Below are 108,756 nucleotides of genomic sequence, written 5' to 3' on the forward strand. Positions count from 1 at the left end.
AACACCTCCGCCAGCACTTCGCCGCCGACGTTTTCAGTGCGCGCTTCCGCGTCGGAAAGCACACCCTTGGGCGTCGAGACGATGGTGATGCCGAGGCCGTTGCGCACTACGGGGAGTTCTTTCGAACCCGCATAGACGCGGCGGCCAGGCTTGGAGACACGGGCAACATGCTTGATCGCAGGTTCGCCTTCGAAATACTTCAGTTCGATCCGCAGCTGTGCATGCTTGCCCGAAGCATCATCGCTGTAGCCACGGATGTAGCCTTCGCGCTGAAGCACTTCGAGAACGTTTGCACGCAGCTTGCTGGCAGGCGAGAGGACGCTGTCCTTCTTCGCCTGCTGGCCGTTGCGGATACGGGTGAGCATATCACCCAGGGGATCGGTCATAGCCATCTGTCTTTACCTCACCAGCTCGACTTGGTCAGGCCCGGAATCAGGCCCTTGTTGCCGAGGTCGCGCAGTTCGATGCGGTTGAGACCGAACTTGCGGTAGTAGCCGCGCGGGCGGCCGGTGGTGGAGCAGCGGTTGCGCACCCGGGTCGGGTTCGCATTGCGCGGCAGTTCCGCCATCTTGAGCCGGGCCATCAGGCGCTCGGTCTCGTCGAGGCTTTCATCGTCAGCGATAGCCTTCAGCTTCGCGAACTTTTCCGCATACTGCTTGACGAGCTTCTTGCGACGCTCGTTCTTGTTGATCGAACTCAGTTTCGCCATTGGACTTAAGTTCCTTCCTTATCCTGCGATCCGGAAGCGGCTCACGCCGCCTCCTTCTCTTCCGACTTTTCAGCCGGGAACGGGAAACCGAACAGCTTCAGAAGCTCGCGAGCTTCCTCGTCGGTCTTCGCCGTCGTGGTTACGATGATGTCCATCCCCCGGACCTTGTCGATCTGGTCGTAGCTGATCTCGGGAAAGATGATCTGTTCCTTCAGGCCCATGGCATAGTTGCCACGGCCGTCGAACGACTTAGGGTTGAGGCCGCGGAAGTCGCGGATGCGCGGCATGGCCACGGTCACCAGGCGATCCATGAACTCGTACATGCGTTCGCGGCGCAGGGTGACCTTGCAGCCGATCGGCATGCCTTCACGCAGCTTGAACTGCGCGATCGACTTCTTGGCCTTGGTGATGACCGGCTTCTGGCCGGCGATCAGTGCCATTTCCTCGGCTGCGGTCTGAACCTTCTTCTTGTCCTGGCTGGCTTCGCCGACGCCCATGTTGAGCGTGATCTTTTCCAGCTTGGGGACTTCAAGAGCGTTCTTGTAGCCGAACTTCTCGGTCATCGCCTTGACGATCTGCTCGTCGTAGCGCTGCTTCATGCGGGGCGTGTAATCAGCCATCGATGGTCTCCCCGGACTTCACGGCAACGCGCACCTTCTTGCCGTCCTTCTCTTCGAAACGGACGCGGGTGGCCTTGCCGGTCTTCGGATCGGCCAGCGCAACCTTGCTGATGGCCATCGGCGCTTCGAAGCGGTCGATGCCACCCTGCGGGTTCTGCTGGGTCGGCTTGCGGTGACGGGCGGCGATGTTGACGCCTTCGACGACGATCTTGCCGTCCTTCGGCATGACCTTCGCGACGGTGCCGGTCTTGCCCTTGTCCTTGCCGGACAGGACGACGACGCTGTCACCCTTCTTGATCTTAGCGGCGGCCATTACAGCACCTCCGGAGCAAGCGAGATGATCTTCATGAAGCCGCGGCCGCGCAGTTCGCGCACCACCGGGCCGAAGATACGGGTGCCGATCGGCTCTTCGTTCTTGTTGACGAGCACCGCGGCGTTGCTGTCGAAGCGGATCACGCTGCCATCGGGGCGGCGAACGTCCTTCTTCGTGCGCACGATGACGGCGCGATGGACATCGCCCTTCTTCACCTTGGTGCGCGGCTGGGCTTCCTTGACGGAAACCACGATCACGTCGCCGACGGAAGCAGTCCGGCGCTTCGAGCCGCCCAGTACCTTGATGCACTGGACGCGCTTGGCGCCGCTGTTGTCCGCGACGTCGAGATTGGATTGCATCTGGATCATCGATCCGGTTCCTTCTCAATGGCTTGCCGGAACAAGTCCGGCAGTTCCTACGTCAAAAAAGCTCAGTTACCGGCGGCTTCGACTTCGAGGTCAGCCTCGACAGCCTGCGTGCCACCTGCGGTAACGCGATCGATCACCTGCCAGGTCTTGGTCTTGGAGATCGGCTTGGTTTCTTCGATGCGCACGACGTCGCCGAGCGTGAACTCGTTGTTTTCGTCATGGGCATGGTACTTCTTCGAGCGGCGAATGATCTTCCCGTAGAGGGGGTGCTTCACCTTGCGCTCGACGAGCACGGTCACGGTCTTGTCGGTCTTGTCGGAGGTGACGGTCCCGATCAGGATACGCTTGGGCATGGTCTACTCCTTAAACCTTCGCTTCAGCCGAACGCGAACGCTCGGTCTGCAGCGTCTTGATCTTGGCGATCGTGCGGCGGACTTCGCGGATGCGGGCCGGAGCCTCGAGCTGGTTCGTCGCCGCCTGGAAGCGGAGGTTGAACTGCTCGCGCTTCAGCGTGGTCAGCTCTTCGGCCAGCTGGTCGTCCGACTTCTGGCGCAGGTCTTCAATCTTGGCCATCATTCGCCTCCCAGGTGGGCGGTGTCACCCATGCGGGCGACGACCTTGGTCTTGATCGGCAGCTTCATCGCTGCGCGCTCGAACGCTTCGGCGGCCAGCGGGCCGGCGACGCCGTCGAGTTCGAACAGGATGCGGCCCGGCTTCACGCGAGCGGCCCAGTATTCGATCGAACCCTTGCCCTTACCCTGACGGACTTCGGCAGGCTTCTTCGACACCGGCACGTCGGGGAAGACGCGGATCCAGAGACGGCCCTGACGCTTGATGTGACGGGTGATCGCACGACGCGCGGCTTCGATCTGGCGCGCGGTGATGCGTTCGGGTTCCATCGCCTTCAGGCCGTACGACCCGAAGTTCAGCGTGGTGCCGCCCTTGGCGTTGCCATGGATCTTGCCCTTGAACGCCTTGCGGTACTTGGTTTTCTTCGGTTGCAGCATGGTTCTTTCCTAATCCTGCAATCAGCGCGCCGGACGGACGCCCGAGGTCTGGGCTTCCATCATCAGGCGGTCCTGGGCGGTCGGGTCATGCGCCATGATCTCGCCCTTGAAGATCCAGCACTTGATGCCGATGATCCCGTAGGCGGTGAGCGCTTCGGCTTCCGCATAGTCGATGTTGGCGCGCAGCGTGTGCAGCGGCACACGGCCTTCGCGGTACCATTCGACGCGAGCGATTTCCGCACCGCCGAGACGGCCGCCGCAGGTGATCTTGATGCCTTCGGCACCCAGACGCAGGGCGGACTGCACGGCGCGCTTCATGGCGCGGCGGAAAGCGACACGGCGGATCAGCTGGTCGGCGATGCCCTGGGCGACGAGCTTGGCGTCGATTTCCGGCTTGCGGATCTCGACAATGTTCAGCTTCACTTCGCTTTCGGTCATCTTCGACAGCTTGGCGCGCAGCTTCTCGATGTCCGCACCCTTCTTGCCGATGATCACACCGGGACGGGCTGCGTAGATCGAGATGCGGCACAGCTTGGCCGGACGCTCGATGACCACCTTCGAGATCGCTGCCTGCGGCAGGTTCTCGACGATGTACTTGCGGATTTCGACATCCTCGCTGAGCAGCTTGGCGTAGTCGCGCCCTTCGGCGTACCAGCGGCTGTCCCAGGTGCGGTTGATCTGCAGGCGCAGACCGATCGGGTTGCTCTTATGGCCCATCTTACGCCTCTTCCTGCTCGCGGACGACGATGCGCAGGCGGCTGAACGGCTTCAGGATGCGCGTCGACTTGCCGCGACCACGGGTGTGGAAGCGCTTCATCGTGATCGACTTGCCCACCGAAGCCTCGGCAACGACCAGTGCGTCGACATCGAGGTTGTGGTTGTTTTCCGCATTGGCGATCGCCGAAGCGAGTACCTTGCTGGCGTCCTTCGCCATCGCCTTCTTCGAGAAAGCGAGGATGTTCATGGCCTCTTCGGCCTTCTTGCCGCGGATCAGGCCGGCGACGAGGTTGAGCTTCTGCGCCGAACCACGGATCGTGGTCCCGACGGCGAGCGCCTCGTTGTCGGCAACGCGACGGGGTGCCTTCTGCTTGCTCATCAGCGCTTACCCTTCTTGTCGGCGGCGTGACCCGGGAAGGTGCGCGTGGGCGCGAATTCACCGAGCTTGTGGCCGACCATTTCTTCCGAAACGGAGACCGGGATGAACTTGTGACCGTTGTAGACGTTGAACGTCAGACCAACGAACTGCGGCAGGATGGTGGAACGGCGCGACCAGGTCTTGATCGGCTTGGCGCCACCGGCGTCCTGGGCGGTCTCTGCCTTCTTGAGAAGGCTGAGCTCGACGAACGGACCTTTCCAGACGGAACGAGCCATGTCGGATTACCTCTTCTTCTTCGCGTGGCGCGAACGGATAATCATCTTGTCCGTCGCCTTGTTCTTGCGGGTACGGGCGCCCTTGGTCGGCTTGCCCCACGGGGTCACCGGATGACGGCCACCGCTGGTGCGGCCTTCACCACCACCGTGCGGGTGGTCGACCGGGTTCTTGGCGACACCACGGGTGAGCGGCTTGATGCCCATCCAGCGACGACGACCGGCCTTGCCCAGGTTCTGGTTCTGGTTGTCCGGGTTCGACACGGCGCCAACGGTGCCCATGCAGTCGGCGCGCAGGTAACGCTGCTCGCCGCTGTTGAGACGCACGATGACCATGCCGCGGTCACGACCGACCAGCTGAACGTAGGAACCGGCTGCGCGGGCGATCTGGCCGCCCTTGCCCGGCTTCATTTCCACGTTGTGGCAGATGGTGCCGACCGGCATCTGGCCGAGCAGCATGGCGTTGCCGGGCTTGGTGTCGACCTTTTCGCCGGCCACGACCTTGTCGCCGACAGCGAGACGCTGCGGAGCAAGGATGTAGGCCAGTTCGCCGTCGTCATACTTCACCAGCGCGATGAAAGCGGTGCGGTTCGGATCGTATTCGAGCCGTTCGACGGTGCCTTCGACGTCCCACTTGCGACGCTTGAAGTCGACATAGCGGTACTTCTGCTTGTGGCCGCCGGCCATGCCGCGCGAAGTGACGTGGCCCTTGTTGTTGCGGCCACCGGTCTTGCGCTTGCCTTCGACGAGCGACTTGACCGGCTTGCCCTTGTAGAGGCCCGACTTGTCGACGAGGATCAGGCCGCGACGGCCCGGGCTCGTAGGTTTGTAGTTCTTGAGTGCCATTACTCTCTAGCCCCTCAGATACCGCTGGTGACGTCGATCGAGTCGCCGTCCTTCAGGGTGACCACGGCCTTCTTCTGGTCGACGCGCTTGTAAGGCTTGCCTTTCCAGCGCTTGGTCTTGCCCTTCACGTTGATGGTGTTCACGCCGGTGACGCTGACACCGAAGATCGCCTCGACCGCTTCCTTGATCTGCGGCTTGGTGGCGTCGCCCGCGACCTTGAAGACCACGGCGTTGTGTTCCGACGCCAGCGTAGCCTTCTCGGTGATGTGCGGTGCGAGCACGACGTCGTAGTGACGCGCTTCCACTTCCTGCTTCTTAGCCATTGAAACGGGCCTCCAGCTTTTCGACCGCGTCCTTGGTCAGGACCAGCGTGTCGTGCTTCAGGATGTCGTAGACGTTGGCACCCACCGCCGGCAGCACGTTGACGCCGGGGATGTTGCGGGCAGCCTTGCTGAAACCGTCGTTGACGCTTTCGCCGTCGATCACGAGGACCTTGCCGTTCCAGCCGTTCTTGCCGAAGGTTGCGACGAGAGCCTTGGTCTTGGCATCCTTGAGCTCGAGGCTGTCGACGATCACGAGACCGTCCCTGGCCTTGGTCGAGAGAGCCATCTTCAGGCCGAGCGCACGAACCTTCTTGTTCAGCGACGGGTTGAAGTCGCGCTTGCGCGCACCGTGGGCCTTGCCGCCGCCGATGAAGATCGGGGCTGCGCGGTCGCCGTGACGAGCCGTGCCGCCGCCCTTCTGGCGACCCCACTTCTTGCCGGTGCGGGCAACGTCCGAACGCTCGCGCGTCGGGCGAGCGGTGCCGCGGCGGTTTTCGAGCTGCCAGGTGACAACCCGGTGCAGGATGTCGGCACGCGGCTCGAGACCGAACACGTCATCGTTCAGTTCGATGTCGCCCGACGCCTTGCCGTCGATTTTCTGGACCTTCACCTTCACGGATCAGCCCTCCTTGTTCTCGTCCGAGCCGGTGTCGGCTGCGGGCGTATCGGTGGTGGTTTCGGTGTCGGCACCGGCTTCCTGTTCCTTCAGCAGCTTTTCCTGCTGTTCGGCGGAAATTTCCGTGCCAACTTCATGCTCGGCAGCGCTCTCGACGAGACCGGCATCAGCTTCCTGATGCTCGAATTCGTCGCGGTTGCGATACATCACACCCGGGAACGGCAGGTCGGCATGGTCGATCTTGACCGCGTCCTTAACCAGCAGCCAGGCGTTCTTCGCACCCGGGACCGAGCCCTTGACGAAGAGCAGGCCGCGATCGGCGTCGGTGCGCACGATCTCGAGGTTCTGCTGGGTGCGCTGGCGGTCGCCCATGTGGCCGGCCATCTTCTTGCCCTTGAACACGCGGCCCGGATCCTGGCGGTTACCCGTCGAACCGTGCGAGCGGTGCGAGAGCGAAACGCCGTGGGTGGCACGCAGACCGCCGAAGCCCCAACGCTTCATGGCGCCGGCGAAGCCCTTGCCCTGCGTGTGACCGGTGATGTCGACCTTCTGGCCGGCAACGAAGTGCTCGGCCGAGATGCGGGCACCGACGGGAAGCAGGGCTTCCTCGGTGTCGACGCGGAATTCGGCGACCTTCATCTTCAGCGGAACCTGCGCCTTGGCGAAGGCTTCGCGCTGCGGCTTGTTCACGTTCTTCTGCTTGGCTTCGCCCGAACCGACCTGGACTGCGAAGTAACCATCGCGATCTTCGGTGCGGTGAGCAGTGACCTGGCAGTTTTCCAGCGCGAGAACGGTGACCGGCACGTGCCGACCGTCCTCCTGGAAGAGGCGGGTCATCCCGACTTTCTTTGCGATAACGCCAGTGCGCATCGTAAAACTCCTAAACAGAGGCACCCCGGCCCATCCGAGGTGCTTGCCAGCCCGTTTTGTGATGCGTCGCCCCGTCCGGGCTGAGTGCCTCCGCAGCATGAAGCCTTGGAAGCGAGACGGGGGACGCAGGCCCGGATCAGATCCGGCGGTATCCCGATGTCTTGCCGGACCTTGCGGACCGACGGGGCTATCGAGCGCCCCTGAACTTCCGGCCCGTTTAAGGTCCTGCCGGGGACCGGATCAGCGGCTTAGGCCAGCTTGATCTCGACGTTCACGCCCGCTGCGAGGTCGAGCTTCATCAGCGCGTCGACGGTCTGGGCGTTGGGCTGCACGATGTCGAGCAACCGCTTGTAGGTGCGCACCTCGAACTGCTCGCGCGACTTCTTGTCGATGTGCGGACCGCGGTTCACGGTGAACTTCTCGATACGCGTCGGCATGGGAATGGGGCCACGAATAAGAGCACCCGTGCGACGCGCGGTGTCTGCGATTTCGCCAGTTGCCTGGTCGAGAACGCGATGGTCGAACGCCTTGAGGCGAATGCGGATATTCTGAGCTTCCATTACCTACACCGATGCGAAAGAGCCAAGCGAGCCTTGTCCGTTGCCGTTTCAGACCCGCAAAAAAGAAAGGCCCGCCCTAGTCGGCCCGGTTTCCCGGATCGGGCGACCTTCCATGAATTCTTGTGCGACGGGGACGCGAATCCCTGTCTGTGGGCGCGCATATACGGAGCAGAGCCCCGGCTGGCAACCCCCGATTTCCGCCCCGATGCAAAAGCCGAAAACCAGGCGCGACGGACCGTGCGCGCGGTCCGGCAAATGCCTTCATAAAAAGCGAAGGCCCGCCCCTCGTAACGAGGAGCGGGCCAAAGCTGTGCAGTCGCTTGTGCGAGCTTACTTCGTGATCGAAGCAACCACGCCCGAGCCGACGGTGCGGCCGCCTTCGCGGATAGCGAAGCGCAGGCCTTCGTCCATGGCGATCGGTGCGATCAGCTTGACGTTGATCGTCACGTTGTCGCCCGGCATCACCATTTCGGTGCCTTCGGGAAGGATGACTTCGCCGGTCACGTCGGTGGTGCGGAAGTAGAACTGCGGACGATAGTTCGCGAAGAACGGCGTGTGACGGCCGCCTTCGTCCTTCGACAGGACGTAGACTTCGGCGCTGAATTCGGTGTGCGGGGTAACCGAACCCGGCTTCGCGAGGACCTGGCCACGCTCGACGTCTTCACGGCCGATGCCGCGGATCAGGGCACCGATGTTATCGCCGGCTTCGCCGCGATCGAGCAGCTTGCGGAACATTTCGACACCGGTGACGGTGGTCTTCTGGGTGTCCTTGATGCCGACGATTTCGACTTCGTCGCCAACGTTCACGACGCCGGTTTCGACACGGCCGGTGACGACGGTGCCGCGGCCCGAGATCGAGAACACGTCCTCGATCGGCATCAGGAACGGCTTGTCGACCGGACGGTCGGGAGTCGGGATGTGGGTGTCGACGGCTTCCATCAGTTCCTTGATCGAGTTTTCACCGATTTCCGGATCGCGACCTTCGAGAGCGGCCAGAGCCGAGCCCTTGATGATCGGAATGTTGTCGCCGTCGAAGTCGTACGAGCTGAGCAGTTCGCGAACTTCGAGTTCGACGAGCTCGAGGATTTCCTCGTCGTCGACCTGGTCGACCTTGTTCATGTAGACGACCAGCGCGGGGACGCCGACCTGACGGGCAAGCAGGATGTGCTCGCGGGTCTGCGGCATCGGGCCGTCGGCTGCGTTCACGACCAGGATCGCGCCGTCCATCTGGGCGGCACCGGTGATCATGTTCTTGACGTAGTCGGCGTGGCCCGGGCAGTCGACGTGCGCATAGTGACGTGCGTCGGTTTCGTATTCGACGTGCGCGGTCGAGATGGTGATGCCGCGCTCACGCTCTTCGGGAGCCTTGTCGATGTTTGCGAAATCGACGGCCGAACCCTGAACCTTGGTGATCGCCGCGGTCAGCGTGGTCTTGCCGTGGTCAACGTGACCGATGGTGCCGACGTTGACGTGCGGCTTGTTACGCTCGAACTTTTCCTTCGCCATTTTCCAATAACCTCTGTCTTAAAAATTGGGATTTCTGCGGGGAGGAAGCGGCGCCCGCGGAATCAGGCGCCGCCCCTAGACCTCAAAGCTCGCTTACGCAAGCTTCTCCTTGACCTCGGCCGCAACGTTTGCCGGGACCTCGTCGTAGTGGCTGAACTGCATCGAGTACTGGGCTCGTCCCTGAGTGAACGAGCGCAGTTCGTTGACGTAGCCGAACATGTTCGCGAGCGGCACGTTGGCTTCGACGACCTGGGCATTGCCGCGGCTGTCGGTGCCCTGGATCTGGCCACGACGCGAGTTGAGGTCGCCGATGACGTCGCCGAGATAGTCCTCGGGGGTCACGACTTCCACCTTCATGATCGGCTCGAGCAGCTTGATGCCCGAACGCTCGGCCACTTCGCGCATCGCACCGCGACCGGCGATTTCGAACGCGATCGCGCTTGAGTCGACGTCGTGGTAGGCACCGTCGTAAAGCGTGACGGTGAAGTCGATGATCGGGAAGCCGACCAGGTGACCGCTTTCGGCCTGCTCGCGCATGCCCTTCTCGATCGCGGGGATGTATTCCTTCGGAATGTTACCGCCCTTGATCTCGTCTTCGAAGACGAAGCCCTGGCCGCGCTCACCCGGGGTGACCTTGACCTTGACGCGGCCGAACTGGCCCGAGCCGCCCGACTGCTTCTTGTGGGTGTAGTCGACGTCGACCGGCTTGCCGAGATATTCGCGGTAGGCCACCTGCGGCGCACCGACATTGGCCTCGACCTTGAATTCGCGCTTCATGCGATCGACGAGGATGTCGAGGTGAAGCTCGCCCATGCCCTTGATGATCGTCTGGCCGGATTCGTGGTCGGTCGACACGCGGAAGCTCGGATCCTCGGCGGCCAGGCGGTTGAGCGCGACGCCCATCTTTTCCTGGTCGGCCTTGGTCTTGGGTTCCACCGACAGCTCGATCACCGGCTCGGGGAACTCCATCCGCTCGAGAATGATCGGGGCGTTCGACGCGCACAGCGTGTCGCCGGTGGTGGTTTCCTTGAGGCCCGCGATGGCGACGATGTCGCCGGCGAATGCTTCATCGATGTCCTCGCGGTTGTTCGAGTGCATCAGCAGCATGCGGCCGATCTTTTCCTTCTTTTCCTTTACCGAGTTCAGAACCGAGCCCTTGGTGAGCTGGCCCGAGTAGATGCGGGTGAAGGTGAGCGAGCCGACGAACGGGTCGTTCATGATCTTGAAGGCGAGCGCGGCGAAGGGCGCATCGTCCGACGACGGACGGGTGTCTTCCTCGTCGCTGTCGGGCTTGACGCCCTTGATCGCCGGAACGTCGAGCGGGCTCGGCATGTAGTCGACCACGGCGTCGAGCAGGGGCTGGACGCCCTTGTTCTTGAACGCCGAGCCGCACAGCACGGGCACGAAATCGCGCGCCATGGTGCCCTTGCGGATCAGCTTCTTGAGCGTCGCCGCGTCGGGCTCGTTGCCTTCGAGATAGGCTTCCATGACCTCGTCGTCCTGTTCGACGGCGGTCTCGACCAGCTTCTCGCGGTATTCGGCAGCCTTGTCGGCCATGTCGGCGGGGATGTCGACATAGTCGAACTTCGCGCCGAGGTCTTCGGCCTGCCACACGATGCCGCGCATGTTGACGAGGTCGACCACGCCCTTGAGGTCGCTTTCCGCGCCGATCGGGAGATAGAGGACCAGCGGGGTCGCGCCGAGGCGGTCGATGATCGACTGGACGCAATAGTAGAAGTCGGCGCCGGTGCGGTCGAGCTTGTTGACGAAGCACATCCGCGGAACGCCGTATTTGTCGGCCTGGCGCCAGACAGTCTCGGACTGCGGTTCGACGCCGGCGACGCCGTCGAACACGGCGACCGCGCCGTCGAGCACGCGCAGCGAGCGTTCGACTTCGATGGTGAAGTCGACGTGTCCGGGCGTGTCGATGATGTTGATGCGGTGCTTGGGACCTTCACCGTCCTCGGCCGACCAGAAGGTGGTCGTCGCCGCCGAGGTGATGGTGATGCCGCGTTCCTGCTCCTGCTCCATCCAGTCCATCGTCGCGGCGCCGTCGTGGACTTCGCCGATCTTGTAGGACTTGCCGGTGTAGTAGAGGATGCGTTCGGTCGTGGTGGTCTTGCCGGCATCGATGTGGGCCATGATGCCGATATTGCGGTACCGCTCCAGCGGATATTCGCGGGCCATGTGGAATTCCTCGATCTTCGGGGGTGGGCGAACCCGGCCCCCATGTAGGGATTGATGCGACAGTTTCGAGACCCTTCGATCCTTCGACAGGCTCAGGATGAGCGGGCGAAGGGCGAAGGGCCCGAAACTCTCCCGCTTACCAGCGGTAGTGCGAGAAGGCGCGGTTCGCGTCCGCCATGCGGTGCGTGTCTTCGCGCTTCTTGACGGCATTGCCGCGGTTGTTGGCCGCATCCATCAGCTCGCCCGACAGGCGGGCCGCCATGGTGGTTTCCGGACGACCGCGCGCGGCGGTGATCAGCCAGCGGATGGCCAGCGCCTGGGCACGCTCGGGGCGGACCTCGACCGGCACCTGGTAGGTCGCACCGCCGACGCGGCGGCTGCGCACTTCGACCTGCGGCTTGATGTTGTCGAGCGCGGCATGGAACAGCTCGACCGGGTTCGCCTTGGCCTTGGCTTCGACGGTGTCGAGCGCGGTGTAGACGATACCTTCGGCGACGGCCTTCTTACCGTCGTACATGAGGTTGTTCATGAACTTCGACAGGACCTGATCACCGAACTTGGGATCAGGCAGGATTTCCCGCTTCTCGGGACGACGACGACGTGACATTTCGTTTAACTCCTTCGGAGTGGTCGCTCACCTCCGTGAGCGCCCTGCGGCTCCAGCCCTCTCCCCCGCCCGGCCACCCAGATCCTACCTCAGGTAGGTGTCCGGGCGGGGGAGAGGCCTGGCCCCGCGTTAGAACTCTTGGGCTTCGGTGCCGGTCCGCTTCCCCACCCGGCTACCCTATAAGGATAATGCCTTGGGTGGCCGGGTGGGGGAGCGGGCCGGTGCCGTAGCTGACGACGGACGTCGTCAGCGCACCCAACAAAACCCCTTACTTCGGACGCTTGGCGCCGTACTTCGAGCGGCTCTGCTTGCGGTCCTTGACACCCTGCGTGTCGAGCACGCCGCGCAGGACGTGGTAGCGCACGCCGGGAAGGTCGCGCACACGGCCGCCGCGGATCAGCACGACGCTGTGTTCCTGCAGGTTGTGGCCTTCGCCCGGGATGTAGGAGATGACTTCGCGCTGGTTGGTCAGGCGGACCTTGGCAACCTTGCGCAGCGCCGAGTTCGGCTTCTTCGGGGTCGTCGTGTAGACGCGGGTGCAGACGCCGCGCTTCTGCGGGTTCTGCTCCATCGCAGGGACCTTGCTCTTGGCCTTCTGCGGAACGCGGCCCTTGCGGACCAGCTGGTTGATCGTCGGCATATGAGTTCTTTCTCTTCACCGTATGAAGGTGACGACTAGCGGGTTCGGGGATGGTGTGACTGGCTTAGCCCGTCATCCCAGCGAAAGCTGGGATCGCTGCCCACAAGCGTGGCGCCTGCGGCACGAGATTCCAGCTTTCGCTGGAATGACGTCTAAGCTGAATCCACTCCACCCATCGGCCCACACGGCCACCGGGTTACTTTGACGGCTGCCCCCAGCGTTTCCGCTGCAATAGAAAAGAGCCCGAGTGCATGCGCACCAGGCCCCGGGACATGACCGGCAATGTTCAGCTCTATCTGCCCTGTGAGGGAATCACGCGAGGTGGGTCCAACACCGGATGGGCGCGCACATAGAGGGATGGGGGTGCGGGGTCAAGCCGGTCGCTCGTCCGGCTCCTGCGACAGCTGGCGCATGTGCTCGGCCAGCGCCAGGCCGAGGTCGGTGTAGACATAGGGGCCCACGTGATATTCGCGCACCAGCTTCACGGCGACGCCATCGGGCAAGGGCGCTTCGGTCGGATCGAGCGCGCCGCCCTCGCCTTCCCACGAATCGACTGCCTTCTCTGCCGGCGCAGGTGCGGGATCTCCCGCATAGGTTCCGTAGATGATGGTGTCCGGCGTGGCGAGCGGGGCCTTGGTATCGGGCATCTGGCGTAACTCCCGCAATTGCCGCACGCGCTCGGCATATTCGGCGACCTTGGCGAAGTGGTTGTCGCGCGCGTCGTCGTCGCCCGCCATGCCCGCCCGCATGACCGAGGCCTGGTGTTGGTGAAGCAGTTCGTTGAGGTCCATGGTGCGTCCCTTCCGGGTTGAGAGGATGCGGGAACGGCCCGGCCGCCACCTCGCGGCGCGGTCGGGCCATCACGGTTGGGGATGGATTAGTGGGCCTGCTGGCGACCGGCGATCTTCTCGCCCTGCTGGCGAACCTGCTCCTGCTCCTGCTGGCGCAGGTTGATCGCCTGCGGCTTGCCGCCGCCGACCTGGCGGGTTTCATAGCCATAGCGCTGGCCGACCTTGGGCTCGGCAGCCTCCCGCTGGAGGTCCGCCTTCACGAAAGCGAGCGGTTCGCCGCCCTTTTCGGGAGAGATCGTGCCGCGACCCTTGCCGGTGTCGTAGCTCTTGATGTTGCCATAATGGGACATGGTGGAGTTCCTTCGATTTCGCGCAGGCGCTCAAAAGCGACCGCTTGTGCGCGGAGGCTAAGAGGCGAAATGGAAAGAAGGGAGGGCAACTGGCCCTCGGGACCGTCGATCGCGACTGGTAGCTGAATATCAGATGGGGTGCCCGAGGCGGGTTTACAAGGGGGCGCAGGAGAGAAACGTACGGGCGGGTGCGGGCATACATCCAATGGTTTCTTATTTCGTAGTTTTTCGTTTTGGTCGATGACGCGGCACGCCTGCCGCTGTCGGCTCCAAATCCAAACGCTGGGCATCAGGCTAGAAACCATTTTCCTACTCAGCGGGAATGTGCATCCTGTGCACGGTCATGCCCAAGTCCGACCACCCCACCCCTTCCCGCAAGATCGCCCGGCAGGCGACCTCCGCGGTCGCCTTCACCGCCGACGAGCCCGATGAGGACGATCCGCTGCTCGCCTTCACCCCCTTCCTCCACCGGCAGCCGCGGCGCAATTCGATCACGCCCGATCTCCAGCGGCGCTTCGTCGCCACGCTCGCCGCCACCGGCATCGTCAAGGTCGCCGCGCGGCATATCGGGAAGAGCCTCGAGGCGCTTTACAAGCTGCGTGCGCGCCCCGGCGCGGAGGGCTTTGCCGCAGCGTGGGACGCGGCGCTCGCGCGCGGGGTGCAGCGGCTGGAAGACGTGGCGATGGAACGCGCCATGCTCGGCACGCCCACACCGCTCGTCTCGGGCGGCAAGCTGCTCGGCCTGTGGAACAAGCCCGACAACAATTTGCTGCGCTTCCTGCTGCGCAACCGCCTGCCCGAGACCTATGGCGCGAGCGCCCTCGCCCCCGGCCAGCCCGCCTATGAGGCGGTGCGCGCCGAGCTGGAAGCGGATTTCGCCGCGCGCATGGCCGACTATGTCCGCGAGCGCGATGCGGCTGACGCGAAACGCGAGCGCGAGCGCGAGGCGCGGCTCGAGGAAGCCGAGCGGGCCGAGGCCGAGTGGGAGGAGGAGCAGGCGCGGCTCGCCGCCGAGGCCGCCGCCGCCCGCACCCCCGAGGAGGAGGAGCGCGAGACGCGGCTGTTCATGCTGTCGCGCTGGAGCCTGAAGGATCTGCAGGAGCGAATCGACTGGTAGGCGCGCCGCGCGTGCGGGGGCTCGTGGGTTCGTATGCCGTGCGGCGATACTGGCGCGGGGGCGCGAAAGCCCCTAGGTTGCGCGGCGCGGGGGCGAGTTGCGCGATGGAGTGCGAGAATGGCCGATACTGCCGGGAGCCCGATATCGCTGCGTTCGCAGGGCAGCTGCGGGCCGTCCTCGATCGTCACGCAGCTCGCCGACGGGCGCGACATCTGCATCCGCACCATGGGGCCCGATGACGAGGAGCGGCTGCGCGGCGGGATCGCGCGGATGAGCCCGCGCTCGCGCTATCTGCGCTTCTTCTCCGGCGGGGCGAGCCCGCCCGACTGGGTGATCGAGCGGCTGCTCGACGTCGACGGCGTGCTCCACCTCGCCTGGGGCGCGATCGACATGTCGCAGCCGGGCGAGCCGGTGATGGGCGCGGTCCACGCGATGCGCCCCAGTGCGGGCGAGCGCGAGGCCGAGTTCTCGGTCGGCGTGGTCGACGATTATCACGCCATGGGCGTGGGCCGGCTGCTCGCCGCGACGCTGCTGCTCGATGCGGCGGACGGGCAGATGGAGGCGTTTCGCGCGCATGTGCTGGCCGAGAACGAGGCCGCGCGCGGCTTCATCCGGCGGCTCGGCGGGCGCCATGTTGCGCAGGACGGGCCGCAGGCGGAATATCTGCTCGAGGTCGCGCCCGCGCTGGCGCGGCTGCGGCAGGAAAGCGACCCGCCGGGGCTGGCGGCGATCTTCGCGCATTTCGATTCGCCCGCCGGGTAGCGCGCGCGAGCCGGGCCCCTATTCGGAGAGGAAGGCGACCAGCGCCTTGACCTTCTTGGTCCGCCATTGCGGCGTCGGCGCGACCAGCCAGTAGGCGCGCGTGCCGGTGTGCGGCCCGTCGAGCACCTCGAGCAGGCCGGCGTCGAGCGCTTCCTTGACCAGCAGTTCGGGCAGGATCGCCTTGCCCAGCCCGGCGAGCGCCGAGGACAGCGCCTGGCCGGCGTTGGACACGGTGACATGCGCGGCGATGCCGTCCTGCAGCGGCAGGCCCCAGTCGATCCACTTGTCGGGCGCGCCGCCATGCTCGGCCGGGCGCGCGACGGTGACGCGGCGGGCCTCGTCGAGTTCGATCCCCTGCAATTCGCCCGGGCCGTCGACCAGCCGGATCGCGCAATCGAGATTGGCCTCGGTGAAATCGGCATTCTCGTCGGCGACGAAGGCGAAGCGGATCTCGGGATTGGCCTCGCCGAATTTCGCCAGCCGCGGGGCGAGCCATTGCGCGTAGAATTCGCGCGGGCAGGCGATGGTGTAGCTGTCGCTCGCCTGCCCCGCCTGCATCGCCGAGACGCTTTCCTCGAACTTGAGGAAGCCCTCGCGCAGCGCGTCGAGCCCGGCGGCGCCTTCCTGCGTCAGCTCGAGCCCCTTGCTGGTGCGGCGGAACAATACCGTGCCGAGATGGTCCTCGAGCGCGCGGATCTGCTGGCCGACCGCGGCGGGCGTCACCGCCAGCTCGTCGGCGGCGCGGGTGAAGGAGAGGTGCCGCGCGGCGGCATCGTAAACGCGCAGGGCGTTGAGAGGCAGGTGGGTACGCTTCATCGCATGGCCGAGTTAGGCAATGCTGCGCTGCGGCACAAGTCGCCTATGGCAAGCGGCATCGAAAATGCTCCCGCGCGCGGCCCGCTCAATCGGGCGGATTGTGTCGCTCGAGGAAACTGACCATCGCGTTGAGCAGCTTCTCGTGATTGCCCTTGCGCACCGGCGTGTGCCCGTCCTCGAGCACCAGTGTGTCCAGGGGGACGCCGAGCCGCTCGGCCTTCTCGACCAGCCGGTAATATTGCGAATAGGGCACGCGCGAGTCGTCCTTGCCCTGGCCCAGGAACACCGGCCGCGTGAGCCGACCGAGCTGGGCCATGGGCGAGACGTCGCTGAGATCGAAGCCCGATTCCTTGCCGCGTATCCTGGGCTTCCACGATTCGGAATAGTGGCGCCGGGTCATGCTCCCCTGGTCATAGAGCAGCAGCGCGTCCCAATCGGTCACGCCCGCCCAGCTCGCCGCGCAGCGGTAGAGTTCTGGATTGCGGATGACCGCCCACAGCGCGGCATAACCGCCATAGCTGGCGCCGACCACGCAGACGCGTTCGGGATCGGCGTAGCCCTGCGCCACTGCCCAACGCGTCGCATCGTCGATATCGTCCTGCATCTTGCGGCCGATCTCGCCATCGCCGGCTTCCTCGAAGTCCGCCCCGAAGCCACCCGAGCCGCGGAAATTGGGCTGCAGCACGGCGTAGCCACGATTGGCGAAGAGCTGCACCCAGTCATCATATTCGAGATCGTCGCGGATGCCATAGGGCCCGCCATGCGGCATGACGATGAGCGGCAGGCCGGTCTCGCCGCGTCCGCGCGGCAGCGTCAGATAGCTGCGCATGGTCAGCCCGTCGCGCGTCGCGATATCGTGCGCAGCACCGCGCGAAAGCAGGCGGAAGTCGATATCGGGGCGCAGATTGGCGAGGAAGGCGAGCCGCTTTTCCGCCGGTGTGAAGACATAGAGCGCGCCCGGATCGTCGGGTCCCGTCTGCAGGACCAGCATTCGCTTGTCGCCGGCATTGGACGTGATCTTGACGCTGTGCCCGCCGAGAGCCTGCGAGAGGCTGTCCTGCAACGCGGCCATGTCCTTGTCGAGCCATAGCTGGCGGACGCGGTCGTCCCGGATCGTCACCGCGGCCGGATTTCCCTGGCGGTCGAGCCGTACGCTTTCCACGCCCCACCGCTCGTCTTCATAAACCACCGATCCGGCCGTGCCGGTGCGAAAATCGAACTCGTGGAGGATTTCGCGACCGTCCTCGGACGGCTGGAGCATGTAGCCGATGTCGCTTCCGGGCCGCAGTCCGATGACATCCCACATTTCGAGCGTATCCTCGTCGTCGCGCGCGATCTTGGTAACCCGCTCGAATTCCTCGTCGGGACCTCCACGATAGAGCACGACGATCGATCCGCGGCTGGTGCGCCCCATGCCCAGCCGGACCACACCATCGCTGTCGGCGAACCAGAGCTGCACACCGCCTTGGTTGTCGACCACGCGCTCGGATCGCTCCATCGCGCTGCCATCGAGCGGAACACGCCACACCTCGGCCTCGAACCGGGCCTGATTCTGATAGTTCAGCAGAACATATTCGCCTGCGGGGTCGACATAGACCACCGAATCACCGTCGACCGAGGCCTTCTTCATCCCGGCGTACGCCATCTTGCCGGTCGCCATGTCGAAGACCAGCAGCCGCGACATCCGCGCCCAGTAATTGGCGTTCTCGGTCTCGTAGGTAACCGACAGCAGCAGGCGGTCGTCCCCCGCCCAGCGAAACCAGTTGAAATCGTCGTGTTTCCCTGCGTCGACCACTCTTTCGAGCGCCAGCGTATCGGCGTCGTAGATGCGGACCATCTGCTTTCCGTCGGTGATCTCGCCGATCGCGATCCGGCGGCCGGTTTCCGAAAGGCGTGCGCCATCAAGCACAAGCCAGTCGGCGAAGGCCGCAACGGGAATCTTGGCCGGGCGCCCTGCGGCATCGATCTGCGGCGGCGGATCATTCTGAGCGGCAAGGCCGGCTGGAGCCAGCACAAGGCTAAGCGCGCAGGCCAGAGCCTGGCAGCAATGCGACCGGAATAGAGACACTGTAGGCAACCCCCTGAGAACCCGCACAATCTACCCGCCACTGCGCTGCATGCAAGCTTCGCTGGAGAAAATTCGCTTTCCGACAAGCGTTTAACAATCCACCCAATTCGCTCGTCGAAACAAATGCTTTGCTATAGCCGTTCGCGCAGCCACATTGTAACCGTTCCGTCATAATCGAGGACCATGCCCGAAAGCACGCCCGCATGACCGCCGAAGCATCCCGCAGCATCCCGGCCAACGACGCCGGACCCGAAGCGCCCGCCGCGCCGCGGGATCGCTATACCAATCGCGAACTGAGCTGGCTGTCGTTCAACCGCCGCGTGCTCGCCGAGAGCGAGAACACCCGCTACCCGCTGCTCGAACGGCTGCGCTTCCTGTCGATCTCGGCAAGCAATCTCGACGAATTCACCATGGTCCGCATCGCCGGGCTCGAAGGGCAGGTCCAGCGCGGGATCGAGACGCAGGGCATCGACGGCGCCAGCCCGCGCCAGCAGCTCGAGGCGATCCGCGAACAGGTCTCCGCGCTCGAGGACCGCCAGCAGGACAGCCTCGACACGCTGCGCGCCCTGCTTGCCGAGGAAGGCATCCTGATCTCGGCGATCGACGATCTCGCGAAGGGCCAGCAGCAATGGCTCGCCGACTATTTCGAAAGCGACGTCCTGCCGCTGATCACCCCGCAGGCGATCGACCCGAGCCACCCCTTCCCCTTCGTCGCCAACCAGGGGATCGGGGTGATCTTCCGGCTCAAGCGCGGCAAGCGCAAGGCCGACCTGATCGAGATGGTGCTGATCCCCAGCGGCGCACCGCGCTTCGTGCGCGTGCCCGGCGAGCAGGCGGTCTATGTCGCGATCGAACAGCTGGTGACACGCTTCGCCGACCAGCTCTTCCCCGGCTTCAAGGTGCTCGGCGACGGTATCTTCCGCGTCATTCGCGACAGCGACATCGAGGTCGAGGAGGAGGCCGAGGACCTGGTGCGCTATTTCCGCACCGCCATCCAGCGCCGCCGCCGCGGGCGCACGGTATTGCTCGAACTCGACGACGATTGCGACGAAGTGGCCGAAGCGCTGCTGCGCGAACAGCTCGAGGTCGAGGAGGCGATGATCGTCAAGACCGGCGGCATGCTGGGCCTCGCCGACCTCGCCGCGATCTGCAACGAAGCGCGGCCCGATTTGAAATTCGAACCCTTCGCCCCGCGCTATCCCGAACGCATCCTCGAGCATGACGGCGACTGTTTCGCCGCCATCCGCGAGAAGGACATCGTCATCCACCACCCGTTCGAGAGTTTCGACGTGGTGGTCGATTTCCTCAGCCAGGCGGCGCGCGATCCGGCGGTGATGTCGATCAAGCAGACGCTCTATCGTGCGGGCGACCAGTCGCCGGTGATCGCGGCGCTGATCGAGGCGGCGCAGAACGGCAAGGCGGTGACTGCCGTGGTCGAGCTGAAGGCCCGCTTCGACGAGGAACGCAACATCCACTGGGCGAGCGAGCTGGAGCGCGCCGGGGTGCAGGTGATCTACGGCTTCACCGACTGGAAGACCCACGCCAAGGTCAGCCTGGTGGTCCGCCGCGAGGAGGACGGCTACCGCACCTATTGCCACTTCGGCACCGGCAACTACCACCCCGTCAACGCCAAGATCTACACCGATTTGAGCTTCTTCACCGCCGATGCCGCGCTGGGGCGCGATGCCGCCAAGATGTTCAATTTCATCACCGGCTATATCGAGCCCGACGACCTCGAAAAGATCGCCGTGTCGCCGATCGGGCTGCAGGAAAAGCTCTATGAGCTGATAGACGGGGAAATCGCGAATGCGGCCGCGGGCAAGCCCGCCGGGATCTGGGTGAAGCTCAATTCGATCACCAACAAGGCGATGATCGACAAGCTTTACGAAGCCAGCCAGGCCGGAGTCGAAATCCGCATGGTGGTGCGCGGGATCTGCTCGCTTCGCGCCGGATTGCCGGGGATATCGGAAAACATCAGCGTCAAGTCGGTGATCGGGCGCTTCCTCGAACATTCGCGCATCTGGGCCTTCGCCAACGGCAAGGCGCTGCCCAGCCGCCAGGCCAGGGTTTTCCTGACCAGCGCCGATGCCATGAGCCGCAATCTCGAACACCGTGTGGAGGTGCTGGTGCCGATCACCAACAAGACCGTCCACGACCAGGTGCTGGGGCAGGTCATGCTCGCTAATATCCTCGACACCGAACAGAGCTGGCAGCTCGAACCCGATGGCCAGTACCACCGCCTGCGACAGGGCGAAGGCGGGTTCAATTGCCACCAGTATTTCATGGCCAATCCCTCGCTGTCGGGACGCGGCGCGGCGCTGGCCGACCACGAGGTCCCCCGCCTGACGCTGAAAGATCGGGCGCGGTGAACAAATCGCGTTCGGCCAAGTGGCAGCGGCGGCTGATCCAGCCCCCGCGCGCGGTGATCGATATCGGTTCGAACACGGTGCGCATGGTGATCTACGAAGGCACCGGTCGGGCGCCCGAAGTGGTGTGGAACGAGAAGGTGGCCGCCCGGCTCGGCCGCGACCTTTCGGACACGGGGCGTATTCCCGAAGAAGCGGCGGACGAGGCGCTGGCCGCGCTCGCACGTTACGCGCTGATCCTCGGCGATCTGGGGATCGAGGATGTCCAGACGGTGGCCACCGCCGCTACGCGCGATGCCGAAAACGGCGCCGAATTCCTCGGCCGCGTGGCCGATCTGGGCCTCGCGCCGCGGTTGCTCTCGGGCGAAGAGGAAGCCTGTGCCTCGGCGATGGGCGCATTGGGTGCCTTCCCCGGCGCGCGGGGTGTGGTGGCCGATCTCGGCGGGGGCAGCCTCGAACTGGTCTCGGTGGCCGACAACACGTGCCACGAGGCCGCGAGCCTCAGGCTCGGCACGCTGCGCCTGCCCGCCTTGCGCGAAGCCGGGGCTAAGGCTTTCGAGGTTGCGGTGCACGATCAGCTCGCTTCGGTCGGCTGGGCCTCGGCGCATCCCGGGCCGATGTATATGATCGGCGGCACATGGCGCGCGCTTGCCGCTTATGCGATGCGCTCGTCCGACTATCCGCTGACCGATCCGCACGGCTTCACGCTGCTGCCCGACGATGCGCGGCGGCTGGCGGAGGAACTCGTCGGCGCCAGGCCCGAAGATCTGATGGAGATCAGCGGTATCACCCCGATGCGCGCGCATTACCTGCCCGATGCCGCCGCCTTGCTGCGCCCGCTGCTCGACGAGATAGGCCCCGACGAGCTGGTGTTTTCATCGTGGGGGATCCGCGAAGGCCTGCTTTATTCGCGACTCAATCCGGCGCAGATGCAGGCCGATCCGCTCCTCGCGGGCGTCACCGCCTATGCCGCGCCGCGCGATGCGTCGATCACCGAGGCGACACTGCTTGTCGCCTGGACGGTCGACCTCGCCGATGGCGACGGAAGGGTGAACGAGCGGCTTCGGCTCGCCGCCGCCCAACTGTCGGGCGCGCTTCAGCGCGTCGAGCCCAATTTGCGGGTCAGCCACGCGGTCGAATGGTCGCTGGGCAAGCGCTGGATCGATCTTGATGCGCGCGGGCGGGCAATGATCTGCGCTGCGCTGTTCGGCAGCATGGGCCGCACCGAACTGCCCACCAAACTGCGCGAGCTCGCCAGCGACGACGATTTGCGCGAAGGCATGACCTGGGGCCTCGGCTTCCGCCTCGCGCGGCGCCTGGGCGGCGGCAGCAAGGTCTCGCTGACCACCAGTGCGCTGCGGCGCAAAAAGAAGAGCCTGGTGCTGCGCCTGGACGAAAGCCGCGCCGCGCTGGCGAACTACCCCGCGACCCTCGATTTCGAGATCCTCGCCGAATGGCTCGACCTCAAGCCGAAGATCAAGATCGGCAGGTTCGACTTCTCCGGTGTGAGCGAGGACCAGGACCTCTAATTCGGAACCGCCCCCTCGTGTCTTCCGTTGGTCGGGAAAACACAGGGGAACTTCGATGGATAGCTCTCAGAGCCACGGTGGGCATGGCAAATGGACCACCTTTTTCGCCATGATCGCGACCTCGGTCGTGACCATGTTCGTGCTGACCTATTTCAACAGCTGGGCGATCGACCACGCCTTCTTCAGCCAGACGCGCATGTGGATGGCGCTGTTGATGGGCTGCGCGATGATCGTGGTGATGCTCGGCTTCATGTGGGGGATGTACCAGTCGCGCACCGTCAAGCTGCTGGTGTTCGCCGCCGCCTTCGTCTTCGGCGGGCTGTTCCTGTGGCTGGTTCGCAGCCAGCAGACGATCGAGGACGAAGCCTGGATGAAAGCGATGATCCCGCACCATTCGATCGCCATCCTGACCAGCAAGCGTGCCCGGATCAGCGATCCGCGCGTGCGCAAGCTGGCCGACAGCATCATCGAGGCGCAGATCAAGGAAATCGCCGAGATGAAGCTGTTGCTCGCCGATATCGAGGCCAATGGCGAAATGGGCACGGGCGACGCCATACTAGGACGCTCGACGAAGCTGACGCCTGAACTCGAGGCCAAGGCCAAGAAAGCCGTCGGTCGCGAAATCACCGCCGAGGGCGAATCCGACCTCGCGCCGATGCGCTGACAAGGTTCAGGTAGCGGTGGCCGGGGCGGCGAGCGGGAAGAAGGGAATCCGCACTTCGAGCGGCGAGCCGTCCTCGGCATGGAAAGTGTAGAAGCCTTCCATCGAGCCATGCGGCGTATCGAGCGGGCAGCCGCTGACGTAATCGTGGCTCTGGCCGGGCATCAGCACCGGCTGTTCGCCGACCACGCCTTCGCCGTCGACATGGTTGACCAGCCCGCGCCCGTCGGTGATCCGCCAGTGGCGGGTCAGCAGCTGGACCCGTTCGTGCGAACCGTTTTCGATGCGGATGTGATAGACCCAGAACCACTTGCCCGCCTCGGGCCGTGACTGCTCGGGCAGGAAGTTCACCGCCACGCGCACGGTGATCCCGTGGGTGATGGCGGCATGCTGGAAAAGTTCCTTGATCACCCTACCAATGTAGAGGGGCCGTGGACCCACGCAACCCGTCGGTTGCACTTATCCCCCAAGCGCGGGCGATTCAGCGCGGTTAAACAAGCGCTTGGCGCAGATGGACGCGCGCCGGTTCAGGGTTTGCCGCCGGCGAGAAATTCCTCGAGCTGGCCGAGACGTTCCTTGCCGAACCACATTTCTCCATCGACGAAAAAGGTCGGGATGCCGAAGGCGCCGCGTCCGACGGCGTGCTCGGTGTTCTCGGCTAGCCGCGCCTTGACGCCCGCATCCTGCGTCGCGGCGAGCAGGCGCTCGGCATCGAGACCGGCCTGGGCCAGCGCGCTCCCGACCGCACCGGCGTCGCCGCAATCGATGTTGCGTTCCCACACCGCGGGCAGCAGCGCCTCGACGATCGCCTGCCGCTCGGCCTCGTCCCGCGCGGCGACGAGCACGCGCTGGAGCAGGATCGAGTTGAACGGCAGCGCGGGATGCATGTGGAACCGGTCCATGCCGTGGCGATCGAGGAAGCGCCGGAATTCGAGCGCGGCATAGGCCACCTTCCCCTTCACACCGGCATCGCGGACCATCGGCGGGGCATTGCCGGTAAGCTTGTGCATCCCGCCGAGGAACACCGGCGTGACCGTGAGCCGCGCCCCGGTGCGCGCGACCACGTCCTTGAGCGGGTACCAGGCGAGATAGCCGTTGGGCGCGGCGAAATCGAAAATGTATTCGACGGTAGGCTCGGTCAATTTACCCTCCTTCTTTTGCCTCGGGTAACGTCTTGCCGCCAGAGATGCGAGGATGAAAACCATCGCGCTGCTTCTTCCGCTGGCGCTATTCGCCGGCCCACCGCCTCCCGCGTTCGCGCATCCGGGCGGGCTCAACGCCGAGGGATGCCACAACAACCGCAAGACCGGCGGCTATCACTGCCACCGCAACCGGCGCCCGACGCAGCAGGCCCCGGCCGCCCAGTTGCGGGGCGATGTCTACTTCCCCAATTGCGCGGCCGCGCGCGCGGCGGGCGCCGCCCCGATCTATCGCGGCCAGCCGGGCTATCGCCCCGCGCTCGACCGCGACAACGACGGGGTGGCATGCGAACCCTATCGCGGTCGCTAGCGCGAACGCGGCACCGGGGGGGAAAGCCGCGACTCTTTCCTTGCGAATGATTTGCAATAGCATACGATGGACCTCCAAGGAGATCGCATGGCCAATTCGCATGATTCGTCCGCCCTCGACCTGCCGCTGCCCGCGCGGCGCCACCAGACGCTCGGCCTGGTGATCCTGCGGCGGCTGGCCGCGCACGGGCTGCACGATGCCCGTGCGAGCCTGCTGGCGCTCGACGCGGCGGGGACCGATTTCCGCAAGCTGCTGGTGCTGGCCCGCGCGCTGGTACTCGATCTCTCGCGCAGTTCGCGGCGCAGGATCCTGCTCGCGCCCTGCTGCGCGGCGGGGATGACGCGCGACGAGGGGCTGCTGATGGCGCTGGTCGGCGGCGCGGGGCTCGACGTCCACGGCGCGCTGACCGACGACGCGCGCTATCCGATCGCCATGGGCAGCGCGCATGCGCTGGGCAAGGAGCTGGAACGGATCGCGATCCGCAACGGCTGGCGGCGCTAGAGCCCCGCCGCCGTCAGCGCGCGGTCGAGATCCTCCTTGAGGTCCTCGACATCCTCGAGCCCGACATTGATCCGCAACAGGCCCTCGGTCACGCCCATGGCATCGCGATCCTCCTGCGTCATCCCGGCATGCGTCGTGCTTGCCGGGTGGCACATCAGGCTGCGCGAATCGCCGATATTGTTCGACAGGTCGACCAGCTCGAGCGCGTCGAGCAGCGCGAAGGCGGTCGCGCGGTCGCCCACGTCGAGCGCGAAGATCGGACCCGTGGCGACCATCTGCCGCGTTGCGAGTTCGTGGCGCGGATGGCTCGGCAGGCCGGGGTGGAGGATTTTCGGCACGCGCGGCTCGATGAAGCGGCCCAGTTCGACTGCGTTCGCGCTCTGCCGCCGCGCGCGCAGGTCGAGCGTTTCGAGCCCCTTCATCACCACCCAGGCGTTGAAGGGCGCGATATTGGGACCGGTGTTGCGCTGGAAGGGCAGCAGCACCTCGTCGATCCACTGCTGCGAACCGCAGACCGCGCCTGCCAGCACCCGGCCCTGCCCGTCCATCAGCTTGGTCGCGCTGTAGGCGACCACGTCGGCGCCGAACTCCATCGGCTTCTGCAGCGCGCTGGTGGCGAAGGCATTGTCGACCACGGTGGTAATGCCATGCGCCTTCGCCACCCCGCAGACATGCGTGAGATCGACCACGTCGAGCGTCGGGTTGGCCGGAGTCTCGAAGAAGAACACCTTTGTGTTGGGCCGGATCGCGGCCTCCCAGGCATGATCGTCGGCGCTGTCGACCACGCTGGTCTCGATCCCGAAGCGCGGCAGCAGGTGGTCGAGCAGCCAGCGGCACGAACCGAACGCGGCGCGCGCGCCGACCACGTGATCGCCGGCCGAGAGCTGGCACAGCAGCGCGGTGGTCATCGCCGCCATCCCGCTCGCCTGTGCGCGGCAGGCCTCGGCCCCTTCCATCAGCGCGATGCGTTCTTCCAGCATGGCGACGGTGGGGTTCTGCAGGCGCGAATAGGTCATCCCTTCGGCCTCGCCCGCGAAGCGGTCGGCCACCGTCTGCGCGTCGTCGTAGGTATAGCCCGAGGTGAGGAACAGCGCCTCGCTCGTCTCGCCATGCTCCGATCGCCAGGTGCCGCCGCGCACCGCCTGCGTCGCGGGGCGCCATGCGCTGGTGATCGAGCGGTCCATGCCGGTGGTCTTCTTCATGGGCAGCGGGATAGCACGGCGCGCGGGCGCAGCAAGCGGCTCAGCCTTCCAGCGCGGCAAGCCCCGCTTCGCCGACGTCGCCGCGGCCGACCGCGCGCAGCATCTGCGCGCCTTCGATCACCGCCAGCACCGCGCGCGCGCCGCCCCGCGGGTCGGGATCGTCCGCGGGCAAGTGGTCGACCACCCAGTCGAGCAACACGTCCATCATCGCGCCTGCCGCGTGGAGATAGGCGCCATTCCCGGCCGAGCAGCCCGCGACGATATCCCACCAGACGCGGAAGAAGGGTGCAAACTCGGGACGCCCGGTGATCGTGTAGACCGTTTCCGCGCAGGCACGGCGCGATGCGCTGCGCTCCTGCGGAAAAGCGGAATCGAGTGCGGCAGCGAACAGGCCGGCGAGATATTCGAGCAGCGCCGCGACCAGCGCGTCCTTGTTGCCGAAATGATAGATCAGCATGCGATCGCTGGTCCCCGCCGCCTTCGCGAGCGGGCGCAGCGAGGCATCTGCGAGCCCGTGCTCCATCACATGCGCGGCGAGCAGTGGCAGCAGCGTTTCGCGGGACATGCGAGCGAGCGACATCCACCACTTGTAGCGAGTGCTACAAATCGCTACAAGTGTAGCACTCGCTACATACAGATCGGAAGGCTGCCCTCATGACACCGCACGTAATCCTCTTCCTCGCCGGGCTCGTGGCCGCGTTGGCCGCCCTCGCCTATATCCTGACCGCCCGCGAAGAGACGGGCAGTCCGCTGCTCGCCGCTATGCTTGCAGCCGGTTTCGGCGCCTTCACTGCGGTGACCATCGCCAGCGAAGGCGTCATGCCGGTGTGGCTCAACCACACGTCGAACCTGTGGGGCGTGCAAGTGTGGTGGGACCTGCTGTTCGCGCTCGGCACCGCCTGTTTCTTCGTGGTGCCGCGCGCCCGCGCGCAGGGCATGGCGGTGCCGCTGTGGCTGCTGTTTGTCGCCGCGACCGCCAGCATCGGCCTGCTCGCCATGGTCGCCCGCCTGTTCTGGCTGGAAAAGCGCTCCGCTCCCGAAGCTTAGCACTTGAAGCGGGCGTGCGGCCTTTCTAAGCCGCTCGGCGATGAGCCGCGCGCCCGAGCAACCGAGGGATCCCTTACGCTGGTGCGCCGCGCTGGCGCTGGTCTTCTGGCTCGCCTGCCTGCCCTACCTGACCGTCGTCACCCACCCCTATTTCGACGAGATCCATTACCTGCCCGCCGCACGCGAGCTGTTGGCCCTGCGCGAATTCACCAATCGCGAACATCCGCTGGTCGGCAAGGAACTGCTCGCGCTCGGTATCGCGGCATTCGGCGACAACCCCTGGGGCTGGCGGCTGATGCCCAGCCTGTTCGGCACGCTGGCGCTGTTTGCCGCGATGCGCGCGCTGTGGTTCGGCACGCTCAGCCGCTTCGCCACGCTCGCCTATGGCGTGCTGCTGGCGACGGGTTTCCACCTCTTCGTCCATGCGCGCATCGCGATGCTGGATATCTTCTACCTCGCCTTCCTCGCGCTCGCCGCCTGGCAGTTCGCCGCCGCGGTCCGCCAGCCCGAGCAGGGCCGCTGGCGGCTGGCGCTGACGGGCATTGCGCTGGGCCTCGCCATGGGGGCCAAGTGGAACGCGCTGGTCGTCGCCATGCTGCCCGGCCTCGCCTTCTTCTTCGCGCGCGCGGCGGCCGGGCGCCGCCGCCTGTTCCGCAGCCGCCGCGGCGCGCCGGTGCCGGGGACCACGCTGATCGAGGCCGCGCTATGGCTCGGCATCGTGCCGCTGGCGGTCTATGCCGCGACCTTCCTCCCCGCCTTCTTCTTCCGCATCCACCCCATCGCCGAGGGGCTGGCGTTCCACCACCAGTTCATGCTCTCGCAACAGGAACAGGTCCTGAAACCGCACCCCTACCAGTCGAGCTGGGAGCAATGGGTCCTGAATGTCCGCTCGATCTGGTACCTCTACGAGCCGGTTGCGGGCGTACAGCGCGGGATCATGCTGATCGGCAATCCGCTGACCATGGCGCTCGGCCTGCCCGCGCTCGCCTGGTGCGCCTGGCACGGTGTCATCCGCCGCCATTGGGCCGCGCTGGCAGTGACGGTGCTCTATGCCGCCAGCCTCGGCTTCTGGATTGTCGCCGCCAAGCCGGTGCAGTTCTATTATCACTACGCGCTGCCGAGCATGGCGCTGCTCGCCGCGCTGGCGCTCGCCGGCGACGCATTGTGGCGCAATGGCTGGCGCAAGACCGCGCTTGCCCCCGTTATCGGCAGCGTGCTGATGTTCGCGTGGTTCTACCCGATCCTCAGCGCCGCACCGCTCGAAGGCCCGGACAGCTTTGCCGTGTGGACCTGGCTCGACAGCTGGCGATAGGCGCTTTTCGGGTACGCTAGCGACGTCCGTCGCTAGCTTGCAGCTGCACCGGCCCACTCCCCCACCCGACCACCCGACCAGTATCGTGCCGTGGGTGGCCGGGTGGGGGAGTGGGCCGGTGCCGAAAGGTCAGGACGGAGGTCCCGACCGCACGGCGCAAAACCTAATACCTGCCCCAGACGAAGCGGCTCGACAGGGCGTAGTTCCACACCGAACCGATGCCGATACCGACCAGCGCGGCGGCCATCGTGTGCAGCCCGCGATCGTGCAGCGTCGTCGCCACCGCGACATTGGCGAAGGCGCCGATCGAGCAGGCGACGATGAAGCTCGCCCAGCCCCAGAAGATGCCCTTGGGCGTGCTCAGCCGCTTGTCGCGATAGGTGAGGAAGTTGTTGAGCCAGAAGTTGAAGCTCATCGCGCCGAAAGTCGCGACCGCCTGGCTCCAGCTGAAATCGGCCCCGCCGAGCAGCAGGAACGCATAGAGGATCGCCATGTGCACGCCGATGCCGATCACCCCGACCGTGCCGAACAGCGCGAACCGCGTCGGGATCACGCGGCCGAAGCTCTTGTCGTAAAGGCCGGCGAGGAAATCGAGCGCGATGGCACGGTCCAGTTTCGATTCGCCGGAGCGGCGGGCGGAAAAATTCATCGGAAAATCTTTCACCTTGAGCGGCGTTTCGGACGTGGCGAGCAGGTCGAGGAGGATCTTGAATCCGATCCCCGAAAGCCCCGGGACCAGGGCGCGCGCGGTGGCGCTGGGCAGCAGGAAGAAGCCGCTCATCGGGTCGCTCAGTTCGACCCCGGTGAGCTTGCGCGCAAGCATGTTGGCGACGCTCGACAGCTTCTCGCGGTCGGGCCGGCCCCATTCCTCCATGCTCGCCCCCTCGGCAAAGCGGCTGGCGACGGCGACATCGGCCTCACCCGATTTCACCGCGGCGAGCATGTCGACGAGGAGCCGGGGATCGTGCTGGTGGTCGGCATCCATCACCGCGACATAGGGGGCGGCGGTGGCGCAGAAGCCTTCGATTGCGGCACTCGAAAGGCCGCGGCGACCGATCCGCTGGATCACGCGGACGCGCGGGTCGGTCAAAGCGATCCGGCGCGCTTCGTCGCTGGTGCCGTCGGAGGAATTGTCGTCGACGATCAGCACTTCCCAGCCCGAGGTGCCCAGCGCCCCCTCGATCCGCTCGACCAGCGGCGCGAGATTGTCGCGCTCGTTGAGCGTCGGCAGGATGATCGCCAGTTCGAGCGGACGGGCGCTGGCAAGGGGCGCGGAGGCCGCGTCGGGCTGCGTCTGCGGTGTCATATCCATTGCATGACCCGGTTAGGCGCCATTCCTCAAGATGTGGTTACCATCTTCCTAACAATCGCATCGCCGATCTCGCTGGTCGAGGCGCTGCCGCCGAGATCGCCGCCGAACACGCCATCGGCGAGAATGCCCTCGACCGCGCGCTCGATCCGCGCGGCGTCTTGCTCGCGCCCCAACGAGTGACGCAGCAGCATGGCGAGGCTGAGCACCGCCGCGACGGGGTTGGCCTTGCCCTGCCCGGCGATGTCGGGCGCGCTGCCGTGAATCGGCTCGTAGAGGCCGAAAGTGCCGAACTCGGTCTGCCGCTCGCCGAGGCTGGCGCTGGCGAGCAAGCCGATCGAGCCGACGCAGGCGCTCGCCTGGTCGGAAAGGATATCGCCGAAGAGGTTGCCGGTGACGATGGTGTCGAACTGGCCGGGCGATTTCACCAGCTGCATGGCGGCATTGTCGACATACATGTGCTCGAGTTCGACCTCGGGGTAGTCCTCGGCTACCGCGCTCACGGTCTCGCGCCAGATGCGGCTCGTCTCGAGGACATTGGCCTTGTCGACGCTGGTCAGCTTCTTGCCCCGCCCCCTGGCGGCGCGGAAGGCGGTGTGCGCGATGCGGCGCACCTCGGCCTCGTTATAGGACATCGCGTCCCAGCCCTCGCGCCCGCCCTCGCTCATCCGTTCGCCCTTGTCGCCGAAATAGACGTCGCCATTGAGTTCGCGCACGACGAGCAGGTCGATGCTGCGCGCGACCTCGGGCTTGAGCGAGGAGAGGTGCTCGAGCCCGGGAAAGCCCGCCGCGGGGCGCAGATTGGCGAACAGGCCGAGTTCACGGCGCAGGCCGAGGATCGCCTGTTCGGGCCGCAGGTCGCGTGGGAGGTCGTCGCAGGCAAAATCGCCCACCGCGCCGAACAGCACGGCGTCGGCGGCGCGGGCCATGTCCAGCGTCTCACCAGGCAGCGGGTGGCCGTGGCGGCGATAGGCGACGGCGCCGACATCGCCCTCGAACAGCGTCAGCCCGGGGAGCGACAGCTCATCCAGCACGCGCAGCGCCTGCGCCGTCACTTCGGGACCGATCCCGTCGCCGGGGAAAACTGCTATCTTCACACCATACCTCGTCATTGCGAGCGGCGCAGCCGCGCGGCAATCCATGGACCGGGAGCTTGCGGCAGACGAAGCGCCATGGATTGCTTCGTCGCCTTCGGCTCCTCGCAATGACTGGTCTAGGAGACCATCCGTGCCAGTCGCTGCCTCAGGAGTTGCCGCGCAGCTAGGACGTCGGCGCGCGTGTCGGCAAGCAGGTAGCGCGCGATAAGCGGCTCCTGGCGGTCGAGAATTTCCAGAGCCTGGCCAAGGTCCGCTATCGCAGGCCGCTCTCCACCATAGCCGAGCTCGCGCAGGAGCAGCGCCTCGTAGAGCGCCAGCGCCGCGACCCAGTCGCGCGCCGCGCCCGCCGAGCAGATCGCGTCGAGCAAACCGCCGAGCGCGGCATGGAGCGAGGGATAGGGGTTGCGCTCGGGCAGCGCGGCGGCGGTCAGCGCGGTCGCCCAGGCAATGGCGGCGGACGGCAGCGGCTCGCCCAGCCACGGCCCGCGGCTGGTCACCAGTTCGATCCGTGCGAAGGGCAGCTGGCTGTCGGATTTCGCGCGGATCTCGGCCTGGACCACGTTTCCGGGAATGACGACGGGACGCAGCTGCCGCCCGCGCCCGCCCGCGACATAGGCGGCGACGAGCCCGTTCGCCTCGGTCAGCAGCCGCGCGATCACCGCCGTCTCGCCATGCGGGCGTGCAGCGACGAGGATGGCGGGTGCGGTGAGCTGCATATCGCGTCCCTACCCTGCGGCAGGGGCGCGGGTCACTTGATCTTGGCTTCCAGCGCCGCGACGCGGGCCTTGAGATCTTCGGCCTCTTCGCGCGCCTTGCTCGCCATCGCCTTGACCGCGTCGAATTCCTCGCGGCTGACGAAATCCATGCCGCCGAAGGTTTCCTTCGCCCGTTCGCGCGCCGCATCGCGTGCCTCGCGGCCCATGCCGGCCAGCGTTCCGGCCGCCGAATTGGCGAGTTTGACGAAGTCGGCGATCAAGGGGTTCTGGCTCTGCATGGCGTCCAAATGGTTTGCGGCGGCGATTTTGTCCAGAGCTCTTGTCCGGTGCGCTACCGACCTTCGTCGATAGCTTGCGGCTGTTGCGGCCCACTCCCCTACCCGGCTACCTTTAGCATACCGTGCCGTGGGTGGCCGGGTGGGGAGTGGGCCGGTGCCGAAAGGTCAGGACGGAGGTCCTGACCGCACGCAACCAAAAGTCAAATCCTTACCCGCTCGACCGCGCCGTCGGGAATCTCGCCGCCGTCCGCACCCGGGTTCAGCTGGAGAAACTGGTAGTTGAGCACGCTCGCGAAGCAGACCCAGACGAGATAGGGCAGCAGCAGCAGCGCCGCGCCCCGGCGGACACGCCAGAACAGCGCGATCACCACCAGCAACGTGAGGACAATGCCGACCAGCAGGTAAAGCGCTCCGGTGATCTGCTGCGCGCCGAAAAAGACGTAACTCCAGGCGAGGTTGAGGACGAAATGCACCGCAAAGGCGCCCAGCGCCGCGCTGCGCCCGCGCGCGCCCCAGGCCGAGGCGACGATCGCCACGGCAAAGCCGATCATCACGTAGAGCACCGTCCAGACGATTCCGAACCACTTGGGCTCGGGGAAGATCGCCGGCTTTTCGAGGCTGGCGAACCAGGCGGTGTCGGGACTGCCGAGCTGGCCGGCAAGGAAGCCGAGCAACACGACCAGCGGGACGGTGAAGAGCGCCCAGCGAATGAAACTTGCGCGCAGCTGCCCGCGCGACGCCAGCATGTTCATGTGGATTTCCCGTCAGCGATTCGTTTCATGCGCCTTGTGGCGAGACTGGGCGAGAGAGGCAATGCACAGGGCGGCGGCGTCCCGATCAGAACCGCAGCATCACCTTGCGTGCCAGCGCGGGCGAGGCCGAATGGACCGCCTTGAGCACCTTGACCATGCCGACATTGGCTTCGGGCTGCCCCTTTTCGAGCGCATGGATGATCTGCCGGGCGCATTCCGCGGGCGGCATCTTCCGGTTGCCGCGCCCGGCGGTCATCTGCGTGTCGACCACCGGCGGCAACGCCTCGATCACCGCGATAGGGGTGTCGGCCAGCTGCGCGCGGATCGCCTGCGTATAGCTGCGCAGCGCCGCCTTGGTCGCGCAATAGACCGGCCCGCCCGCGCGCGGCGCGATGGCGAGTCCGCTGGTGACGTTGACGATCGCCGCTTGCGGCCGCTCTTTCAGGCGCGGGACCAGCGCGGTGATCAGCCGGATCGGCGTGTTGAGATTGGCATAGATGCAGTCGTCCGCCGCATCGGGATCGGGCGCTTCCTCGCGGAAATCGTGATCGACCCCCTGCCCCGCATTGTTGACCAGCACGTCGATCGTGCGATCGCCCAGCGCATGGAGGATCCGCTCGGCCCCGAGCGGGGTATGCAGATCGGCCTCGATGGCCTCGAAGCCGGCCTTGCGCATCGCCTCGAGCCGCTTGAGCGACCGGCCGGTAACGATCACCTCGGCGCCCTTGGCCTTGAGCTGCAACGCCATCTGTTCGCCGATACCCGCCGTGCCTCCGGTGAGGAGCACGCGCTTGCCTTTGATGTCCATCAGGCTTTCACGATTCCCTTTTCCACGAGGCTGCGAACGGTATCCTCGAGCGTCTGTTCCGCCGGAATGAAGCGGAAGCCGAGCACTTCCTCGGTATGCTTGCCCGAGACGTCGCGAATATTGCCGAGTTCGCCCTTGATCTGTTTCATCTCGTCCATGAACAGCGCGAGCAGCCTGACCAGCCAGTCGGGCATCGGCCGCCTGGGCACCTTGCCCGCATGTTCGGGCACGCGCGCGCGGACCACATCGGCCATCTCGCGCAGCCAGAGGAATTTCTCCGAGGTCGGGAAACGCTCTCCGCGGACCGCCTCGGCCGGTGCCTCGATCGCGCGGACATGCGCCTCGGCCACGTCGCGCACGTCGGTCACGCAGATGCCCATGTCGGGGATCAGCGGGATCGATCCGTCGATGATCTTCTTCACCAGTTCGACGCTGGTCGACATGTCGTCGTCATAGACCGGACCGAACACCGCGACCGGGTTGACCGAACAGAAGGCCATGGTCGGCGCATGCATCGCCACCCAGTCGCGCGCGGCGCGTTCGGCCACCGTCTTGCTCTCGATATAGGGCGGCACGCCGGCGGTCAGATCGGTCCAGTCGAGATGCGTGAAATGGTCCTTTTCCGGCTGGCCGTAGGCGATGGCCGCCGCGCTGCTGGTCTGGACGAAACGCGCGATCCCCGCCTCCTGCGCGAACTTGAGCGCGCGCAGCGTGCCCTCGCGCGCGGGCAGGACCAGCTCGTCCTTGTCCTTGGGCACGCCGAGGGGGAACGGCGAGGCGACATGCGCCACCGCATCGCAGCCGGCATTGGCCTCGGCCCAGCCGGCATCGCTCATCAAATCGGCCTCGAAAACCTCGAACCGATCCCCGGCATCGGCCCAGCGCGCACGCAATTTCGGTTCGCTTCTGGCCTTGTTCCTGACGGTGGTGTGGACGCTGTAACCCTTGGCCAGCAGCTGGTCGATCACCTCACCGCCGATGTAGCCGGTGCCGCCGGTTACCAGTACTGTGCCGGCCATCGCCTCGCTCCCCCTGTCATTTGTCACGCGGGAGGTTAGGAGGATTGGTTGCCTCAAGCAACGGAGCGCGCATGAAGCAGGTCGACTTCCTCGTGGTGGGTGCCGGGATCGCCGGACTGTCGGCGGCGGCCCGGCTGGCGCGGCATGGCACAACACTGGTGTGTGAGGCCGAGGATGCTCCCGGCGTGCATGCCTCGGGCCGCAGCGCCGCCTTCGCGCATTTCGACATGGAGAGCTGGTTGGTGCGCGCGCTGACCGCAGCGAGCCTGCCGCTGCTCGCAGAACCGGGCGCCCGGGTGCATCCGGCGCTGTTCGTCGCGCTCGAGGGGCAGCAGGCCGAACTCGACCGGCTCGAAGCCGATTATCGCGAGTGGGCGCCGCAATTGCAGCGGCTGTCGGTGGCCGAGGCGCAGGAGCACGTGCCCATCCTGCGCGACGACGAAGGCGGGATCGCCGGCGCGCTGCTCGATCCCGAGGGGCGCAAGCTCGACGCGCATGCCCTGCTGGAAGGACACCGCAAGGCGCTGCTGGCGGCGGGCGGTACGCTTGCCACCGCTGCACCGGTCACGGCGATGCGGCACGACGGCGAGTGCTGGATCGTTGAGACGCCGCGCGCCAGCCACGCCGCGCGGGTCGTCGTCAATGCCGCCGGTGCATGGGTGGATGCGGTGGCCCGGCGCGCGGGCATCGCGCCGATCGGCATCCGCCCGCTGCGCCGCACCGTCATCACCTTCGACGTGCCGATGGATGTTTCCGCCTGGCCCTTCACCAAGACCGCCGGCCCGGGCTTCTACATCGAGCCCGAGGGGACCAGGCGCCTGCTTGCCAGCCCGATGGACGAAGGCGAGAGCGAACCCGGCGACGTGCAGCCCGAGGAAGAGGATATCGCGCTCGCCGCCTGGCGGGTGGAGCAGGCGACCACGCTTTCGATCCCGCGCCTCGCAGGCAAGTGGGCGGGCCTGAGGAGTTTCGCACCCGACCGCTTGCCGGTGGCAGGCTTCGACCCCGCAGCACCGGGTTTCTTCTGGCTTGCGGGGCAAGGCGGCTTCGGCCTCCAGACCTCGCCCGCCATGGCGCTGGCGGTCGAGGCGCTGGCGACGGGCGGTGCCTGGCCGGATGAGTTGCGCGCGGTGGGAGTGAAAGCGGAGATGCTGGCGGTGGAGCGGCTGCGCCCCGCAGCCTAGGCGGCCTGCACCGTCGAGAGATGTACGGGACGCTGCGCGAGCGTCCGCTGGATCTGCTCGACCACGCGGTCGATTACCGCGCGGACATGCGGCTGGCGCCGCGCCTCGTCGGTGGTGACCATCCAGCCGGGCGTCGTGAGCTCGTCGATCGGCGGAAGCAGGCGGACGAGGCGCGGCATGGCATCGGCCATCATGCAGGGCAGGATCGCGGCGCCGAGGCCCGAGCGCACGCTCGCGATGATGCTCGACATCGAGCTGGCGCGATGGGCGATCTCGGCATCGGGGACATGTTCGGCGAACCAGCGGTTGGTCACGCTGTCGGCGTCGGTCGAGGCGATCAGCGGATAGCGCGCGAGATCGGCTACGTCCGCCGGCAACCCCAGCCGCTCGACCATCTCGACCGTCGCGTAGCAGCCTTCGAGCATGTCGACGAGGTGGCGTGCGATCAGCGATTCCTGCGTCGGCCGGGGGCCGAAGCGGACCGCCACATCGGCCTCGCCGCGCAGCAGATCGACATAATGTTCGCTCGTCAGCAGCTCGACGCGGATCTCGGGATGTTCGGCACGCAGCAGGCCGATGGCCGGGATCACCCAGGCATTGGCGGCGGATTCGACGGTCGAGAGCCGGACGGTACCCGATAGTCGGCGCGATTCCGCCGCGATGCCGTCGCTGAAACCAAGGATTGCCGCTTCGACGGCCTCGGCCGATGCGAGCACCGCCCGCCCGCGCTCGGTCAGTTCGTAGCCCGAGGGCTTGCGGATGAAGAGCGAGACCTCGACTTCGGTCTCGAGCGCCGTGATCCGGCGCGATACGGTCGACTGACTGACCCTGAGCTGTTTCGAGGCAGCCAGCGTGCTGCCGGTCCGCGCCACCGCGAGGAAATATCGTAGGTCGTTCCAGTCGAACATCGCCGTCCTCCGCCTCCACGTCGTTATGCAATTATGCATAACGGGAACGCAAGAGCAGTGTTAGCGCGACCACCCGCCGGGACGTATCAAGAATGCACGACGATGGAATGCTCCACCGCCCGATTGGAAACCGAACACCAGGAGTTACGCCATGACCATCACCAACACCTCCGCCCTCGTCGCAGCCGCCTTCGTGTCGCTGCTGACCATTTCCGTCGCTGCCTCGATCTCGCCGATGGCCCTGCTCGCAGCCTGATCGAAACCCGCAGCAGCGTTCGAGACCCCCCGAAGAAAAGCCCGCCTTTCCCTCTCTCCCCCCTGGCCCCCGGCAGTTCGACTGGCGGGGGCCTCTCGTATCGCCAGAGGGCTCTCGCTCGCGAGAGGTGGCGGTGGATTACCGCATCAGCACCAGTTCTTCGGCCATCGTCGGATGGATCGCGGTGGTGGCGTCGAAATCGGCCTTGGTGAGCCCCGCCTTCACCGCGATCGCCGCAGCCTGCATCATCTCGGCGGCATCGGGCGCGATCATGTGGATGCCGACGATCTTCCCGCTGTCGCCGTCGCAGATCATCTTGAACAGGCTTCGCTCGTCGCGGCCCGCGAGCACGTTCTTCATCGGGCGGAAGTCCGACTGGTAGACCTTGACGCTGCCGAGCTTGTTCTTCGCCTCGCCCTCGGTCATGCCGACCGCCGCGATCGGCGGGTGGCTGAATACCGCGCTGGGAATGCAGGAGTGGTCGACTGCGACCGGATCGTGTCCGCCGAAGACCGAATCGGCAAAGGCCTGCCCCTCGCGGATCGCCACCGGGGTGAGCTGTACGCGGTCGGTCACGTCGCCCACGGCATAGATGTGGTCGACAGTGGTCTTGGAAAAACGGTCGACCTTGATTTCGCCCTTCTCGCCCAGCTCGACGCCGACCTTCTCCAGCCCCAGCCCCTCGGTGTTGGGCTTGCGGCCGGTGGCGAACATCACCTGGTCGACGACTTCCTCGTCGCAGGTCGACAGCTTGACCTTGAACCGCCCGTCGTCGGTCTTGCGGATATATTCGAAGACAGTGTCGAACTTGAAATCGATGCCCTTCTTCATCGAGATCAGCAGCAGCCGCTCGCGCAGCGCCTCGTCATAGCTGCGCAGCAGCTGGTCGCCGCGGTTGACCAGGCAGACCTTGCTGCCGAACTCGTTGAAGATACCGGCGAATTCATTGGCGATGTAGCCGCCGCCGGCGATGATGATCTTTTCGGGGATCTTGTCGAGATGGAAGGCGTCGTTGGAGGTGATCGCGTGTTCCGCGCCCTCGACATCGGGGATTTGCGGACGCGCGCCGGTGGCGACGAGGATGTATTTGGCGGTGACCACCTTGCCGCCGGCCAGCGTGATCTCGTGCGCGCCGGTGATTTCGGCGCGTTCGTGGAAGATCGTCACATCGTGATTTTCGAGCGTGTCGGTATAGGCGCCCTCGAGCCGGTCGACATCCTTCAGGACGTTGTCGCGCAGCGTGATCCAGTCAAAGGTCGCATTCTGGGTCGACCAGCCGAAATTCTGCGCATCTTTCAGATCCTCGGCGAAATGCGCGCCGTAGACGAGCATCTTCTTGGGCACGCAGCCGCGGATGACGCAGGTGCCGCCAACGCGGAACTCCTCGGCGATCGCGACCTTCGCGCCATGCGCCGCGGCCACGCGCGATGCCCGCACGCCGCCCGAGCCGGCTCCGATGGTGAAAAGGTCGTAGTCGTAATCCTCGGCCATGCACGCGCTCCCACTGTGGCGAGCGCGCGATATGGCGACCGAGCGTGCTCAGGGCAACCGTCGAGGCCTAGCGTCCCGCGCGCCTGCGGTTGCGGCTGCGATTGCGATTGCCGCCCGGCCGCCCGCCGGGCGCCCCGTCGCGCTTGGGTGCGCCGGCGCGATTGGGATGCTTGTTCTTGGGCCTGGCCTTTTTCGCCGCGGCATCGCCTGCAGGGCGAACCTTGGGCTTGGCCAGCCGCGGTTTCTGTTCGCGCTTGGTCGGGCCGACGCCCTCGACCACGGCGCGGAAATTGTCGGGCAGCGGGAGCCGCTCGAATTCGGCGTCGGTCTTCTTGCGGATGTCCTTGAGGTAATCGCGCTCGTCCTCGGCGCAGAAGGCGATGGCGATGCCGTCGCGCCCGGCGCGCGCGGTGCGGCCGATGCGGTGGACGTACTGTTCGGGCACGTTTGGCAGCTCGTAATTGAGCACGTGGCTCACGCCCGGAATGTCGATCCCGCGCGCGGCGACGTCGGTCGCCACCAGGATCGGGGTCTTGGCGCTCCGGAACTCGCCCAGCGCGCGTTCGCGCTGCGGCTGGCTCTTGTTGCCGTGGATCGCATTGGCCGGAATGCCGCGCTGCGAGAGCTTCTTCACGATCCGGTCGCAACCGTGCTTGGTCCGCGCGAAGACGAGCACGCGCTCGAATTCGCCGGGCACCTCGTGGCGCTCGGTCAGGATCAGTTCGAGCAGCGTCTGCTTCTCGTCCTGCTGGACCATGAAGAGATACTGGTCGATGCGTTCGGCAGTGGTGCTTTCGGGCGTGACCGAGACATGCACCGGCGACTGGCAGTATTGCGCGGCGAGATCCTTGATCGAACGCGGCATGGTGGCGGAAAAGAACAGCGTCTGGCGTTCTTTGGGCACCAGCTGGCTGATGCGCTTCAAGGCATGGATGAAGCCGAGATCGAGCATCTGGTCGGCCTCGTCGAGCACGAGGATCTCGACACCGTTGAGGTTGAACGCCTTCTGGTCGATCAGATCGAGCAGGCGCCCCGGCGTGGCGACGAGGATATCGGTGCCGCGGTGGAGCTTGTTGCGGTCCTTGTTGACCGAGGTGCCGCCGACGATCGACTGCACCTTGAGGCCCGCAAGCGCGCCGTAATCCTTGGCGCTCTGGGCGATCTGCCCGGCGAGTTCGCGCGTCGGCGCGAGCACCAGCATGCGGCAGGACTTGAACGGCGTCTGCCTGTCGGCCTCGCGCAGCCGGTCGATGCTCGGCAGCATGAAGGCGGCGGTCTTGCCGGTGCCAGTCTGCGCGATACCCATCAGGTCGCGCCCTTCGAGCACGGGCGGGATCGCCTGCGCCTGGATCGGCGTGGGTTCGCTATAGCCCTTGAGGTCGAGGGCCTGGAGGACGGGCTGTGACAGCCCCAAATCCTCGAAACGAAGATCTTCGGAAAACTGAGTCATGAATACTCGCATTCAATATGCGGCGCGCAGCCGGAATCGGCGCGCGGTCGCGGGGTTGGATAACCACCCGCGTGAAAAGGGAAGTCTTGGGAAAAATGGACCGAGGCGCGGCCGGGGCGATGGATGTCTCTCAATCGCCGCTTCACGCTGGCTAGCGCGCTTCGATGGGCGCCAGATGGATGCTGCAGTGCAAAAAGTCAATGGCGCGCGCGCCACTCCCCATTGCGCGAGGGCTCTTCCGCCGCCAGCCGGCGTGCAGTCGACCAGGTCGCCTGGGTAAACAGCACGATCATCACGGTGCCGCATATCCCGGTGAACAAGTCGAATCCCGACACCGGGCCGAACCAGCCTTCCCCACTCGCGCCGAACGCCATCATGGCGAGCGTGAAGGCGATCAGCAGGAAGCGCAGTTCGGTGGGCCCCGCATTGAGGTAGGAGAGCTTCATCTCGGACAGCACGCGTACGCGCAAGAAAGCGTGGATCGACAGCAGCAGGTAGCCCGCCAGCGCGATCAGCGCGACTTCCATCTGGACATAGGGCGACAAGCCGATCCCCGCGAGCACCAGCGTGGTCGCCAGCCCGTCGCAGCTGTGATCGAGGAAATAGCCATAGCGCGGTCGCTCGATCTTGCGGAAGCGCGCGAGGCTGCCATCGGTCGAATCGCCCAGCCACTGCACTGCGTAACCGGCAATGGCGAGCCACAGCCAGTCTTCGCCGAGATTGCTCAGAACATAGCCGGCGAAGACCATCACCGCCCCGGCCATACCGAGGAAGGTCATCATGTCCGGGCTCACCCAGGCGGGCAGCCGCGCGCAGATCCAGGTGAGCAGGCGGCGCTCGCTGCGCGCGAGGAGGTTTTCCTGAATCCGGTCGATCGGGGGCGGCGATGGGGGCGCATTGTCGGTCATGGTCGCCCCGCCCATGCGCCGGTTCGGCCCCGCGAACAATCGCGAAAATCGCACCTGCCTGTTCCCGTGTCCTGCCACCCTCGGCTTTTCGCTCGACAGCAGGGCCGGGCGAGCGCACATCCGGCCTGCCGGTGCGGGGAGGCCGGCGCGCAATGCAGAATGCGATATTGCGCCGGCTTGCGGGGCCGGGGCTGATCTTCACCGGGGCGGCGATCGGCACTTCGCACCTCGTCCAGTCGACTCGCGCGGGGGCAATGTTCGGGGTCGCCCTGCTCGGAGTCATCGTCCTCGCCAATGTGCTCAAATACCCCGCCTATCGCTTCGGCATCGATTACGCCCATGTCCGGCGGCGCTCGCTGCTGTCGGGCTATCGCGAGCTGGGAGCGTGGGCAGTCTGGCTGTTCCTGATCGCGGTGATCCCGCTGGTGCCGATCGTCTGGGCGGCGCTGGGGGCGGCCACGGCGGGAATCTTCGCGACGCTTTTCGGGCCCCTGCTGCCGATGCCGGTCATGGCCTCGCTCGTGCTCGCGCTGGCCTCGCTGCTGTTGCTGGTGGGCGGGTATCGCCTGCTCGACCGGGTCAATGCCGTGCTGCTCGCCTTCCTCGTCCTCTCGACCGTCCTCACCACGGTGATGGTGCTACCGCGCGTCGAATGGGGAACGCTGACCGACATCTCCTGGACCGGGGAGACGAAGGCGCTGTTGTTCATCGTCGCGCTGGCGGGCTTCATGCCAAACCCGGTCGACGTGTCGGTGGCGCTTTCGCTGTGGAAGGTCGAGGCCGACCGCAGCCTGCCCGAAGGCGCGCGCCCGTCGATAGTTCAAGTTCGATCGAGCTTTCTGTGGCCCTATGTCATGACCGCAACGATGGCGGTCTGCTTCTGCATCATGGGCGCAGGCGTAATGCATGCGCAGGCGATCGCCCCCCTGCCCGATGCCCCCGGCTTCGCGGGCCAGCTGGTCGGTCTCTATCGCGAGGCCCTGGGGCCGACCGCCGCCGCGCTCGCCGCGGTGGCCGCGCTTTCGGTGATGCTGACCACGGTGATCGCCGCGATCGACGCCTATGCCCGCACGCTGCCCGCCGCGATGGAGGTGCTGCGCGGCGGGAACGACGAAACCGGCACGCGCACCGAATATGTCGCGAGCTGCCTCGTGCTCGCCGCGCTGGCGATTGTGGTGCTGTTCACGCTGATGCGCGAGTTTACGACCTTTCTCGATTTCGTGACCAGCGCCACCTTCGTCGTCGCCCCGCTGCTCGCGCTATTGAACTATCTCGTGGTGACGCGCTGCGCCATGCCCGAGGAGGCCCGACCCGGCGCCGCGATGAAGGTGCTGAGCCTTGCCGGCGTGGCGGTGATGGGCGCGCTGGCGGCGATGTATTTCGTGCTGGTCTGAGCTCGTGAACACACCCGCTCCCTCGTTCGTCGCTTTGCTCAAGGCCTTCTGGCGTATCGGCTGGCTGAGCTTCGGCGGCCCGGCCGGTCAAATCGCGCTTATGCACCGCGAGATCGTGGAAGAGCGCGGCTGGGTCGCGGAAGAGGAATACCTCGAGGCGCTCAACTTGTGCCACCTCCTGCCCGGCCCGGAAGCGCAGCAGCTGGCGACCTGGATCGGCTGGCGCCTGCATGGCGTCCGCGGCGGCGTGGCTGCAGGCTTGCTGTTCGTCGTGCCGGGAGCGGCGGTGATGCTGGCGCTTTCGGTGCTCTATGCACTCGCTGCGAACCTCGCTTGGTTCGAGGCGCTGTTTCTGGGGGTCAAGGCAGCGGTGCTCGCCATCGTCGTCCAGGCGCTGGTGCGGATCGGCGGGAGGGCGCTGGACACGCCTCTGCGCTGGGCGATGGCCATTGTCGCTTTCGCAGGCATCGCCGCGCTCGACCTGCCTTTCCCGCTGGTGGTACTGGGCGCACTAGCACTGGGTATGGCCGTCGGCTCCACCTACCCCCACTGGCTCGGAGTCGCGCCGGCCGGAAGCGCCCCGCAGGGCCCCAAACCGTGGGGCGTCAGCCTGCACGCGGTCGCGACATGGGGCACGATCTGGGTCGCGCCCCTTGGGGTGGTCCTCGCAACGCTCGGCCCAGACCACATGCTGTGGGACGTCGGCCTGTTCTTCTCGAAGCTCGCCGTGGTGACCTTCGGCGGCGCATATGCCGTGCTCGCCTATATGGCACAGCAGGCGGTCGACACATACGGCTGGCTCGGTCCGGGCGAAATGGCCGACGGGCTGGGGCTGGCCGAAACAACACCCGGCCCGCTCATCATGGTCACTCAATTTACCGGCTTCCTCGCCGGATGGCGCATGCCCGAACCTTTCACCCCACTCGTGGCCGGCATACTGGCGGCGGGGCTCACCACATGGGTGACCTTCGCTCCGTGTTTCCTGTGGATCTTCGCCCTCGCTCCGTGGATGGAGCGCATGAAGAGCGCGCCGCGCCTGCGCGCCGGACTCGCCGCGGTGACGGCGGCGGTTGTCGGCGTGATCGCGAGCCTGGCGCTGTGGTTCGGCCTTCATGTGCTGTTTCCCGCGGACCAGCCCGGTTTTCCGCTCGACTGGCGCGCGACCGCCTTGACCGCCCTCGCCCTTGCACTGACCTTTGGCCGGAAATGGAGCGTGTTGCGCGTTTTGGCCGTCTGCGCGGCGGGCGGACTGGCGCTTGCGCTGGTCTGAGACCTTTTCAGACCTGCCGGAAATTGACCGTCGCATTGAGCGCGAAGACGGCCAGCCCGGCGAAGACCGAAACGATGACCCGCGCGACGAGGTAGTTCATCGGCGTAAACGCGGTCAGCACCCAGAACAGCCCGACCGTCACCGCGAGCCCGACGACCGCGTTCATCAGGAACAGCGCATAGCCGGTCGAGAGCCTGCGGTCGGTCCCGGCAAAGATCCAGGTGCGCCCGAAGACATAGTGGATCGAATTGGCGATGAGGAAGCTGAGCGCCGTCGCAAGCACCGCATCGACGCCCGCACGCTCGACCAGCAGCCACAGCACGCCGAGCCCGACAAGGAACACGCCGGTGCTGACCACCGTGTTGCGGACCAGCATGCCGCCGACGCGGCGCTTGAAGAAGCGGGCGATCATGGAAACGGGCGCGGCCTAGGCGGCGGCGAGCCCCTTGGGCGCGGGGCGCGGATTATCCTCGCCCGCGTCGCGCCATTCGGTCAGCCGCGGCGCGCCGAACCACAGGAACAGCAGCGGCAGCTTGATGAACAGCAGCTCGGAATGGATCAGCCGGTCGATCCACCGCTCCCAAGCATTGGGCATGCGCCGCTGGTTCTCGGCGAGCCATTTGTCATAGGGCAGGAAATGGTCGGGCTCGTCGACATGGACGACCTCGAAGATGCGATGGAGCGCCTTGTCCTGCCTGACGATCGGATGCGCGAGCAGGATGTCGACCTGCTTGAGCCCGCGCTTCTCGGTCAGCGAGATGACCCGGCAGAGGCGCTCGAACAGATCGTCGCTGGCGATGATCGCATCGGTATCGAGGCTGTCGATGGTGCAGCCGAAAGTGATTTCGATGAAGCGGTCGATATGGCCGAACATGCGGTCGAGCGCGATCGGCATCTGCCCGCGCAGCTCGAACCAGCGCTTGAACATGCAATAATGCTTGCGCTCGTCGGCGCGGTGCTTCTCGACTGCGGCGATCAGCTCGGTCGCCTCGGGATGCTTGGCGCGCACCGCCTCGAGCACCCGGTCGAGCGCGGTATAGCCGCGATGCTCGTTATAGATGTAAATCGAGCCGAGCAGATCGAGATAACGGCGGGCGAACCACTGTTTCATGGGCACAGTTTACCATTCCCGCCGGGACGGGTCACCCGAATTCCCGATTTCCTGTCCTACCGCAACAACAGGCCGGCTGGCGCTCGCTCTTGCTTGGCCGGAGAGGAGTCGATCAGGCGGGGAACCAGACGAGCGAGACTCTCCGCATTGGCGTAGAAGTTGCGCTCCGCATGACGGATTTCATTGAGGTCATCGCAGCCCGCACGCGCGCGTTCCATTCGGTCGAAGCTCGCGCGAAAGGCGATGAGCAAATCTGTCCGTTCGGCCATGACGAACCTCTCCCCTCAGACATTTCGTCGGCCCGAGAGACTGCCCGATTTTGCCTGCCGGTCAATTGGTAACCCTAGGACCACCGGCCTTTCGGCGGAGAAACGCCGGCCGCGGAAAGGGCCGTCAGCCCGCCTTGCCCCGCGGCATCCACCAAACCAGGGCCAAGCTCCTCGTCGCGGGGCTAGGCGAGCACCACGTCGCTGGCCGGAGCGCTGACGGTCCATACGACGCCGTCGGGTTCAGGGTTCCACTCGACCGTCCCGCCTAGCGTCATGCGCGGGTTGCGCGCGATGACCACCGACCCGAAGCCCGAACGGCTGGGCGGTTCGACTCGCGGCCCGCCGCGTTCGCGCCACTCCATCCGGAACAGCGCGTCCTCGCCCCTACCCTCGACCGACCAGTTCACCGTCACCCGGCCTTCGGGGGTCGACAGGGCGCCGTATTTGAGAGCGTTGGTCGCCAGTTCATGGATCGCGAGGCCGACGGCTTCGGCCGGGCGCGGCTGGAGCCGCAGGTGGTCCGGACCACTCAGCGCCATGCGCCCGTGGGCGAGTTCCCCGACATGGCCGACCTGCGAGGCCACGAGATCGCGGAGCACGACCCCGCTCCAGTTCTGGTCGCTCAGCAGATCGTGGTTCGCCGACAGTGCGGCGATCCGCCGGTCGACCGTCTCCAGCAGAGCGCTGTCCGATCCGCGCATCGTCTGGCGCAGGATCGCCTGGACGGTGGCAAGCATGTTGCGCGCGCGGTGGTTGACCTCGTTCATCAGCAGGCCGATGCGCTCGTTCGCCTCGCGCTGCTCGGTGACGTCGGTATTGGTCCCGCACCACAGCACGACCTTGCCGTCCTCGTCCTTCAGCGCGCTGGCGCGCGAGAGGAACCAGCGGAAATTGCCGTCGGTGCCGCGCAAGGGGAAGGTGTCCTCCCAGTCCTCGCCCGTGTCCCAGGCATGCTGGATACGCTCGACCACGCGATCGACGTGGTCGGGGTGGTGGACCGCCTTCCAGCCCCAACCCTGCATCTGCTCGAGCGTGGTCCCGGTGTAATCGTACCAGCGCTGGTTGTACCAGTAGATCCAGCCCTTGCTGTCGGCCATCCAGGCGAGCTGCGGGATGTTCTGTGCCAGCGCCTCGAACTGCCGCTGCGATTCGCGCAGCTCGCGCCGCAGATCGACCATTTCGCGCAAGTCGTTGGCGATCTTCGAGGCACCGACGACATGGCCTTGCGCGTCGCGGATAGGCGAGACGGTGACCGCCAGCGGGATCGCCGTCCCGTCCTTGTGAAGACGGAGCGTTTCGAACTTCGGGACGATCTCGCCCCCGCGGATGCGGGCGAGGATGGCATCCTCCTCGTCCTGCCGGTCCGCCGGGATCACCCGCCGGATCGACTGCCCGATCATGTCTTCCGCGCTCCAGCCGAACAGCCGCTCGGCCGCCGCATTCCAGCTGCGCACCACGCCGTCGAGATCCTTCGAGACGATCGCATCGCTCGAATGCTGCACGATTGCAGCCAGTTGTGCGTCACCGCTGGTCCGATCCCTGTCCATGACCGCCGATTAGCACGCCGCCGCGCGGGGGAAAACGATTCCTAACCCAGCCCTGCCGCCGCCAGCAGCGCTTCGGTGCTGGCGTCGAACTGCTCGCCGCCCTGCTCGATCGCCTTGGCCATCGCCTTGCCCAGTTCAACGCCGAACTGGTCGAAGGGGTTGATGCCCATCAGCACGGCATTGGCGAAGGTGCGGTGTTCGTGGAAGGCGATCAGCGCGCCGAGCGCAGCGGCGTCGAGATCGTCGCACAGGATCGTCGCGCTGGGCCGGTCGCCGGGGTAGTTGCGCGCCGGGTCCTCGCCCGCCTTGCCCGCCATCAGCGCAGCGCCTTGGGCAAAGCAGTTCATCAGCAGGATGCGGTGATGCGCGGGGTCGAGGTCGTCGCCCGGCGCCGCACTGGCGATGAAATCGACCGGCACCAGATGCGTGCCCTGGTGGAGCAGCTGGAACACCGCATGCTGCGCATCGGTCCCCACCCCGCCCCAGGTGATCGGCGCGGTCGGCCCGTCGACCGGCTGCATGTCGGCGGTGACGCGCTTGCCGTTCGATTCCATCTCGAGCTGCTGGAGGTAGTCAGGAAACAGGCCGAGGCGCTCGTCATAGGCGAAGACGGCGCGCGTCTGGCAGCCGCGCACGCGGGTGTAGTAGAGATCGGCGAAGGCCGCGCGCAGCACGAGGTTGGCCACGCCGTCGGTGTCGCGGAAATGCTCGTCCACCGCCTTCGCACCGGCGAGCATGGCGCGGAAATCGTCCATCCCCACGGCCATGGCGATCGGGAAACCGATCGAGGACCAGATCGAATAGCGCCCACCGACGCTTTCCTGGAACGGCAGGATGCGCGTCTCGTCCACGCCCCAGTCGACCGCTCCTTCGGGATTGGCGGTGAGCGCGATCACGCGGCCGCCCGGGTCGCTCACGCCGTTGTCGCGCAGCCATTTGAGCGCGCTTTCGGCATTGGTCATGGTCTCGATGGTGGTGAAGGTCTTGCTCGCCACCGCGATCAGCGTCTTGGCCGGGTCGCATTTCGAAAACGCCTCTTCCAGCGCGACGCCGTCGATGTTCGAGACGACATGGACGTCGCAATAGGAGAGGTCGCGGCTGAGCGCATCGACGCCCAGTGCGGGGCCGAGCGCGCTGCCGCCGATGCCGATGTGAATGAGGTGCTCGATCTCGCCCAGCGCGCCCTGGTGGATCGCGCCCACCAGCATGCCCATGCGGTCGATCAGCGCCATCGCTTCCTCGACCTTGGCCGCATCGCCCGTGCCGCGCAAAGTCGCATGGTCGGCGGCGCGCCCTTCGGTCGGGTTGACCACCTCGCCGCCGAACAGCTTCGCGCGCATGCCGGCGAAATCCATCGCGTCGGCCAGCTCCTCGAACGCCGCGATCACCGCGCGGTCGAGATGCGTCTTCGACCAGTCGAACAGGATGCCGCCATCCTCGGCGCCCGCGCCCAGCTCGATCCGGCCGGAAAGCATGGCCACACGCTCTTCCCCGCCCGGCTCGTCCACCCCCTCGCCACCATCGCGGCTGGCACTGAACAGCTCGCCCAGCGTCGGGCGCGGCAGGTTGGCAAGCTTGTCCCAGATCGCGGCGGCAGGTGTCATCGTTCAAAAATCCTTTCGTGTGCGCAGGTGCGCGACTAGGGAACTCCGCAATGATTGAGAAGTCCGCATGACAGAGCAAGCGCTGGATACGAATTCGCCCGATTCCGCGATGGCCGAACCCGAAAAGAAGGAAACGCTCGGCAGCTTCCTGTGGTTCGTCGCCAAGCTGGTGATCGCGGTTCTGATATTCCGCAGCTTCATCTTTTCGCCCTTCACCATTCCCAGCGAATCGATGCTGCCCAATCTGCGCAATGGCGATTACCTTGTCGCCGCCAAGTGGCCCTATGGTTTTTCGCGCTATTCGCTCCCCGGCTCACCCGCCCTGTTCGAGGGGCGGGTCCTCGCGCATCTGCCCGAGCGGGGCGACGTGGCGATCTTCAAGCACCCGGTGACCGGCGCCGACTACGTCAAGCGCGTGATCGGCCTGCCGGGCGACACGGTGGCGGTGAAGGACGGTGTCGTCATCCTCAACGGCGAAGCCCTGCAGCGCGAGGACGCGGGCTCTATCGACATCCCAATGAGCGCCAACACCGGCTGCCGCCGCGATGGCGGCGCGGTGGTCGACGGCGACCGCTGCCGCTACCACCAGTTCCGCGAGACGCTGCCCTCGGGCAAGAGCTACATGACCCTCGATTTCGGCACCGTCGGCCCGCGCTTCCTTACCGACGGTTCGGGCGGGATCGCACTCGACCGGAACGGCCTCCCGCTGCGAATCGATCCCGACAACACCGCCCCCGTCGTGGTCCCCGAGGGCAAGCTGTTCATGATGGGCGACAATCGCGACAACTCGCTCGACAGCCGCTATCCCGCCGTGCCCGATGGCGGCGTCGGGCTGGTCGATGCCGACCTCCTCATCGGCCGCGCCAGCCGCGTACTGTGGTCGAGCGACGGCAGCGTCGAATGGATCAAGCCGTGGACCTGGTTCACCGCCGCGCGCTGGGACCGGATCGGGAGCGACATATGAGTGCGCTCAAGCCCGAGACGCGCGAATGGCTCGAGGAGACCGGCTTCACGGTCGGGGACGAGGCACTGTGGTTTGCCGCCCTGACGCATGGCAGCATGGGCGAGAAACAGGATTACGAGCGGCTCGAATTCCTCGGCGACCGCGTACTCGGGCTCGCGATCGCCGAGTGGCTCTATGCACAGAGCGAAGCCCCCGAAGGCAAGCTTGCGCAACGCCTGAACGCCATCGTGAGCCGCGAAATGTGCGCCCAGATCGCGCGCGGGATAGGGTTGCCGCCGCATATCCGGATCTCGAAGCAGGCGAGCAGCGACGGCGGGCGCGACAGCGACAATATCCTCGGCGACGTGATCGAAGCCCTGCTCGGCGCGCAATTCCTCGATAATGGCTTCGAGGCTTCGCGCGATCTCGTCCGCCAGCTCTGGCGCCCTGCACTCGAAAGCGGCGCGGGGAAGGCCAAGCACCCCAAGAGTGCACTGCAGGAATGGGCTGCGGGCAACCAGCGCCGCCCGCCCGAATACGAGCTGGTCGACCGCTCGGGCCCCGACCATGCGGCGCGCTTCACCGTACGGGTAAAAGTCCACAAGGTCGGCGAGGCCGAAGGCACCGCGGGCAGCAAGCAGGAAGCCGAAAAGCAGGCGGCGCGCGAATTTATGGAGAAATACGGGTGACCCGGGCGACTATCCTTCGACAGGTTCGGGATGAGCGGGATCGGGAAAGATCGGACAAGCATCCGCTCGGCCTGAGCCTGGCGAAGGCCCAGCGCGCGGACCGGCACATACAGGTGAGCCAATGACAGATACGAAATGCGGCGTCGTCGCCGTGCTGGGCGCGCCCAATGCGGGCAAGAGCACGCTGGTCAACCAGCTGGTCGGGCAGAAGGTGGCGATTACATCGGCCAAGGCGCAGACCACGCGCGCGCGGATGATGGGCATCGCGCTGCACCACGGCGATGACGCGGAAACGCAGATGATCCTCGTCGACACGCCGGGCATCTTCGCGCCCAAGCGGCGGCTAGACCGGGCGATGGTGAGCGCCGCCTGGGAAGGCGCCGAGGCCGCCGATGCGGTGCTGCTGCTGGTCGACCCGGTCAAGCAGCGCCGGCACGAGCTCGAACCGCTGATCGAACAGATCGCCCAGCGCCCCGAACGCAAGATCCTGGTGCTCAACAAGGTCGATGTCGCCAAGAAGGAGCCGCTACTCGCGCTGGCGCAGGAGCTGGGCGACAAGGTCGAATTCACCGAGGTGTTTTTCGTCTCCGCACTGACCGGCGACGGCGTGCCCGAGATGAAGGACGCGCTGGCCGCGATGATGCCCGAGGGGCCGTGGATGTATCCCGAGGACCAGGTCTCCGATGCGAGCGAGCGCCTGCTGGCGACCGAGGTTACCCGCGAACAGCTCTATCGCCAGCTGCACGAGGAACTGCCCTACGATTCCGCGGTGCGGCCCGAGAAATATATCGAGCGCCCCGATGGCAGCCTCGAGATTCACCAGCAGATCGTCGTGATGCGCGACAACCAGCGCGCCATCGTGCTCGGCAAGGGCGGCAGCCGGATCAAGGCGATCGGCGAGGCGGCGCGCAAGGAATTGTCCGAAATGCTCGGCCAGAAGGTCCACCTGTTCCTCCACGTCAAGACCGACGAGCGCTGGAGCGAGGACAAGGAAATGTTCGAGGAAATGGGGCTCGACTGGAAGAGCTAAGCTAGGAGTTTTTCCGCTGGAGATGCTTGCGTCCCATTTCCTGCCCCAACTGGCCGCAGCGCTCGCGGTAGGGTTGCTGATCGGGATCGAGCGGGGGTGGAAGCTGCGCAGCGAAACCCCCGGCATGCGGGTTGCCGGCATCAGGACCTTCACCCTGCTCGGCATGACGGCGGGGCTCGGCGGTATCATCAGCCTTCAGGGGTACGTCATCGTCTCGGGCATCGTTGTCGCGGTCGCCGCCATGCTGGTGGCGATCGGCTATTCGCGCTCGATACTCGACTCCGGCAGGCCCGATGCGACCAGCGCGGTGGCCGCCATGGTGACGCTCGGACTGGGGTTCCTCGCGGGGATCGGCGAGGAGGCGCTGGCGGTTGCGGGTGCGGCAGTGGTTACATTGATCCTCGCACTGCGCGCCGAGGTCCATCGCTGGGTCGGCGCGCTCGACGAGGCCGACATCAAGGCCTTCGCCCGCTATGCCGTCATAGCCCTGGCGGTATTCCCCTTCCTGCCCGAAGGCCGCTATGGCCCCTACGGCGCGTGGGAGCCGCGGGTCTTGTGGCTGGTGGTCGTCATCGTCACCGGCTTTTCCTTCGCCGGTTACGTCGCCAACCGCATGTTCGGCGCGCGCCGGGGGACGATCGCCACCGCAGTGATCGGGGGGGCCTACAGTTCCACTGCCGTGACCCATTCCTTCGCCCAGCGCCTTGGTTCGGGCATGGGCGGCGGAGCGGAGAACGCCGGGATCGCACTGGCCAGCGCTGTCATGTACCTGCGCGTCATCATCCTCGTCGCAATACTCGCAACGAGCCTGCTCGAACCCTTCGTCGTGGTGGTGGCGCCCGCGCTGATCGCCGGTTTTGCAGCAAGTTACTGGCTGTACCGCAAAGCCCCCAGCACGACTGGCCCGGCGCCGCCCGGCAACCCCATCGCCATGCTGCCCGCCCTGACCTTTGTCGCCTTCGTCGCAGTAGCCGCAGTCGCCGCCCGCTGGGCACAGGGCGAATTCGGCGAACAGGGTATCGCCATCCTGCTGCTGCTCATGGGGAGTATGGATGTGGATGCGGCCATCGTCACCGCAGGCGGGTTGGAACCAGGCACGATCGCACCGCGCCTCGCCGCGCTCGCCATCGCCGGAACGATCCTCGCGAACATGACCGTCAAGCTCGGCGTGACCATGGTCTATGGCAAGCGCGAGGCCCGCCCGGCCGCAGCGGCCCTCGCCGCAAGCATGACGGTCCTTTCGGTGAGCCTGGCGGTGGGGTACGCGGGTTTGTAGCCACCATGCCACTGGCAGGCTGAAACGGAAGCGGACACCAGCGTGTTGCCCGCTCGAGCCTCCCGTGATGACACCCTATGAAACGCATCGCGGAGCGCAGGCGTTCGCGTTCACCCCCGTTGCGAGCGGAGCTGCAAACCCTCTTCGCGAATCCGTGCGACTTCGACGCAATCGCGCCCACTCTTTTTCGCTCGGTACATCGCGGCATCGGCCGTCTGGACCAGTCGGCTCAGGTCGCAATGCTGCGGCACGCTGGCAACGCCCACCGACACTGTGACCTTGCCGAGCATCTTGCCGGCATGCTGGACGTCCAGATCGCTGATGCGCGAACGGATTTCTTCGGCCCGGATGGCCGCCTGCTCGCAGGTGAGGTCCGGCAAGAGTACGCCAAATTCCTCACCTCCGTAGCGGAACGCGAATTCCGGTTCGCGCGTCGCTTCTTGCAGGACCCCGGCCAGTTCACGGAGCACTTCATCGCCTGCCGCGTGACCGAAACGGTCGTTGAGGTTCTTGAAGTGATCGACATCCAACATCAGGCAACTCAACTGCGTCGAGCCATCTGCCTGGCCCGCGCGGAAGCCCTCCATGACACGCTCGAAATTGCGACGATTGGGCAATCCGGTCAGCGGATCGTGCAGTGCCAAACTGCGCAGCGCATCGCGCAGCTTGATGTTTGCGAGCGACAGGCTGATGTTCTCGGCGAGCATGTCGATGTAGTTCTCGGGCGTCGGGACCACCCCGGCTTGGTCTGCGCGGACTTCGAGGTAGAGCAGGCCCAGCGTCTCGTTCTGCGCCATCAGCGGTAGACAAAGCGTATCGGGAAGCTGCCCCTCAGCCAATGCGAGATGCTGGCAAGGCACATCGACTCCGCCACTCGCAGGTCGGTGCGGCAGACCACGTCGCAGCGCCCAACAGGCGGACGGCGCGAATTCCCCCTGTGAATGAACCGGTTCCTGCCAGGTGCAAGCCTCGACCATCGCGTTGCGATGCTCGTCGAACAAGTACAGCCGCCCCGCACGGCCGGGATCGATCTCGGGCAGGAAGCGACGCACCACATCCTTGAAATCCTCGAGCGTATCGCAACTCTGCATGCGCTGGGTCATGCGCGACAGCAGTTCGCGTAGAGTAGTGTCGGCATCGCGCTCGGCCTGGAGGCGCTGCCGGGCGAGCCCGTTTTCGCGGAAAACGCGGATCGCTTTCGCCATATCGCCGATCTCGTCGATCTGGTTCACTTCGGGTAGTTCGGTCGCGTAGTCTTCCTCGGCAAGCCTGCTCACCACATCGCTCAGCCGGACCACGGGATGCAGGACACGGCGCTTGAACACGAAATACAGGACGCAAAGGAACAACAGACCGGTGACCGCAAGAACGATTTCCGCGAGCAGTTTCCAGGTAGCCGCAACCGCCGCCGCGTCCTCGACCACTCTCGCTATCCGCGCATCGAGCAGGTCCTGAAAACGCTGGACCAGTACTTCGGCGCGGTTGAGCTCGCGCTCGTATTCGGGGCCGAACAGAATCCGCCGGGCGCGTTCCTCGTCGCCCTGCCGGTAGGCGGCCATCGCCTCGACCTGTTCGTCATGCAGCGAATCCGCCCAGCGGATTGCCTCGGCCAGTGTGGCCAGTTCGGCGCGCGAGGCGCCGGCCTCGCCGATGTGTTCGATCCGCCGCTCGACCGAAGCCAGTTCTTCCTCGTCGCGGCGGTAGACGATGGCATAGGTCTCGTCGCCGGTGTTGACGTATTGCCGCGCATTTTCGCTCATGGCGTAGATGTCGATGCCGAGCCGCGAGGTCGCCTTGTCGAGCTGATAGCGCTGTTCGACCGCGGCACGCTCGCGATCATGCGCGTTCGAGGCCAGCAGCATCATTACGCCGGATACGACGGTTAGCGCGACCGTCGCGCCGTAAGCGGCATTTGTGATGGTTGCCAGACGCATGTCAGGATTGTGGCACGCAAGGCCAAAAGAAGCGTTAAGGGGGCCCGGGTGCGACCCCTGATCGGGTCTTACAGATCGGCTTCCTTCGCGCTGGCTAATACCTCCGGCGTCATCGCCGCTGATCGGCTCGCTCCGCTTTGCGCTGGCGTCGGCGGCCAGCCAGATGGCGGAACCGCGCGAGTCGGGGCCGAGCGCTCGCTTACCGCTTCTTGGCGATGCCGATCTTGTTCTTCTTGGCGAAGTCCTTGGTCGATTCCTCGCTTCGACCCAGCGCCTTGGCAATTTCCTTGAGCCCCTTGCCCTTGGCGGCGAGCGTGCGGAGCTGGCCCGCTTCCTCGCCGGTCCAGGGCTGCTTGTGGCGCTCGAAGCGGTCCTTCGCCATCAGCCGGCCACCTTCTTCGCTGCGGGCTTTTTCGCCGGGGCCTTCTTCTTCGCTGCTGGCTTCTTCTTGGCGGGAGCCTTCTTCTTGGGCGCGGCCTTCTTCTTCTTTTTCGCCGGGCCCTTGGCCGCGCGGGCGTCGATCAGCTCGATCGCCTGCGCTTCGGTGACGTCCTCGGGCTTCATGTCCTTGGGGATCGTCGCATTGGTCGTGCCGTCGGTCACATAGGGGCCGTAGCGGCCCGGCATGACCTTGATCTCGCCGCCGCTGGTCGGGTGTTCGCCCAGCGTCTTGATCGGTTCGGCCTTGCCGCGCCCGCCGCCGCGATTGGCGGCCTGCGCAAGGATGTCGACCGCACGATTCATGCCTACCTCAAACACATCGCGCGTGCTCTGCAGCTTGCCGTATTTGCCATCGTGGCGGAGATAGGGGCCGTAACGCCCTATTGCGGCTTCGATTTCCTTACCGGTCTCCGGGTGCGTCCCGACGATGCGCGGCAGGCTCAGCAGCTTCAGGGCCCATTCGAGATCGAAATCGTCGAGATCCTTGGGAATGCTCGCGCGCTTGGCCTCCTTGCCCTCGCCCAGCTGGATATAGGGGCCGAACCGCCCGCTCTTGCGCTCGACCGGCAATCCGGTTTCGGGATCCTTGCCGAGCACGCCGTCATCGGCGCCATCCTCGCTGTCGGCCCCGCCGGGCTTGGCGAACTGGCGGGTGTATTTGCATTCGGGATAGTTGGCGCAGGCGACGAAGGCGCCATAGCGGCCCCCGCGCAGCGCCAGCCTGCCCCCTTCGCGGCCCTCGCTCTCGCACAGCGGGCAATGGCGCGGGTCCTTGCCGTCGGCGCGCTCGGGGAAAAGGTAGTCCGACAGGAAATCGTCGAGGACTTCGGTTACTTCCGAAGGCTTCTTCTCCATCACCTCTTCGGTCTTGGGCTTGAAGTCGCGCCAGAAGGCCTCGAGCAGCGTCTTCCAGTCTTCCTTGCCGTCCGAGACCACGTCGAGCTCGTCCTCGAGCCCGGCGGTGTAATCGAAGGCGACATATTGCGGGAAGAAGCGTTCGAGGAAGGCGGTCAGCAGGCGCCCAGATTCCTCGGCGAAGAAGCGGTTCTTCTCCATTCGGACATAGGCGCGGTCGCGCAGCGTCTGGATCGTACTGGCATAGGTCGAGGGACGGCCGATGCCGAGTTCCTCGAGCCGCTTGACGAGACTCGCCTCGGAAAAGCGCGGCGGCGGCTGGGTGAAGTGCTGGTTGGCCTCGACCCCGCGCTTGAGCGGTGCATCGCCCTTCGAGATCGTCGGCAGCAAGCCGTCCTCGTCATCCTCGGCGTCGTCGCGGCCTTCCTGATAGACCGCGAGGAAGCCCGGGTATTTGACCACCTGGCCGGTGGCGCGCAGCTCGTGCCGCCCGGTCGGATCGCGCAAGGTGACGGTGGTGCGCTCGAGGCTGGCGGCGGCCATCTGGCTAGCCATCGCGCGCTTGAAGATCAGGTCGTAGAGCTTGGCCTCGTCGCCCGAGCCGGCGCGGTCGCGATTGAAATCGGTCGGACGGATCGCCTCGTGCGCTTCCTGCGCGTTCTTGGCCTTCGTCTTGTACATGCGCGGGGCATCGGGGAGCGCGTGGCCGCCATAGCGATCGGCCACGGCCTTGCGGCAGGCAGCGATCGCGCTGCCATCCATGCTCACACCGTCGGTACGCATGTAGGTGATCGCGCCGGCCTCGTAGAGCGACTGCGCCAGCCGCATCGTGTGGCTCGCCGAAAAGCCCAGCTTGCGCGCGGCTTCCTGCTGCAGCGTCGAAGTGGTGAACGGGGGCGCGGGATTACGCTTGAAGGGCTTGGTCTCGACCTCTTCGACGGTGAAGTTCGCACCCTCGACCGCCGCTTTGGCGGCCATGGCGCTGCCTTCATTGCCGAGCGTCAGCTTGTCGAGCTTGCTGCCGTCATATTTGACCAGCCGCGCATCGAATTCGGTGCCGTCGTGCTGTAGCTTGGCGATGATCGACCAGTATTCGTCGGCCCGGAAGCGTTCGATCTCGATCTCGCGATCGACGATCAGCCGCAGCGCGACCGATTGCACCCGGCCTGCGCTCTTGGCGCCGGGCAGGCGGCGCCAGAGCACCGGGCTGAGCGTGAAGCCGTAGAGATAGTCGAGCGCGCGGCGCGCGAGATAGGCGTCGATCAGATCCTGGTCGAGATCGCGCGGCGCCTTCATCGCATCGGTCACCGCCTGCTTGGTGATCGCGTTGAAGGTGACGCGCTCGACGTCCTTGGGCAGTGCCTTGCGCTTCTGCAGCAGCTCGCGAACATGCCAGCTGATCGCCTCGCCTTCGCGGTCAGGGTCGGTCGCGAGGATCAGGCGGTCGGCCTTCTTGGCACTGTCGGCGATTTCCTTGAAGCGGCTCTGCTTGTCGCGATAGAGTTCCCAGTCCATCGCGAAGCCTTCGTCGGGACGCACGCTGCCATCCTTGGGCGGCAGGTCGCGGACATGGCCGTAGCTGGCGAGGACCTTGAAGTCCTTGCCGAGGTATTTCTCGATAGTTTTCGCCTTGGCCGGCGATTCGACGATGACCAGTTGCATGGTGGAAAAGGCAGTCCCTTACGTGTGTACGTGCGTATACGCGCGAAAATGGGGACCGGGTCCAAAGCCCGTCAAGCGACAAAAAAAGGAACGGGCCGCCCGTAAGGAGGTACGAAGGCGGCCCGTCGCGAGCGCCGTTGGGGGGTGCCCGCTTTCAAATCTGGTGACGGGAAGCCGACCGAATCGTCCGCTCCCGAAGGCCGAGCATATGACAGAAACGACAGGCGCGCTTGCATGTTTGCGTCAATCTTGCGGTCGCCCGGATCGCCCCTTGCGAGCGCGTTCCGGGAGGTCAGCCGGCCAGGCTGACGCGCCCTCCGGCGTGCCGCTGAAGCCTTCCGGCGACTTCGAGTTCGAGCAGCGCCAGTTGCACCGCACTGGGGCTATCGCCCGACTGGCGGATAAGCTCGTCGACCGCGACGGGGGCGGTGGTGAGCAGGCCGGCGACCTCGGCGGGTTCGGCATCGGCCAGCTCGCCGGGATCGAAATCGAACGTGGGCGCACTCTCGCGAAAGCTCGAGCGGGGCTGGCCGTCGAAGCCCGAGAGCAATTCGACCACGTCGTCCGGGCTCTGCACCAGCACCGCGCCCTCGCGGATCAAATGGTTGCAGCCGTGGCTGCGCGCTTCCAGCGGGCTGCCGGGGATCGCCATGACCTCGCGCCCCGCCTCGCCCGCCAGCCGGGCGGTGATCAGGCTGCCCGACTTGATTGCCGCTTCGACCACCAGCGTGCCTGCGGCAAGCCCGGCGATGATGCGATTGCGGCTGGGGAAATGGCTGCCGCGCGGTTCGGTGCCCGGCGGCTGTTCGGCGAACAGCAGGCCGTCGCTGGCAATCCGCTCCTGCAGCTCGGCATGCTGCGGCGGATAGGCAATGTCGATCCCGCTGGCGATCACCCCGATGGTGCCTGGGAAGGCGCCCTCATGCGCCGCGCCGTCGATCCCGCGTGCGAGGCCCGAAACGACGATGAAACCGGCCTCGGCCAGCCCCTTTGCAAAATCGCGCGCCAGCTTGACCGCCGCCGCGCTGGCATTGCGCGCACCGACCATTGCGACGCAGGGCTTCGCCGCCAGCGCCAGATCGCCGCGCCAGGTGAGGATCGGTGGCGCGCTCTCGAGTTGATGGAGTAGCGCGGGATAGCCCGGCTGGTCGTGGAACAGGTATCTGGCGCCCGCCATGCGTACCGCCTCGATTTCGCGCTCAACCGTATCGGCGGGGCAGGCGCGGTATCGCCGCCCTCCCCGCGCGGAGAGCTCGGGCAGCGCGGCGAGCGCCTCTCCGGCGCTGCCGAAGCGCTGCAACAGCATGGCGTAGCTGACCGGCCCGACATGCGGCGAGCGTAGCAGGCGGATGCGGGCGAAGGCCTCGTCCTGCGACAGCGCGGGCGGGCCCGCGCCGCTCATTCCTTCTTGCCGCCGACCCGGGGTTCCTCGCCCTTCATCAGCCGCGCGATATTGGCGCGGTGGAGATAGATGATCAGCAGCGCGATCGCGGCCAATACGGGGAAGAACTGCGGATAGCCGAACAGCGGCGCGGCCGCCGCCGCCGCGACCACGGCGGCCATGCCGGCAAGCGAGGACACGCGGAAGATCGCCAGCACGCTCAGCCACACGAAGGCGTAGGCGAGGCCCAGCGGCCAGGCGAGGCCGAAGGAAACCCCGGCATTGGTCGCCACGCCCTTGCCGCCCTTGAAGCCGAGCCAGACGGGGAAGCAGTGACCGAGCACAGCCGCACCCGCGGCAAAGGCCTGTCCGACCTCGCCCCAGATCTGGCCCGCGATGACCACGGGAGCGAGGCCCTTGAGCAGGTCGAGCACCAGCGTCGCCGCGGCGAGCCCCTTGTTGCCCGTGCGCAGCACATTGGTCGCGCCGATATTGCCCGAGCCGATCTGGCGCACGTCGCCCATACCCGCGGCCCTGGTCAGGAGCAGCCCGAACGGGATCGAGCCGATCGCATAGCCGAGCAGTGCTGCAAAAAGTTCGTTCACGGCAATCTCCGGTCTTGGGGCGGACGGCATGCGGTGCGCCCTTCCTCCTTGAACGCGCTCTAAAAGGTAGTACGGCCCTTCGACAAGCTCAGGCCGCACGGAAAATCCACTTTGGACGCATCCTCCTCCCCCATCCTGCTGTTCGATTCGGGCGTCGGCGGGCTCACAGTGCTCGGCGAATTGCGCAAGCTTCTGCCGCAAGCCCCGGTGATCTATGCCGCCGACATGGCCGGCCTGCCCTATGGCGCGAAGAGCGAGGCCGAGATCGCCGCGCGCGTCGCCGGCCTGCTCGGCCGGATGGCCGAACGCTACCAGCCGCGCCTGATCTGTATCGCCTGCAACACCGCCAGCACGATCGCGCTGGGCATGGTCCGCGACGTGCTCGAAACACCGATCGTCGGCACCGTGCCTGCAATCAAGCCTGCCGCGGCAATGACGAAAACTGGGGTCTTCGGTCTGCTCGGCACCGAAGCGACGATGCGGCAGAAATACGTCGACGACCTCGAGCACGAATTCGCGGTGGGCAAACGCTTGCTGCGCCACGGCACCAACGGGCTGGTTCCGCTGGCCGAGGCCAAGCTGCGCGGGGAGAGCGTGCGGGTCGCGGATGTGGCCGAGGCTGCCAAGGGGCTGATGCTCCAGTTGCACGGGCGCGAGATCGACACGATCGTGCTCGCCTGCACCCATTTCCCGCTGCTCGAGGACGAACTGCGCGCCGCCTTCGGCGAAGAGATCGCCTTCGTCCACGGGGCCCAGGGCATCGCGCGGCGGATCGCGCAGCTTACCGAGGGGCAGGTTTTCGAACGCACCACACCCGACTTCGCCATAACCACCGGGCCGATCGAGGATTTTCGCCGCCTCGCGCCCGCCTTCGAGGCCTATGGGATCGGCGAATTGCGCGCCTTTTGACCTGCGAATGGCTCGCAAAGATCGCAGTGGCGATTTGCAACCGTTTCGACTAGGGCGAAGGGCATTGGACAGCCGCGGACGGGCGGCGCAGCGACGGGCGAATACGCCAGTGAACTACGACCAGATTTTCGACGAAGCGATCTCGCGGCTGCACGAGGAAGGCCGCTATCGCGTCTTCATCGACATCCTGCGCAACAAGGGCGCCTTCCCCAATGCGCGCTGCTTCGCCGGGCACAATGGCCCCAAGCCGGTCACCGTGTGGTGTTCGAACGATTATCTCGCGATGGGCCAGCACCCCAAGGTCATCGCCGCGATGGAAGAGGCGCTGCACGATGTCGGCGCCGGCAGCGGCGGCACGCGCAATATCGGCGGCAACACGCATTACCACGTCCAGCTCGAGGAAGAGCTCGCCGACCTCCACGGCAAGGATGCCGCGCTGCTGTTCACCAGCGGCTATGTCTCGAACGATGCGACGCTGTCGACCGTGGCCAAGCTGCTGCCCGGCTGCGTGATCTTTTCCGACGAACTCAATCACGCCAGCATGATCGCGGGCATCCGTAATTCGGGCTGCGAAAAGCGCGTCTTCCGCCACAACGACCTCGAGCACCTCGAGGAACTGCTCGCGGCCGAAGATGAGGCAACGCCCAAGCTGATCGCCTTCGAAAGCGTCTATTCGATGGATGGCGACGTGGCCCCGATCCACGCGATCTGCGACCTCGCCGAGAAATACAATGCGCTGACCTATATCGACGAGGTCCACGCGGTCGGCATGTATGGCGCGCGCGGCGGCGGCATTTCCGAACGCGACGAAGCCGCGCACCGGATCGACATCATCGAGGGCACGCTGGGCAAGGCTTTCGGCGTGATGGGCGGCTATATCGCGGCCGACAAGAAGATCGTCGACTGCATCCGCAGCTACGCTCCGGGATTCATCTTCACCACCTCGCTCAGCCCCGCGCTCGTCGCGGGCGTGCTCGCGGCGGTGCGCCACCTCAAGTCGAGCAGCGTCGAACGCGACGGCCAGCAGGAAGCCGCTGCGCTGCTCAAGCAGAAGATGCGCAATGCCGGACTGCCGGTGATGGACAGCGTCACCCATATCGTCCCGCTGATGGTGGGCGATCCGGTGCGCGCCAAGAAGATCAGCGACATCCTGCTCGCCGAATACGGCGTCTACGTCCAGCCGATCAACTTCCCCACCGTGCCGCGCGGGACCGAGCGCCTTCGCTTCACCCCCGGCCCGGCGCATTCGCCCGCAATGATGGACGATCTCGTCGCCGCGCTGGTCGAGATCTGGGACCGGATGGACCTCGACCTCGCCAAGGCGGCGTAGCAGGCGCCGACCCCGGCTTCCCCAAGCACTGGCAGCCGGGTTATTTCGGTATAGATAGGCCAGATGGACGATCCGCGTTCGACACCGCATGCCGGGCACGATGGCTTGCCGCTGCTGGCATTCGCCGCGCTCGTGGTGTTGCCTTTCGTGCTTCTGTTCCTGTTCGGGCATGACCGGGCCTCCGTTCCGCGAGCGCCGGAGACCGGGACCTCCACCCACGCGCCGGCCATCCCGGTACCCGATCTGCCTGCCGCGGGAGACGATACGGTCGTCCTGTCGGAGTTGGCAGAACCCGATGCGCGGACGCGCAATGCGGCAGTGGCTTTCGCTTCGGTCGGCCCCGGCAAAGCCGTGCCCTTCACCTTCCGCGGGAGCGCCGACGACCGTAGCCGCGCGCGCGACTGCCTGGCGCTGGCGGGCATGGCCGAAGCCGGCGGCGACGATCTCGGCCAGCGCGCGGTGATGCAGGTCGTTCTCAACCGCGTGCGCCACCCCGCCTTCGCCGGGACGGTTTGCGGCGCGGTGTTCGAAGGTTCGCAGCGCCCCACCGGCTGCCAGTTCAGCTTCACCTGCGACGGTTCGCTGGCGCGACGCTATTCCGACACGGCGTGGTCGTCGGCACGCCGCCGCGCAGAGGCCCTGCTCGATGGCGCGATCGAGCCCGCGGTGGGCAATGCCACCCATTTCCACGCCGATTACGTCTATCCCTGGTGGAGCGACCGGCTCGACAAGGTGGCGCAGGTCGGCGCGCACCTGTTCTTCCGCTGGCGTGGCTTCTGGGGCAGCCGCACCGCGCTCTCGGCACGCTATGCCGGGGGCGAACCCGACCCGCTGCGCCTGCGCGAAACCGCACTCGCAGTCGCCGCCGCCAATCCCTTGCCGACACTGCTGCAGAGCGGCGAGGCGGTGCGCAGCATTACCAGCGCGGCAGTCGAGCGCCCCCCCGAAACCGCCGCCACCGTTCCCCCCTCGCCCGGCGCGGGGGTGCATTTCGTGCTCGTCGCTCCGGGCGATTCGCCCGCTGCACTGGTCGAGCGCGCGCGCGGCCTGTGTCGCGGCAAGGGCTATTGCCGGGTGCAAGGCTGGAGTTCGAGCGCGGATATTCCCGCCGCGCTGCCGCTGACCGATGCCGCGAGACGGAGCCTGCGGTTCAGCTATCTCGCCGCGAGCGCGGGCGGCAGCGAGGCGGTGTTCCTCGACTGCCGGACCTTCCCCAGCCCAGCAATCGGCACCTGCCTGCCCGCTTTACCGTAAGGGATTTTGCGCGCCCGATTCGCTGCGCTACCCCTGTCTGCCGAACAAGGGAGAGAGCGAGAATGAGCGGCAGTCCGGATATGACCTATGAAGAGGTGGTGATGGGCCGCCGCTCGATCCGGGGCTATCTCGACAGGCCGGTACCGCGCGAGCTGATCGAGGAAATCCTCACCATGGCGATGCGCTCGCCGACCTCGATGAACACGCAGCCGTGGCATTTCCACGTCATCACCGGCGAACCGCTCGATGCGATCCGCAAGGGCAATACGGAAAACATCCTCGCGGGCGTGCCCGACAGCCGCGAATTCCGTCGGGGCGAGCCCTTTGGCGGCGTTCACCGCGAACGCCAGGTCGGCGTCGCCAAGCAATTGTTCGGCGCGATGGGGATCGAGCGCGACGACAAGGAAGGCCGCCAGGACTGGGTGCTGCGCGGGTTCCGCCAGTTCGACGCGCCGGTCTGCGTGATCGTGGCCTATGACAAGGAATTGTCGGGCAGCGACGACACGCCTTTCGATTGCGGTGCGGTAACCACCGCGCTGGTCAACGCCGCGTGGTCGCGCGGGCTCGGCTGCGTGATCAATTCGCAGGGTATCATGCAAAGCCCCGTCGTGCGCGAGCATGCCGGAATTCCCGATGATCAGGTCATCATGAAGGCCGTCGCTATGGGCTGGCCCGACGAGAGCTTTCCCGCCAATGCCGTGGTGAGCGAAAGGAAGAGCGTGGCCGAAGCCGCGCGCTTCGTAGGGTTCGCGGAATAGGCTTTAGCCGACCAGCCCCGCCAGCACGCGCAGCAGGGCTTCCCCGGCCACCGGCTTGGCGCAAACCGGCTTGTCGGGATAACGGCCCTCGAGATCGTATCGCGTGGCATGTCCGGTGTGGAACAGGAAGGGCTTGCCCAGTTCGATCAGCCGATCGGCCACTGGGAAGACGTCGCGCCCGCGCAAGTCCACATCCAGAACCGCAGCATCGAATTGGACCGTTGCGATTGCGCCAAGTGCTTCATCGACAGTGGCGCATTCCGCCACTACCCGCGCCCCGGCACGCTCTATCTCGTCTGCCAAATCCATGACGATGAGCGCTTCATCTTCGACAAGGACAATGTCTTTGCCTTCCAGCGTGACAGGACCGGCGGCAGGAGAACCAGTCCCTCCTATGGGCAACCTCTCGCTCATCAGGATATTCCTTCCATGTCGCCAGCGCCCGAAGGCTCGTGTTCGCGATCTTCGACCGTCGGGACGAAAAACTCGACCTCGAATTTGTCGGGACTGGCGGTCCGCGTCATCGGGCCGCCCAGCTGCGTAGCGCAGGCCCGCTTCAGGCGGCTGCCGAAACCCGATCTGACCGTTTCCGGTGGGGCCATACCACCCCGCCCCTCGGTCCAGCGTAGGGTCACCCCGCCGTCGACCTGTTCCCAGGAGATTTCGACCTTGGCCGACGCGTCGGCTTCGATGGACAGGCCGCCATACTTCACCGCATTCGTCGCCAGTTCGTGGAGGATCAGGCCAAGCGGGGTTAGTGCTGTACGCGGTACCAGGACATCGCTGCCCTCGATATAAATCCTGCGGCCAGGCTGGCTGTGCGGTTCAAGGACGGTCTCGACCAGGCCCTTGAGCGGCACGGGCTGAAGTTCTTCATTCTCGATGGTGAGCGCGTGTGATCGGCCCAGCGCGTCGATCCTGGCGGTAAGCTTTTCCGCATCGATCCTGCCATCCTCTTCACTGCGCGCGCTCTGGCGCACCATCGAGCGGATCAGGGCGAACAGGTTCTTCACCCGGTGGTTGAGTTCGCGGTTGAGGACCACCAGCTTGTCCTGCGCCTTCTCGCGTTCGGCAATGGCCATTTTGAGCTGTTCACGCTCGTGGCGCAGATCGACGAGTTCGGAAAATTCGCTGGCCAGCTTGCGTGCCCCGCTATCCATCGTGGCACCGGTATTCGTTGAGACCATCAGGTCGGCCAGGTGTGGGTTTTCTGCCATCACCTCTTCCATGTCCGGTTCAGTCCGGATCTCGGGATGCAGGACGGTCCAGTAATGCGCAGTCCGGACGAATGCGAGCAAAGCCAGCAGGAACTCCGACCGGTCAACGCCCAGCGCATGAGAGAGCGCAAACCGGATTTCCTGTGAATTACGCGGATTCTCGAATAATCTTCCGGCGAGGTAGAAGATATCGCGCTCTATTTCGCTGCCGCGTGCCAGCCCGGCAGTTCCAGCGGGCAAGCCGGTCAGCCTGCGGGTGGCGTCCTCGACATCCGTTTCACCCGGATCGAGAGCGATGTCGAACAGCTCGATGACGTCGTCTACGCTGTGGGGCTGAATGCCGGCATCGCCCGCGACATACCCTTCCCCGATAAGGAAACCGACGTGGCGGATCAGGCAGTACCGCGCTTCGCAAAAGCGCGACAGATAGACGAAAAGCCGTTCCTTGAACTCGGCGGGAAGCGGATTGTCGAGATAGGCGCTGCAGGCGAATTTCCACAATTCCCCCGTCACCAAGGGACTCGGCCCATCGGAGAAGAAGCTCGGCAGCATACCCATGCGCCGAACAACCTCGTCGGATAGACCATGCTTGATGCCGTCCATTTAACCCCCGGAACCTACTCACCCCGCTGCGTCAACCGACGACTGTGAGCAAAGTTCCGGCACCAGGGGTTAACGCAGGCTCACCACATTGTCCGCCGCCGGGCGCTGGCGGCTGCCGTCGTAAAGGCTCGCCATCGGCTCATCGGTGACGACGATCCGCTCCGCGGCGCCGAAGCCGTTGAAGTCGGTCTTCATCGCCGCGCCATAGGCGCCGAGCATGCCGATCTCGATGAAATCGCCGGCTTGGATGTCCTCGGGCAGGCCGAAGGGACCCTGCATGTAGTCCGCATCGTCGCAGGTCGGGCCGTAGAAGGCGAAGTCCATCTCTGGCTTGATGAGGTCGTCTTCCAGCGCGCGGACCGGGAACTTCCAGTCCACATGCGCAGCATCGAACAGTGCGCCATAGGCGCCGTCGTTGATATAGAGTTCCTCGCCGCGGCGCTTCTCGACCTTGACGATCAGCGACGAATATTCGGCGCACAGCGCCCGGCCCGGCTCGCACCACAGCTCGGCGTTGTAGGCGATCGGCAGATTGTAGAAATTCTGGTGGATGATCTGGAAATAGTCCTCCAGCGGCGGAGGCTCCATGCCCGGATAGACCGACGGGAAACCGCCGCCGACATCGATCATGTCGATGACCACCGAAGCCTCGCCGATGGCGATGCGCACGCGCTCGAGCGCCTGGACATAGGCGAACGGCGTCATCGCCTGGCTGCCCACGTGAAAGCACACGCCGAGCCAGTCGGCATGTTGGCGTGCGGTCTGGAGCAGCTCGGGCGCCTCGGTCAGGTCGCAGCCGAATTTCGACGCGAGGCTGAGTTCGGAATATTCGCTCGACACGCGCAGGCGAATGCACAGGCGCAGGTCCTGCGCCGGTTCGCCGTCTTCGTTGCGGCAGGCTTCGACGATCTTCTCGAGCTCCTCGACCGAATCGAGGCTGAAGGTTTTGACGCCATGCGTGTGATAGGCTTCGCGGATCGCGCTGGGTGCCTTGACCGGGTGCATGAAGCACAGCACGGCATCGGGCAGTACGCCACGCACCAGGCGCACTTCGGCGATCGAGGCAACGTCGTAATGCGTCACGCCGTTGTCCCACAGGATCTGGATGAGATCGGGCGAGGGATTGGCCTTGACCGCATAGAGCGATTTGCCCGGGAACTTCTCGACGAAGAAACGGGCCGCGCGCGCAGCAGCGTGCGGGCGGTTCAGGATTACGGGTTCGTCGGGCGCGAGAGCGCGAACTACGGACCGGGCGTCAGGAAAATGCGGCAACTCAAGGGACCCCCAAAACGGTTAGGTTTCAGACAAGGCTGCCTTGCGGTTCGAGTCCCCTTGGGGCAGCGGAGCGGCGCACATAGGGGATATGCGCAAGAACGCAAGCGGATTCGGCGCCTGCGGCTTGTCGGTTTTCACAGGAACAAAGGTTGGCGAGGCCGAGCGTTCCGCAGGTCGGCCGCGCGATCAACTCAGCCGGTCGCGGAAGGTCTCGTAGCCGAATTCCTTGACCAGCTCGAGCTGGTCGGTCTCGCTGTCCCACAGGTAGATGCTGGGTAATTGGACCCCATTGAAGGTGTTGGTCTTGACCATCGAGTAATGCGCCTGGTCGAGAAAGGCGAAGCGCTTGCCCACCTCGGCGCCGCCGGGAATGCGGTAATCGCCGATGACGTCGCCCGCGAGGCACGACGGGCCGCCGATGCGCACCGCGGGCGCTTCGTGATCGGTGCTCTCGCCCAGCATGGCGGGGCGATAGGGCGCCTCGATCACGTCGGGCATGTGGCAGGTCGCCGAAACGTCGGCCACCGCGATGGGCACTTCATTGTAGCCCGTGTCGAGGATCGTGCCGACGAGGATGCCCGCGTCGAGCGCAACCGCCTCGCCCGGTTCAAGGTAGATTTCGGCGCCGGTATCGTCCTTGGCGTCCTTGAGGAACTCGACCAGCTCCTCGCGCTGGTAGTCGGCGCGGGTGATGTGGTGACCGCCACCCATGTTGATCCACTTGAGGTGCCCGAACCACGGTTCGATTGCGTCGAACACCTTGTCCCAGGTCTGATGCAGCGGTTCGAAATCCTGCTCGCACAGATTGTGGAAATGGATGCCGTCGACCTGCGCCATGATCTCGGGGGTCAATTGGTCGAGCGGGAAACCGAGGCGGCTGCCGGGGCTCGAGGGATCGTAGCGCGGTACTTCGCCGGTCGGGTGCATCGGATTGATGCGCAGGCCGACATCGAAATCCTGCCCCGCAGCGCGCGCCTGTTCGAGGATCAGCGACGCGCGCTCGAGCTGGCCGGGCGAATTGAAGATCACGTGGTCGGAAAGCCGCAGGACTTCCTCGAGTTCTTCCGGCTTGTACGCAGCCGAATAGGTAGCGATCTCGCCGTCGTAGAACTCGCTCGCCAGCCGTGCTTCCCACAGGCCCGAGGTGCATACGCCGTCGAGATATTCGCCGATGATCGGCGCGGCCGACCACATGGAGAACGCCTTCAATGCGGCGAGCATCTTGATCCCCGCCGCGTCGCGAATGTCGGCCAGGACCTGGCAATTGGCGCGCAGTTTCGCCGCATCGACCACGAAGGCCGGGCTGCTTACGCGGCCCAGGTCGAAATGGACGAAGGCGCCCGGGTCGCCGGCTTTGGTTTCCATCAATCGTCTTTCGCTTGTTGCGCCAGTTCGAGGGTGAGCACGCGGTGCCCCTCGACATCGGCGAGATAGATTGTGCCGTCTGCGCCGATCGCAAGGTCGTGCCCCTTGGTCGGGCCCTTGCCGCCTGCATCGAGGATGCGTTCGACCGTCCCGTCGGGACGCCACACGCGGAGGATGGCGCCCGAACGCTCGCCCGCGTCGCGCCCTTCGAGCGAGACGAAATAGCCCTGCCCCAGCGGTTTGACCGCATAGGGATAGCCGGGCGTGTCGAGGCTCTTCAGCAGGCGACCGGCCTTGCTATAGATCCGGATTCGCGCATTCTCGCGGTCGGCGACATAGACCTTGCCGTCCTTCACCGCCACCGAGTGCGGAATGGCGAGCCCGCCGCTGCCCGAACCTTCGTGCCCCCATTGGGTGAGATAGTGCCCCTGCCGGTCGAAGACGATGATCCGCGAATTCGCGTAACCGTCGGCGACGAAGACCTTGTCGCCGTCGAAAGCGACATCGGCGGGCCGTCCGAAATGCGTATGATCGGCACCCGCAACGCCGCGCTCGCCCAGCGTCATCTCGAGGGTGCCGTCGTGCGAGAAGCGCAGCAGCTGTTCGCGCTGGACGTCGGTGATCCAGACCTTGTCGGCTTCGTCGACCGAGAGCCCGTGCGGCATCACCGTCTCGCCTATCCCCCAACGTCCCAGCAGCGTGCCGTTGCGCGCGAACATGAAGACCACCGGCTCTTCGATCGGATCGGACGGGAACGGTTCTTCCCACACCCGCCCGGCACGCTGGAGCACGAAGACATGCCCGTGGCTGTCGATATCGACTGCGCTCACCTCGCCCCAGGCGGTACCCTCGGGCACCCTGGCCCAGTCGGCATCGACCTCGGCTCGCGGCGCGTTTTCGGGCGGCGCCGGCGAGCTGCATGCTCCCGCGCCGAGCAAGGCAGCCATTGCGAGGATCCTCAGGCGCGCGGGCGCCCCGGATCGGGTCGACCTGGGTCGCCCGGCATCGCTCGCAATGGGTGCGACTTGCTGCAAAACTAGAACTCGACCGGGCCGTCGAGCTCCTTCACCTGCCACGGCAAGCCGTGTTCGCCGAGCATTTCGAGGAAGGGATCGGGATCCATTTCCTCCATGTTGAATACGCCGTCGCCGTTCCACTTGCCGGTGACCATCATCGCGCTGCCGACCATGGCGGGCACGCCCGTGGTATAGGAAACCGCCTGGTTGCCGGTTTCCTCGTAAGCCGCCTCGTGGCTGCAGATATTGTTGATGTAGAAGGTCTTCTCGCCCGAGCCGTCGAGTGCCTCGCCGGTCGCGATGACGCCGATATTGGTGTTGCCCTTGGTCGTTTCGCCGAGCGTTTCGGGCTTGGGCAGGACCGCGGCGAGGAACTGCAGCGGGATGATGTCCTTGCCCTGGTACTTGACCGGGTCGATCCGCGTCATGCCGACATTCTGCAGCACGGTCAGGTGCTTGATGTACTCGTCGCCGAAGGTCATCCAAAAGCGCGCGCGCTCCATTTCGGGGTTGAACTTGGCGAGGCTTTCGAGCTCCTCGTGGTACATCATGTACATGTTCTTGGGGCCGACACCCTCGAAGTCGAATTCGACCTTCTTGGCCATTGCCGGAGTCTCGACGAATTCGCCGTTCTCCCAGTGACGCGCAGGCGCGGTCACTTCGCGGATGTTGATTTCCGGGTTGAAATTGGTGGCGAAGGCCTGGCCGTGATCGCCGCCGTTGCAATCGAGGATGTCGAGCTGGCGAATGGTCTTCAGCTTGTGCTTCTTGAGCCACATGGTGAAGACGCTGGTGACGCCCGGATCGAAGCCGGAACCGAGTAGCGCCATCAGCCCGGCGTCCTTGAAGCGGTCGTGATAGGCCCACTGCCAGTGGTACTCGAACTTGGCTTCGTCCTTGGGCTCGTAATTCGCGGTGTCGAGATAGCTCACGCCTGCCTCGAGGCAGGCATCCATGATCGGCAGGTCCTGGTAGGGCAGCGCGAGGTTGACGACGAGGCTCGGCTTGACCTTGCGGATCAGGTTGACCATCGCCGGGACTTCTTCGGCATCGATCTCGTAGGTGCTGATTTCCACCCCGGTACGCTCTTTCACGCTCGCCGCGATCGCGTCGCACTTGGCCTTGGTGCGGCTGGCAAGGTGGATGTCCGAGAAGATATCCTTGTTCATCGCCATCTTGTGGACGCAGACCGAGCTGACGCCGCCGGCACCGATCACGAGGACTGTCGACATGTGTGTATTCTCCGAATTCGAATCTTGCGCGCTCCCCTAGCGAAATGCGTTAAGGCCGCCAAATGATCCGAGACGATATCCGCCAACCGACCCGCGAGGGGGTCCTCGATGCCGCAGACAAGATCGCGGCGATTCTTCCGCCCACACCGCTGCTCCCGGTGACCATCGACGGCGTGCGGTGCTGGGCCAAGGCCGAGGTGCTTCAACCGGTCGGCGCGTTCAAGGTCAGGGGGGCTTGGAACCGGCTTTCCGCGCTCACCGAAGCCGAGCGGGCGCGGGGTGTCGTGGCGGTGTCATCGGGCAATCATGCGCAGGGCGTGGCCGGGGCCGCAAAGCGCCTCGGCATCCCGGCGGCCATCGTCATGCCGCGCAATGCCCCGCAGGTGAAGCTCGAGGCGACCCGAGCGCTGGGTGCCGAAGTCGTGCTCTACGACCGCCCCGGCGAGGACCGCGACGAGGTCGCGGCGAAACTGGTCGAACAGCGCGGTGCGGTGCTGGTCCATGCCTTCGGCGATCCCTGGGTGATCGAGGGCCAGGGCAGTGCCGGGATCGAGGCCGAAGGCCAGCTCGGTCGCACGCCTTCGCGCTTCATCGCCTGTTGCGGCGGTGGCGGACTTGCGGCGGGCCTCGCCCTCGCCTGCCCCGAAGCCGCGATCCACGTGGTCGAGCCGCAAGGCTGGGATATGGTCGGGCAATCGCTCGCCGCGGGCGAAATCATAAGCGTAGGGGCCAGCCCGCCAGCCACCATCTGCGACGCGCTCCAGCCCGACGCGACCAAGCCGGTCAACCTTTCGGTGCTGCAGGGCCGCGCCGAACCGGGCGTTGTCGTAACCGACGAAGAGGTGCGCGCTGCCCAGCGTTTCGCCTTTGCCAAATTGCGGCTGGTGGTCGAACCCGGCGGGGCTGCGGCGCTGGCAGCGGCGCTGGCGGGCAAGGTCCCGCTCGACGAAAGCACGGTAATCATGCTGACCGGCGGCAATACCGATGCAGCAAGTTTCGCCGCGATGCTGACCGCTCCTTAGGATCGTTTGACAACGGCCGCGGCGCGCAGCACTCTGCCGCCGAGGGTCGAGAGGGGAGAATTCACCAATGCAAGCCCAGATGCTCGCACCGGCGGCGGTGCTCGTGGCGTGGTCGCTCGTCATGCTGTTCTGGACGGCGTTCACACGCTTTCCGGCCATGTCCAAGAGCGGCATGGACCTCAAGAATGCCAAGCCCGGCGGGCGCGGCCAGGATCTCGAAGGCGTGTTGCCCGACAAGGTTCAGTGGAAGGCGCACAATTACGCGCACCTGATGGAACAGCCCACGATCTTCTACGCTGCGGTCGTCATCATCGCGTTGATGGGGGCAAGCGCCATGGATGCGCTGTTCGCCTGGATCTACGTCGGGCTGAGGATCGTTCATTCGGTCTGGCAGGCTACGGTCAACAAGGTCTCGGTCCGCTTTCCGCTGTTCCTGCTCGGTACGCTGGCGCTGGCCTACCTCGCTTGGCGCGCCATCGCGCTGACACTGTTCAACGACCCCGGCCTCGCGCCGGCCTGATGGGGATGATCCCGATGATCGAATCGCAAATCTTTCAGCCCGTCGTCGCGCTGCTGGCGTGGACCATGGTCATGTGGCTGTGGATGTACGCCACCCGCATTCCGGCGATGTCACAGTCCGACCAACTCCCGCCGATCTCGCAGATCAAGGGCGGTAAAGGCACGGATCTCGATGCCATACTGCCGGCGGAAGTGCAGTGGAAAGCCCATAACTACAATCATTTGCACGAACAGCCGACGGTATTCTACTCGGTCTGCCTGGTGCTGGCTCTGGCGGGTCAGGGCGACGGGATGAATGCGCTGCTGGCGTGGATCTATGTGGGCCTCAGGATCATCCACTCGCTCGTCCAGGTGACGGCGAATGTGGTGATGGTGCGGTTCATTCTCTTCGCGCTGTCGAGTCTGGTGCTGATCGCACTGATCTTCCACGCAGCGGTTTTCGCCTTCGACATTCCCCTCTGAGGCTGTCTCTGCCCCCGCGCACGGGGGCCGGGGCGTCGACCAGAGCATCAAGGCACTTGCGGTTCGAGGGCCCCGCCCGTGCGGGGCCATCGCTGCTCCGTGCCTACTCCGCCGCTTGGACCTCATGGGCGTGGCCATCGGCGTCGATTTCGAGATGCGCCAGGAAACGCTCGGCATCGAGCGCGGCCATGCACCCCATGCCCGCCGCCGTGACCGCCTGGCGATAGACCTTGTCGGTCACGTCGCCGGCGGCAAACACGCCCGGAACCTCGGTCTTGGGCGAGCCAGGCTCGGTGAGCAGGTAGCCGCCCTCGTCCATCGGCAGCTTGCCCTTGAACAGCTCGGTGGCCGGGGCATGACCGATGGCGACGAAGGCACCGTCGGCCTCCAGCGTGCTGGCTTCGCCGGTCACCGTGTCGCGCAGGTTGAGATGGTGTAGCGCGCCGGTGTCGCCCGCCTCGAAGCTGTCGACGGTCTTGTTCCAGATCACGCTGATCTTGGGGTGGTTGAGCAGGCGCTCCTGCAGGATCTTCTCCGCGCGCAGCTCGTCGCGGCGATGGATCAGCGTCACGTCGTCGGAATGGTTGGTGAGGTAGAGCGCTTCCTCGACCGCGGTATTGCCGCCGCCGATCACCGCGACCTTCTTGCCGCGATAGAAGAACCCGTCGCAGGTTGCGCAGGCCGATACACCCTTGCCGCCCAGTTCCATCTCGCCCGGAACGCCGAGCCACTTGGCCTGCGCGCCGGTGGCGATGACGAGCACGTCGGCGACATATTCATCGCCGCTGTCGCCCACCGCCCGGAAGGGCGAGCCGCCCGCGAGATCGACGTCGACGATCGTGTCCCACATCATCCGCGTGCCGACATGTTCGGCCTGCTTCTGCATCTGCTCCATCAGCCAGGGGCCCTGGATGACGTCGGCAAAGCCGGGATAGTTCTCGACATCGGTGGTGATCGTCAGCTGGCCGCCGGGTTGCAGGCCCTGCACCACGATCGGCTCCATCATCGCACGCGCCGCGTAGATCGCGGCGGAGTAGCCCGCAGGGCCCGAGCCGATGATGAGCATCTTGGTGCGATGGGTAGCCATGTCGTCAAATCCGTCAGTCTGAAAAGTGTCGCGGCTATATGGGAAGCCGAGGCGCGAGAGTCACGCCACGAAGCGCTCAATCAGCGCATCGCGCAAGGCGTCATCCACACCTATCGCCTTTTCGAGGTAGCCGTCGAAGCTGCCGTGGCGCTGGCTCGCGATCTCGAGATAGCGGTCGAGATACTCCTCGCGCACGCCAAGCAGGTCCCTGGCGGCGCCCTCGTCGAGTTTGCGTCCGAGCCGTGCCTCGATCCCCGGGAGCGACTGGCGCGCGAGGATATCGAAGGTCGGGCTTTCGTTGGTGCGCAGGAATTCGCGCCGCTGATCGTCCTCCGACACGCCGAGGATATGGAGCAGCATGGTCGCCGCCACGCCCGTGCGATCCTTGCCGGCATAGCAATGGACGAGGCTCGCCCCGTCTCGCTCGGCGAGAATAGTAAGGTAGCGACCGAACATGTCGATCATCGCCGGATTGTCGGGCATGCGAGTATAGACCGCGAGCATCCGCTCGCGCGCGAAATCGCTCGCGGTCATCTCGGGTTCGATATCCATATGCGGCGGGCTGCTGGTAGTCTCGCCCTCGTAAAACACCACCTCGCCGTCGAAACCCTCGACCCGGCGGCACGGATGGGCAGAGCGCTCGCTCTCGCCGCGCAGGTCGATCACCGTATGGATGCCGAGCGGCGCGATCGCGGCAAGATCTTCGTCGGTCGCTTCGACATGGTGGCCCGAGCGATAGAGCAGCCCGGTGCGGACGGTGCCGCCCGACTGGGTCTGCCAGCCGCCGTAATCGCGGAAATTGTGAATGCCCTGTGTGTCGAGAAATGCGTCGCGAATCATGCGCGCGAGCGTGGCAGCGGCGTGTGACAAGCGCAATCGCGCATGGCCGGTTCAGGCAGTGCCGAGATCGCGCAGGAAGTTTGCCGTCCAGTCCTGGACATTGTCGTCGCGCACGGTGGCGATCATCGCCTCATAGCGTCGCTTGCGCTCCTCCAGCGGCATGTCGAGCGCGGTGCGGATGGCATGGGCGATATCGTCAGGGCTGTGCGGATTGACCAGCACGGCATCGGGGAGTTGTGCCGCCGCACCGGCGAAGCGCGAGAGAATCAGGATCCCGGGGTCCTCGGGATCCTGCGCGGCGACATATTCCTTGGCGACGAGGTTCATCCCGTCGCGCAAGGGGGTGACAAGGCCGATTTTGGCGGCACGAAAGAAACCGAACAGCTCGGCATGGCTGTAACCGCGGTTGACGTAGCGGATCGGCACCATGTCGACCTCGCTGCGGGCGCCGTTGATCTGGCCGCATTTCTGCTCGAGCTCGGTGCGGATCTTCTGATAGCTGTCGACATCCTCGCGGCTTGGCGGCGCGATCTGGATGAAGACAAGGTCGCGGGCACGGTCCGGATTCTTGTCGAAGAAGCGCCCGATGCCGTCGATCCGTTCGGGAAGGCCTTTCGAATAATCGAGCCGGTCGACGCCGATCATCGCCGTGCGACGCCGGGTCGAGCTCATCAGCCGCTGCTGTGCCTGCCGCGCCTCGCCGGTTTCGCCGAGCTGCGAGAAATGGTCCCAGTCGATACCGATCGGATAGGCCCGCGCGATGGTCGTGCGTCCCTCGAAGCTGACCTTGCCGCTGGCGGGGTCGATCTCAGCACCCAGCTCGTGCTCGCAATAGTGGAGGAAGCTGTCGAGCCATTCCTCGGTCTGGAAGCCCACCACGTCGTAATAGAGCAACGTTCGCACCAGCCGCTCGTGATAGGGCAACGAAACGAACAGCCGCGTCGGCGGCCAGGGGATGTGGAGGAAAAATCCGATCCGGTTTTTCAGCCCGCGCGAACGCAGCCGCTCGCCCAACGGGATGAGATGGTAGTCATGCACCCATACCACGTCGTCGCGCTCGATCAGCGGCGCGGACAATTCGGCGAAGCGCTCGTTGACGCGCTCGTAACCCTTGCCAGTCTCGACCTCGTACTGCGCCAGGTCTAGCCGGAAGTGAAACAGCGGCCACAAGGTCGCATTAGCATAGCCGTTGTAATATTCGTCGATATCACGCTGCGAGAGGTCGATCGTGGCAGTGGTCACGCCGTCATTGGTTTGCGTATCGATATGACCGGTGCGGCCACTCTCGCTTTCCTGCCCCGACCAGCCGAACCACAAGCCCCTGCGCGACTTGAGCGCGGCGTGGAGCGCGCCTGCAAGGCCGCCTTGCGCCCCGGCGGCACCCCGCGCCTTGGGCACTGCTACGCGATTGGAAATAACAATAAGTCGGGGATCGCAAGTCAGCGGACTTCGCTCCATGGTTTGCTCAGCAGGCCGGCACAATTGATTATACCGACAAGCGAATAGGTCTGGGGGAAGTTCCCCCACAATTCGCCGGTCTCGTAATCGAGATCTTCGCTCAGCAGGCCCGATTGCGTGGTGTGGCTGAGCATGGCCTCGAAGATATCGCGCGCCTCGTCCTTGCGCCCGACCAGGCCGAGCGCCTCGATCAGCCAGAAGGTGCAAACGTTGAAAGCGGTTTCGGGAGCACCGAAATCGTCTTCCGCGGCATAGCGCAGCATGTGGTCGCCGCGCCGCAGGTCGCGTTCGATGGCAGCGAAGGTCTTGAGGAAGCGCTCGTCGTCGGGCTTGAGATAGCGCAGTTCGACCATCTGCAGCAGGCTGGCATCGAGATAGCCGTTCTCGAAGCTGGCGCCGTAATGTTGGCCATCCTCCTTCCAGGCCTCGGCTTCGATTTTCGCCCGGATCGCCTCGGCCCGCTTCTTCCAGAAGGTTACCCGGTCGCCCTTGCCCAGCCGCGCGGCCACGTTCGCCAGGCGATCGCAGGCCGCCCAGCACATCACCGCCGAATAGGTATGGACTTCCTGGCGGGTGCGGAATTCCCACAGGCCTGCATCGGGCTTGTCATGCTTGGCCCAGGCCGCCTCGCCCACTTCTTCGAGATGCGCGAAATCGGTTTCGTCGGCCATGCGCAGCAGGCGATTGTCGAAAAAGGCCTGCGCCGTCGGGAGGACGATCTGGCCGTAGCAGTCGTATTGCACCTGCTTGTAGGCGGCATTGCCCACGCGCACCGGCCCCATGCCGCGATAGCCGGCAAGGTGGGTCGCCTCGTATTCATGCAGCTCTTCGGCGCCCATCACCGAATAGAGCGGCTGGATCTGCCCGCCGCGGGCCTGGTCGACGATGTTGCGCAGATAGGCGAGGTATTTTTCGAGCACGTCGAGCGCGCCGAGCCGGTTGAGCGCCTGGACGGTGTAATAGCTGTCGCGGATCCAGCAGTAGCGATAATCCCAGTTGCGCTGGCTGCCCGGCGCTTCGGGGATCGAGGTGGTCAGCGCGGCGACGATCGCGCCGGTTTCCTCGTGCTGGCACAGCTTGAGCGCGATCGCGGCGCGGATCACTTCTTCCTGCCATTCGAGCGGGATATGCAGCCCGCGAACCCAGTGCTGCCAATAGCGTGCGGTCATCGCCTCCATCCGGCGGACCTCGCTGCGGATATTGCCGACGAAGGGTTCGTCGGGCCCGAGAAAGAAATGCTGGTCGCTCTCCACCCGGTAGCTGCGGCCCTCGAGAACATAGCCGACCGGCGCATCGGTCGAGAGGCGCAGCGCCTGCGGGCCGATCAGGTAGCGGATGTGATTGGTGCCGTTGGTGGTCGCGGCCATTCCGGCGCCGTATTCCTTCATCGGCGCCAGCACCACGCGCATCCGCGGCGCGCCTGCCACGGGGCGAACGATCCGGGCATAAGCGAGAGGCCGGTACATCCGGCCCGAACGCTCGAAGCGCGGGGCGAAATCGTGGATCTCCACTGCGCTCCCGTCTGCGCTCTCGAGCCGGGTGATGAGGATCGCGGTGTTGCGCTCGTAGCGCTGCGTTGCCCTGGTCTGGTCGTCGAGTTCGAAGCGCCAGATTCCGCGGTCGCGCGTAGCGCCGTTGAGCAGAGAGCAGAACACGGGATCGCCATCGACCCGGGGAACGCAGCCCCAGACGAAGCCGCCCTCGCGGTCGACCAGCGCGCTGACCTGGCAATTGCCGATGGGGGAAAGCTCGAGATCAGCCTGCATCATATCTCCAACCAGTTGTGCACTGCAGCAACGCTGTCGAGCCGGTATCGTGCCCGCGCGCTCGGCCGTTCGCCCACGGCGATGCCGAAACCGCCATAGCTCTGGGCCCCGGCGAAGCCGTCTTCATCGGTCACGTCGTCGCCGACGAAGACGGGCATCGCACCGGCGAAGGGGGGCTCGTTCATGAAGGCGCGAACCGCGCCCTCCTTGCTCGCCCCTTGCCGGACCAATTCGGCTACGGACTTGCCGCGCTTGACTGCGAGCCCGTGTTCTTTGGCAAGCGAGGCAGCGAAGGCCTGCGCCAGTTCAGCGCATTCGGGGCGCCGGCGATAATGCAGCGCCCCGCCATGGCTCTTGGCTTCGTAGCGCAGGTCATGGTCCTGCGCGAACTGGCGCAATCGGGTCACGACCGTTTCGGGCAGGGGTTCGGGCACCGTTCCGGCGAGGCGACCGTCCGAATGGACGCGGTGAAGGCCGTGCGACCCCGCGCGCGCCAAGGCCAGCGGCCCAAGGTGCCCGGCGATATCGTCGAGCGCGCGCCCGCTGACCAGCGACAACCGTCCGCCGAGGCGGTCGCGCAGCGCCTCGAGCCCTTCGACCAGCGCGGGAGGAACGACGATGGCATCGGGATCGGCGGCGATTTCCACCAGCGTGCCGTCGAAATCGATGAACAGCGCCAGCGGCCCGGCTGCAAGCAGCGCGCCGAGCGGCGGAGGAGCGGGAAGCGTGGTCGGACCGTCCATCGCCAACCGACCTAGCGGCTCGGAGGCTGCGGTCAAACCGCGGAGACTATGAAATCGTATCCTCGGCCTTGGGAACCAGGATCAGCGTATTGTCCTCGACCCGCCACGAACCGAGCCGCGCGAGTACGTTCATGCCGATCACGTTGAAGTCGCCGAAGCTCTCGGCGATCGCCGCGTCGGTGCCGCTGGCACTGACATTGCCGAAGGTCAGGCGGTCGACCGTGGCGACATGCGCCTGCACCGTGCCATTTGCGGTGCCGAGCATGATCGGGATGCCGCCGCGGCGCGGTTCGAGGCCGGCACGCTCGGCCAGCGGCGCCGAAATGGCGGTCAGCGTGGCGCCGGTATCGATCATGAAATTGCCGGGCACGCCGTTGACATCGGCGCGAACCCAGAAATGGCCGTCGGCAGACAGCGGGATGCGCGTTTCGCCTCCCTCGACGACCTGTTCGGGAAGGCCGATCTGCGGGACGGCGACATCGAATCGCGGATCGAAGCGCGACAGCTGGAGCACCACCGCGAGCAGGATCGCACCGAGCGCGAGCGAGCTGGCGGTGCGCAGGAACCCGCCGAGCGCCGAACGCTTGGCGAGAATCGCGCCGATCCAGCCGACCACCATCGCCGCCACCGCCGCGATCAGCAGTTCGGAGCGCGGGATTGCACGCAAGGTGTCGGCTGCAGCGCTGAAGACGAGCTCGAGTTCCATGCCGACCATATAGGTACGCGCCTGTGACGCGTCCATGAATTCGCTTCAGTGCCGCTAGGGCGCTTCGCGCTGTTCGGTCGCTCGGGCCAGCGTGAGCGAGAAGCGATTGTCTGCGTCGAGCCAGCGCTTCTCGGGGGTCCAGCCGCCTGCGAGCAGCAGCAGGTTGGCGCTGCGGCGGGTAAACTTGTGACTGTTTTCGGTATGGATCGTCTCGCCCTTGCGCATGGCGAAGCGCTCGCCCGACACCTCGAAGGCGATGTCGCGCGTGGCGGCGAGATGCATTTCGATCCGCGCCATCGCATCGTTCCACACCACGCGGTGTTCGAGCGCGTCTTCGGGAATGGTACCGTCGAGTTCGCGGTTGATCCGGGTGGCGAGATTGCGGTTGAAGGCTGCGGTGACACCCTCGGCATCGTCATAGGCGGCTTCCAGCATCGCCCGGTCTTTGATCAGGTCCATGCCGATCAGCAGCAGCGGGCTCTCGCCCTCGTCGGCACCGAGCGTCGCGCGCATCGACCGCAGCAGGTCGACTGCGGTGCGCGGCACCATGTTGCCGATCGTCGAACCGGGAAAGAAGCCGAGCTTCTTGAGCGGTTCGATTTCCTCGGGCAGCGCCACGCGCCGCATGAAATCGGCCTCGACCGGATGGACCGGCAGGCCGGGGAATTTCTCCGCCAGCCCGGCTGCGCTCTCGCGCAGGAAATCGCCCGAAATGTCGAGCGGGACATAGGCGGCGGGATCGATCGCGCGCAGCAGGAGCGGGGTCTTGACCGAACTGCCCGAACCGAATTCGACCACCGCCCTGTCGGGACCGATCAGTTTCGCAAATTCCTCACCGCGCGCCTCGAGAATCTCGGTTTCGGCGCGCGTCGGATAGTATTCGTCGAGCCCGGTGATCGCCTCGAACAGGCGCGACCCCTCGTCGTCGTAGAACCAACGGGCGGGCACGGCCTTCTGGCGCTGGCGCAGCCCCTTGAGCACATCGGCGCGAAAGGCGCGGTCGACACCGTCTTCGTCGCGATCGACCAGGGCAATTCCGGTGTCGTTACTCATCACAAATCCTTTGCCAGCCGGAGGCCGGTGAATTGCCAGCGCTGGTGAGGGTAGAAGAAGTTGCGGTAGCTGGGGCGCGAATGGCCGCGCGGCGTGGCACAGCTGGCCCCCTTGAGCACGAACTGCCCGCTCATGAACTTGCCATTGTATTCACCCACCGCGCCGGCGGCGGGCCGGAACCGGGGATAGGGCAGATAGGCCGAGCGGGTAAACTGCCAGCAGTCGCCGAACAGTCCCTCGCTGCCGCAGGGCAGCGGCGGCGCGGCGTCGTCGAGCTGGTTGCCGCCACGCGGGTCATGTGCCGGTGCCTCCCCTTCCTGGCCGCGGGCTATGGCTTCCCATTCGAACTCTGTCGGCAAACGGTTACCAGCCCAGGTGGCGAAAGCATCGGCCTCGTAGTAGGAGATATGCGCGACCGGCGCGTCGGGCTTGCGTTCCTGCCAGCCGCAGTGGGTGAAATGTTCGCCCTCGCGCCAGTAGAGCGGCGCGCGAATTGCGTTCTCGCGCACCCAGGCCCAGCCGTCGGACAGCCACAGCGTCGGCGTGTCGTATCCGCCATCGGCGATGAAGGCATCCCACTCGCGATTGGTGACGAGCCGTCGGGCCAGCGCGAAGGGTTCGAGCAGGACGCGGTGCGCCGGCCCCTCGTTATCGAAAGCGAAGCCGCTCGCCTGGTGGCCGATCCGCGCGATCCCGCCGGGGTGGCTGTGCCAGCCGTCTGCGCCAGGCCGCCCCGTGTCACGAGCCGCATCCCACATCGCCACGCCGAACGGGTTCTGGAACAGCGCATGCTTGATGTCGGTCAGCAGCAGCTCCTGGTGTTGCTGCTCGTGGGCGAGGCCAAGCTCGATCAGCGGCGCAAGGTCATCGCGCGCGAACAGCGGGGCCATGGCCTCGTCGACATGCGCGCGCCAGTCGAGCACTTCGGCAAGGTTCGGGCGCGACAGCATCCCGCGCGAAAAGCGTGCGATCCGCTCGCCCTCGGCCTCGTAATAGGAATTGAACACGAAGGGCCAGCTTTCGTCGTAGAGCCGGTAACCGTCGCGGTGGTCGCGCAGCAGGAAGGATTCCCAGAACCACGTCGTATGCGCGAGATGCCACTTGGCCGGGCTCGCATCCTCCATCGACTGCAAGGTCGCGTCGGCTTCGTTGAGCGGTTGCACCAGAGCCTCGCTCAAGCGCCGGACCGCCTCGTAGCGAGCCTCGAGTGAATGGCCTGGCGCAGGCCGGGATTCGGGCCGGGCACGGGTCATCGCCATCCCCCCTTCGTAGCGGTCGCCGGAAATTGGCGACCACGGCCCACCATGGCGCAATTCCGTGACCGTTTAAAGCCCGGCGTAGAAAAGCCGTGTCCGAACAGGAGTATGTGTCGCATTCCTGCGATCAATGCCGAGGCATTGCACGGGTTCCCTGTACCAGTTCACCGCGCTTTCGGCGGCTTCGATTAGGCCGCGTCGGCCTGCCGCACCGCCTGCTCCTCGTTGAGCATCTCGGCGATGAGGAAAGCGAGTTCGAGCGACTGCGCCGCATTGAGCCTCGGGTCGCAATGCGTGTGATAGCGGTCCTTGAGCGCCTCGTCGGTTATCGCCACGGCGCCGCCGACGCATTCGGTCACATCCTGCCCCGTCATCTCGACATGGATCCCGCCGGGATGCGTGCCTTCGGCGCGGTGGACGGCGAAGAATCCCTTCACCTCGGAAAGAATGCGATCGAAGGGGCGCGTCTTGTAGCCGCTGTCCGATTTCACGACATTGCCGTGCATCGGGTCGCAGCTCCACACCACCGGATGTCCCTCGGCCTTCACCGCGCGTACGAGGCGCGGCAGGCCCTCTTCGACCTTGTCGTGGCCGAAGCGGCTGATCAGCGTGATCCGTCCCGGCTCACGCGCGGGGTTGAGCGTGTCGAGCAGCTTGAGCATCGCGTCGGTTTCGAGGCTTGGCCCGCATTTCATGCCCAGCGGATTGCCGATGCCGCGCGCGAATTCGACATGCGCGCTGCCTTCGAAGCGAGTGCGGTCGCCGATCCAGACCATGTGTGCGGATGTGTCGTACCAGTCGCCGGTCAGGCTGTCGCGGCGGGTCAGCGCCTGCTCGTAGGGGAGCAGCAGCGCCTCGTGGCTGGTGTAGAAACTGGTGCGCTGAAGCTGCGGCAGGACCTGCGGATCGACCCCGCAGGCTTCCATGAAATCGAGCGCCTCGCCGATGCGGTCGGCGATGTCGGAGAATTTGTCCGCCCACGGGCTGCGGCCCATGAAGTCGAGCGTCCACTGGTGGACCTGGCGCAGGTTCGCATAGCCGCCGGTGGCGAAGGCGCGCAGCAGGTTCAATGTCGCGGCGGCCTGCGAATAGGCGCGCACCATGCGCTGCGGATCGTTGGTCCGGCTGGCCTCGTCGAAATCGATGCCGTTGATGTTGTCGCCGAAATAGCTTGGCAGCGTCACCGAACCTTGCGTTTCGGTGTCCGAGCTGCGCGGCTTGGCGAACTGGCCTGCCATGCGGCCGACCTTCACCACCGGCTTCTTGCTGGCGAAGGTCATCACCACCGCCATCTGCAGCAGCACGCGGAAGGTGTCGCGGATGTTGTTCGGATGGAATTCGGCGAAGCTTTCGGCGCAGTCGCCGCCCTGGAGCAGGAAGGCGCGACCCTCGGCCACTTCGGCAAGGTCGGCCTTGAGCGCGCGCGCCTCGCCCGCAAACACCAGCGGGGGGTGCGTTTCTAGCGAACCGATCGCATCCGCGAGAGCCGCGGCGTCGGGATAGGTCGGCAGGTGCCGTGCCTCGTGTCCCTGCCAGCTATCGGGTGCCCAATTGGTCGCCATCGTCTCTTCCGTTTGCGGCGCCGGAGTTGGCGCCTGAATGCCCGCCTTTAGCAGACGAGCATGCATCATGTCGCAAGCAGCATTTGCTTGGCCAGCTTAAAAACCCGATTGCAGTGACCGTATCAGCGGCCTGCCGCCTTGCCTTCGACCACCGCGGTTGCCAGCTCCTGCCCTTCGGGAATCACCGCGAGGCGCCAGCCCGCGCGCGAGCCGAAATATTTCTGCGCCAGCGCTTGCAACTCGGAGGGCGGGGTCTGGGTGTAGTCGGCCAGCAGGTAGCGCAGCAGCGCGATCCGCCGTGGCTCGACCGTCGCATTCTCGAGCTGGTAGAGCCAGAACAGGTTCCCGGTCGAAGCGCGGCTGACATATTGCCGCAGGGGTTCGACCACGCGGTTGTATTCATCCTCGCCAACCGGCGCGGCGGCGAGATCCTTGGCAATCCGTTCGGCCTCGGCGAAGAATACGGGCACATCCTCGGGTCGCAGCTGCGCCATCGCGGCGATCCGGCCGCCACCCTCGACATCGCTCGGCCAGTCGGAACGGACCACCGGGGCATAGCTTGCCCCCGCATGCTCGCGCATGGCTTCCATCAACCGGTTGTTGAAGACCGAGGCGAGCACTTCCAGGCGGCGCGATTCGCGCAGGTCATCGACCCCGCCCCCGGTCGGCCAGGCGATGACCGCCGCCGCCTGGTTGGCATCGCCGCGGTGACGGCGGACGACCGTCTCGCCCGCGTCGGGAAACTCGCTGACCCGGTCGAGCACCGCCGCAGGGGGCGTTGCGCGCGGAGCCAGCGCGCCGAAGGTTCGGCGCAGGCTCTCGATCGTCGCCTCCTTGTCGAATTCGCCGAACACCAGCACTTCGACCGGCCCCTGCTCGAGCAGCGGCTCCCAGACCTTGCGGAAGCCTTCGGGCGTCGCCGCGTCGAACATTTCGGGCGTCGGCGTGCGGAAGCGCGGATCCTCGTCGTTGAGCAAATATTCCAGATCGCGCTTGAGAATGCCGCCGGGGTTGGCCGAATAGCTTTCATAGGCGAGCTTGCCCGCAGCCTTGGCGCGGATCACGGGCCTGGGGTCCCAGCCCGGCATCGCTAGCTTGGCGGCGAAGAGATAGAGCTGCTCTTCGAGGTCCTGCTCGCGCGTCTGGGCGAAGAAGCTGAAGGCGCCGTCGCCGGTCTGGAAATCGAAGCCGAACTTGCGGCCGGTGGAGAGCAGGTCGAGCTGTTCCTGGTCGAGCTCGCCGATCCCCGAACCGATCAGCGCTGCGTAGCCGAGATTGGCGTAGACCGCCTGGTCGGGCTCGATCGCGCGATAGCCCGCGCCGAAGCGGACCTTGACCGCCACGCGGCCGGGTTCGGCATCGTTCGCCCACAGGATCGCCTTGACGCCATTGGCGAAGTCGACCTGTTCGATATCGAGCACGCCGATCGGTCCCTGCGCGGTGATCTCGCCGGGGGGCCCCACCGGCGGGAGGTCGTCGAAGGAAATCGCCTGCGCTGCAACGCGCGCATTCGCATCGGCGGCAACGTCCTCGCGCAAGGCCGCGCGGATCTCCGCCTCACTCGCCTCGCCCGCCTCGGGCGTGATATAGACGGCGCGGATCACCGCACCGGAGAACAGCGCGCGGGTATGCTCCAGCACCCTTTCGGGCGTCACCTTAGCGCGCATCGAGTTGAACACCTTGAGGACGGTATCGGGCGCGGCGACCGCCTCGCGGATGTCGACCGCATTGACGATGTCGTCGGCCAGCCGGGGGCCGGGCAGCACGCGCTGCTGTTCGACCTGGCTCTTGAAGACGATCTCGAACTCGGCAAGCTCGCGGTCGATCTCTTCCTGCGAAGGCGGTGTCGCCAGCGCATCGGCGATCACCCCGCGCACGTCGTCGAGCGCAGCCTTCCAGTCGCCGGTCAGCGGCGCGAAATTGACGAAGGTCATATCGGCCGAACGGCTGACGTCGTCCTGCGCGACCTGCGCATAGAGATAGCTGCCGCCAGCGCGCGCGCGCGATTCGAGCCGCCGGTTGATCAGCGATTGCGCCAGCGCATCGCGCAGCAGGCCCTCATTATAGGCGATGGTATCCTGCACCGGGCGCCAGGGGCGCATCACCGCATAGCTGAACGAGCGCGGCAGGTCGGGTTCGACCACCACGCCGACCTCACCCACCGGATTGGCCGGATCGGCCCCCGCGGGTGCGACCGGATCGCCGAAATCGGGCGCCGGAGTCATCGGCCCCTGCCCCTTCCAGTCGCCGAACCACCGCTCGATTTCCGCGGCGAGTTGCATCGGATCGATATCGCCGGCAGCGACCACCACGGTATTCTCCGGGCGGTACCAGCGCTTGTAGAAGGCGGAAACGCTGGCCCCGGTTGCCGCCTTGAGCGATGCCTCGGTGCCGATCGGCACGCGGTCGGCCAGCCGCTGCCCGGCGAACAGCACTTCGCGGCTGGCATTGCCCGCGCGTTCGGCAGCGCCGCCGCGTTCGCGCTTTTCGGCGAGCACGATAGGCACTTCCGCCCTGACGTTGGCATCGCTCAGGACCGGGCTGCGAACCATGCCCGACAGCAGTTTCATGCTCTCGGCAAGCTTGGCGGAATCGACATTCGGCAGGTCGAGCTTGAAGACCGTCTGCGTCGGACTGGTTTCGGCATTGGTATCGCTGCCGAAGGTCGCCCCCAGCCGCTGCCAGGTCGGGATCGCCTCGGCGGGACCGAGATACTTGCTCTCGCGGAACAGCAAGTGCTCGAGCAGGTGCGCATAGCCGCGCTCGGAATCCTCTTCGTATAGCGATCCCGCATCGATGCGCACACGCACCGAGACCTGATCGGGCGGGACGCCGTTCTTGCGCACCGCATAGCGCACCCCGTTGGGCAGCGTGCCGAAGATCCACTCCTTGTCGCGCGGGACGTCGCTGCCTTCGTAAATCCACGGCGTGCCCCCTTCGGGCGTAAGATACTGCGGCGTGGGCGTAGCCGGTTCCTGCGCGAGCAGGGGCTGCGGAACGAGCAGCGCGGCGGGGAGGACGAGCGCGAGACGCCTGAGGGCGCGCGGGATTTGTGTCATGCAGGGCATATAGGCGGGCAATGAGTGAAGGCTAGGTGAATGTTGGCAGGACAAGCGTTCCTTCCTTGCCCATGCCTCGCACGCTCCCTACATCGCCAGCATGTTCATCGAGACAGAAACCACGCCCAATCCCGCGAGCCTCAAATTCATGCCCGGCCAGCAGGTCATGGGCCAGGGCACGCGCGAATTCGCCACGCCCGAAGCCGCCGAGGCCAGCCCGCTGGCGCAGGCGATCTTCGACACGGGCGAAGTCGAGAACGTCTTCTTCGGCGGCGATTTCGTCACCGTCACCGCAGCCCCCGGCGTCAGCTGGACCGATCTCAAGCCGCAGGTCCTGGCGATCCTGCTCGACCATTTCGTGTCGCAGGCGCCGCTGTTCGCCCCCGGCTCGGCCGGCGGCATTTCGGTTCCCCCCGAAGACGATGGCATGGCGGTCGAGGAGCGCGAGGAAGACGCCGACATCATCGCGCAGATCAACGAACTGCTCGAGACCCGCGTGCGCCCGGCCGTGGCCGGCGACGGCGGCGATATCCAGTATCGCGGTTTTCGCGACGGGGTCGTCCACCTCCAGATGCAGGGCGCCTGCTCGGGCTGCCCCTCGTCCACTGCAACCCTCAAGCACGGAATCGAGGGGCTGCTGAAACATTATGTCCCCGAGGTCGTTGAAGTTCGCGCCGCCTGACCGACCGTTTTCAAGACCGGGAATTTCCATGACCAAGCAGTTTCACGACACGGCGCTGTCCGCCGAGGCCCTCGACCAGCTCTTCCGCGAGGCGCGCAGTTACAATGGCTGGCTCGCCAAGCCCGTGAGCGACGAGCAGGTTCACGCGATCTACGAACTCATGAAGATGGCGCCGACCTCGGCCAATATGCAGCCCGCGCGGATCGTCTGGGTGAAATCTGACGAAGCGAAGGCGAGGCTCGCCGCGCACGCCATGGAGGCGAACAAGGACAAGATCCTTACCGCTCCGGTCACCGCGATCATCGGATACGACATCGATTTCCACGAGGAACTGCCCTGGCTGTTCCCGCATACCGACGCGAAGAGCTGGTTCGAGGGCGACGAAGAAGGCCGCAAGGAAGGCGCGTTCCGCAATTCCTCGCTCCAGGGCGCCTATCTGATGCTCGCCGCGCGCGCGCTCGGCCTCGATTGCGGGCCGATGTCGGGCTTCGACAATGCCGCGGTCGACGAAGAGTTTTTCGGCGACGATCCGAAGCACAAGAGCAATTTCATCTGCTCGATCGGCTATGGCGATCCGAAGAGCATCTTCGACCGCAGCCCGCGCCCCGATTTCGACCGCTTCAACCGCATCGCCTGACTTGCAGCCGCGCCCCGGCTGGGGCAGTGCGCGATCATGCGTATCCTGGCCATAGAAACTGCCACCGAGGCCTGTTCGGTCGCGCTGTTCGAGGACGGCGTGCCGCTCGGCGCATGCCATGAAGTGCTGGGCCGTGGTCACGCCGAACGGCTCGTCCCGATGATCGCCGAATTGCCCGACAAGGGCCGCGCGGAGCAAATACGCGTCTCGCTCGGACCGGGAAGCTTCACCGGCGTGCGGATCGGCCTCGCGGTCGCGCGGGCGCTCGGCATAGCTTGGCAGGCCGAGGTGCGAGGCTATCCCACACTCGCGCTGGTCGCTGCCATGGCGCAGGCGGAGCGGCGGGTCGCCGCGACGGTCTGCATGACCGGCGGCCATCGCGAGTGGTTCGTACAGGATTTCGACGCCGAGGGCCTGCCCGCGTCGCCCCTTGCCTCGCTGGCACCCGAAGCAGCGGCAAGGCGCGGCGTGTCGGCCATCCTCGCCGGATCGAAAGCGATCGAACTCGGCCAGCTAACCGCCGTGTCGCCGGGTTCGGTCCGCCTGCCCGACGCCCGCCATGCGCTGGCGCTGCCCGAAAGCCTGCTGCGCGCCGAGCTCGCACCGCTTTATGGCCGCCCGCCCGATGCGAGGCCACCCGGGCGATGAACGAACTCGACCAGCTGATGGCGGTCATGGAGGCAGCCTTCGACCCGCATTGGCGCGAAGCATGGACGCGCCAGCAGGTCGCCAATTCGCTGGCCATGCCCCATACTTACGCGATCCTTGTCGATGCGGCCGGTGGTGAAGTAAAACACGGGAACGAAGCCGCCGGTTTCATCCTCGCCCGTCGCGCTCCCGGTGAAGAAGAACTGCTGTTGATCGGGGTGCACCCCGACCGCCGCGGCCGCGGGCTCGGGCGCGGGTTGATCGAAGGCTTCGCCGCCCATGCCCGCAAGGCGGGTGCAGAGCGTATCTTCCTGGAAATGCGGGCGAACAACCCGGCGGAGAGCCTTTATCGCAGCTGCGGCTTCGAGCCGATCGGGCGGCGGGCGAACTATTATCGCACGCTCGACGGAACCCCTCTCGACGCGATTACATTCGCGCGAAAGTTGTAAGAACGCGACAGAAATAATCCGTAATAACCCTCGTTGCATTTTCTTGTCGATTTTATACAATGCAACCTAGAGCGGGTCGTATCGCGAATGACATCCCTCAATTCAAAAGGGCAAGTAATGGAAGATTTCGAGACCGACATGACCGAGACGCTGATCACCCTGACATCGGACATCGTCGCTGCACATGTGAGCAACAACAACGTAGATGTGAACGAGGTACCGACGCTGATCTCGAACGTCTATTCGGCGCTTTCGGGCCTCGGCACCGCTGGCGGAGCTTCGGAAGAAGTCCCCGACCCGGCCGTTTCGATCCGTTCTTCGGTCAAGAAAGACCATCTCGTCTGCCTCGACTGCGGCAAGAAGATGAAAATGCTCAAGCGGCATCTCTCGACCGAGCACGACTTGACTCCCGAAGAATATCGCGCGCGCTGGAACCTGTCGGCCGACTATCCGATGGTCGCCCCCGACTATGCCGCGACCCGCCGCGACCTCGCGGTGAAGATCGGCCTCGGCCGCAAGCCCGGCCAGAAGCGCGGTCGCAACAAGAAGGCTGCCTAAAGCCCATCGGTTCGCCTTGAGGAAGACGCCCCGGCCCGATAAGGGTACGGGGCGTTTTTCATGCGGGAACCCACATTGCACCAGAAGATCGACCTCGAGCAGCTCTGCGCCGACAAGGGATTGCGGATTACCGAGCAGCGCCGCGTGATCGCGCGGGTCCTGTCGGAAAGCGACGACCATCCCGATGTCGAGTTGCTCCACGAACGCGCCAACAAGATCGATTCGGGAATATCGATCGCCACGGTCTACCGTACCGTGCGCCTGTTCGAGGAGGCCGGCATTCTCGACCGGCACGATTTCGGCGACGGCCGCGCGCGCTATGAAGCGGCGCCCGAGGCGCATCACGACCATCTGATCGATGTCGAGACGGGCAAGGTGGTCGAATTCGTCGACCCCGAGATCGAGGCGCTGCAGAAGCAGATCGCCGCGAAGCTCGGCTACCGCCTGGTCGATCACCGGCTGGAACTCTATGGCGTCCGCCTCGACCGCGAAGGCTGAGCGCCGGCTCGCAAAGTATACCGCGCGGCGGCTGGCTGCGGCGCGGGGCGAGAAGGTCGCCTTGTCGGGCGCCGGCTGGGCGCGCTTCATCCTGCGTACGCTCGCGATCCTGATCCTGCTGCTGGTGTTCGTGCCGCTCCACTATCTCTACCGCGTCTTTGCCTATGGCTCGCCCTTCCCGATGCTGTTCCTGCGCTATACGACATGGATCGTCGGAGCGCGGCTGAAGGTGGTCGGTACGCCACTGCGACGCGACGTCTTTTTCATCGCCAACCACATCAGCTGGATCGATATCCTCAGCATGGCGGGGGCCAGCGGCACCGCCTTCGTCGCCAAGCAGGAACTGGCCGACGTCCCGGTGATCGGCTGGCTATGCGGGCTCAACCGCACGGTCTTCGTCAAGCGCGAAAACCGGATGGGCGTGGCCGAACAGATCAATGCGCTGAAGGAAGCCTTTGCCGACAACTGGTCGGTGACCGTCTTCCCCGAAGGCACCGTCACCGACGGGCATTCGCTGCTGCCGTTCAAGAGCTCGATGCTTTCGGTGCTCGAACCGCCGCCGCCGGGCGTGATGGTCCAGCCGGTGGTGCTCGATTACGGCGCGCATTCGGAAGAAATCGCCTGGGTGGGCGAGGAAAGCGGGCTTCACAACGCCATGCGGGTCATGGCGCGCAGGGGCAGCTTCGCGCTGACGCTCTACTATCTGGAACCCTTCAGCCCGGTCGAATATCGCGGTCGCAAGGCCATTGCCGCCAAGGCCCGCGAGGAAATCGAGGAACGGCTCGTCGCAAACCTCGGCAAGCCGCTGCGCGATTTCCAGCATGTCGTCGAAGCGGTACGCTACCGGCCCAAGCCGGCCGATACCGAAGCCGGTTAGAGCCCGGCCTTCACCAGCCAGTCGTGGAACAGCCGCACCGGCCGTTCTTCCAGCGCGGTCGGCTTGCACACGAACCAGTAGCTGTAGGGGCTTTCGACATCGACATCGAACAGCGTCGCCAGCCTGCCGTCGGCGGCGCGGCGCATGTGATCGTCATGCATGATCGCAATGCCCAGGCCCTGCGCGGCAGCTTCGAGCATCAGCTGGCCCGAATCGAAATGGTCGATCGCCGCCGGTTCGAGCTCGGGCATGCCGATCTCGGCCCGCCAGGCGGTGAAGCTTTCGGAGAGCTCGTTGTGGATGAGGAAGGTCTGCCGCGCGAGCTTTTCCGCATCGGGCACGGGGCCAATCTTGTCGGCCAGCTCGCGGCTGCAGATCGCGTGGACCTTGTTGTAGTCGAGCCGCACCGCATGAAGCCCGCGCGAGGGTCCGCGCGAGAGGATGATCGCCGCGTCGAGCACGTCGCCCACGCGGTCTTCCAGATGCGCGCCGGTATCGATGTCGATATGCAGCAGCGGATGCCGTTCGCGCAGATCGCCGAGCTTCGGGAACAGGCGCTGCGTCCCGAATAGCGGCAGGACGCCGAGATGCAGCCGCAGCACCGAAAGGTTTTCCGACTGGCTTTCGACCGCCCGCGCCAGCGCCTCGAGCTGCGGGTTGACCGCCTCGTAGAAGGCATGGCCGTCGTCGGTCAGCTGCATCGCCTGGCGCGCGCGGGTAAACAGTTTCTTGCCGACGAATTCCTCGAGGTTGCCGATCCGCCGCGAAAGCGCCGAAGGGCTCAGCCCGAGCTCGTCGGCCGCCGCCCTCGCCGAGCCGAGCCGCACGGTGCGAACGAAAGCCTCGAGGGCCCGCAGGGGAGGAAGTCGCCGGGTCGCCATGTGGGTTGCACGCTATGGACGCAATGCCCGCCTGTCGAGCAGGAATGTGCGAAAATCTGCAACTGCCGTCATACGGCGGTCGCGGTCTCCTCGGGGGAATGGAGGCGCAGGCGTTTGACATGCGTCTCGTCGGCGTCGGTGACTTCGATCTTCCAGCCGCTCGGGTGTTCGAGCACCCTTCCGACCGCCGGCACCTGCTCGGCGAGGACAAAGGCGAGCCCGCCCAGCGTGTCGACCGATTCCTCTACTTCGGCCAATGCGGGGGAGACCTGTTCGGCGACATCGTCGAGCTCGGCGCGGGCGTCGCAGTCCCACATCCCCTCGCCGATATCGACGATCCATTCCTCGGGCGTCTCGTCGTGTTCGTCCTCGATCTCGCCGACGATCTCTTCGACCAAGTCCTCGATCGTGATGAGCCCGTCGGTGCCCGAAAATTCGTCGACCACTACCGCCAGATGCATGCGCTGCGCGCGCATGTCGGCGAGCACGTCGAGCGCGTTGCGCGTCTGCGGGACGTAGAGCGGCTGGCGCATCAGCACGGTCCAGTCCGCCGGCGGGGTTTCGCCCCGCGCAAGGATGGTGAAGACGTCCTTGATGTGGATCATCCCGATCACGTCGTCGAGCTGGTCGCGATAGACCGGCATGCGTGAATGGCCGTGCTCGGCGAAGGCCTCGACCAGATCGTCCCAGCTGGCCTTGGCATCGATCGCGATGATCTCGCCGCGCGGCACGGCGACGTCGTCGGCGTCGTGTTCGGAGAAATGCAGCAGGTTGCGCAGCATCTGACGCTCGACCAGCGACAGGTCGCCGGTCGCCCCATCGCTCGGTGCCTGGTCGCCATTCTCGCCCTCGTGCTCGTCGATCGCCTCTTCGAGCTGCGCGCGCAGCGAGCGGTCGCCGTAATCGGGGTCGAAAAATTTCCGGATCGCGAGCATCAGCCCGCTGCTACTCTCCGCGTCTCCCGCGGGTGATGACGAATCGGGCATGGCCCTAACAATGCACTCCAGTCAGTTGCGATCCCCATATGGGTCGGCGAGGCCCAGTTTTGCAAGCGCCGCGATTTCGAGCGCTTCCATTGCCTCGGCCTGCTCATCCGAATCGACATGGTCGTGACCGGCGAGATGGAGGAGGCCGTGGACGATCAGATGCGCGGCGTGGTCGGCGAGGCTCACGCCCTTCTCCTCCGCCTCGCGCGCGCAGGTGCCAAAGGCCAAAGCGAGATCGCCGAGCAATTCGGGCGGACCGTCGGAGCTCAGGGCAAGTAGGTCGTCGCGCTCGAGCATCGGGAAGGACAGCACGTTGGTCGGCTTGTCCTTGCCGCGCCATTCGCGGTTGAGCGCATGGACCTCCTCGTCGCTGGTGAAGAGCAGCGAGGCGGACAGGCGCGGGTTGGCGATTGCAGGTTCCACCTGCGCGGTCGCCGCGTGCGCGCGCTCGGCCAGCGCGGCCCATTCGCCCGACGGCCAGCCATCGATGTCGATATCCAGTGCCAATTCCACCTCGTCATCCCCGCGCAGGCGGGGATCCCGCTCCACTTTCACATGTTCAGCGTGTCGAACAAGTCATCCCATTCGGGATTCATTCCCTCGACCCGCTTGATCTTCCAGTCGCGACGCCATTTCTTCATCGCCTTTTCGCGGGCGATAGCATCCTCGATATCGTCATGGTGTTCGACATAGACAAGCCGTGTCAGATCGTAGCGAGCGGTAAAACCCCCACCCTTCCCTGCGCGATGTTGAACCGTTCTTGCGGCTATGTCTGCGGTCACGCCGATGTACAGCGTGCCGCGATAGCGATCCGCCATGATGTAGACGTAGCCGCCCTTCTCGAAAGTCACGCCGAGAGCTAGCGGGACCCCCGCCTGCGCGGGGGTGACGAGCAAGGGCTGGTCACGAACTCGGCCCTTCGTAGGCCTCGACGATGCGTCCCACGATCGGGTGGCGCACCACGTCGGCGGCGGTGAAGCGGATCGTGCCGAAGCCTTCGACGCCCTCCAGCTTGCCAACCGCATCGGCGAGACCGCTCATGCCGTCGCCGCCGGGGATGTCGACCTGCCGCGGGTCGCCGCAGATGACCATGCGGCTGTTCTGACCGAAGCGGGTGAGGAACATCTTCATCTGCTCGCGCGTGGTGTTCTGCGCTTCGTCGAGGATGACGAAGGCATCGGCCAGCGTGCGCCCGCGCATGAAGGCGATCGGCGCGATCTCGATCTCGCCCGATGCCAGCCGCCGCTCGACCTGTTCGGGCGGCATGCAGTCGTAAAGCGCATCGTAGAGCGGCCGCAGGTAGGGATCGACCTTCTCCTTCATGTCGCCGGGCAGGAAGCCGAGCTTTTCGCCCGCCTCGACCGCCGGGCGGCTGAGAATCAGCCGCTGGACGCTGCCGGTGATGAGCTGTGCCACCGCCTGCGCCACCGCGAGATAGGTCTTGCCCGTCCCGGCAGGGCCGAGCGCGAAGATGATGTCGTCGCGCGCGAGGCTGCGCATGTAGGTCGCCTGCATCGCGCTGCGCGGGGCAATCGTCTTGCGCCGCGTGCGGATCATGATCGGCGGGCCGCCCTTGCCATTGCCCGGCTCGGCATCGACGATCCCGTCGAGCGTGGGTTCGTCGGACATGGTTATCAGCGCCTCGATCGCGCCCTGATCGAGATCCTGTCCGATGGCGAGCTTGTCGTACATCGCCTTGAGCACGTCGCGCGCGCGGGCGACGCTGTCTTCGGGCCCTTCGATATGCAGCTCGTTGCCGCGCGCCGCGATGAATACGCCGAGGCGGTTTTCGACCTGGACGAGATTGGCATCGAACTGGCCGAAGAGCGCGCCGAGCAGGCTCTGGTTGTCGAAGCTGAGATCGACCTGTGCGCGGCGCACTTCACGCTGCGGGGACGGCGGCGGGGTGAAGGACTGCGAATCCTTCGATGCGGGTTTGCGAGCCATATGCTCCTTTCCTGTCCGACTCGGAATGTAGGCCTCCTCGCGCGCCAGACAAGTTGGCCACCGCATGATGGCGGTGGAAAGTCACGCAGCAGTTACCTTGCCATCCCTTCGTCATACCAGCGCACGCAGGGATCTCTCGAGGCAAGGCGCCGGGCCGATACAGATCCCAGCTTGCGCTGGGATGACGGACAAAGGTCAGGCGGCCACGCGCTCGCGCAGGCGGCCGGCGAGCGAATTGGGTCCCGCCTCGACCAGCTCGACCTGCACCAGGTCGCCGATCGCCACATCGCCTTCGAACCAGGCGCTCTGCAGCCAGGGCGTCTTGCCGAGCCACTGGCCGGGATGCTTGCCCTTGCGCTCGACGAGCACCTCGCAGGTCTTGCCCACACTCGCCTCGTTGAAAGCCAGCTGGTCGCGGTTCAATGCGGCCTGGAGGCGCTGGAGGCGCTCGTCCATGACCTCTTTCGCCACCTGCCCCTCCATCGTTGCGGCGGGCGTGCCGGGACGCGGCGAATACTTGAAGCTGAAGGCCTGCGCGTAGCCGACCGCATCGACCAGCGCGAGCGTCTCCTCGAATTCGGCGTCGGTCTCGCCGGGGAAGCCGACAATGAAGTCGCCGCTCAGCGCGAGGTCGGGCCGCGCGGCGCGGAAGCGTTCGAGCAGGCGGAGATAGCTGTCGGCCGTGTGGCTGCGGTTCATCGCCTTCAGGACGCGGTCGCTGCCCGCCTGCACCGGCAGGTGGAGGAAGGGCATCAGCTTGTCGATCTCGCCATGCGCGGCGATCAGATCGTCATCCATGTCGGCCGGGTGGCTGGTGGTGTAGCGGATGCGCGCGAGGCCATCGACCTGCGCGAGATCGCGGATCAGGCCCGCAAGGCCGACCTTGTGACCCCTATCGTTCTCGCCCGACCATGCGCTGACATTCTGCCCGAGCAGCGTGATCTCCTTCGCGCCGGCTTCGACCAGCTTGCGCGCTTCGGTGACCAAATCACTGTAGGGGCGTGATATTTCGGCGCCGCGCGTATAGGGTACCACGCAATAGGTGCAGAACTTGTCGCAGCCTTCCTGCACGGTGAGAAAGCTCGCCGGATTGGTCCGCCTGCGCTCGGGCAGCGCGGCGAACTTGGCGATCGCGGGCATGTCGGTATCGGTCGAGCGTTCGCCCGCCACCGCCTTGTCGAGCATTTCGGGCAGGCGGTGATAGGCCTGCGGGCCGACCACCATGCTGACCGCCGGCGCGCGTGCCATGATCTCCTCGCCCTCGGCCTGCGCGACGCAGCCCGCGACCGCGATGATCGGCGCCTTGTCCTGCGTCTTACCCTTGGTCAGCCGGCCGATGTCCGAATAGACCTTCTCCGCCGCCTTCTCGCGAATGTGGCAGGTGTTGAGCACGACGAGGTCGGCATCCTCGCCCTCGGCCGCAGGCACGATGCCGCGCGCGCCGAGCATCTCGGCCATGCGCTCGCCGTCATAGACGTTCATCTGGCAGCCGAAGCTCTTGACCCGGTAGGTCCTGGGGGCAGTGGTCGGTTTCATCTTCTCATTTCACGTCATGATCCCCCGCGAAGGCGGGGGTCTCAGGCCACAGGCATCGCCCTTGCGGACCGAGGTCCCCGCCTTCGCGGGGACTCACGATACTCTCAGCCAACAGTCGCCTTGACGATCTTGCCCGGCTCGCGCGGGGGTTCGCCCTTGGGCAGCGCGTCGACGTGTTCCATGCCGCTCTCGACCTGGCCCCAGACGGTGTACTGGCCGTCGAGGAATTCGGCATCGTCGAAGCAGATGAAAAACTGCGAATTGGCGCTGTCGGGCACCTGGGTGCGCGCCATCGAGCAGGTCCCGCGGGTGTGCGGTTCGCTGTTGAATTCGGCCTTGAGGTCGGGCTTGTCGCTGCCGCCCATGCCGGTGCCCGTCGGATCGCCGCCCTGCGCCATGAAGCCGGGGATCACGCGGTGGAAGACGACGCCGTCGTAGAAGCCTTCGCTGGCGAGCGTGGTGATGCGCTCGACATGGCCCGGGGCGAGGTCGGGGCGCAGCTTGATCACCACGTCCTTGTTTTCGCCGTCGCCGGTATCGAGGGTGAAGGTCAGTGTGTCGGCCATTGCTCTGTCTCCAATTGGCAAGGTCCCCGCTCATGCTGAGCTTGTCGAAGCAGGGTGGATTGCGTTGCACGTGCACCCTTCGACAGGCTCGGGGTGAGCGGTGGCGGGTTGTTGTGTGGCTCTCTAGCAGGGATAGCGCCGGTGTCACGGCTTGCTTTTCGAAGCCCGCTCCCTAGAGCGACGATATGTCCGACGAGACGCCCCTCCACGAAGACGACGTCATGCTGGCGGAACCGCCGGTGGAGGAAGGCCGTCCCGACGACCGCATCGACGACGAGCGGATGGACGAGGAGAACATCCTCAAGCCCGAGTTCGTCCGCGCCGTGGCCGATGCGCTCGAGGAGGAGGACGCGCAGGCGGTCTACGACCTCGTCGAACCGCTGCACCCGGCCGACATCGCCGACCTTATCGAGCTGATGGACAAGGAGGACCGCGCGGTCCTCGCCGCGGCGATCACCGATCTGATGAGCGGCGAGGTGATCGCCGAGCTCAACGACCACGTCCGCGAGGACATGATGGAGGCGCTGCCCGCCGGGGCGGTGGCGCAGATCGTCGAGCAGCTCGAGACCGACGACGCGGTCCAGCTGATCGAGGATCTCGACGAGGCCGACCAGCGCGCCGTGCTGGCCGAGGTCGAGCTGGAAGACCGGATCGCGATCCAGTCCGCCCTCGCCTATCCCGAGGAAACCGCCGGCCGCCTGATGAGCCGCGAATTCGTCGCGGTGCCCGAGCACCTGACGGTCGGCGACCTGATCGACTATTTGCGCGACGGGCGCGACCTGCCCGACGAATTCTTCGAAGTCTTCGTGGTCGACGAGAAGCACCACCCGGTCGGCACCTGCCAGCTCTCCTGGGTGCTGCGCGCCCCGCGCGCGGTTGCGCTCGCCGATGTAATGAAGCGCGACCAGACGCTGATCCCCGTCACGCTCGACCAGGAAGAGGTCGGCCTGATGTTCCAGAAGTACAATCTCATCAGCGCCGCGGTGGTCGACGAGAACGAGCGGCTGGTCGGCCAGATGACGGTCGACGACGTGGTCCACATCATCTCCGAAGAGGCCGGCGAGGACGCGCTGCTCATGTCGGGCGCGGGCGACGGCGACATCAACGAGCCGATCCGCGAGGCCTATTCGGCGCGCGTGCGCTGGCTGGTCGCCAATCTCGGCACCGCGCTGGTCGCCTCGCTGATCATCGCCATGTTCGGCGCGGCGATCGAGAAGCTGGTCGCGCTTGCCGTGCTCATGCCGATCGTCGCCAGCATCGGCGGCAATGCCGGCACGCAGACCATGGCAGTGACCGTCCGCGCGATCGCCACCAACCAGCTGACGCGCAGTAACACGCGGCGTATCCTGCTGCGCGAAATGCGTGTGGCGCTGCTCAACGGCGTGACCATCGCCGCGCTGATCGGCATGGCCACGGGGCTGATCTTTACTCCCACGCTCGGGGCGGTGATCGCGCTCGCCATGGTGATCAATGTGGTCACCGCGGGGCTGGCGGGCGTGCTCGTGCCCGTGGCCTTCGACCGGCTCGACCAGGACCCGGCGGTGGCGAGCAGCGTCTTCGTGACGATGATCACCGATTCGATGGGCTTCTTCGCCTTCCTCGGCCTCGCCGTGGCAAGCGGGATCGCCGGATAGCGATCCTACACATGGACCGCATGTTACACGGTCCAATGCGAAAAAAGCTGCGGGCGGATGATGTGCCACGAAACCGTGGAAATGCGGGGGGTTGAGGGGAAGAGAAGCGCGCATTCGGGCATCCTGCGACAACCCGCCCGCTGTAGGAAAGCGATGACCTCGCCAACCCTCATCACGTCACCCCGGACTTGATCCGGGGTCGGGGCTGCTTGGCCTCGCGCGCACCCGACGAAAAGAAGCACCAGCCCCGGATCAGGTCCGGGGTGACGGGGGAGTTGAGCTTTCGCGCGTTTCGCCTATCTCCACCCCATGCCGCTCAATTTGACCAAGATCGCCTTCGGCGCGCAAAGCTATGCCGATATCGAAAGCTGGTATGCGCAGCGGCGCAGCCCCAATCTCACCACGCGCTATCGCCCGACCAAGTGGGAGCAGTGCATCGGCGGCTCGCTGTTCTGGATCCACCAGCACGCCATCGTCGCGCGGAGCGAGATCATCGGCTTCAGCGAGACCAGGGACGGGCGCTGGTCGATCGACCTCAAGCCCGAACTGATCCGCGTCCACCCGCGCCCCAAGCGCGCGCACCAGGGCTGGCGTTACCTCAAGGGCGAACCCCCGCGCGATTTGGCGGAAGGCGAGGACATCGGCGACGCCCTGCCCGGCAAGCTGGCGGGCAAGCTCGAACGCCTCGGGCTGATCTAGCGGGGGTAGCTAACGCCCGATGGCGGGTGGATAGCGGACACTACCCCTAGATCATGAGACCAAGATCAAGCGGCCCTTCTTTGCGCAGCATCAGAGAACGGCTATACAAATCTGACAGCCTTGGGAGGAGGAAAATGCAGCGAAGTGATCGGCTTTACGGCTTCCTCTGCCTACTTCCTCTACTGCCGGCTGTTGCCGTTCCCGGGCTGGGCGTGCTCGTCAGCCTCGCGATTGTCATTCTCATTCTTATTTTTGTTTCCCAGTCGAGGACACCGACGCTCGCGCTTTCACAAGGCCACCCCTTCCGGAAAGCACTCTATGGTCTTGGCGCCGGTCTGCTCATCGCTGTCGCATCTCACGTCCTCATCGAGCCGCTTATCGAACAACTGACAGGCCACGAGATCGAACTCGCCGGAATAGGTCATGTTGAAGGCGATCTCGTCAATTTCCTTCTTCTTCTCACCCTTGGCTTACTCTTTGGCGGAATAGCAGAAGAGCTGGTTTTCCGCGGCTTTGTGGTGGGCTGGGGAGCGGCGATATTCGGAGACCGTGCCGCAATCTGGCTGGTCCTCTTGTCAGCTACAGTGTTTGGCCTGAGCCATCTTTACCAAGGGCTAGCAGGGGTAATCACGACCGGGCTGATTGGCCTGTCGTTTGGATTGCTCTATCTCTGGAACGGTCGCAAGTTGCTCGTACCAGTGATCGCTCACATGACCGTAAACGCCTATGGTCTGACCTTAATGTATCTAGGCCTGTATTTTTGACGGGAATAAGTCGGCCTTCGGGTCGATAGCGAAAATACCGCCTAGCCTGCTGTCGTCGCCACCTTCTCCGCCACCCGCCGCAGCGCGGTGACATAGGCTTCGGGCGGCTGCGCGCCGGGGATCATGAACTTGTTCTCGACCACCATCGCGGGCACGCCGGAAATGTTGAGGTCCCAGGCTGCGCGTTCCTCGGCGCGGGTCTTGTGCGCGATCTCCTCGCTCGCGAGGGCAGCCTGCGCCGTCGCCCGATCCAGCCCTACGCTGTCCGCCACGTCGAGCAGCACCGCGTGGTCGGCGATCTTGCGCCGCTGGTTGAAATGCGCCTTGAACAGCGCGAGCTTCAGCTCGGTCTGCTTCGCCGGGCCGTGTTCCTCGCCAGCCCAGGTCAGCAGCTTGTGCGCATCGAAAGTGTTCCACATCCAGCGCTGCGGTTCGGGATCGGGTCCCTCGTAATCGAGCGACACGCCCGCGCCCTGCGCGGCTTCGCGCATCCGGCCCTGCACCGCCTTCGACTGTTCGGGGGTCGAGCCGTATTTGCGCGCGATATGCGCGGTGCTTTCCTCGCCCTCGGGCGGCATGTCGGGGTTGAGCTCGAAGGCATGCCAGCGAATGTCCGCCTCGATCTCTCCCTCGAGCTGTTCTAGACCCTTCTGCAGATTGCCCCAGCCGACCAGGCACCAGGGGCACATGACGTCGGACCAGATGTCGATCCGCAAGGTTCTCGGTTCGCTCATCGCTTCACCCACCACTGCATCAGGTGATGCGCTATAGCATGCGGCGGCGGGGCGACGAAGGGGCCCTCGCCCGCCAGCGCCCCCTCGACCTCTTCGCCCGTGAAGAAGATCACCTCGGCCATCTCGGTCTCGTCGATGGTCAGCTCGTCGCTGTCGGCATGCGAATGGCAGCCGATCATCAGCTGGCTCGGGAAGGGCCAGGGCTGGCTCGCGACATAGGTCACGTCGCGCACGCGTACGCCCGCTTCCTCGAGCACTTCGCGCGCAACCGCTTCTTCGATGCTCTCGCCCGGCTCTACGAAACCCGCGAGCGCGGAGAAGCGGCCCTCGGGCCAGCCGAGACCGCGCCCCAGCATCAGCCGCCCCTCATGCTCGACCAGCATGATCGTGACCGGGTCGGTGCGCGGGAAATGGCTTGCCCCGCAGGCGGTACAGTCGCGCTGCCAGCCGCCCTTGGCGAGTCTCGTGTCACCCCCGCATTGCGCGCAGAAGCGGTGCCGCGCATGCCAGTCGACGAGGCTGCGCGCGCCGCCGTAGAGGGCAAGGTCGTCGGGCTTCAGCGTGGCCATCAGCGACCATAGCTGCGGATTGGCCATGCGCGGGCTGGCATCGCCGCGCGGCGGGACGGCGGCGAAGCAGGCCTTCCCCTCGTCGAGGCCGAGGAAGCAGAGCTCGGCATCCTCGGCGGCATCGGCGAGCGTGCCCCAGGCAAGCCGCCCTTCGTCGTCGAGCGCGGGCATCAGCCCGTCGAGCGCGAGCAGCCGCGCCTTCCAGTTCATGTATCCGGCCAGCCGTTCGGGATCGGCGCGGACGTGATCGGCGCGGTCGAGGCGCGAGCCGGTGAAGGAGAGCACGGGTTAGCTCTTCGCTCCCTGCATCGCGGCAAGATCGGCCACCACCGCCTTCGGGAAGCCTTCGTGGATCGGATAGGCTTCGGACGGCATGTATTGCGTCATCAGATTGGCGCGCAGCCCGGCCTTGAAATTGACGAAGGCGACCGTGCCCGCCGCCCCGCCCCAGCCATAGGCGCCATCGGTCACCCGGCCGCCCGCGCCGAACCCCTGGCCTTCGACCCAGGTGCCCTTGGTTGTGGCAGTTTCGGGCAGCAGGTCCGAGGTGCCGACACGCACCGCCAGTTCCCCCATCACGCGCTTGCCGTCGATCTTGCCGTAGCCGAGCAGCATGCGCAGGAAGCGGTCGTAGTCGCGCGGGCTCGAAACGAGCCCCGCCCCGCCCATCGGGAAGGGCGGCACGTCGAGATAGATCGAGGCCCTAGCCGGGTCGATCGGCAGCGGCACGCCATTGGCGATGCCGTAATTGGTGGTGAAACGATCGACCGCGCCCTGCGGCACGGTGAAGAAGGTGCTGGTCATCCCCGCAGGCTCGAAGATACGCTGCCTGAGGAAGGTATCGAACTTCTGCCCGCTGGCGACCTCGATCACGCGGCCGAGCAGGTCGAGCCCGACCGAATAGCTCCACTTGCTGCCCGGCTGGAGCACGAGCGGCACCCTAGCGAGCCTATCTGCAAACACATCGAGCCCCTGGACCGCCACCGCGCGGCCGATGCCGGGGATCGGCAGTCGGCTGACCTGACCGGGGATCAGGCCTTGTTCTTCGTATAGCTTCTGGATCGGCCCCTTCTGGACGATACCGTAGCCGAGGCCCGCGGTATGCGTCATCAACATACGCACGGTGATCGGGCGTTCGGCGGGCACGACATCGGTGATCGACCCGTCGTAGGTCTTCTGCACCATCATCTTCGAATAGGCGGGGAGCAGATCGGCGATCGGCTGGTCGAGGCCGAGCTTGCCCTCGTCGATCAGCATCATCGCGGCCATGCCGGTGATCGGCTTGGTCATCGAATAGATGCGATAGAGGCTGTCGGGACCGGCCTGCGCGGTGCCGCCCAGCGCCAGCATGCCCTTGGCGATGGTCTGCGGATCGCGCTGGCCCCAGCCAAGCGTGGCGACCATGTTGGCGACCTTGCGCTCGGACACGTATTTATCGACCATGCTGCGGACGTTGGTCCAGCCGGCCGGCGCTCCCTGGGCGAAGGCCATGCGCCCCATCGGGTGGCCCGCGAGCGCCGCCCCGGCGGTAAGCCAGGCACCCCCGCGCAGCAGTGCGCGGCGGGACATCTGCGGGGTGTCGAACTCGCGATAGGCCATTCTCGTCTCTCCGGAATTGCGTTTGGCGGGTTTGTGCGGGAGCGTCGGCGAAGCGTCAATTGCCAATCGAAACTGTTGCAATCGGCCAGTGTGCTATACATATAGGACACATGCTCAACATCGTTTCGATCCTGATCGGCCTCGTCTGCCTGATCCTCGCGATTCCGCTCCAGCTGCCGATCCTCGGGCTCGGCCTGTGGCTCGTCCTGCCCGTCGCCGTGGTCGGCGCGGTCGTGGGTGGACTGTCGTCGAAGAACGCGGGCCGCAACCTCAACCTACTGGTGATCGTGATCATCGCCATCCGCCTGTCGATCACCGGCGGGCTGTTCTAGGCCAGCGCCAGCCGCGCCGCCTTGGCGAAGAGCGTCGGCAGGCCCGCTTCGTCGATCCGCTCGATCGGCCACCATTCGCCCTCGCCGTCAGGTTGGCGCTCGAGACTTGCCGACAAGACCGACAGCTCGAGCGTGAAATGCGTGAAGGTGTGGCGCACCAGCCCGGCGCGTTCCCATGCGCCATCGAGCGGAGCCTCACCCGTTCCGTCGCCGCGCGCGCTCCAGCCGTCGTCAGGCAAGGCGCGCATGCCGCCAAGCATGCCCCTCCCCGCGCGCCGGACCAGCCAGACGGCTCCCTCGCGCTCGATCCAGAAGGCCTGCCCCTGCCGGACGGGCTTGGGCTTCTTCGCGGCCCTGACCGGCAACCGCGCCGGATCGCCCGCGGCCCGCCCCTCGCAAACAGCCGAAAGCGGGCACAACAGGCACTTGGGATCGCGCGCGGCGCAGATGGTCGCGCCGAGATCCATCATCGCCTGCGCGAAATCGCCCGCACGCCGTTCGGGCGTGATCGCCTCCGCGCGTTGTCTGATCGCCTTGCGTGCAGCGGGTAGCACCTCGTCGATCGCGAACAGCCGCGCGACCACGCGTTCGACATTGGCATCGACCACCACCGCGCGCTGGCCGAAGGCGATCGCCGCGACCGCCGCCGCGGTGTAGGCACCCAGTCCCGGCAGTTCGCGCAGACCGGTCTCGCTCTCGGGAAAACCGCCGCGTTCGACGACGGCAGACGCGCATTTCACCAGATTGCGGGCGCGCGAATAGTATCCCAGCCCCGCCCATGCGGCCATGACGTCTTTTTCCGGTGCAGCGGCGAGCGCCGCGACGTCGGGCCAACGCGTGGTAAAGGCCTCGAAATAGGGCTTCACCGCGGCGACGGTGGTCTGCTGCAGCATCACTTCGGAAAGCCACACCCGATAGGGGTCGGGCGGCGGATCGCCGGGCCGCGCGCGCCACGGCAGATCGCGCGCATGGACATCGTACCAGTCGAGAAGCATGTCGGAGACGGTGGCGGCCACGGCCCGCCTATGGCATGAGCATCCGCGCAATGGAAAGCGACAAGACCAAATCGGGCAAGCGGGCCAAGAGCTATACCCGCCCACGCGGCGGCGGCCCCAAGGCGATCAGCGACCTGATGCCGCAGATCGGGCGCAGCGCCTTTCGTCGCTTCGGTTTCGTCCAGTCGTCGGTCGTCAGCCGCTGGCCCGAGATCGTCGGCGCCACGCATGCCCGCGTCTGCACGCCGGAAATGATCCGCTTTCCTCCCGGCGAGAAATCGGAGGGCATCATGCATCTGGTGGTAAAGCCCGCGCATGCGCCGCTGGTACAGCAGGTCATCCCCGAGATCGTCGAACGGGTGAACCGCTTCTTCGGCTATCGCGCGGTGGCGCGGATCAAGTTGCGGCAAGGCGAGGTTAAGCCGCCTCCGGGCAGGGACACGCCCAAGCCGCCGCCGTCGCTCAAGCCGATTCCGATGGAATTGGGCGACAGCCTGCGCGATATTGGAGACCCCGAGCTGAGGACCGTGCTCGAATCGCTCGCACGGAGCCTGGGGTCGCAAGAAGACGGGAACGAGGACAGGTGACGATCAAGACTGGAATCCTGAAGGCGCTGGCGCTGGCCGGCGCGGTGCCCCTGGCGATTGCGGCCGGCGCAGCGGACAAGCCGATCCTGCCCGGCGGCAACTGGGCCGGCATGCTGAGCGAAACCGACGGCGGCCACCTGTTCGGAAATCCGCAGGCGAAGACCAAGCTGGTCGAATTCATGAGCTATACCTGTTCGCACTGCGCCCATTTCGCGCAGACCGGCGACGGCGCGATCAAGGTCGCCTATGTCCCGACCGGCAAGGTGAGCTATGAAATCCGCCACCTGATCCGCGATCCGGTCGATCTGACCGCCGCCTTGCTTACCCATTGCGGCGAGGCGAAGAAATTCGGCGGCAACCACGACGCAATCATGCATCGCTACGACGAATGGATCGAGAAGGCGCGCACTGCCACGCAGGCGCAGCAATCGCGCTGGCAGTTCGGTTCGCTTTCCGCACGGCTGCAGGCGATCGCCAGCGATCTCGACTTCTACGACATCATGGAAACGCGCGGCTATACCCGCGCACAGCTCGACCGGTGCCTGTCGGACGAGGCCAAGGCCCGCGCGATCGCGGAGACCTCGGCGGCCGATGTGCGCAAATACGGCCTTACCGGCACCCCCAGCTTCATACTCAACGGCACCTTGCTCGACGCGCATGACTGGGGCTCGCTCGAGCCGCGCCTCAAGAAAGCGCTCTGAGGCCCAATTGCCCCGCCTTTTCGGGGGAAAGGCCTGTGGAAACGCGCGTCCGTGCCTTCCCCTGCCCGCGCCCCGTGCCCTAGCCTTGCCCGTCCAGACATGAGGAATCCGATGATCAAGACCTTGCGTTTCGCCCTTGCCGCCCCGCTCGCCCTTGCGCTGGCCGCCTGCGGTTCGCCGACCGAGGAAACCGGTGAAATCCAGGGAGACGCGATCGCCGCGATCCCCGCGCCCGAGGGCACGCAGTGGCGGACCACCGCGACCATGACCGAAGACGGCGGCGTGCTGGTCGGCAATCCCGAAGCCCCGCTCAAGCTCATCGAATACGGTTCGCTCACCTGCCCGACCTGCGCGCGCTTTTCGATCGAAGGCAGCGAGCCGCTGCACGAATATATCGATACCGGCGTGGTCAGTTTCGAGCTGCGCCAGTTCGCGATCCACGGTCCGATCGACCTGCTGCTCGGCCGGCTGACGCAGTGCGGCCCGGCCGAAGCGGTGGTCCCGCTGTCCGACCAGGTCTGGGCGAATTATGAAACGATCATGGAACCGCTCCAGACCAATCAGGCCGTGTTCGAACAGGCCATGAGCCTGCCGCTCGAACAGCGCTTCGTCGTGGCGGCCGAGCAGCTCGGTTATCTCGACTTCTTCGCCTCGCGCGGGATCAGCGAAGACCAGGGCCGCCAGTGCCTCGCCGATACCGCCAAGCTGACCGAGCAGGCCGATTTCACGCAAAAATACGGTAGCGAGTTCAACATCACCGGCACGCCGACCTTCAAGCTGAACGGTCGCGACGTCGATGCCAATACCTGGGCCGCGCTGGAACCGATCCTCCAGCGCGCCGGCGCCCGGTAAGGCGCGCCGGAGGGGGGGCAGCGCGGCGATGGAGATCTCGAAGCTCAAGCTGAGTGGCTTCAAGAGCTTCGTCGAACCCGCCACCTTGCATATCGAACCGGGGCTGACGGGCGTCGTCGGCCCCAATGGCTGCGGCAAGTCCAACCTGCTCGAGGCGATCCGCTGGGTGATGGGCGAGAACTCGCCCAAATCGATGCGCTCGGGCGGAATGGAAGACGTCATCTTCGCCGGCACGCAGAGCCGCCCGCAGCGCGATTTCGCCGAAGTCGTGCTGCACGGCGCCGACGACGAGGGCGACGAGATGGAAGTCGTCCGCCGGATCGAGCGCGGCGCGGGCAGCGCCTACCGCCTCAACGGGCGCGACGTGCGCGCTAAGGACGTCGCGCTGATCTTCGCCGATGCTGCCACCGGCGCGCACAGCCCGGCGCTGGTCAGTCAGGGCAAGATCGCGCAGGTCATTGCCGCCAAGCCGACCGAACGGCGCCAGATGCTCGAGGAAGCGGCGGGGATCGCAGGCCTCCACGTCCGGCGGCGCGATGCCGAGAGCAAGCTGCGCCAGACCGAGACCAACCTCGAACGGCTCGAGGACATCATGGCCGGACTCGACAGCCAGATCGCCTCGCTGCGGCGCCAGGCCAAGCAGGCCGAACGCTACAAGAAACTGTCCGACGAAATCCGCACCGCCGAGGCGCGGCTGGTCTTCGCCCGCTGGCGCGATGCCGCGGCAGCGGCAGAGGAGGCGAAGCAGGCGGCATCGGCCGCGGAAGCCCGCGTAGGCGAGGCTCAGAAGGCCGCCGACGAGGCGCAGCGGGCCCAGCGCGCGGCAGCCGAGGCGCTCGCCGCGGCGCGCGAGGAGCAGGCCGACCGGCGCGACGACGCCAGCGCGCACGGGCACCGCATGGCGGCACTGACCAGCCAGCTCGAGGCTGCCGAGCAGCGGCTCGCCGATCTCGACCGGCAGAAGGAGCGGCTCGAGGCCGACCGGGGCGATGCCGACCGGCTGACGCGCGATGCCGCAGAGGCGCTTTCGCGGCTCGAACGCGAATTGGCGCAGAGCGAGAAGGCGCTGGCGAGCGACGAGGAAGGGCGCCCCGCACTCGAACGCGCGCGCGAGCAGGCCGAGCGCGACAGCCGCGCCGCCGAACTCGCGCTGGCCAAGGCGACGGCCGACAATGCCGGGGTCGAGGCAGAATGGCGCGTCGCCGAAGCCGAGGTCGCGCAGGCGAAGCTGCGGCTCGACCGCGTCGAGGCCGAGCGTCGGCGCATGGCGGAGCAGCGTGCGGCTCTGGCAGGCGAGAATCCCGACGCCGAGGTCGACACGGCAAGGGCTGCCGCAGAGCAAGCGGGCGAGGCGCTTGCCGCGCAGCGCTCGAAACTCGAGCAGATGCAGGCGCGTAAGGCCGAATTGCAGACGGCGCGCGACGAGGCCTCTTCCGCGCTCGCCGAAGCCAGGGCGGAACTGTCGGGCGTGCAGCGCGAATGGGAGGCCTTGAAGCGCGATCGCGAAGCGCGCGAACGCGCAGCGACGAAGCGCAGCGGGCGCCAGCAGGCGATCGACCAACTGCGCGCGGCCAAGGGCTATGAGCGGGCAGTCGCCGCGGCGCTGGGGCGCGACGGCAAGGCCCTGCTCGGCCTGCCCGAGGGAGATGCCGAGGGTCGCTACTGGACCGGGGCCGAGGCGCCCTCGCCCGTGCCCGACAGCCTCTCCGATCATGTCGAGGCCTGCCCCGAAGAACTGCGCGCGCTGCTCGCGCTGGTGCATGTCGCCGAGGAGGACGACGGGCGCGCGCTTGCCCCGGGCCACGCGCTGGTCACCCTGCGCGGGCAATTGCGCCGCTGGGACGGGCTCGTCGTGCGCGGCGAAGGCGCGGCGGAGGCGGCGCGGCTGGAGGCGGAGAACCGCTTCGCCGAGCTCGATGCACGTCTTCCCGCGCTGCGCGAGGCCGCCGAGACCGCGCAGGCCGCGCTCGACGGCGCGAGCGAAGAACTGGCGCAGTTGCAGCGCGATCTCGTCGCCGCCGAGCGTGCGCTCGCGGGTGCAGTGGACGCGGAGCGTCAGGCGCTGCGCACTCTCGACCAGGCCGAGGCGGCGCGCGAGCGGCTCTCCGCGCGGTTGGCCGAACTCGAACGCAACGAGGCCGAGCATGCCGAGCTGGTCGCGGCGGCGCGCTCCGACCTCGCCTCGGCCGAGGGTAAGCGCGACGCCCTGCCCGACCCCGCCGCGGGGCGCGCCGCGCTCGAGGCCGCACGAGCGAAGAACGAAGCTGCGCGAGCTACCCTGCAGGCCCGCGCCGCCGAGTTGGCGAGCCACGACCAGGCGCTGGCGGTCGCGCGCGAACGCGCCTCGGCACAGCGCAGCGACATCGCGAACTGGCAGGCACGCAGCGGCGATGCCGCGCGGCGCCTGTCCGAAATGGAAATTCGCGCCGGCGAAATCGAGGAACAGCGCGCCATCACAGCAGCCAAGCCCGAGGGGCTTATGCGCGAGATCGAACAGGGCGACCAAGTCCGCGAACGGCTGGCGCGCGATCTCGCCGCGGCTGAGAAGGCTGTCGCCGAGGCCAACACCCGGGCGCAGGAAGCCGACCGTGCTTTCGCTGCCGCCAACGAGGTGCTGGCCGAAGCGCGCGAACAGCGCGCCGGCCTGACCGAGCGTGCCGAAAACCAGGACGGTCGGCGGATCGAGATGGCGCGCGTCTCGGGCGAGCGCTTCCAGTGCCCGCCTCCGCTGCTGCCCGAACGCTTTGCTTTCGACGAGGAGGCTATCCGCGCCGCCGAAGCCGAGAGCGCCGAGATGGATCGCCTGACGGCGAGCCGCGAGCGGATCGGCCCGGTCAACCTCGTCGCCGCCGAGGAACTCGAACGGATCGAGAGCGAACACGGCTCGAACGCCGCCGAGCAGGAGGAACTGCGCGAGGCAGTCAGCCGGCTGCGCGGTTCGATCGGCAATCTCAACCGCGAGGGCCGCGAGCGGCTGCGCGCCGCCTTCGAACAGGTCAACGATCACTTCAAGCGACTCTTTACCCGCCTGTTCGAGGGCGGCGAGGCGCATCTCGCTCTGATCGACAGCGACGATCCCCTGGAAGCAGGCCTCGAGATCTTCGCCCAGCCGCCGGGCAAGAGGCTACAGTCGCTCACACTGCTTTCGGGCGGCGAGCAGGCGCTGACCGCGACCGCGCTGATCTTTGCGCTGTTCCTTACCAACCCTGCGCCGATCTGCGTGCTCGACGAGGTCGACGCACCGCTCGACGACGCCAATATCGATCGCTTCTGCGACCTGCTCGATGCGATGACGCGCGAGACTCAGACCCGCTATCTCATCGTCACGCACAATGCGGTGACCATGAGCCGCATGCACCGCCTGTTCGGCGTGACGATGATCGAAAAGGGCGTCAGCCGGCTGGTCAGCGTGGATCTGGGCGGGGCAGAGGAATTGCTCGCAGCCGAGTGATCGCGCCCGGCCGAAAGGCGTCGGGTAGCCAAATATTTACCTTATCGCCGTTAGGAGGGGGCTTCACGGCTTTCTCGCAACTCCATGCGTGGGCCCAGGCCATCGGGAAAGGATCACTGCCGACCCATGGGATTACCGTCCGACCTCGAACCTTCCGGCGAAATCGCTCCCCCGGAACAGGCCAAGGTCCAGCGCGCAATCCTGCAGGCGGTGGTCGATACCGAACAACGCTCCGTGCTTGCCAACCTCCTGTGCTGGGTCATTGCGGCTGTGGCGGCCTTCTTCCTGCCGACCGCCCAATATTTCGTGTTCCCGCTGGTGTTC

115 protein-coding genes (1 of these 115 only partly in view) are annotated in these 108,756 nt (G+C 65.9%); 39 read left to right on the plus strand and 76 right to left on the minus strand.

Annotated features, from left to right (window positions below; translation table 11 throughout):
* The 22 genes from rpsH to ACEQZ0_RS00110 form a co-directional block, all read right to left on the minus strand.
* On the minus strand, positions 1-392 hold a 392-nt coding region (gene rpsH / locus ACEQZ0_RS00005; RefSeq protein WP_370186975.1), incomplete at its 3' end, for a 30S ribosomal protein S8.
* Between the two features lie 11 nt (positions 393-403).
* The gene (gene rpsN / locus ACEQZ0_RS00010) at positions 404-709 is read right to left on the minus strand and encodes a 30S ribosomal protein S14 (RefSeq protein WP_050599045.1); all 306 of its coding nucleotides are present in this window, start codon (positions 707-709) and stop codon (positions 404-406) included.
* 41 nt (positions 710-750) lie between these two features.
* Positions 751-1,329: a 50S ribosomal protein L5 gene (gene rplE / locus ACEQZ0_RS00015; protein ID WP_221600166.1), complete on the minus strand. Its 579-nt coding sequence runs from the start codon at positions 1,327-1,329 to the stop codon at positions 751-753.
* Entirely contained in the window at positions 1,322-1,642 is a 321-nt protein-coding gene (rplX, locus tag ACEQZ0_RS00020) for a 50S ribosomal protein L24 (protein ID WP_370030643.1), read from the minus strand. Before rplX ends, rplE begins: the two co-directional genes overlap by 8 nt.
* A complete protein-coding gene (rplN, locus tag ACEQZ0_RS00025) occupies positions 1,642-2,010 on the minus strand; it encodes a 50S ribosomal protein L14 (RefSeq protein ID WP_006831888.1) in 369 nt (122 codons plus the stop codon). The genes rplX and rplN overlap by 1 nt, the downstream gene beginning before the upstream one ends.
* Before the next feature lie 62 nt (positions 2,011-2,072).
* Positions 2,073-2,363, minus strand: a complete 291-nt coding sequence (gene rpsQ, locus ACEQZ0_RS00030) for a 30S ribosomal protein S17 (RefSeq protein ID WP_221600170.1) — start codon at positions 2,361-2,363, stop codon at positions 2,073-2,075.
* A 10-nt stretch (positions 2,364-2,373) separates the two neighbouring features.
* A complete protein-coding gene (gene rpmC / locus ACEQZ0_RS00035) occupies positions 2,374-2,583 on the minus strand; it encodes a 50S ribosomal protein L29 (protein WP_370187832.1) in 210 nt (69 codons plus the stop codon).
* A complete protein-coding gene (rplP, locus tag ACEQZ0_RS00040) occupies positions 2,583-3,017 on the minus strand; it encodes a 50S ribosomal protein L16 (protein ID WP_221600174.1) in 435 nt (144 codons plus the stop codon). Before rplP ends, rpmC begins: the two co-directional genes overlap by 1 nt.
* A gap of 21 nt (positions 3,018-3,038) precedes the next feature.
* On the minus strand, positions 3,039-3,734 hold the full coding sequence (gene rpsC / locus ACEQZ0_RS00045) for a 30S ribosomal protein S3 (protein WP_370186980.1): 696 nt from the start codon (positions 3,732-3,734) through the stop codon (positions 3,039-3,041).
* 1 nt (position 3,735) lies between these two features.
* Complete coding sequence (gene rplV / locus ACEQZ0_RS00050) at positions 3,736-4,113, minus strand: 50S ribosomal protein L22 (protein ID WP_221590210.1); 378 nt, start codon at positions 4,111-4,113, stop codon at positions 3,736-3,738.
* Entirely contained in the window at positions 4,113-4,388 is a 276-nt protein-coding gene (gene rpsS / locus ACEQZ0_RS00055) for a 30S ribosomal protein S19 (RefSeq protein ID WP_067464762.1), read from the minus strand. Before rpsS ends, rplV begins: the two co-directional genes overlap by 1 nt.
* Positions 4,389-4,394: 6 nt before the next feature.
* A complete protein-coding gene (gene rplB / locus ACEQZ0_RS00060; RefSeq protein WP_370186983.1) occupies positions 4,395-5,231 on the minus strand; it encodes a 50S ribosomal protein L2 in 837 nt (278 codons plus the stop codon).
* Between the two features lie 14 nt (positions 5,232-5,245).
* A complete protein-coding gene (locus ACEQZ0_RS00065; RefSeq protein ID WP_370186985.1) occupies positions 5,246-5,554 on the minus strand; it encodes a 50S ribosomal protein L23 in 309 nt (102 codons plus the stop codon).
* On the minus strand, positions 5,547-6,170 hold the full coding sequence (rplD, locus tag ACEQZ0_RS00070; protein WP_370186987.1) for a 50S ribosomal protein L4: 624 nt from the start codon (positions 6,168-6,170) through the stop codon (positions 5,547-5,549). Before rplD ends, ACEQZ0_RS00065 begins: the two co-directional genes overlap by 8 nt.
* A 3-nt stretch (positions 6,171-6,173) precedes the next feature.
* Entirely contained in the window at positions 6,174-7,040 is an 867-nt protein-coding gene (rplC, locus tag ACEQZ0_RS00075) for a 50S ribosomal protein L3 (RefSeq protein ID WP_370186989.1), read from the minus strand.
* A gap of 248 nt (positions 7,041-7,288) precedes the next feature.
* Positions 7,289-7,600 carry a 30S ribosomal protein S10 gene (gene rpsJ / locus ACEQZ0_RS00080; protein ID WP_006831877.1) on the minus strand — a complete coding sequence of 104 codons (312 nt, stop codon included), beginning with the start codon at positions 7,598-7,600 and terminating at the stop codon, positions 7,289-7,291.
* Between the two features lie 330 nt (positions 7,601-7,930).
* Entirely contained in the window at positions 7,931-9,106 is a 1,176-nt protein-coding gene (gene tuf / locus ACEQZ0_RS00085; RefSeq protein ID WP_370186992.1) for an elongation factor Tu, read from the minus strand.
* A gap of 93 nt (positions 9,107-9,199) precedes the next feature.
* Complete coding sequence (gene fusA / locus ACEQZ0_RS00090) at positions 9,200-11,293, minus strand: elongation factor G (RefSeq protein ID WP_370186994.1); 2,094 nt, start codon at positions 11,291-11,293, stop codon at positions 9,200-9,202.
* Positions 11,294-11,429: 136 nt separating this feature from the next.
* Positions 11,430-11,900, minus strand: coding sequence for a 30S ribosomal protein S7 (gene rpsG / locus ACEQZ0_RS00095; RefSeq protein ID WP_200980828.1), 471 nt, complete (start codon positions 11,898-11,900; stop codon positions 11,430-11,432).
* 268 nt (positions 11,901-12,168) lie between these two features.
* A complete protein-coding gene (gene rpsL / locus ACEQZ0_RS00100; RefSeq protein WP_006831873.1) occupies positions 12,169-12,540 on the minus strand; it encodes a 30S ribosomal protein S12 in 372 nt (123 codons plus the stop codon).
* A 371-nt stretch (positions 12,541-12,911) separates the two neighbouring features.
* On the minus strand, positions 12,912-13,331 hold the full coding sequence (locus tag ACEQZ0_RS00105; RefSeq protein ID WP_370186997.1) for a hypothetical protein: 420 nt from the start codon (positions 13,329-13,331) through the stop codon (positions 12,912-12,914).
* An 86-nt stretch (positions 13,332-13,417) separates the two neighbouring features.
* Positions 13,418-13,681, minus strand: coding sequence for a cold-shock protein (locus ACEQZ0_RS00110; protein WP_370186999.1), 264 nt, complete (start codon positions 13,679-13,681; stop codon positions 13,418-13,420).
* Between the two features lie 343 nt (positions 13,682-14,024).
* Here ACEQZ0_RS00110 and ACEQZ0_RS00115 point away from each other — a divergent pair, with 343 nt between their 5' ends.
* Both ACEQZ0_RS00115 and ACEQZ0_RS00120 read left to right on the plus strand, forming a co-directional pair.
* On the plus strand, positions 14,025-14,798 hold the full coding sequence (locus ACEQZ0_RS00115) for a hypothetical protein (protein WP_370187000.1): 774 nt from the start codon (positions 14,025-14,027) through the stop codon (positions 14,796-14,798).
* Positions 14,799-14,915: 117 nt separating this feature from the next.
* A complete protein-coding gene (locus ACEQZ0_RS00120; protein WP_370187002.1) occupies positions 14,916-15,560 on the plus strand; it encodes a GNAT family N-acetyltransferase in 645 nt (214 codons plus the stop codon).
* An 18-nt stretch (positions 15,561-15,578) separates the two neighbouring features.
* On the opposite strand, the gene ACEQZ0_RS00125 is transcribed toward ACEQZ0_RS00120, so the two are convergent.
* Together ACEQZ0_RS00125 and ACEQZ0_RS00130 are read right to left on the minus strand one after the other, a co-directional pair.
* Positions 15,579-16,376 (minus strand): LysR family transcriptional regulator, encoded by a 798-nt coding sequence (locus ACEQZ0_RS00125; protein ID WP_370187004.1) that lies wholly within the window; start codon positions 16,374-16,376, stop codon positions 15,579-15,581.
* An 85-nt stretch (positions 16,377-16,461) separates the two neighbouring features.
* A complete protein-coding gene (locus ACEQZ0_RS00130) occupies positions 16,462-18,390 on the minus strand; it encodes an alpha/beta hydrolase family protein (RefSeq protein WP_370187006.1) in 1,929 nt (642 codons plus the stop codon).
* Between the two features lie 257 nt (positions 18,391-18,647).
* Here ACEQZ0_RS00130 and ACEQZ0_RS00135 point away from each other — a divergent pair, with 257 nt between their 5' ends.
* The 3 genes from ACEQZ0_RS00135 to ACEQZ0_RS00145 are packed head-to-tail and all read left to right on the plus strand — an operon-like array spanning position 18,648 to position 23,003.
* Positions 18,648-20,813 carry an RNA degradosome polyphosphate kinase gene (locus ACEQZ0_RS00135; RefSeq protein WP_370187008.1) on the plus strand — a complete coding sequence of 722 codons (2,166 nt, stop codon included), beginning with the start codon at positions 18,648-18,650 and terminating at the stop codon, positions 20,811-20,813.
* Positions 20,810-22,339, plus strand: coding sequence for a Ppx/GppA family phosphatase (locus ACEQZ0_RS00140; RefSeq protein ID WP_370187010.1), 1,530 nt, complete (start codon positions 20,810-20,812; stop codon positions 22,337-22,339). The genes ACEQZ0_RS00135 and ACEQZ0_RS00140 overlap by 4 nt, the downstream gene beginning before the upstream one ends.
* Before the next feature lie 55 nt (positions 22,340-22,394).
* Positions 22,395-23,003, plus strand: a complete 609-nt coding sequence (locus ACEQZ0_RS00145; RefSeq protein WP_370187012.1) for a DUF305 domain-containing protein — start codon at positions 22,395-22,397, stop codon at positions 23,001-23,003.
* Between the two features lie 6 nt (positions 23,004-23,009).
* Here ACEQZ0_RS00145 and apaG read toward each other — a convergent pair whose 3' ends face one another.
* Together apaG and ACEQZ0_RS00155 are read right to left on the minus strand one after the other, a co-directional pair.
* The gene (apaG, locus tag ACEQZ0_RS00150; protein WP_370187834.1) at positions 23,010-23,408 is read right to left on the minus strand and encodes a Co2+/Mg2+ efflux protein ApaG; all 399 of its coding nucleotides are present in this window, start codon (positions 23,406-23,408) and stop codon (positions 23,010-23,012) included.
* A 119-nt stretch (positions 23,409-23,527) separates the two neighbouring features.
* Positions 23,528-24,142, minus strand: a complete 615-nt coding sequence (locus ACEQZ0_RS00155) for a 2-hydroxychromene-2-carboxylate isomerase (protein ID WP_370187014.1) — start codon at positions 24,140-24,142, stop codon at positions 23,528-23,530.
* Between the two features lie 52 nt (positions 24,143-24,194).
* Here ACEQZ0_RS00155 and ACEQZ0_RS00160 point away from each other — a divergent pair, with 52 nt between their 5' ends.
* Positions 24,195-24,509 (plus strand): excalibur calcium-binding domain-containing protein, encoded by a 315-nt coding sequence (locus ACEQZ0_RS00160; RefSeq protein ID WP_370187017.1) that lies wholly within the window; start codon positions 24,195-24,197, stop codon positions 24,507-24,509.
* A gap of 87 nt (positions 24,510-24,596) precedes the next feature.
* On the plus strand, positions 24,597-25,010 hold the full coding sequence (locus ACEQZ0_RS00165; RefSeq protein ID WP_370187019.1) for a DUF6628 family protein: 414 nt from the start codon (positions 24,597-24,599) through the stop codon (positions 25,008-25,010).
* Here ACEQZ0_RS00165 and ACEQZ0_RS00170 read toward each other — a convergent pair.
* Both ACEQZ0_RS00170 and ACEQZ0_RS00175 read right to left on the minus strand, forming a co-directional pair.
* Positions 25,007-26,212, minus strand: coding sequence for a PLP-dependent aspartate aminotransferase family protein (locus tag ACEQZ0_RS00170; RefSeq protein ID WP_370187021.1), 1,206 nt, complete (start codon positions 26,210-26,212; stop codon positions 25,007-25,009). The two genes, ACEQZ0_RS00165 and ACEQZ0_RS00170, sit on opposite strands and share 4 nt — an antisense overlap.
* 40 nt (positions 26,213-26,252) lie before the next feature.
* Positions 26,253-26,777 (minus strand): TetR/AcrR family transcriptional regulator, encoded by a 525-nt coding sequence (locus ACEQZ0_RS00175; RefSeq protein ID WP_370187023.1) that lies wholly within the window; start codon positions 26,775-26,777, stop codon positions 26,253-26,255.
* An 89-nt stretch (positions 26,778-26,866) separates the two neighbouring features.
* Between ACEQZ0_RS00175 and ACEQZ0_RS00180 the strand changes: the two genes are divergently transcribed.
* Together ACEQZ0_RS00180 and ACEQZ0_RS00185 are read left to right on the plus strand one after the other, a co-directional pair.
* The gene (locus tag ACEQZ0_RS00180) at positions 26,867-27,259 is read left to right on the plus strand and encodes a hypothetical protein (RefSeq protein ID WP_370187025.1); all 393 of its coding nucleotides are present in this window, start codon (positions 26,867-26,869) and stop codon (positions 27,257-27,259) included.
* 40 nt (positions 27,260-27,299) lie between these two features.
* Entirely contained in the window at positions 27,300-28,571 is a 1,272-nt protein-coding gene (locus ACEQZ0_RS00185; protein WP_370187027.1) for a phospholipid carrier-dependent glycosyltransferase, read from the plus strand.
* 163 nt (positions 28,572-28,734) lie between these two features.
* On the opposite strand, the gene ACEQZ0_RS00190 is transcribed toward ACEQZ0_RS00185, so the two are convergent.
* The 7 genes from ACEQZ0_RS00190 to ACEQZ0_RS00220 form a co-directional block, all read right to left on the minus strand.
* On the minus strand, positions 28,735-29,877 hold the full coding sequence (locus tag ACEQZ0_RS00190) for a glycosyltransferase family 2 protein (RefSeq protein ID WP_370187030.1): 1,143 nt from the start codon (positions 29,875-29,877) through the stop codon (positions 28,735-28,737).
* A gap of 32 nt (positions 29,878-29,909) precedes the next feature.
* Positions 29,910-30,977 carry a 3-isopropylmalate dehydrogenase gene (leuB, locus tag ACEQZ0_RS00195; RefSeq protein ID WP_370187032.1) on the minus strand — a complete coding sequence of 356 codons (1,068 nt, stop codon included), beginning with the start codon at positions 30,975-30,977 and terminating at the stop codon, positions 29,910-29,912.
* A gap of 116 nt (positions 30,978-31,093) precedes the next feature.
* Positions 31,094-31,693 (minus strand): recombination protein O N-terminal domain-containing protein, encoded by a 600-nt coding sequence (locus ACEQZ0_RS00200; protein WP_370187034.1) that lies wholly within the window; start codon positions 31,691-31,693, stop codon positions 31,094-31,096.
* A gap of 32 nt (positions 31,694-31,725) precedes the next feature.
* Entirely contained in the window at positions 31,726-31,971 is a 246-nt protein-coding gene (locus tag ACEQZ0_RS00205) for an accessory factor UbiK family protein (protein WP_370187035.1), read from the minus strand.
* 200 nt (positions 31,972-32,171) lie between these two features.
* Positions 32,172-32,723 (minus strand): TspO/MBR family protein, encoded by a 552-nt coding sequence (locus tag ACEQZ0_RS00210; protein WP_370187038.1) that lies wholly within the window; start codon positions 32,721-32,723, stop codon positions 32,172-32,174.
* 85 nt (positions 32,724-32,808) lie between these two features.
* Positions 32,809-33,531: an SDR family oxidoreductase gene (locus tag ACEQZ0_RS00215; RefSeq protein ID WP_370187041.1), complete on the minus strand. Its 723-nt coding sequence runs from the start codon at positions 33,529-33,531 to the stop codon at positions 32,809-32,811.
* Complete coding sequence (locus ACEQZ0_RS00220; protein WP_370187044.1) at positions 33,531-34,550, minus strand: NAD-dependent epimerase/dehydratase family protein; 1,020 nt, start codon at positions 34,548-34,550, stop codon at positions 33,531-33,533. The genes ACEQZ0_RS00215 and ACEQZ0_RS00220 overlap by 1 nt, the downstream gene beginning before the upstream one ends.
* A gap of 71 nt (positions 34,551-34,621) precedes the next feature.
* On the opposite strand from ACEQZ0_RS00220, the gene ACEQZ0_RS00225 reads away from it, so the two are divergent.
* A complete protein-coding gene (locus tag ACEQZ0_RS00225) occupies positions 34,622-35,734 on the plus strand; it encodes an NAD(P)/FAD-dependent oxidoreductase (RefSeq protein ID WP_370187047.1) in 1,113 nt (370 codons plus the stop codon).
* Here ACEQZ0_RS00225 and ACEQZ0_RS00230 read toward each other — a convergent pair.
* The 4 genes from ACEQZ0_RS00230 to ACEQZ0_RS00245 form a co-directional block, all read right to left on the minus strand.
* A complete protein-coding gene (locus tag ACEQZ0_RS00230) occupies positions 35,731-36,642 on the minus strand; it encodes a LysR family transcriptional regulator (RefSeq protein ID WP_370187050.1) in 912 nt (303 codons plus the stop codon). The two genes, ACEQZ0_RS00225 and ACEQZ0_RS00230, sit on opposite strands and share 4 nt — an antisense overlap.
* Before the next feature lie 394 nt (positions 36,643-37,036).
* The gene (gorA, locus tag ACEQZ0_RS00235; RefSeq protein WP_370187053.1) at positions 37,037-38,389 is read right to left on the minus strand and encodes a glutathione-disulfide reductase; all 1,353 of its coding nucleotides are present in this window, start codon (positions 38,387-38,389) and stop codon (positions 37,037-37,039) included.
* Positions 38,390-38,456: 67 nt separating this feature from the next.
* Positions 38,457-39,839 carry a DEAD/DEAH box helicase gene (locus ACEQZ0_RS00240; protein WP_370187056.1) on the minus strand — a complete coding sequence of 461 codons (1,383 nt, stop codon included), beginning with the start codon at positions 39,837-39,839 and terminating at the stop codon, positions 38,457-38,459.
* Positions 39,840-40,036: 197 nt separating this feature from the next.
* Complete coding sequence (locus tag ACEQZ0_RS00245) at positions 40,037-40,747, minus strand: CDP-alcohol phosphatidyltransferase family protein (RefSeq protein ID WP_370187059.1); 711 nt, start codon at positions 40,745-40,747, stop codon at positions 40,037-40,039.
* Between the two features lie 152 nt (positions 40,748-40,899).
* Here ACEQZ0_RS00245 and ACEQZ0_RS00250 point away from each other — a divergent pair, with 152 nt between their 5' ends.
* A complete protein-coding gene (locus ACEQZ0_RS00250) occupies positions 40,900-42,141 on the plus strand; it encodes an NRAMP family divalent metal transporter (RefSeq protein ID WP_370187062.1) in 1,242 nt (413 codons plus the stop codon).
* Between the two features lie 4 nt (positions 42,142-42,145).
* The gene (gene chrA / locus ACEQZ0_RS00255) at positions 42,146-43,411 is read left to right on the plus strand and encodes a chromate efflux transporter (RefSeq protein WP_370187064.1); all 1,266 of its coding nucleotides are present in this window, start codon (positions 42,146-42,148) and stop codon (positions 43,409-43,411) included.
* Positions 43,412-43,418: 7 nt separating this feature from the next.
* Here chrA and ACEQZ0_RS00260 read toward each other — a convergent pair whose 3' ends face one another.
* The 5 genes from ACEQZ0_RS00260 to pgi form a co-directional block, all read right to left on the minus strand.
* Positions 43,419-43,823, minus strand: coding sequence for a GtrA family protein (locus tag ACEQZ0_RS00260; protein WP_370187066.1), 405 nt, complete (start codon positions 43,821-43,823; stop codon positions 43,419-43,421).
* A 15-nt stretch (positions 43,824-43,838) separates the two neighbouring features.
* Positions 43,839-44,522 (minus strand): ferritin-like domain-containing protein, encoded by a 684-nt coding sequence (locus tag ACEQZ0_RS00265; RefSeq protein ID WP_370187068.1) that lies wholly within the window; start codon positions 44,520-44,522, stop codon positions 43,839-43,841.
* A 56-nt stretch (positions 44,523-44,578) separates the two neighbouring features.
* Positions 44,579-44,791 carry a hypothetical protein gene (locus tag ACEQZ0_RS00270; protein ID WP_370187071.1) on the minus strand — a complete coding sequence of 71 codons (213 nt, stop codon included), beginning with the start codon at positions 44,789-44,791 and terminating at the stop codon, positions 44,579-44,581.
* Positions 44,792-44,973: 182 nt separating this feature from the next.
* Positions 44,974-46,338, minus strand: coding sequence for a sensor histidine kinase (locus ACEQZ0_RS00275; protein WP_370187074.1), 1,365 nt, complete (start codon positions 46,336-46,338; stop codon positions 44,974-44,976).
* Between the two features lie 41 nt (positions 46,339-46,379).
* A complete protein-coding gene (pgi, locus tag ACEQZ0_RS00280; RefSeq protein ID WP_370187076.1) occupies positions 46,380-47,942 on the minus strand; it encodes a glucose-6-phosphate isomerase in 1,563 nt (520 codons plus the stop codon).
* A gap of 67 nt (positions 47,943-48,009) precedes the next feature.
* Here pgi and lepB point away from each other — a divergent pair, with 67 nt between their 5' ends.
* The 4 genes from lepB (at position 48,010) to ACEQZ0_RS00300 (ending at position 51,880) form a co-directional block, all read left to right on the plus strand.
* A complete protein-coding gene (gene lepB / locus ACEQZ0_RS00285) occupies positions 48,010-48,906 on the plus strand; it encodes a signal peptidase I (protein WP_370187079.1) in 897 nt (298 codons plus the stop codon).
* Complete coding sequence (rnc, locus tag ACEQZ0_RS00290) at positions 48,903-49,574, plus strand: ribonuclease III (protein WP_370187081.1); 672 nt, start codon at positions 48,903-48,905, stop codon at positions 49,572-49,574. The genes lepB and rnc overlap by 4 nt, the downstream gene beginning before the upstream one ends.
* 121 nt (positions 49,575-49,695) lie before the next feature.
* Complete coding sequence (gene era / locus ACEQZ0_RS00295; protein ID WP_370187084.1) at positions 49,696-50,604, plus strand: GTPase Era; 909 nt, start codon at positions 49,696-49,698, stop codon at positions 50,602-50,604.
* A 22-nt stretch (positions 50,605-50,626) separates the two neighbouring features.
* Entirely contained in the window at positions 50,627-51,880 is a 1,254-nt protein-coding gene (locus ACEQZ0_RS00300; RefSeq protein WP_370187087.1) for an MgtC/SapB family protein, read from the plus strand.
* A 110-nt stretch (positions 51,881-51,990) separates the two neighbouring features.
* Here ACEQZ0_RS00300 and ACEQZ0_RS00305 read toward each other — a convergent pair whose 3' ends face one another.
* The 5 genes from ACEQZ0_RS00305 to plsY form a co-directional block, all read right to left on the minus strand.
* Entirely contained in the window at positions 51,991-53,814 is a 1,824-nt protein-coding gene (locus ACEQZ0_RS00305; protein ID WP_370187089.1) for a diguanylate cyclase, read from the minus strand.
* Between the two features lie 199 nt (positions 53,815-54,013).
* Positions 54,014-54,196 (minus strand): hypothetical protein, encoded by a 183-nt coding sequence (locus ACEQZ0_RS00310; protein ID WP_370187092.1) that lies wholly within the window; start codon positions 54,194-54,196, stop codon positions 54,014-54,016.
* Positions 54,196-56,772 carry a type I DNA topoisomerase gene (gene topA / locus ACEQZ0_RS00315; protein ID WP_370187095.1) on the minus strand — a complete coding sequence of 859 codons (2,577 nt, stop codon included), beginning with the start codon at positions 56,770-56,772 and terminating at the stop codon, positions 54,196-54,198. Before topA ends, ACEQZ0_RS00310 begins: the two co-directional genes overlap by 1 nt.
* A 292-nt stretch (positions 56,773-57,064) precedes the next feature.
* The gene (gene dprA / locus ACEQZ0_RS00320) at positions 57,065-58,174 is read right to left on the minus strand and encodes a DNA-processing protein DprA (protein ID WP_370187097.1); all 1,110 of its coding nucleotides are present in this window, start codon (positions 58,172-58,174) and stop codon (positions 57,065-57,067) included.
* A complete protein-coding gene (gene plsY / locus ACEQZ0_RS00325) occupies positions 58,171-58,788 on the minus strand; it encodes a glycerol-3-phosphate 1-O-acyltransferase PlsY (RefSeq protein ID WP_370187100.1) in 618 nt (205 codons plus the stop codon). Before plsY ends, dprA begins: the two co-directional genes overlap by 4 nt.
* Positions 58,789-58,869: 81 nt before the next feature.
* Here plsY and murI point away from each other — a divergent pair, with 81 nt between their 5' ends.
* The 4 genes from murI (at position 58,870) to ACEQZ0_RS00345 (ending at position 63,009) form a co-directional block, all read left to right on the plus strand.
* Positions 58,870-59,667 carry a glutamate racemase gene (murI, locus tag ACEQZ0_RS00330; protein ID WP_370187102.1) on the plus strand — a complete coding sequence of 266 codons (798 nt, stop codon included), beginning with the start codon at positions 58,870-58,872 and terminating at the stop codon, positions 59,665-59,667.
* 109 nt (positions 59,668-59,776) lie between these two features.
* On the plus strand, positions 59,777-60,997 hold the full coding sequence (hemA, locus tag ACEQZ0_RS00335) for a 5-aminolevulinate synthase (protein ID WP_370187836.1): 1,221 nt from the start codon (positions 59,777-59,779) through the stop codon (positions 60,995-60,997).
* A gap of 63 nt (positions 60,998-61,060) precedes the next feature.
* Positions 61,061-62,251 (plus strand): cell wall hydrolase, encoded by a 1,191-nt coding sequence (locus ACEQZ0_RS00340; protein WP_370187104.1) that lies wholly within the window; start codon positions 61,061-61,063, stop codon positions 62,249-62,251.
* Positions 62,252-62,313: 62 nt separating this feature from the next.
* A complete protein-coding gene (locus ACEQZ0_RS00345) occupies positions 62,314-63,009 on the plus strand; it encodes a nitroreductase (protein ID WP_370187106.1) in 696 nt (231 codons plus the stop codon).
* A gap of 3 nt (positions 63,010-63,012) precedes the next feature.
* Here ACEQZ0_RS00345 and ACEQZ0_RS00350 read toward each other — a convergent pair whose 3' ends face one another.
* The 6 genes from ACEQZ0_RS00350 to ACEQZ0_RS00375 form a co-directional block, all read right to left on the minus strand.
* Positions 63,013-63,423: a response regulator gene (locus ACEQZ0_RS00350; protein ID WP_370187108.1), complete on the minus strand. Its 411-nt coding sequence runs from the start codon at positions 63,421-63,423 to the stop codon at positions 63,013-63,015.
* On the minus strand, positions 63,423-64,829 hold the full coding sequence (locus ACEQZ0_RS00355) for a sensor histidine kinase (protein ID WP_370187111.1): 1,407 nt from the start codon (positions 64,827-64,829) through the stop codon (positions 63,423-63,425). The genes ACEQZ0_RS00350 and ACEQZ0_RS00355 overlap by 1 nt, the downstream gene beginning before the upstream one ends.
* A 69-nt stretch (positions 64,830-64,898) precedes the next feature.
* Positions 64,899-66,101: a type III PLP-dependent enzyme gene (locus ACEQZ0_RS00360; protein ID WP_370187114.1), complete on the minus strand. Its 1,203-nt coding sequence runs from the start codon at positions 66,099-66,101 to the stop codon at positions 64,899-64,901.
* A gap of 189 nt (positions 66,102-66,290) precedes the next feature.
* Positions 66,291-67,469 carry a carboxynorspermidine decarboxylase gene (locus tag ACEQZ0_RS00365; RefSeq protein WP_370187116.1) on the minus strand — a complete coding sequence of 393 codons (1,179 nt, stop codon included), beginning with the start codon at positions 67,467-67,469 and terminating at the stop codon, positions 66,291-66,293.
* Positions 67,469-68,416 (minus strand): peptidyl-alpha-hydroxyglycine alpha-amidating lyase family protein, encoded by a 948-nt coding sequence (locus ACEQZ0_RS00370; RefSeq protein WP_370187118.1) that lies wholly within the window; start codon positions 68,414-68,416, stop codon positions 67,469-67,471. The genes ACEQZ0_RS00365 and ACEQZ0_RS00370 overlap by 1 nt, the downstream gene beginning before the upstream one ends.
* Before the next feature lie 89 nt (positions 68,417-68,505).
* Positions 68,506-69,717: a saccharopine dehydrogenase family protein gene (locus ACEQZ0_RS00375; RefSeq protein WP_370187119.1), complete on the minus strand. Its 1,212-nt coding sequence runs from the start codon at positions 69,715-69,717 to the stop codon at positions 68,506-68,508.
* A gap of 62 nt (positions 69,718-69,779) precedes the next feature.
* Here ACEQZ0_RS00375 and ACEQZ0_RS00380 point away from each other — a divergent pair, with 62 nt between their 5' ends.
* The 3 genes from ACEQZ0_RS00380 to ACEQZ0_RS00390 all read left to right on the plus strand — a co-directional run bounded on the left by ACEQZ0_RS00380 (position 69,780) and on the right by ACEQZ0_RS00390 (position 71,720).
* Positions 69,780-70,739, plus strand: coding sequence for a threonine/serine dehydratase (locus ACEQZ0_RS00380; RefSeq protein WP_370187122.1), 960 nt, complete (start codon positions 69,780-69,782; stop codon positions 70,737-70,739).
* A gap of 67 nt (positions 70,740-70,806) precedes the next feature.
* The gene (locus tag ACEQZ0_RS00385; RefSeq protein WP_370187124.1) at positions 70,807-71,259 is read left to right on the plus strand and encodes an MAPEG family protein; all 453 of its coding nucleotides are present in this window, start codon (positions 70,807-70,809) and stop codon (positions 71,257-71,259) included.
* A 14-nt stretch (positions 71,260-71,273) separates the two neighbouring features.
* The gene (locus tag ACEQZ0_RS00390; RefSeq protein WP_370187126.1) at positions 71,274-71,720 is read left to right on the plus strand and encodes an MAPEG family protein; all 447 of its coding nucleotides are present in this window, start codon (positions 71,274-71,276) and stop codon (positions 71,718-71,720) included.
* A 103-nt stretch (positions 71,721-71,823) separates the two neighbouring features.
* Here the strand turns inward: ACEQZ0_RS00390 and trxB are convergent, their stop codons facing one another.
* The 10 genes from trxB to ACEQZ0_RS00440 all read right to left on the minus strand — a co-directional run bounded on the left by trxB (position 71,824) and on the right by ACEQZ0_RS00440 (position 85,250).
* Positions 71,824-72,807, minus strand: coding sequence for a thioredoxin-disulfide reductase (gene trxB, locus ACEQZ0_RS00395; RefSeq protein ID WP_370187129.1), 984 nt, complete (start codon positions 72,805-72,807; stop codon positions 71,824-71,826).
* Positions 72,808-72,867: 60 nt separating this feature from the next.
* Positions 72,868-73,647: a tyrosine-protein phosphatase gene (locus ACEQZ0_RS00400; RefSeq protein ID WP_370187131.1), complete on the minus strand. Its 780-nt coding sequence runs from the start codon at positions 73,645-73,647 to the stop codon at positions 72,868-72,870.
* Positions 73,648-73,698: 51 nt separating this feature from the next.
* Positions 73,699-75,105 (minus strand): trehalose-6-phosphate synthase, encoded by a 1,407-nt coding sequence (locus ACEQZ0_RS00405; RefSeq protein WP_370187134.1) that lies wholly within the window; start codon positions 75,103-75,105, stop codon positions 73,699-73,701.
* Complete coding sequence (locus ACEQZ0_RS00410) at positions 75,087-76,874, minus strand: glycoside hydrolase family 15 protein (protein WP_370187135.1); 1,788 nt, start codon at positions 76,872-76,874, stop codon at positions 75,087-75,089. The genes ACEQZ0_RS00405 and ACEQZ0_RS00410 overlap by 19 nt, the downstream gene beginning before the upstream one ends.
* Positions 76,871-77,614, minus strand: coding sequence for a trehalose-phosphatase (otsB, locus tag ACEQZ0_RS00415; RefSeq protein WP_370187137.1), 744 nt, complete (start codon positions 77,612-77,614; stop codon positions 76,871-76,873). The genes ACEQZ0_RS00410 and otsB overlap by 4 nt, the downstream gene beginning before the upstream one ends.
* A 46-nt stretch (positions 77,615-77,660) precedes the next feature.
* Positions 77,661-78,356, minus strand: coding sequence for a TIGR02281 family clan AA aspartic protease (locus ACEQZ0_RS00420; protein ID WP_370187140.1), 696 nt, complete (start codon positions 78,354-78,356; stop codon positions 77,661-77,663).
* A gap of 18 nt (positions 78,357-78,374) precedes the next feature.
* Positions 78,375-79,373 (minus strand): L-histidine N(alpha)-methyltransferase, encoded by a 999-nt coding sequence (gene egtD, locus ACEQZ0_RS00425; RefSeq protein ID WP_370187143.1) that lies wholly within the window; start codon positions 79,371-79,373, stop codon positions 78,375-78,377.
* A complete protein-coding gene (egtB, locus tag ACEQZ0_RS00430) occupies positions 79,373-80,632 on the minus strand; it encodes an ergothioneine biosynthesis protein EgtB (RefSeq protein ID WP_370187146.1) in 1,260 nt (419 codons plus the stop codon). Before egtB ends, egtD begins: the two co-directional genes overlap by 1 nt.
* A gap of 185 nt (positions 80,633-80,817) precedes the next feature.
* Positions 80,818-82,191, minus strand: coding sequence for a class II 3-deoxy-7-phosphoheptulonate synthase (locus ACEQZ0_RS00435; RefSeq protein ID WP_370187148.1), 1,374 nt, complete (start codon positions 82,189-82,191; stop codon positions 80,818-80,820).
* 122 nt (positions 82,192-82,313) lie between these two features.
* Positions 82,314-85,250 (minus strand): M16 family metallopeptidase, encoded by a 2,937-nt coding sequence (locus ACEQZ0_RS00440; RefSeq protein ID WP_370187151.1) that lies wholly within the window; start codon positions 85,248-85,250, stop codon positions 82,314-82,316.
* A gap of 100 nt (positions 85,251-85,350) precedes the next feature.
* Here ACEQZ0_RS00440 and ACEQZ0_RS00445 point away from each other — a divergent pair, with 100 nt between their 5' ends.
* The 7 genes from ACEQZ0_RS00445 to ACEQZ0_RS00475 all read left to right on the plus strand — a co-directional run bounded on the left by ACEQZ0_RS00445 (position 85,351) and on the right by ACEQZ0_RS00475 (position 89,599).
* Complete coding sequence (locus ACEQZ0_RS00445) at positions 85,351-85,932, plus strand: NifU family protein (RefSeq protein WP_370187154.1); 582 nt, start codon at positions 85,351-85,353, stop codon at positions 85,930-85,932.
* Positions 85,933-85,960: 28 nt separating this feature from the next.
* On the plus strand, positions 85,961-86,569 hold the full coding sequence (locus ACEQZ0_RS00450) for a malonic semialdehyde reductase (RefSeq protein ID WP_370187156.1): 609 nt from the start codon (positions 85,961-85,963) through the stop codon (positions 86,567-86,569).
* 36 nt (positions 86,570-86,605) lie between these two features.
* Positions 86,606-87,217: a tRNA (adenosine(37)-N6)-threonylcarbamoyltransferase complex dimerization subunit type 1 TsaB gene (gene tsaB, locus ACEQZ0_RS00455; protein WP_370187159.1), complete on the plus strand. Its 612-nt coding sequence runs from the start codon at positions 86,606-86,608 to the stop codon at positions 87,215-87,217.
* Entirely contained in the window at positions 87,214-87,666 is a 453-nt protein-coding gene (locus ACEQZ0_RS00460) for a GNAT family N-acetyltransferase (protein WP_370187162.1), read from the plus strand. Before tsaB ends, ACEQZ0_RS00460 begins: the two co-directional genes overlap by 4 nt.
* Before the next feature lie 117 nt (positions 87,667-87,783).
* Positions 87,784-88,224 carry a MucR family transcriptional regulator gene (locus ACEQZ0_RS00465; protein ID WP_370187164.1) on the plus strand — a complete coding sequence of 147 codons (441 nt, stop codon included), beginning with the start codon at positions 87,784-87,786 and terminating at the stop codon, positions 88,222-88,224.
* A gap of 75 nt (positions 88,225-88,299) precedes the next feature.
* A complete protein-coding gene (locus ACEQZ0_RS00470; RefSeq protein ID WP_050600369.1) occupies positions 88,300-88,722 on the plus strand; it encodes a Fur family transcriptional regulator in 423 nt (140 codons plus the stop codon).
* Positions 88,694-89,599 (plus strand): lysophospholipid acyltransferase family protein, encoded by a 906-nt coding sequence (locus tag ACEQZ0_RS00475; RefSeq protein ID WP_370187166.1) that lies wholly within the window; start codon positions 88,694-88,696, stop codon positions 89,597-89,599. Before ACEQZ0_RS00470 ends, ACEQZ0_RS00475 begins: the two co-directional genes overlap by 29 nt.
* On the opposite strand, the gene ACEQZ0_RS00480 is transcribed toward ACEQZ0_RS00475, so the two are convergent.
* From ACEQZ0_RS00480 to ACEQZ0_RS00510, 7 genes are all read right to left on the minus strand, one after another.
* Positions 89,596-90,480: a LysR substrate-binding domain-containing protein gene (locus ACEQZ0_RS00480; RefSeq protein ID WP_370187169.1), complete on the minus strand. Its 885-nt coding sequence runs from the start codon at positions 90,478-90,480 to the stop codon at positions 89,596-89,598. The genes ACEQZ0_RS00475 and ACEQZ0_RS00480 overlap by 4 nt on opposite strands.
* Before the next feature lie 68 nt (positions 90,481-90,548).
* The gene (locus tag ACEQZ0_RS00485; protein WP_370187171.1) at positions 90,549-91,415 is read right to left on the minus strand and encodes a hemolysin family protein; all 867 of its coding nucleotides are present in this window, start codon (positions 91,413-91,415) and stop codon (positions 90,549-90,551) included.
* 72 nt (positions 91,416-91,487) lie between these two features.
* Positions 91,488-91,973, minus strand: coding sequence for an rRNA maturation RNase YbeY (gene ybeY, locus ACEQZ0_RS00490; protein ID WP_370187839.1), 486 nt, complete (start codon positions 91,971-91,973; stop codon positions 91,488-91,490).
* Between the two features lie 44 nt (positions 91,974-92,017).
* Positions 92,018-92,362, minus strand: a complete 345-nt coding sequence (locus ACEQZ0_RS00495; RefSeq protein WP_370187173.1) for a GIY-YIG nuclease family protein — start codon at positions 92,360-92,362, stop codon at positions 92,018-92,020.
* Positions 92,363-92,369: 7 nt separating this feature from the next.
* The gene (locus tag ACEQZ0_RS00500) at positions 92,370-93,413 is read right to left on the minus strand and encodes a PhoH family protein (RefSeq protein WP_370187176.1); all 1,044 of its coding nucleotides are present in this window, start codon (positions 93,411-93,413) and stop codon (positions 92,370-92,372) included.
* Positions 93,414-93,608: 195 nt separating this feature from the next.
* Positions 93,609-94,949: a tRNA (N6-isopentenyl adenosine(37)-C2)-methylthiotransferase MiaB gene (gene miaB, locus ACEQZ0_RS00505; protein WP_370187177.1), complete on the minus strand. Its 1,341-nt coding sequence runs from the start codon at positions 94,947-94,949 to the stop codon at positions 93,609-93,611.
* Between the two features lie 104 nt (positions 94,950-95,053).
* On the minus strand, positions 95,054-95,515 hold the full coding sequence (locus ACEQZ0_RS00510; RefSeq protein WP_370187180.1) for a peptidylprolyl isomerase: 462 nt from the start codon (positions 95,513-95,515) through the stop codon (positions 95,054-95,056).
* A 185-nt stretch (positions 95,516-95,700) separates the two neighbouring features.
* Here ACEQZ0_RS00510 and mgtE point away from each other — a divergent pair, with 185 nt between their 5' ends.
* The 3 genes from mgtE (at position 95,701) to ACEQZ0_RS00525 (ending at position 98,612) form a co-directional block, all read left to right on the plus strand.
* Positions 95,701-97,149, plus strand: coding sequence for a magnesium transporter (mgtE, locus tag ACEQZ0_RS00515; protein ID WP_370187183.1), 1,449 nt, complete (start codon positions 95,701-95,703; stop codon positions 97,147-97,149).
* Between the two features lie 309 nt (positions 97,150-97,458).
* Positions 97,459-97,848, plus strand: coding sequence for a DUF1489 family protein (locus ACEQZ0_RS00520; protein ID WP_370187185.1), 390 nt, complete (start codon positions 97,459-97,461; stop codon positions 97,846-97,848).
* A gap of 134 nt (positions 97,849-97,982) precedes the next feature.
* Positions 97,983-98,612, plus strand: coding sequence for a lysostaphin resistance A-like protein (locus tag ACEQZ0_RS00525; RefSeq protein ID WP_370187188.1), 630 nt, complete (start codon positions 97,983-97,985; stop codon positions 98,610-98,612).
* A gap of 41 nt (positions 98,613-98,653) precedes the next feature.
* Here the strand turns inward: ACEQZ0_RS00525 and ACEQZ0_RS00530 are convergent, their stop codons facing one another.
* The 3 genes from ACEQZ0_RS00530 to ACEQZ0_RS00540 form a co-directional block, all read right to left on the minus strand.
* Positions 98,654-99,346, minus strand: coding sequence for a DsbA family oxidoreductase (locus tag ACEQZ0_RS00530; RefSeq protein WP_370187191.1), 693 nt, complete (start codon positions 99,344-99,346; stop codon positions 98,654-98,656).
* The gene (gene nudC / locus ACEQZ0_RS00535) at positions 99,343-100,125 is read right to left on the minus strand and encodes an NAD(+) diphosphatase (RefSeq protein WP_370187841.1); all 783 of its coding nucleotides are present in this window, start codon (positions 100,123-100,125) and stop codon (positions 99,343-99,345) included. Before nudC ends, ACEQZ0_RS00530 begins: the two co-directional genes overlap by 4 nt.
* A 78-nt stretch (positions 100,126-100,203) precedes the next feature.
* Positions 100,204-101,514: a serine hydrolase domain-containing protein gene (locus ACEQZ0_RS00540; RefSeq protein ID WP_370187193.1), complete on the minus strand. Its 1,311-nt coding sequence runs from the start codon at positions 101,512-101,514 to the stop codon at positions 100,204-100,206.
* A 110-nt stretch (positions 101,515-101,624) separates the two neighbouring features.
* Here ACEQZ0_RS00540 and ACEQZ0_RS00545 point away from each other — a divergent pair, with 110 nt between their 5' ends.
* Positions 101,625-101,846, plus strand: a complete 222-nt coding sequence (locus ACEQZ0_RS00545; protein ID WP_370187195.1) for a hypothetical protein — start codon at positions 101,625-101,627, stop codon at positions 101,844-101,846.
* Here the strand turns inward: ACEQZ0_RS00545 and ACEQZ0_RS00550 are convergent.
* Positions 101,843-102,841 carry an A/G-specific adenine glycosylase gene (locus tag ACEQZ0_RS00550; protein ID WP_370187844.1) on the minus strand — a complete coding sequence of 333 codons (999 nt, stop codon included), beginning with the start codon at positions 102,839-102,841 and terminating at the stop codon, positions 101,843-101,845. The genes ACEQZ0_RS00545 and ACEQZ0_RS00550 overlap by 4 nt on opposite strands.
* Before the next feature lie 35 nt (positions 102,842-102,876).
* On the opposite strand from ACEQZ0_RS00550, the gene ACEQZ0_RS00555 reads away from it, so the two are divergent.
* The 5 genes from ACEQZ0_RS00555 to ACEQZ0_RS00575 all read left to right on the plus strand — a co-directional run.
* Positions 102,877-103,428 carry a DUF721 domain-containing protein gene (locus ACEQZ0_RS00555; RefSeq protein ID WP_370187198.1) on the plus strand — a complete coding sequence of 184 codons (552 nt, stop codon included), beginning with the start codon at positions 102,877-102,879 and terminating at the stop codon, positions 103,426-103,428.
* Entirely contained in the window at positions 103,425-104,129 is a 705-nt protein-coding gene (locus tag ACEQZ0_RS00560) for a thioredoxin domain-containing protein (RefSeq protein WP_370187199.1), read from the plus strand. The genes ACEQZ0_RS00555 and ACEQZ0_RS00560 overlap by 4 nt, the downstream gene beginning before the upstream one ends.
* Before the next feature lie 111 nt (positions 104,130-104,240).
* Positions 104,241-104,981, plus strand: a complete 741-nt coding sequence (locus ACEQZ0_RS00565) for a thioredoxin domain-containing protein (protein ID WP_370187201.1) — start codon at positions 104,241-104,243, stop codon at positions 104,979-104,981.
* A 28-nt stretch (positions 104,982-105,009) separates the two neighbouring features.
* Positions 105,010-108,432, plus strand: coding sequence for an AAA family ATPase (locus ACEQZ0_RS00570; RefSeq protein ID WP_370187204.1), 3,423 nt, complete (start codon positions 105,010-105,012; stop codon positions 108,430-108,432).
* Between the two features lie 126 nt (positions 108,433-108,558).
* On the plus strand, positions 108,559-108,756 hold the beginning of the coding sequence (locus tag ACEQZ0_RS00575; RefSeq protein WP_370187206.1) for a GGDEF domain-containing protein. Its footprint extends 1,023 nt past the window's final position; the window shows 198 of its 1,221 coding nt (coding positions 1-198); it begins with the start codon at positions 108,559-108,561; its stop codon lies off the right edge, out of view.

It is taken from the genome of Qipengyuania sp., from assembly GCF_964227205.1.
Taxonomy (GTDB): domain Bacteria; phylum Pseudomonadota; class Alphaproteobacteria; order Sphingomonadales; family Sphingomonadaceae; genus Qipengyuania.

Coding starts and splice junctions, on each gene's coding strand:
- rpsS (WP_067464762.1), bottom strand. CDS start 4,388: ATGGCTCGTTCCGTCTGGAAAGGTCCGTTCGTCGAGCTCAGCCTTCTC.
- plsY (WP_370187100.1), bottom strand. CDS start 58,788: ATGCCGTCCGCCCCAAGACCGGAGATTGCCGTGAACGAACTTTTTGCA.
- ACEQZ0_RS00240 (WP_370187056.1), bottom strand. CDS start 39,839: ATGACTCAGTTTTCCGAAGATCTTCGTTTCGAGGATTTGGGGCTGTCA.
- ACEQZ0_RS00250 (WP_370187062.1), top strand. CDS start 40,900: ATGCAGAATGCGATATTGCGCCGGCTTGCGGGGCCGGGGCTGATCTTC.
- ACEQZ0_RS00410 (WP_370187135.1), bottom strand. CDS start 76,874: ATGATGCAGGCTGATCTCGAGCTTTCCCCCATCGGCAATTGCCAGGTC.
- rpsL (WP_006831873.1), bottom strand. CDS start 12,540: ATGCCGACGATCAACCAGCTGGTCCGCAAGGGCCGCGTTCCGCAGAAG.
- ACEQZ0_RS00555 (WP_370187198.1), top strand. CDS start 102,877: ATGAGCATCCGCGCAATGGAAAGCGACAAGACCAAATCGGGCAAGCGG.
- ACEQZ0_RS00175 (WP_370187023.1), bottom strand. CDS start 26,777: ATGTCCCGCGAAACGCTGCTGCCACTGCTCGCCGCGCATGTGATGGAG.
- ACEQZ0_RS00170 (WP_370187021.1), bottom strand. CDS start 26,212: ATGAAGAAGACCACCGGCATGGACCGCTCGATCACCAGCGCATGGCGC.
- ACEQZ0_RS00435 (WP_370187148.1), bottom strand. CDS start 82,191: ATGGCGACCAATTGGGCACCCGATAGCTGGCAGGGACACGAGGCACGG.
- rplE (WP_221600166.1), bottom strand. CDS start 1,329: ATGGCTGATTACACGCCCCGCATGAAGCAGCGCTACGACGAGCAGATC.
- rpsQ (WP_221600170.1), bottom strand. CDS start 2,363: ATGCCCAAGCGTATCCTGATCGGGACCGTCACCTCCGACAAGACCGAC.
- ACEQZ0_RS00510 (WP_370187180.1), bottom strand. CDS start 95,515: ATGGCCGACACACTGACCTTCACCCTCGATACCGGCGACGGCGAAAAC.
- egtB (WP_370187146.1), bottom strand. CDS start 80,632: ATGGCGATGACCCGTGCCCGGCCCGAATCCCGGCCTGCGCCAGGCCAT.
- ACEQZ0_RS00105 (WP_370186997.1), bottom strand. CDS start 13,331: ATGGACCTCAACGAACTGCTTCACCAACACCAGGCCTCGGTCATGCGG.
- egtD (WP_370187143.1), bottom strand. CDS start 79,373: ATGAGTAACGACACCGGAATTGCCCTGGTCGATCGCGACGAAGACGGT.
- ACEQZ0_RS00525 (WP_370187188.1), top strand. CDS start 97,983: ATGCAGCGAAGTGATCGGCTTTACGGCTTCCTCTGCCTACTTCCTCTA.
- rplX (WP_370030643.1), bottom strand. CDS start 1,642: ATGGCCGCCGCTAAGATCAAGAAGGGTGACAGCGTCGTCGTCCTGTCC.
- miaB (WP_370187177.1), bottom strand. CDS start 94,949: ATGAAACCGACCACTGCCCCCAGGACCTACCGGGTCAAGAGCTTCGGC.
- ACEQZ0_RS00115 (WP_370187000.1), top strand. CDS start 14,025: ATGCCCAAGTCCGACCACCCCACCCCTTCCCGCAAGATCGCCCGGCAG.
- ACEQZ0_RS00350 (WP_370187108.1), bottom strand. CDS start 63,423: ATGAGCGAGAGGTTGCCCATAGGAGGGACTGGTTCTCCTGCCGCCGGT.
- ACEQZ0_RS00420 (WP_370187140.1), bottom strand. CDS start 78,356: ATGGACGCGTCACAGGCGCGTACCTATATGGTCGGCATGGAACTCGAG.
- ACEQZ0_RS00570 (WP_370187204.1), top strand. CDS start 105,010: ATGGAGATCTCGAAGCTCAAGCTGAGTGGCTTCAAGAGCTTCGTCGAA.
- rplV (WP_221590210.1), bottom strand. CDS start 4,113: ATGAGCAAGCAGAAGGCACCCCGTCGCGTTGCCGACAACGAGGCGCTC.
- ACEQZ0_RS00165 (WP_370187019.1), top strand. CDS start 24,597: ATGGCCAATTCGCATGATTCGTCCGCCCTCGACCTGCCGCTGCCCGCG.
- rpsG (WP_200980828.1), bottom strand. CDS start 11,900: ATGTCACGTCGTCGTCGTCCCGAGAAGCGGGAAATCCTGCCTGATCCC.
- dprA (WP_370187097.1), bottom strand. CDS start 58,174: ATGAGCGGCGCGGGCCCGCCCGCGCTGTCGCAGGACGAGGCCTTCGCC.
- ACEQZ0_RS00110 (WP_370186999.1), bottom strand. CDS start 13,681: ATGTCCCATTATGGCAACATCAAGAGCTACGACACCGGCAAGGGTCGC.
- ACEQZ0_RS00445 (WP_370187154.1), top strand. CDS start 85,351: ATGTTCATCGAGACAGAAACCACGCCCAATCCCGCGAGCCTCAAATTC.
- ACEQZ0_RS00305 (WP_370187089.1), bottom strand. CDS start 53,814: ATGCGTCTGGCAACCATCACAAATGCCGCTTACGGCGCGACGGTCGCG.
- ACEQZ0_RS00135 (WP_370187008.1), top strand. CDS start 18,648: ATGACCGCCGAAGCATCCCGCAGCATCCCGGCCAACGACGCCGGACCC.
- tsaB (WP_370187159.1), top strand. CDS start 86,606: ATGCGTATCCTGGCCATAGAAACTGCCACCGAGGCCTGTTCGGTCGCG.
- rpmC (WP_370187832.1), bottom strand. CDS start 2,583: ATGGCCAAGATTGAAGACCTGCGCCAGAAGTCGGACGACCAGCTGGCC.
- ACEQZ0_RS00220 (WP_370187044.1), bottom strand. CDS start 34,550: ATGGCCGGCACAGTACTGGTAACCGGCGGCACCGGCTACATCGGCGGT.
- ACEQZ0_RS00210 (WP_370187038.1), bottom strand. CDS start 32,723: ATGAACATGCTGGCGTCGCGCGGGCAGCTGCGCGCAAGTTTCATTCGC.
- ACEQZ0_RS00460 (WP_370187162.1), top strand. CDS start 87,214: ATGAACGAACTCGACCAGCTGATGGCGGTCATGGAGGCAGCCTTCGAC.
- tuf (WP_370186992.1), bottom strand. CDS start 9,106: ATGGCGAAGGAAAAGTTCGAGCGTAACAAGCCGCACGTCAACGTCGGC.
- topA (WP_370187095.1), bottom strand. CDS start 56,772: ATGCAACTGGTCATCGTCGAATCGCCGGCCAAGGCGAAAACTATCGAG.
- era (WP_370187084.1), top strand. CDS start 49,696: ATGACAGATACGAAATGCGGCGTCGTCGCCGTGCTGGGCGCGCCCAAT.
- ACEQZ0_RS00400 (WP_370187131.1), bottom strand. CDS start 73,647: ATGATTCGCGACGCATTTCTCGACACACAGGGCATTCACAATTTCCGC.
- ACEQZ0_RS00245 (WP_370187059.1), bottom strand. CDS start 40,747: ATGACCGACAATGCGCCCCCATCGCCGCCCCCGATCGACCGGATTCAG.
- ACEQZ0_RS00370 (WP_370187118.1), bottom strand. CDS start 68,416: ATGGCTGCCTTGCTCGGCGCGGGAGCATGCAGCTCGCCGGCGCCGCCC.
- rplN (WP_006831888.1), bottom strand. CDS start 2,010: ATGATCCAGATGCAATCCAATCTCGACGTCGCGGACAACAGCGGCGCC.
- ACEQZ0_RS00485 (WP_370187171.1), bottom strand. CDS start 91,415: ATGCTCGCGATCCGGAAATTTTTCGACCCCGATTACGGCGACCGCTCG.
- gorA (WP_370187053.1), bottom strand. CDS start 38,389: ATGGCCGAGGATTACGACTACGACCTTTTCACCATCGGAGCCGGCTCG.
- ACEQZ0_RS00270 (WP_370187071.1), bottom strand. CDS start 44,791: ATGGCCGAACGGACAGATTTGCTCATCGCCTTTCGCGCGAGCTTCGAC.
- ACEQZ0_RS00120 (WP_370187002.1), top strand. CDS start 14,916: ATGGCCGATACTGCCGGGAGCCCGATATCGCTGCGTTCGCAGGGCAGC.
- pgi (WP_370187076.1), bottom strand. CDS start 47,942: ATGACACCTGCCGCCGCGATCTGGGACAAGCTTGCCAACCTGCCGCGC.
- ACEQZ0_RS00520 (WP_370187185.1), top strand. CDS start 97,459: ATGCCGCTCAATTTGACCAAGATCGCCTTCGGCGCGCAAAGCTATGCC.
- rplC (WP_370186989.1), bottom strand. CDS start 7,040: ATGCGCACTGGCGTTATCGCAAAGAAAGTCGGGATGACCCGCCTCTTC.
- ACEQZ0_RS00310 (WP_370187092.1), bottom strand. CDS start 54,196: ATGGCGAAGGACCGCTTCGAGCGCCACAAGCAGCCCTGGACCGGCGAG.
- ACEQZ0_RS00405 (WP_370187134.1), bottom strand. CDS start 75,105: ATGGAGCGAAGTCCGCTGACTTGCGATCCCCGACTTATTGTTATTTCC.
- ACEQZ0_RS00340 (WP_370187104.1), top strand. CDS start 61,061: ATGGACGATCCGCGTTCGACACCGCATGCCGGGCACGATGGCTTGCCG.
- ACEQZ0_RS00145 (WP_370187012.1), top strand. CDS start 22,395: ATGGATAGCTCTCAGAGCCACGGTGGGCATGGCAAATGGACCACCTTT.
- ACEQZ0_RS00125 (WP_370187004.1), bottom strand. CDS start 16,376: ATGAAGCGTACCCACCTGCCTCTCAACGCCCTGCGCGTTTACGATGCC.
- ACEQZ0_RS00365 (WP_370187116.1), bottom strand. CDS start 67,469: ATGGAAACCAAAGCCGGCGACCCGGGCGCCTTCGTCCATTTCGACCTG.
- rplP (WP_221600174.1), bottom strand. CDS start 3,017: ATGCTGCAACCGAAGAAAACCAAGTACCGCAAGGCGTTCAAGGGCAAG.
- mgtE (WP_370187183.1), top strand. CDS start 95,701: ATGTCCGACGAGACGCCCCTCCACGAAGACGACGTCATGCTGGCGGAA.
- fusA (WP_370186994.1), bottom strand. CDS start 11,293: ATGGCCCGCGAATATCCGCTGGAGCGGTACCGCAATATCGGCATCATG.
- ACEQZ0_RS00225 (WP_370187047.1), top strand. CDS start 34,622: ATGAAGCAGGTCGACTTCCTCGTGGTGGGTGCCGGGATCGCCGGACTG.
- ACEQZ0_RS00540 (WP_370187193.1), bottom strand. CDS start 101,514: ATGGCCTATCGCGAGTTCGACACCCCGCAGATGTCCCGCCGCGCACTG.
- ACEQZ0_RS00375 (WP_370187119.1), bottom strand. CDS start 69,717: ATGTCGACAGTCCTCGTGATCGGTGCCGGCGGCGTCAGCTCGGTCTGC.
- nudC (WP_370187841.1), bottom strand. CDS start 100,125: ATGAACTGGAAGGCGCGGCTGCTCGCGCTCGACGGGCTGATGCCCGCG.
- ACEQZ0_RS00385 (WP_370187124.1), top strand. CDS start 70,807: ATGCAAGCCCAGATGCTCGCACCGGCGGCGGTGCTCGTGGCGTGGTCG.
- trxB (WP_370187129.1), bottom strand. CDS start 72,807: ATGGCTACCCATCGCACCAAGATGCTCATCATCGGCTCGGGCCCTGCG.
- ACEQZ0_RS00500 (WP_370187176.1), bottom strand. CDS start 93,413: ATGGCTCGCAAACCCGCATCGAAGGATTCGCAGTCCTTCACCCCGCCG.
- ACEQZ0_RS00465 (WP_370187164.1), top strand. CDS start 87,784: ATGGAAGATTTCGAGACCGACATGACCGAGACGCTGATCACCCTGACA.
- ACEQZ0_RS00545 (WP_370187195.1), top strand. CDS start 101,625: ATGCTCAACATCGTTTCGATCCTGATCGGCCTCGTCTGCCTGATCCTC.
- ACEQZ0_RS00450 (WP_370187156.1), top strand. CDS start 85,961: ATGACCAAGCAGTTTCACGACACGGCGCTGTCCGCCGAGGCCCTCGAC.
- ACEQZ0_RS00160 (WP_370187017.1), top strand. CDS start 24,195: ATGAAAACCATCGCGCTGCTTCTTCCGCTGGCGCTATTCGCCGGCCCA.
- rnc (WP_370187081.1), top strand. CDS start 48,903: ATGAGTGCGCTCAAGCCCGAGACGCGCGAATGGCTCGAGGAGACCGGC.
- ACEQZ0_RS00200 (WP_370187034.1), bottom strand. CDS start 31,693: ATGCAGCTCACCGCACCCGCCATCCTCGTCGCTGCACGCCCGCATGGC.
- ACEQZ0_RS00180 (WP_370187025.1), top strand. CDS start 26,867: ATGACACCGCACGTAATCCTCTTCCTCGCCGGGCTCGTGGCCGCGTTG.
- ACEQZ0_RS00185 (WP_370187027.1), top strand. CDS start 27,300: ATGAGCCGCGCGCCCGAGCAACCGAGGGATCCCTTACGCTGGTGCGCC.
- ACEQZ0_RS00565 (WP_370187201.1), top strand. CDS start 104,241: ATGATCAAGACCTTGCGTTTCGCCCTTGCCGCCCCGCTCGCCCTTGCG.
- ACEQZ0_RS00205 (WP_370187035.1), bottom strand. CDS start 31,971: ATGCAGAGCCAGAACCCCTTGATCGCCGACTTCGTCAAACTCGCCAAT.
- ACEQZ0_RS00380 (WP_370187122.1), top strand. CDS start 69,780: ATGATCCGAGACGATATCCGCCAACCGACCCGCGAGGGGGTCCTCGAT.
- ACEQZ0_RS00440 (WP_370187151.1), bottom strand. CDS start 85,250: ATGACACAAATCCCGCGCGCCCTCAGGCGTCTCGCGCTCGTCCTCCCC.
- ACEQZ0_RS00230 (WP_370187050.1), bottom strand. CDS start 36,642: ATGTTCGACTGGAACGACCTACGATATTTCCTCGCGGTGGCGCGGACC.
- ACEQZ0_RS00215 (WP_370187041.1), bottom strand. CDS start 33,531: ATGGACATCAAAGGCAAGCGCGTGCTCCTCACCGGAGGCACGGCGGGT.
- ACEQZ0_RS00530 (WP_370187191.1), bottom strand. CDS start 99,346: ATGAGCGAACCGAGAACCTTGCGGATCGACATCTGGTCCGACGTCATG.
- ACEQZ0_RS00550 (WP_370187844.1), bottom strand. CDS start 102,841: ATGCTTCTCGACTGGTACGATGTCCATGCGCGCGATCTGCCGTGGCGC.
- ACEQZ0_RS00475 (WP_370187166.1), top strand. CDS start 88,694: ATGGCGTCCGCCTCGACCGCGAAGGCTGAGCGCCGGCTCGCAAAGTAT.
- ACEQZ0_RS00345 (WP_370187106.1), top strand. CDS start 62,314: ATGAGCGGCAGTCCGGATATGACCTATGAAGAGGTGGTGATGGGCCGC.
- rpsC (WP_370186980.1), bottom strand. CDS start 3,734: ATGGGCCATAAGAGCAACCCGATCGGTCTGCGCCTGCAGATCAACCGC.
- ACEQZ0_RS00390 (WP_370187126.1), top strand. CDS start 71,274: ATGATCGAATCGCAAATCTTTCAGCCCGTCGTCGCGCTGCTGGCGTGG.
- ACEQZ0_RS00260 (WP_370187066.1), bottom strand. CDS start 43,823: ATGATCGCCCGCTTCTTCAAGCGCCGCGTCGGCGGCATGCTGGTCCGC.
- otsB (WP_370187137.1), bottom strand. CDS start 77,614: ATGGACGGTCCGACCACGCTTCCCGCTCCTCCGCCGCTCGGCGCGCTG.
- ACEQZ0_RS00065 (WP_370186985.1), bottom strand. CDS start 5,554: ATGGCTAAGAAGCAGGAAGTGGAAGCGCGTCACTACGACGTCGTGCTC.
- ACEQZ0_RS00265 (WP_370187068.1), bottom strand. CDS start 44,522: ATGAAACAGTGGTTCGCCCGCCGTTATCTCGATCTGCTCGGCTCGATT.
- ACEQZ0_RS00355 (WP_370187111.1), bottom strand. CDS start 64,829: ATGGACGGCATCAAGCATGGTCTATCCGACGAGGTTGTTCGGCGCATG.
- lepB (WP_370187079.1), top strand. CDS start 48,010: ATGACAGAGCAAGCGCTGGATACGAATTCGCCCGATTCCGCGATGGCC.
- rpsJ (WP_006831877.1), bottom strand. CDS start 7,600: ATGGAAGCTCAGAATATCCGCATTCGCCTCAAGGCGTTCGACCATCGC.
- ACEQZ0_RS00190 (WP_370187030.1), bottom strand. CDS start 29,877: ATGACACCGCAGACGCAGCCCGACGCGGCCTCCGCGCCCCTTGCCAGC.
- ACEQZ0_RS00275 (WP_370187074.1), bottom strand. CDS start 46,338: ATGGACAGGGATCGGACCAGCGGTGACGCACAACTGGCTGCAATCGTG.
- ACEQZ0_RS00300 (WP_370187087.1), top strand. CDS start 50,627: ATGCTTGCGTCCCATTTCCTGCCCCAACTGGCCGCAGCGCTCGCGGTA.
- rpsN (WP_050599045.1), bottom strand. CDS start 709: ATGGCGAAACTGAGTTCGATCAACAAGAACGAGCGTCGCAAGAAGCTC.
- ACEQZ0_RS00480 (WP_370187169.1), bottom strand. CDS start 90,480: ATGGCGACCCGGCGACTTCCTCCCCTGCGGGCCCTCGAGGCTTTCGTT.
- rplB (WP_370186983.1), bottom strand. CDS start 5,231: ATGGCACTCAAGAACTACAAACCTACGAGCCCGGGCCGTCGCGGCCTG.